Consider the following 111,330-nt stretch of genomic DNA (forward strand, 5'->3'; position numbering starts at 1 on the left):
GAGAGTGACTGGAGTTCAGACGTGTGCTCTTCCGATCTGGACGGCCGCCGCCGTCCGGGGGTTTTCGTTGTTATGCAGGGCGTTCATACAAACGTTGAAAAATTTGATATGCGCATTTCCTGGGGGATTGGCTAGAAACCCGGTACGCAATCGTGGACCAAAAGGTCGCTGGAAAAGCGTCGGGTGTCGAAATTCGACCGACCCAAACCCATATTGCCGTTTAGAACCGGCCCATCTGGTTAGGAGGAATCAAAGGCGATGCCTGACGTCACCATCGTATACTGGCGCGACATTCCCGCCCAAGTCATCGTCGGCAAAGGCCGCCGTGGCGCCAAGCGGCAGTTGGAGGAGCGGTTCGAGCAAGCCATCGACCGGGCTGCCATGAAGGTGAACGCCAAGGACAGCGATGCCTACCTTGCCGAATGGCGCAAAGCCGAACCTTTCGCAGTCGAAGGCGACCCGTCCGAGATTGCCGAGGCCGAGGCCGTGCGTCTGGAAACGGAATACGATCAGGACCGCATCAAGGCGCTGATCGCAAATGACGGTTGGGCATGAGCCCGAAATCTTTATGGGAGGCCGCGATGGCTTTGCTGAACTTCAAGAAACGTGATGTGGTCGAAAACGGCCCCGTGAATCCGACCGTCGAAGCCTTTTTGCAGGGCTATTCGATCGAGGTGATGCCACGCACCGCCGAAAAGGTCGAAGATTTCCGCGCGCTGCTGCCTGAAGGCACCCGCGTCTACATCGCCCATATCGAAGGCACGCCCATCGAGGATATGGTCAAAACCGCCAAGCGCGTCGCTGATGAAGGCTATCCGGTCATGCCGCATTTCCCGGCGCGCATCATTAAGGACGCCGCGGCGCTGGAGAACTGGATTTCCATGTATCAGGGCGAGGCGGGCGTTGAACAGGCGCTGCTGCTGGCTGGTGGTGTCGAGAAGCCGCATGGGGATTTCCACAGCTCGATGCAGTTGCTGGAGACCGGTCTGTTCGACAAGGCAGGCTTCAAGCGTCTGCACGTTGCGGGCCACCCCGAGGGCAACAAGGATATCGACCCGGACGGCTCGACCAAAAATGTCGACGACGCGCTGCGCTGGAAGCAGAAATTCTCGGAAACCACCGACGCCGAAATGGCGCTGGCCACTCAGTTCGCCTTTGACGCCAAGCCGATTATCGCCTGGGCCGACAGTCTTAAAGAGGCGGGCATCGACCTGCCGATCCACATAGGTATCGCGGGTCCGGCCAAGCTGCAGACTCTAATCAAATTCGCGATTGCCTGCGGCGTTGGACCCTCGCTGAAGGTTCTGCAAAAGCGCGCGATGGATGTCTCCAAGCTGTTGCTGCCCTACGAGCCCACGGATGTTCTGACCGAACTGGCCGAACACAAGGCGGCCAACCCGGATTTCAACATCACCAACGTGCATTTCTTCCCGCTCGGCGGGATCAAGACCAACGCCAACTGGGCGATCAATAACGGCGGCGCTTCGGCGAAGCCTGCAAACGCTTAAGGAACGGACATGACCCGTACAGTCGTAGAATCAAAAACAAAAACCGCCGTTCTGGGCTTCGACGAACCGTTCTGCGTGATCGGCGAGCGGATCAACCCCACGGGGCGCAAGAAACTGGCTGCTGAACTGGAGGCGGGCGATTTCTCGACCGTTGAAAAGGACGCGCTAGCGCAGGTTGCCGCAGGTGCCACAGTTCTGGATATCAATGCGGGCGTTGTCTACAACTCGAACCCCAACCCGAACGAGACCGAGCCACCGCTGATGACCAAGATCGTCGAGCTGGTGCAGGGTCTGGTCGATGTGCCGCTGTGCATCGACTCGTCGGTTCCGGGTGCGCTGGAAGCGGGTCTTGAAGCGGCTGAGGGGCGTCCGCTGTTGAACTCGGTCACTGGTGAAGAAGATCGTCTGGAACTGGTTCTGCCGCTGGTCAAGAAATACAACGTTCCCGTTGTTGCGATTTCGAACGACGATACCGGCATCTCGGAAGACCCCAATGTTCGCTTCGATGTGGCCAAAAAGATCGTCGAGCGCGCCGCCGATTTCGGCATCCCGGCTCATGACATCGTAGTTGACCCGCTGGTTATGCCCATCGGTGCGATGGCAACCGCTGGTCAGCAGGTGTTCGCCTTGGTCCGCCGCCTTCGCGAAGAGCTTGGCGTGAACACCACCTGCGGCGCGTCGAACGTGTCGTTCGGCTTGCCCAACCGTCACGGCATCAACAACGCCTTCCTGCCGATGGCGATGGGTGCTGGCATGACCTCGGCGATCATGAACCCGGTGGCTCTGCCAGTTGGTCCAAAGAAACTGGCAGAGAAGAAGGCCGAGGTTGAGGCCAAGGGCATCGTCCTGCCTGCGGATATGGATGACGAAACCTTCTGCCAACTGTTCGGTCTGGGCTCGACCCTGCCGCGAGCGGGCAAGGAAATGGAGGCCATCCGCGCTGCCAACCTGCTGACCAACAATGACCCGCACGGGAGCGAGTGGATTCGGTTCAACAAACCGCCCGCCGAGGCCGGTGCCGAAACTGAAGGCCGTGGTCGCCGCGGTGGTGGACGCCGCCGCCGCGCGTAACCCACGCCGAATACAGCGCAAAGGCCGGGCATGTGCCCGGCCTTTTTCGTTTGACCCTGATCAAAGTCTTGTCTGCGAAACCCGGCACAATAAGCTGACCCCGGTTGCAAGGATCAGGAGAGGTCATGGCCAAGCACATCCCCCCGAAACTGTCCGATGCGGACCTGACCAAGCGATTGAAAAAGGACGAGTATTTCGAACAGCTTGTGGACTTGCAGGCCAAGCTGTCTATCATCCAGCAGGCATTTCTGTTCCATGGCCTGAAAGGCGTGCTCGTGTTTGAGGGCTGGGATGCGGCGGGCAAAGGGGGGACCATTCGGCGGATCAGTCAGGCCCTGGACCCGCGCAGTTTCAAGGTTTGGCCTATCGGAGCGCCTCGGAACTACTACCTCAACCGGCACTACCTGTTGCGATTCTGGGAACGTCTGCCCCCGGCGGGCGCGATCTCGGCCTTTGATCGCAGTTGGTATGGCCGCGTGTTGGTCGAGCGGATCGAGAAATTCACACCGGAAGAACGCTGGCGCGCCGGTTACCGTGAAATCAACGATTTCGAACGCATGCTGGTCGATGACGGAACGCGGATCGTGAAGCTGTTCTTTCACATCTCGCCCGAGGAACAGATGCAGCGTTTCACCGAACGGCTGAAAAACCCTCTCAAACGCTGGAAACTCACCTACGAAGATTTCCGTAACCGCGAGAAATGGGACGAGACGACGGTGGCGGTGGACGAGATGTTGGCCCGGACCTCAACCGAGATTGCGCCCTGGCATGTGGTCCCTGCGAACAACAAGAAATACGCCAGAATCAACGCGATGAATGCGATTGTTAAAGCATTCTCAAAGGATGTGGACCTGAGCCCTCAGCATCTGGATCGGCAAACTTTGGAAGCTGCGGGTGAGGCTTTGGACGTTGACCAATCCCTGATCGATAGCCTGCGTGCGCGGACCGAGTGACGATTTTCGACGAACCCGCTTGATCCCGGATCGGAACCGGTGCTATCCAGTCCCGCGCGGCGGGTATGATGTAATGGTAGCCTGTCAGCTTCCCAAGCTGAACGCGCGGGTTCGATTCCCGCTACCCGCTCCAAAATTCTGCAATATCAGTTCTTTGGCCCAAACCATCGGGCCAACAGGTTCGCCGCGATGGGTGCGCCGATGATGACCAGCACGATGCGTGTCAGGTGGTGGGTGACCACAAAGCCCAGATCGGCCCCAGTTACGATGGCCAATACCGTCATCTCGGCCTGTCCACCCGGTGCATAGGCAAGGAATGCGTCCAGCGGACGCCCAAGGCCCAGCATTGTGACAACGGCGGTGAAGCTGGCCGCAAGAATGGCGAGAAGGCCGACATAGGCCACGCCCGCCGCCACAACACGCCTGAGTTCTCGCAAGGTGACGCCGACGAATTGCACTCCGATGGCACAGCCAATGAAAAATTGCGCCACCAGAATAGCCTCACGCGGGGGGCGGGTGTGGATGAAATCCCCCAGCGACAGCGCGGCGGTCAGGATCATCGGGCCGAGGATCGACGCGCCGAACAGGCCAATTCGTTCTCCGCCCTTCCAGCCGATCACGGCTGCGAGGACCATCAACAGCAACTCGTGAATGGGAAGCTGGCTTGCGGGCTTGCCGATGGGGTTCGTCAGTTCCGCGTCGTAAAACACCATCAGGAATATCGGGGCGAGGGTCACGATGATCAGGACGCGGGTGCCGTGGATCAGGGACAGGGTGCGGGGGTTGGCTCCGGCCTCGGTGCCGAAAATGATCATGTCCTGCAGCCCGCCGGGCATGGCCGCATAAAAGGCCGTGATGTTGTCGTATCCCCAAACCTTGCGAAAGAAAGGGACCCCGACCAGCGCGATCAACAGGATGAACAGAGGCACCAGCATGATCGAAGCGGCCATTTTGGGAAGTTCCACAAACAGGCTGGGGGTGATGGATGCGCCGACGGCGACGCCCAATATGGTGCGGGCAGCGATGGAGATTTGGCCGAAGCCTTTCAAAGGTGCCTGCGCCAGCGCGGCGATCAGGCAGGCGGACATCGGTCCGAACAGGAAAGGCAGGGGCAGGCCGAGAAGCCAAAATGCAGCCGTTCCCACGGTCGCGACGGCAAAGGTCAGGCCCCGTTGCTGAAGAAGAGAAAGTTCTGCGGGTTGTGTCGGCAAGATGGTTGTTCCCATCGCGTTGACTTCAAAAGTATCCGAATGTATCCAAAAGAACGCAATAAGGACTCATGCAAGAAATGACAAGTCAGGAAGACGCGATTCAACCGGGGCCGCAGGGCAATTCCACCTATCGGCAGTTGCTCGAAGAAATTCGCGACGGTTCGCTTGCGCCGGGTGACCGGCTGCGGGAAATCGAGTTGTCGGATCGGCTGGGCGTCAGCCGGACGCCGGTACGCGAGGCTATTCGGCAGTTGGAAGCAGATGGGCTGGTGTCGCATATCCCAAGGCTCGGCGCGACGGTGCGCAGCCTTGATTATGCCGAGGTTATGGAATTGTACGAAATGCGCGCAGTGCTTGAAGGCACGGCAGCCCGGCTCGCCACGCGCGCGGCGTCGGATGTTGAGTTGGACGAGCTTGAGGTGCTGAACAGCCAGTTGGCTGATGCGGGAACCGGGCCCGAGGCGGTTCGGCTCAACCGGATATTCCATGCGACTCTGCTGGATGCGGCCAAGAACCGTTTTTTGACGAAATCCATGTTGTCGTTGCAGAAAGCACTGCTGATTTTGGGTCCGTCCCAGTTATTGGATACAGACCGCGCGGGTGAGGCCGTTGCCGAACACACACGCATCATGGATGCCCTGAAAGCCCGCGATGGTGCCGCTGCCGAAACAGAAATGCGGGCCCATGTCCGGGCCGCGCAGCGTATGCGTATCCGGTCATTGCAGGATCGGGATCGGGCAGGCGATCCGGCCTGATGGGTGCCATCAGCCATTTGATGGCGTAGGGATTCAGCCGCGACGCCGACGTCGGCGACCGGTGCCAGTCTCGGCGTCCCCTCCGGTGTTGAAGCTGGGATTCGGCAGGGTGACGACCTGCGCCAATTCCGGGAACGGGTCCGTTTTGTGCGGGATGGCGTTGGCGGCGACGAAATGGTCCTGAAACTTCGGCTCGATGGCGGTTTCGACCTTGGTAATCTCGCGCACAACGCGTTCAATCTCGGCGCGGGCCGAGATGTTGCAGAGCGCGATCCGCGCTCCGGTTCCGGCGGCGTTGCCCGCGCTTGAGACCTTGTCGAGCGGCGCGTCGGGGATCATGCCCAGAACCATCGCGTGTTTGGTCGAAATATGCGCGCCGAACGCCCCGGCCAACACCACGCGGTCGACCTTGTCGACCTCCATCTCATCCATCAGCAGGCGGGCACCGGCGTAGAGCGCGGATTTCGCCAGTTGGATGGCGCGGATATCGCCTTGGGTGACGGTGATGCGAGGGCCGCCCTCGGCGCTGGCGTCGTGGATCAGATAGGCATGTGTGCGGCCTTCGGGCACGCAGCGGGGGGTGCCGGTTTGCTCGGCGGACCCGATCAACCCGCTTTCGTCCAACAGTCCCGCGATGCGCATTTCCGCCACGGCCTCGATAATGCCCGAGCCGCAGATGCCGGTGATGCCGGTGGTGGCGATGTCCTTGTCGAAGCCGTCCTCGTCCGACCATTTCTCGGACCCGATGACGCGGAAGCGGGGTTCTTTGGTCACAGGGTCGATTTCGATCCGCTCGATGGCCCCGGGTGCGGCGCGTTGGCCGGAACTGATCTGCGCGCCCTCGAAGGCGGGACCGGTGGGTGACGAGCAGGCCAGAACACGGGTCAAATTGCCCAGTAGGATTTCGGCGTTGGTGCCCACATCGACGATCAGCACAAGGTCTTCGGATTTGCCGGGTTCTTCGGACAGCGCCACTGCCGCACAATCCGCGCCCACATGGCCCGCGATGCAGGGCAGGATATAGACCTGCGCGCGCGCGTTCATGTTGGTCAGGTCCATCTCGCGCGCGGGCAGGGATACTGCTTCGGACGTCGCCAGCGCAAAGGGTGCCTGACCCAGCTCGACCGGATCGAGGCCCAGTAGAAGGTGGTGCATGACAGGGTTGCAGACAAACACCGTCTCGACGATCAGCGCGGCGTCGATCCCGGCCTCGTCCGCGATGGAGGTTGTCAGGTCGTTGATCGCCTCGCGCACGGCCTTGGTCATTTCCTTGTCGCCGCCGGGGTTCATCATGGCATAGGAGACGCGGCTCATCAGGTCTTCGCCGAACCGGATTTGCGGGTTCATCAGTCCGGACGAGGCCTTGACCTCACCGGTTTCCAGATCGGTCAAGTGCGCCGCGATAGTGGTTGAACCGAGGTCGATGGCCAGCCCAAAAAGACCCTGTTCATGCAGGCCGGGCCAGATTTCCACGATGCGGGCCACGGTGTCTTTGTGGCCTTTGTGAACGGCGACGGTGACCTCCCATTTGCCTTTGCGCAGGGTGGGCTGCAGTTTCGACATCAGCGACAGATCGGCGGTCACGGCGTCGATGCTCCACTGTTGCTGCAGGGCACGTTCCAGACGCTCCAGATCGCCGGTGGGGGAGTGCATGTCAGGCTCTTCGACGACGACGAAGTACAGACGCGTTGCCGGGTCCATGGTGATCGCGCGCGCTGCGGCGGCCTTGCGGACGACCTGACGGTGGACCTGAGATTCAGGCGGCACGTCGATCACCACATCGCCCTGAACCGTGGCCTGACAGCCCAGGCGGCGGCCCGGTTTAAGGCCGCGCTTGTCGTCGTAGCGTTGTTCGACCGCGTTCCACTCGCTCAGCGCGCCGTCAGAGACGGTGACGCCGTGTTTGGGAAACTCACCAAAGCTGGGCGTGATCTGACATTTCGAGCAAATTCCGCGCCCGCCACAGACCGAATCCAGATCAACCCCCAATTGCCGTGCCGCCGTCAAAATCGGCGTGCCAACGGGGAAATGCCCGCGTTTGCCCGAGGGGGTAAAGACGACAAGAGGGTCGGTGGTCATGATCGGCCTGCCTTTGTATTCGCGCGTATACCGCGCAAGATATGGTTTTGCGCGCAAAGGGAAAGGGCAATCAGCGGCACGTTTTTGGCCGGTTGCGTCGTTTTGTGGCGCGGCATCGGCCCGCACGGGTCAACAACTTGGGGATGGGGGCTTTTCCTTGGGTCAAAACCATGCAATAGGGTCACCGCCAAACGGGCTTTTGCATGGGGTTAGCAGATGCAGATTCGTGAGGCACTCACCTTTGACGACGTTCTACTGGTTCCGGGCGCATCTTCTGTGCTTCCGGCAACGGCGGATACGACCACGCGCGTGACGCGTGAGATCACCATGAACATCCCGCTGCTCAGCTCGGCCATGGACACTGTGACCGAGGCGCGCATGGCCATCGCAATGGCGCAGGCCGGGGGCATCGGCGTTGTTCACAAGAACCTTTCGGTCGAGGAGCAAGCCCGCGAAGTGCGGCGGGTCAAGCGGTTCGAATCGGGTATCGTCTATAACCCGGTGACATTGCGCGCGGATCAGACGCTGGCGGATGCGCAGGCGTTGGTTGAGCGGTACAACTTCACCGGTTTCCCGGTTGTCGATGGCGAAGGGCGCGTTGTTGGCATTGTCACGAACCGCGACATGCGCTTTGCCACCTCGGACGATACGCCGATCAAGGCGATGATGACCTCGGACAATTTGGCGATGCTGCAAGAGCCTGCCGATCTGGAAGAGGCCAAGAGCCTGATGCGCGCCCGTCGTATTGAAAAGCTGCTGGTCGTCGATGGTGATGGCAAGCTGACCGGTCTGCTGACCCTGAAAGACACCGAACAGGCGGTGCTGAACCCGACCGCCTGCAAGGACCGTCTGGGCCGCCTGCGCGTGGCCGCTGCGACCTCGGTCGGCGATGCGGGGTTCGAGCGGTCCGAGCAACTGGTGGATTCCGGTGTCGATATCATTGTGGTCGATACTGCCCACGGGCATTCGCAAGGTGTTCTGGACGCGGTGAAGCGGGTGAAGACGCTGTCGAATGAGGTGCAGATCATCGCGGGTAACGTGGCTACTGGCGAGGCGACCAAGGCGCTGATCGACGCGGGCGCGGATGCGATCAAGGTGGGGATCGGGCCGGGCTCGATTTGCACCACGCGGATGGTGGCGGGGGTCGGGGTGCCTCAGCTGACGGCAATCATGGATTGCGCGGCCGCCGCTCAGGACGTTCCGGTGATTGCCGATGGCGGCATCAAGTTCTCGGGCGATTTCGCCAAGGCCATCGCGGCGGGGGCGTCCTGCGCTATGGTCGGTTCGATGATCGCAGGCACGGATGAAAGCCCGGGCGAGGTAATCCTTTATCAGGGCCGTTCGTTCAAATCCTATCGCGGCATGGGCAGCCTGGGTGCGATGGCACGTGGCTCGGCGGATCGGTATTTCCAGAAAGATGCGGCCAGCGACAAGCTGGTGCCCGAGGGGATCGAGGGGCAGGTGCCCTACAAGGGTTCCGCCAGCGCCGTAGTGCATCAGTTGGTTGGCGGCCTGCGCGCGGCGATGGGGTATACCGGCTGTGCGACGGTTGATGAGATGCGCCGGAACTGCAATTTCGTCAAAATCACCGGCGCGGGCCTGAAGGAAAGCCACGTGCATGACGTTCAGATCACTCGCGAAAGCCCGAACTATCGGGTGATGTGAGGTCAACCCTCACGGACGGACGAGACAAGAGATGACCCCTGCGGCGCGCGTTCAGGCCTCGATTGAAATCCTTGACCAGATTTTGGCCGGTCAACCGGCTGAAAAGGCGCTGACAGGCTGGGCAAGGCGCAGCCGTTTTGCCGGGTCCAAGGACCGGGCGGCGGTGCGGGATCATGTGTTTGACTCGCTGCGCTGCAAGCGGTCCTTTGCTGCGTTGGGCGGCGCAGAAACCGGGCGTGGCCTGATGATTGGCGCTGTGCGGGCGGTTGGGGGAGACCTCGACGCCTTGTTTTCTGGTGAACGGCATGCACCCGAGCAGATCGAGGCGGCAGAGCAAAGCCGGGATTTCGCGTCAGACGCGGAGCATTACGACATCCCCGATTGGCTCTGGCCTCGCTTCGCGGTCTCGCTGGGGGATGAGGCGACCGAGGCAGCGAAGGCCCTGCAAAGTCGCGCGCCTGTTCATCTGCGGGTCAATCTTCTCAAATCCGATATTTCAAAGGCAATCGCCTCACTAGCCAGCGATGGCATTTCCACCCGCGCGCATCCAGCTTGCGAAACGGCGTTAGAGGTAGTGGAGGGCGCACGAAAGATCGCCCAAAGCCGCGCCTATACCGATGGGCTGGTCGAGCTTCAGGACGCAGCCAGCCAGGCGGTGGTTGCGGCGCTGGACCTGAAGCCGGGATTGCGGGTTCTGGACTATTGCGCGGGCGGGGGCGGAAAGTCTCTGGCGCTGGCGGCGCACCCCGGCGTCGAGGTTTTTGCCCATGACATCGATCCCGCACGGATGCGCGACCTTCCGGCCCGCGCCGACCGCGCCGAAGCCAAAATCAAAACGCTGTCCACTGATCAGATCGCTCGCCACGCGCCGTTTGACGTGGTGCTGGCGGACGCGCCGTGCTCGGGCAGCGGGGCCTGGCGTCGCGCACCCGCCGGAAAATGGGCACTGACCGAGGATCGTCTGCTCGAATTAACAACTATTCAGTCCGGCATTCTGGCTGAGGTCGCGGATTTGGTGCGCCCAGACGGAGTGCTCGCCTATGCGACCTGTTCTATGCTGTGGGATGAGAATGGCTTGATCGTCGATCGATTTCTGAAAGACCACCCGGATTGGCAGCAGGTGTTCCAGAAATCATGGCAGGTATCACAAGGTACAGATGGTTTCTTCACCGCACATCTTGCGCGAAAGTGACGTGGTAGACATCAACTTAGGATGGAATTCCCGACTTGCTGCGATGTTAAGCGGACATTAACCAATTTGCGCTGGTAATCCGTTGAATCCATTGCTCGAGTCGTACATGTCCGATACTGCAGAGTTCTTTTCTGACCCGACATTTCGCAAAACACCGCCGATGTCCCGTTTGGTGCCGTTGCTTTTACTCGCGGTCGGGTTGGGCCTCGGCCCCGTTGCTGGGATAACGCCGCTGGACTGGAGCGCGGGTCTGCAAGCCATCGGCGTGTCGGTTTTTGGCGTTGTCGCCTTATTCTGGATCAAAGGACATTTAGCCGACCAATCCGCGCGGCAAGCGCTGGCCGTGATGGCTGCTTTTGCTGAACAGGATGCCGCCCCCTGTCTGATCGCCAATGCGCGGGGCGACGTGTTGGCCGCCAACAGTCACGCCCGCGAACGGTTTCAAGCCGAACCAGGCGTGACTATGGCCAAGTGCTTGCGTTCGACCTTTGCCAACCCTTCGGCCTTGTTACTGCGACTGACGTTTCAGGCGCAAACACGGGGGCGCGCGGTTGAGGATGTTGTAACACTGGGTACCACGATCCCTGTGTCCGTTTTCGTGCCACAAAGGGGTGTCTATTGCTGGCGGTTTCAGTTGGATGGGCAAGATCCCCGAGGCAATGCGGAGCTTCCAATTCTGACCGAGGGTCGCAACGGCGTCGTGCTGCGGGCGAATGATGCTGCAGTGAAGGTTCTGGGCTACAGGCCCAAGTCCACGGATCAGGTGTTTCAAGGCGATATTACGGAAGGGGCGGCGATCTGCCAGATGCAGACCGAGACAGGGCCAGTTCCAGCAGCAGTGTCGCAGCTTTCCCGGTCCGGGATAAGCCGCAGCCTGATTGCGCTGCCTTTGCAGGAAACGGTTGCACAAGGTTCTGAGACGGCTATTGCAGATCTGCCCGTTCCGATTTTGCGGCTGAGCCCCGAGGGCGCGATTCTCGAAGCCAACCGTCTTGCCGGAAAACTGCTGGGACAAAACGAGTTGAACAACACCAATATCAGCCAGATCATGCAAGGCCTTGGGCACCCGATGCTGGACTGGCTGGCCCGGACCGCCTCGGGCGAAGAAGCGCCGCGGTCCGAGTTTCTGCGCCTCAGCCGCGAGGATAAAGAGGTGTTTGTTCAGGTTACGCTGGGGCGGGATGTGATCGACGGTCAGGTCTGTCTGATCGCGGTTATGAACGACGCGACCGAGCTCAAGACGCTTGAGGCACAGTTCGTGCAAGGTCAGAAAATGCAGGCTGTCGGGCAATTGGCGGGCGGCGTGGCGCATGATTTCAACAACTTGCTAACGGCAATATCCGGCCATTGCGATCTGCTTTTGCTGCGGCACGACCAGAACGATCCGAATTACGGCGATCTGGTTCAGATACACCAGAACGCCAATCGCGCCGCTGCGCTGGTCAGCCAGCTTCTAGCGTTTTCGCGCAAACAAACCCTCCGCCCCGAGGTTCTGGACCTGCGCGACACGATTTCCGACCTGATCCACCTGTTGAATCGTCTGGTGGGGGAAAAGATCCAGTTGACGCTCAGCCACGATCCAATCCTGAAACCCGTTCGGGCGGATAAGCGCCAGCTTGAGCAGGTGTTGATGAACCTAGTGGTCAACGCGCGCGACGCCATGCCTGAAGGTGGCGAAATCCGGATCGAGACTGGGGTTCTGAACGTGACAGATCCGGTCAGGCGCGACCGCGCGACCGTTCAACCCGGCGAATACGCGACGGTCAAGGTGATGGACAGCGGCATGGGCATTCCCGCAGACAAGCTGCAAAAAGTGTTCGAACCTTTCTACACTACCAAACGCACGGGCGAGGGAACCGGTCTGGGCCTGTCCACGGCCTATGGCATCGTCAAACAAACCGGTGGCTTTATCTTTGTGGACAGCATGCCGGGGAAAGGGACCGAGTTTTCGGTTCTTCTGCCGGTATGCGGGGTGTCCTCGCAGCCCGAACCGGTGGTAGAGAACCAACCGAACGTCAAAAGCGCGCGTCAGGGCGAAGGGGTCGTTCTTCTGGTCGAAGACGAAGCCCCGGTCCGGGCCTTTGCCACCCGTGCGCTGCGGCTGAAAGGATATACCGTGCTCGAGGCGGAATCTGCCGAAGATGCTTTGCAACTGTTGGACGACCCCGACCTGACGGTTGATGTTTTTGTCACGGATGTCGTCATGCCAGGCATGGACGGACCGACCTGGGTGCGACAGGCGATGCAGTCCCGCCCGGACGTGCGCGTCGTTTTCGTCTCGGGCTATACCGAAGGCGCGTTTGGTGATTCAGGGCCGGAAATCGCGAACTCGACCTTCCTGCCCAAACCGTTCTCGCTCAATCAACTGACCGAGGCTGTGTTTCAGCAGTTGAACTGAGGGTTACAGAGCGGATTCATGTATCTCAAATTCAGCCGCGTGGGTTTTTCGGAATTTGCGCTCGGTCTCTGACATCAGAGACAGGTCTCGGGGCGGTGATACGTTTTCGCGCGCCAGATTTAACTCAATGTCCAGCCTCTCCTGCAGGAAGTTCTGAATCTTGTCCTGATGCTCGTATTTGAAGATATGAGTTGCCCCGAATCCATTGCTCCGCGTGCGAAAAAACTGACTTTGGCTGCCCACATCAGCGAATTCAGGCCGTGGATTTTGCATATAGGCCTGCACAAACTCATCAAAGCTCAGATCGCGGGTCGAATGCGGATGACCGATGCGATCCTGACGGCTGCGAAACCTGTACCAACTGCCCAGCCAGTCGATGGGTTCGCGGACGACAGCCATAATCTCCATCTCGGTATCATACATTTTACGAAAAATGTTCTGAAAAAACCGATCATATCGACGGACCGGCGCGTGTTTTAGCTCAGGCGGGCCTGTCACCACGAGGTCTGCGCGGTCGCGCAAGGCCGAGTGATAGGCGGTGCTGCCAGTTTTCGGGACAGCAAGAAATGCCAGGCGTTCTTTATAGAAAACAAGCATTTATCTGTCCCTCGTGAATAAGTTTGCCCTGCGCAGATTGTCGTAAACGACTCTTTAATACAATTGCAGAACAGTAGGTTCTGTAAGTTTTAGTTGAAATGTTCTCTTTTTGGTCCCATAAGGAACAAGAGGCGAACAAAGCAGCGATTGCCGCCCGTCAAAGGGTGTGACAAAAGGGATAGTGACAGGACAATGGCGGATCTTCTGACAATGAGCGACAAGAAAAACGCAGACAAGCAAAAGGCGCTCGACAGTGCGCTGGCACAGATTGAGCGGCAATTTGGCAAGGGCTCGATCATGAAGCTGGGCGAGGATGCCAAGCAGGATATCGACGCAAGTTCGACCGGATCGCTGGGTCTGGATATCGCGCTTGGGATCGGCGGTCTGCCGATGGGCCGGATTGTCGAGATTTACGGGCCCGAGAGTTCCGGTAAAACCACGCTGACGCTGCATTGCATTGCCGAGCAGCAGAAACGCGGCGGAGTGTGTGCGTTTGTTGACGCGGAACACGCGCTGGATCCGCAATATGCTCGCAAGCTAGGTGTTGATCTGGATGAATTGCTGATCTCGCAGCCCGATACCGGCGAACAGGCGCTTGAGATCACCGATACGCTGGTGCGGTCGGGGGCTGTGAACATGGTCGTGGTCGACTCAGTGGCGGCGCTGACGCCGAAATCGGAACTCGAAGGCGATATGGGTGACAGCAGCGTGGGCGTACAGGCCCGGCTGATGAGCCAGGCGATGCGGAAACTGACCGGTTCGATCAACCGCTCGAACTGCATGGTGATCTTCATCAACCAGATCCGGATGAAGATAGGCGTTATGTTCGGCAGCCCGGAAACGACGACCGGCGGCAATGCGCTGAAGTTCTACAGCTCGGTCCGTCTGGACATCCGCCGCATCGGCGCGATCAAGGACCGCGACGAGGTGGTCGGCAACCAGACCCGCGTTAAGGTCGTCAAAAACAAGGTGGCACCGCCCTTCAAGCAGGTGGAATTCGACATCATGTATGGCGAAGGCATCAGCAAGATGGGCGAGCTGCTGGATCTGGGCGTCAAGGCCGGTGTGGTCGAGAAATCGGGCTCGTGGTTCAGCTATGGCGACGAGCGGATCGGGCAGGGGCGTGAGAATGCCAAGCAATATCTGCGCGACAACACCCGCGTTGCTTTCGAGATCGAAGACAAGATTCGCGCGGCGCACGGGTTGGATTTCGACATGCCGCCGCAAGCGGAAGAGGATGATATCCTTGAAGCCTGAGAGACGCTGACGGGAACAGCAGAAATCCCCCGGCACCCCAATGGTGCTGAGAATATCTGGAACAGGGCGGTCCATCGGGGCCGCCTTGTTTCGTTTCGGGCGCGTGGGCTGTGGACAGTCTGCGGGCACGGGGCTAAACCTTTGCAGACCCGAATGATTGCGCGCTGAGAGAGCCCTATGCCCACGCTGAACGATATCCGATCGACCTTTCTGAATTACTTTGCAAAACAGGGGCATGAGGTGGTGGCGTCCAGCCCTCTGGTGCCGCGCAATGACCCGACGCTGATGTTCGTGAACTCAGGTATGGTGCAGTTCAAGAACCTGTTTACCGGTGTTGAAACCCGCGACTATCAGCGCGCTACAACCGCCCAGAAATGTGTGCGTGCGGGTGGCAAGCACAATGACCTCGACAATGTTGGCTACACAGCGCGGCATCACACGTTTTTTGAGATGTTGGGGAATTTCTCGTTCGGGGATTACTTCAAGCCTGAAGCCATTCCTTTCGCGTGGGAACTGATCACCAAGGAATTCGGGGTCGACAAAAATCGCCTGCTGACAACGGTTTACCATACCGATGATGAGGCGTTCGAGATCTGGAAAAAGGTCGGTGTGCCCGAGGATCGGATTATCCGTATCGCCACCAATGACAATTTCTGGCAGATGGGCCCCACCGGCCCTTGCGGCCCGTGCACCGAGATTTTCTATGACCACGGTGATCACATCTGGGGTGGCCCTCCGGGTTCGGCCGAGGAAGACGGCGACCGGTTCATCGAAATCTGGAACATCGTGTTCATGCAGAACGAGCAGTTCGAGGACGGCTCGATGGTCGAACTTGACATGCAGTCGATCGATACTGGCATGGGGCTGGAGCGGATTGGCGCGCTGCTGCAGGGCAGCCATGACAACTATGACACCGACCTGTTCAAAACGCTGATCGAGGCGTCGGCAGATGCGACCGGTGTTGATCCCTATGGTGATCAGAACGTGCACCACCGCGTGATAGCGGATCATTTGCGTTCGACCTCGTTCCTGATTGCCGATGGGGTTATGCCCTCGAACGACGGGCGCGGGTACGTGCTGCGTCGGATCATGCGCCGCGCCATGCGGCACGCGCATCTGCTGGGCGCGAAGGACCCGGTGATGCATCGTTTGGTTCCCTCGCTGGTGCAACTGATGGGCGCGCAGTACTCGGAACTGGGGCAGGCGCAGGCCCTGATCGAAGAAACGCTGCTGCTGGAAGAAACCCGCTTCAAGCAAACTCTCGACCGCGGTCTCAAGCTGCTGGATGACGAAGTTGCAAGCCTGCCGGACGGCGCGGCCTTGCCGGGGGGCGCGGCGTTCAAGCTTTATGACACCTATGGCTTCCCGCTGGACTTAACCCAGGACGCGTTGCGCGAAAAGGGCCGGACGGTAGACACCGACGGCTTTGACGCGGCGATGGCCGAACAAAAAGCCAAGGCCCGTGCCGCCTGGGCCGGTTCCGGTGAAGCCGCCGATCAGGCCGTGTGGTTCGACGTGTTGGACACCGCCGGGGCCACGGATTTCCTTGGCTACGATACCGAGAAAGCCGAGGGACAGGTGGCGGCTCTGGTCGTCGATGGCGCTCTGGTCGACAAGATCGAACAGGGGGGCAGCGGTTGGGTCGTTGTGAATCAGACGCCGTTCTATGGCGAGGCCGGGGGGCAGGTCGGTGACTCGGGCGAGATTCGCCGGGTGGAAGAACGCGATGATGTCGCCCGCGTGGAAGACACGAAGAAGTTCGCGGACGGAAAAGTCTATGCCCACAAAGTAAAAGTGGATCAGGGCGCGCTGTTGAAAGGCGATGCCGTTGAGCTTGAGGTCGACCACACGCGCCGCACGGCGATCCGCTCTAACCACTCGGCTACCCACCTTCTGCACGAAGCCCTGCGCGAGACGCTTGGGGATCACGTGGCGCAGCGCGGGTCATTGAACGCCGAGGATCGTCTGCGCTTCGATTTCAGCCATTCAAAGGCGCTGACTCTGGACGAGGTTCACAAGGTCGAACGTCAGGTGAATGAGTTCATCCGGCAGAACTCGACCGTCGAAACCCGTATCATGACACCAGACGACGCCCGCGCACTCGGTGCGCAAGCGCTGTTTGGTGAGAAATATGGCGACGAAGTGCGTGTTGTGTCGATGGGTAAGGCTCCCACCGGCAAGGGGCAGGATGGTGAGACGTGGTCGATTGAGTTGTGCGGCGGAACGCATGTGCGCCAGACCGGTGACATCGGCACGTTTGTCGTGCTGGGCGACAGCGCCAGTAGCGCAGGCGTTCGGCGCATTGAGGCCCTGACCGGGGACGACGCGTTCCAATATCTGTCGGCGCAGGATCATCGCCTGGCGCAGATCGCGCTGGAACTTAAAGCCCAGCCCGGCGATGTGGTTGGCCGGGTCAAGGCGCTGGCGGATGAGCGGAAGTCGCTGCAGAACGAGGTTGCTCAGTTGCGTCGCGATTTGGCCATGGCCGGCGGAGCAGGGCAGGGCAACGGGGTCGAAGCGCAGGACGTGAACGGGGTCAAATTCTTTGCACAGGCGCTGACAGGCGTGTCGGGCAAGGATTTGCCAGCGTTGATCGACGAACATAAGTCCCGTCTGGGGTCGGGCGCCGTTCTGCTGATCGCGGATACCGGTGGCAAGGCTGCGGTCGCGGCGGGTGTCACGGGCGATCTGACGGACAGGATTTCCGCGGTGGATCTGGTGAAGGCCGCCGTTGTGGAACTGGGCGGCAAAGGTGGCGGCGGACGCCCCGATCTGGCACAAGGCGGTGGCCGCGATGCTGCTAACGCGGACGCGGCCATCAAAGCCGCTGAACAGGTGTTGGGAGGATAAAGTGGCTGCACTTTGGATTGCACATGTTACGGTGACGGATGCCGAGGCGTATGGAAAATATGCCGAACTCGCAGGCCCGGCTATTGCAAAACACGGCGGTGAGTTCATCGCCCGCGCGGCCCGCTATGTTCAGTTGGAAGGCAAGGAAAGACCGCGCAATGTGGTCGCGCGCTTTCCCTCGGTCGAGGCTGCGGTTGAATGCTATAATTCGGCCGAGTACCAGGCCGCGCTCGATCACGCTCGGGGCGCAAGTGAGCGTGAATTGGTCGTCGTTGAAATCACCGAGTGAGAATCGGTAGCCGTTTTCTCGGTCTGCGTGTCCCGCTAAACCGCCGCCTTGTAAGCGAAATTCGGCTCATCACATTTTTGGCATCTCCGAGGTGAGTCGGTTGTTTCGGGTTGTGAGATAAGTTTCAAAATTGTCATATTTTATGGGTACTTGGCGGGAATTCTTCCCCCCTGCTATCACATCAATTGTGGCGTCTCTGTCCAAATTCTTGCGCGAAATGGTCCAACAAAATGACGAGTTTCCGCCTTTTTTCCCCGCCAATTTGACCTGGCGTTGCGCGAACGGAGCGATTTGCGGTTAAAGTCCTGAAAACCGTAATCAAGTTTAGTTTGATCGCAATTGCTCGGACAAACTTGGATTGAGGTGCAGGGATGAGTTTTTGGACAGGTCAATTCGGTACCGCGGGTAAGCGGTTTGCGGTGAAGCTGGGGCTTTCGGTCTTTCTGGCTGGTGCACTGTTTGCCGCGCCAGAAGTTCGCGCCGCCGAAGGCGCATTCATCCGCAGTGTTTCTGCTTCGTCGCCGCCATCGGGCGCGCGGCAACTGTGCCAGCAATATAGCTGGGCATGTTCCAGCAAGCGATCAGTGAACCTGTCCAGCCAGCAGGAAATGAACATCGTCAAAACCGTAAACCGCCGGGTCAATGCAACAACCCGCGAAATCACGGACCAATCCCAATACCGAACGCAAGAGCGTTGGGCGTTGCCGACGTCACTTGGCGGGGACTGCGAAGATTTTGCCTTGCTCAAGAAGAGGGACCTAATCAAGGCAGGGATCGACCCCAACAAACTTCTGATTGCCACCGTCCTTGATACAAGCCGGACGCCTCATGCGGTTTTGGTATATCGCTCGGCCGGAGGGGATTTGGTGTTGGACAACCTGACGAACCGGATCAAACCCTGGTCTTCGACCCGTTACCTGTTTCTGCGAATGCAGGATCCCGAACAACCGCGTCGCTGGGTTGGGGTTTACGGCAGAAGCTGATTACCGGCGGATCTGCAGAAATCTGCACTTCCAATGCGAAACCGGCGCACCTGATGGTGCGCCGGTTCGATTATAAATTAGTATTTCAAGCTCAGTGAGTTTCTAGATCACAGGCTCGGCTTCAAGTTAGATGTCGTCGTCGTCGCGCTCACCATCGTCGTCACGCTCGCCGTCGCCGTCTCCATCACCGTCGCCGTCTCCATCACCGTCTCCATCACCGTCGCCGTCTCCATCACCGTCTCCATCACCCGGCCCGTCATTGTCGCCCGGTCCGTCGTTGTCGCCCGGTCCGTCATTGTCGCCCGGTCCGTCATTGTCGCCCGGTCCGTCATTGTCGCCCGGTCCGTCATCGTCACCCGGTCCACCGTCGTCACCTGGGCCGCCGCCATCACCAGGCCCGCCGGTGTCACCTTCGTCGGCTGGGCCATCACCGGTTCTGGTGTCGGTAAAGCCTGTCGATTCGGTTGCAAAGTCCGAGATCACATCCGCCAACGGAGAGCATTCTGCGCCGAGACGTGCGATGATATTGTCAAAGTCGTTGCGGCGCTGCAGGTAGCGTATCATCCCGGATGTGACCGCATCGCACTCACATAGAACCTGAGCTGATGCACCGGACTGACGCGCGGTTTTGATGTCGCATACCCCTGCCGCAAAAGATTCTCCGGCAGGAGATAAAAGGAAAGTTGTAGCCACAAAAAACAGCGGCAATTTGCGGGATTGGATGCCCATGTCGAACTCCTCGGCACTTGTTAACTCTATTAGGTCGAACATATGCACCACAAAAATATTGGTGTTTATGAACAACGTCACACTTACGCCGCAAATACACCTTTTTGTAGTCAGATTTACAAGACTGCCAGAGGGTGCATAACTTATAACTAACCTTACTTATAGTTGAAACAATAACGAAAACAGAAAGAAGGCCTGCCGTTGGGGCAGGCCTTCTCGTATTCACAGTATCGAAACCCGACGCAAAGATGCCACACCGTTTTTATTGTTTCCGAGGCGCACAACCAGAGCGGGCTAAAATCAGGCGGATTTTGCCATGCGTTTACGTTCGTGCGGGTCCAGGAAGCGTTTTCTCAGACGTACGGCATTGGGTGTGACCTCAACCAATTCGTCGTCGTCGATATAGGCGATGGCCTCTTCCAGCGAGAACTGAACGTGGGGCGTCAGGCGAACCGCATCGTCCGACCCGCTTGCGCGCACGTTTGTCAGTTTCTTGCCCTTCAGCGGGTTCACTTCCAGATCGTTGTCGCGTGAGTGCTCTCCGATAACCATGCCCTGATAGACCTCGGCCTGTGGGCCCACGAACATGCGGCCGCGTTCTTCGAGGTTCCATAGCGCGTAGGCCACGGCCTGACCTTTCTCCATCGAGATCAGAACGCCCGCGCGGCGGCCCGGGATCGGGCCTTTATGCGCGGCCCAGCCATGGAACACGCGGTTCAGCACGCCGGTGCCGCGGGTATCGGTCAGGAACTCGCCGTGATAGCCGATAAGCCCGCGTGACGGCACATGGGCGATGATGCGGGTCTTGCCGACACCGGCGGGGCGCATCTCGACCAACTCGCCCTTGCGCGCGCCGGTGACTTTTTCGATCACAGCGCCCGAGAATTCGTCATCGACGTCGATAGTGACTTCCTCGATGGGCTCCAGCCGCTGACCGTCTTCTTCACGGAACAGAACCTGCGGGCGCGAGATGCTGAGTTCGAACCCCTCACGCCGCATGTTCTCGATCAGGACGCCCATCTGCAGTTCGCCCCGGCCTGCAACCTCGAACGCTTCGCCGCCCGGAGTGTCGCTGATGCGGATGGCGACATTGGATTCCGCCTCTTTCATCAGGCGGTCGCGGATCACGCGGGACTGAACCTTTTTGCCGTCACGCCCCGCAAGAGGTGAGTCGTTTATGCCGAAGGTTACGGTGATGGTCGGCGGGTCGATGGGCTGGGCGGGCAGGGCTTCATCAACCTGCGGCGCGACCAGCGAGTCAGCCACGGTCGCCTTGCTCATCCCCGCGATGGTGACGATGTCGCCCGCTTCGGCCACTTCGATGGGCTGTTGCGCCAACCCACGGAAGGCCAGGATTTTCGAGGCGCGGAAGTTTTCGATCAGGGTCCCATCGCGGCTGAGCGCTTTAAGACTGTCGCCAGCCTTCAGCGTACCGCTTTCGACCCGACCGGTCAGAATGCGCCCGATGAACGGATCGCTGCCCAGCGTGGTGGCCAGCATGCGGAAGGGTTCGTCTTTCTTGTCGGCCTGCTTCGGGGCGGGCACGTGATCGACGATCAGATCGAACAACGCAGTCAGGTCCTTGCGCGGACCGTCCAGTTCCATATCCGCCCAGCCCGAGCGGCCCGAGGCATACATGGCCGGGAAGTCCAGTTGGTCGTCATCCGCACCCAGATTGGCGAACAGGTCGAAGCATTCGTCCAACGCGCGGTCAGGTTCGGCATCGGGTTTGTCGACCTTGTTCAGGACAACGATGGGGCGCAGGCCCAGCGCCAGCGCTTTGGAGGTCACGAATTTGGTCTGCGGCATCGGACCCTCGGCAGCGTCGACCAGCAGGACCACGCCATCGACCATGCTCAGGATCCGCTCAACCTCACCGCCGAAATCGGCGTGGCCGGGGGTGTCCACGATGTTGATCCGGGTGCCTTTCCATTCAACGCTGGTAGCCTTGGCAAGGATGGTGATGCCGCGCTCGCGTTCCAGATCGTTGCTGTCCATGGCGCGTTCAGCGACGGCCTGATTTTCCCGGAACGCGCCGGATTGTTTGAGCAGCTCATCGACCAGGGTCGTTTTGCCGTGGTCCACGTGAGCGATGATTGCGATATTGCGCAGGTCCATGAGAGGTCAGCCTTTGAACGGGAAGTTGCCGCGCGCATAACGCGGCGGGGCGAAATATGCCAGCCCTAACCTTTGGTCCTTGTCATGTGGCCCTAAAAAACGGGCCGATGTGTTGGAAAATGGCGCAGGTCAGGATTACCTGACTATGGATTGCTGCAGAATGGTGTAGCATCAGGCGCATATTTATTGATTTGTTTGCGAGTATTTTAGGATGACGACATTTGCGAAGTCCGTCATTTTTGCTTCGGCATTGATAGCGGCGCTAGGGTGGCTTGCAGGCGGGGGGTCCGTCGAAAGTGATGCAGCCAATTTGAGTGAACAGTCTGATGGTAGCGTGATTTAAGCGTCGTTCAGCATGTAGCAGGGGGAAAGGGGCCTTTTCGGGCTCCTTTTTTCTTTGCCGAACTTATTCTGCTGATCCCACGGCGGCCGAGAAATGGTCGGCCAGTTGCGGTTGAAGCCAATGCCAAAGTTTGGGCGCACCTGTCTCAATTGCTGGCCTGACGCGGGATTCGATCTGGGCATAGGTGACACTGTAATCTACCCAGGACCCGCCGCCGTTTTCCAGATTGGCGATTGGGGTCTGAAACCGGTCCACTGCTTTGGCAAATCGGGCATCAGGGCTTTCCGCCGCTTCAAACTCACGCCAAAGATCAGTGAAGGCAGCGCCTTGGGGCGCGGGGAGCAGCCCGAACAGGCGCGCAGCGGCAGCCTCTTCCTTGGCCGCCTGTGCGGCGTGGTCGACCTGCCCGTGGATCGGGTGATCTCCGGCGTCGATCTCGACAATGTCGTGCAGCAGGAGCATCTGCAAAACACGGTCGATCCGGATTTTGTCGTCCGCATGCTCGCCCAGAACCCACGCAAAGAGCATGATGTGCCAGGAATGTTCGGCCGAGTTTTCAAACCGGTCAACGGTCATGAGACGCGAGGCGCGGAGGACGGATTTCAACTGGTCGGCCTCGGTCAGCAAAGGCAGCCGTTCCGTGAACGCGTTGTTCTTGGGGGTCTGGCCGGACAGAAGGTCCAGCGCGTGTTGATGGGCCAAGGGGAATGCATCCGCCAGATAGGCCGCGCGCCCGCCAGCCAGATTGGCGCGGACCACGTCAACATGGTCCGGCCGGGGCTGCGATGCGCAGAGAACCTGAAACATCGGCTGGCAACGGTCGAGTATCTTGGCGAAGCGGGCGTCGGGCGTCTGGTCGGCTTCGAACTCGGTCCAGAGAGCCAGAAACCCGGCAGCCTGATCCTCTGGCAGCATGTTGAACAGGTCCCGCGCAGCTGCTTGTTCCGCCCTTGCGAGGGCCTGCCAGTCGGTTTCTTCGTGGATTGGATGATCGCCGACGATAATCTCGACCAGATCGTGCAGCAGCAGCATCCGGATCACACGGTCGACAGACACGTTCGCATCGGCCAGCGGAGCCAGAACCAGCGCCCACAAGGCCAGGTGCCAGCTATGTTCTGCCGAATTCTCGGGCCGCGACTGGTCGAGCAGGACATTCGCCCGCTCAACCGTTTTCAATGCGTCGGCCCGTTTCAGGAACGTGATTTGCGCCGACAGCCGATCGGTCATTGCTGTTCGATCGCTTTCAGCTTTTCGCGATGCGTGGTCAGCCGCTTGATCACGAACTGGCGGGCCTTGCGTTCCGCAAGACGCACGCGGATTTCGGTCAGAAACGCTTCTTCAAGCGATTGTGACGCTGCGCCCAGAACCTCACCGACCTCGACAAAGAACCGATCTTCGCCGGTTTCATCCATGACCTTCATGGTGTCCTCGGCTAGTTTGGCCGCAAGGTTCGTGATCGTGTCGGACATCAGCGCGTCGTCTCGGTCAGGCGGCGCTTCACATAGTCGCTGACATCGGTGATCAATGTGTCCATGTGGCGGTCCTGGAAGAAGTGATCGGCCCCATCGACCTCATTGTGGGTAATGGTGATGCCTTTCTGCTCGTGCAGTTTGTTGACCAGCGAGGTCGTATCGGCGGGCGGTGCCACGCGATCCGACGATCCGTTGATGATCAAACCGGACGAGGGGCAGGGGGCCAGGAACGAAAAGTCGTACATGTTGGCGGGCGGCGAGACGCTGATGAAGCCGGTAATTTCCGGGCGGCGCATCAGCAATTGCATGCCGATCCACGCGCCGAAGGAAAAGCCTGCGACCCAGCAGTGCTTCGAGTTGTTGTTCATCGACTGTAGGTAATCCAGCGCCGAGGCCGCATCGCTCAGCTCACCTACGCCTTGATCGTATTCGCCCTGACTGCGACCCACGCCGCGGAAGTTAAAGCGCAACACGGTGAAGCCCATGTTGTAGAACGCATAGTGCAGATTATAGACCACCTTGTTGTTCATGGTCCCGCCGAATTGGGGATGCGGGTGCAACACGATGGCGATCGGTGCGTCTTTTTCCTTTTGCGGGTGGTAGCGGCCTTCCAGGCGGCCTTCGGGTCCGGGAAAAATCACCTCGGGCATGTGTGCTTTGGTCCTGTCTTTTTCGTGCGGATGCCCGGATATACTTGACGATAATCGTCGGACACCTTAGAACGGTTCTAATAAAGTTGCTATGCGCGGTCGCGCTGCCCGTCGGAGATACGCACTGGCAGCGGCGGCGTCAATGATTTCACGCGGATCTGGCTAAGAGGACGAGAATATGAAGCTTTCGACCAAGGGTCGTTATGCCATGGTTGCGTTGGCCGATATCGCTCTGCAGCCCTCGGACCGGCTGGTGACGTTGGGTGAGATCTCGGAACGTCAGGATATTTCGCTGCCATATCTGGAACAGTTGTTCGTCAAACTGCGCCGGGCCGAGCTTGTGTCGTCGGTGCGCGGTCCCGGCGGGGGCTACCGGCTGGCGCGTCCCGCATCCGAGATTCGCGTGGTCGAGGTGCTGGCGGCGGTCGATGAAACGGTGGATGCGCTGCAAAAGGGCGCGGGGGCCTCGGGGGCGTCCTCGGGTAGTCGGGCGCAATCGCTGACCAACCGCCTGTGGGAAGGCCTGAGCGCACATGTCTATGTGTTCCTGCACCAGACCAGACTGTCCGACGTGATCAAGAACGATCTGGCTCCGTGCCCGGCTGTGCCGAGTCTGTTCGCCGTCGTGGACGATTAATGAGGATTGTCCGGGCATGAACCGCAGCAAGAAAAAGATGCATCCATGAAACGGGTTTATCTGGATCACAACGCAACAACTCCTCTGCGCCCCGAGGCTCGTGACGCGATGATCGCGGCGATGGAGGTGTGTGGAAATCCGTCCTCAGTTCATGCCGAAGGGCGTGCGGCCAAGGCGCTGGTCGAACGTGCGCGAGCACAGGTCGCGGCGGCCTTTGGCGCAGATGGCGCGGATATCGTTTTCACATCCGGTTCGACAGAAGGCGCTGCGCTGACGTTGGGCGGACGTGATCTGCACGGAGCTGCCATTGAGCATGATGCTGTAAGATGCTGGACTAAAGAAGATTTACCCGTTTCCGAAACGGGAAAAGTGGCAGTTCAGGACCCCGCGCATTCGACGCTGCAACTGGCGAATTCCGAGACCGGTATCGTGCAGTCTCTGCCGTCAGGCTTGGCGGTGACGGATGCGACTCAGGCGTTCGGAAAACTTCCCGTGGCGTTCAACTGGCTGGATGCGCAGATGGCCCTAATCTCGGCCCATAAGTTGGGCGGGCCCAAGGGTGTCGGTGCTGTTGTGATGAAGCGCGGCGCCGATCTTGCTGCGCAGATCAAGGGCGGCGGGCAAGAGATGGGACGCAGGTCCGGCACCGAAAATGTCATTGGAATCGCGGGGTTCGGCGCTGCAGCTGAAGCGGCTTCGCGCGATCTAGCGAGCGGTGTCTGGGCGCAGATCGAAGAATTTAGAAATATTCTAGAAAACGCTCTTGAGGCTGCGATAAAATCACCTATTTTTGTCGGAAAAGGTCAGGAGCGCCTTCCGAACACGCTTTGTTTCGCCTCACCCGGCTGGAAGGGTGAAACGCAGGTGATGCAGATGGATTTGTCGGGTTTTGCGGTCAGTGCGGGCTCTGCCTGTTCCAGCGGCAAGGTTCGCGCCAGCGCGGTTTTGACGGCAATGGGATATGATGAGGTAACAGCAGCCAGCGCAATCCGCGTGTCGCTGGGCCCTCGGACAACGAAAGAAGATGTGCTGCGTTTCGCCGAAACGTGGCTTGAGAAAGAGAAAAAGCATCGCGCGCGAGCCGCGTGATCTGACGGAGGGTAAAGAATGGCCGCTTTGGACCAGACCCAGGTGAAAGAGGGTGTCGATCAGGAAACCGTGGACGCGGTGCGCGAGGTCGGAACCTATAAATACGGCTGGGATACGGATATCGAGATGGAATATGCGCCCAAGGGCGTGAACCCCGATATCGTGCGGTTGATTTCCGAGAAAAACGAAGAGCCCGAGTGGATGACCGAATGGCGTCTGTCGGCCTTCGAGCGCTGGACCAAGATGGAAGAGCCGAAATGGGCGATGGTGCACTATCCGCCAATCGATTTTCAGGACCAGTATTATTATGCGCGTCCCAAGTCGATGGAGGAGAAGCCGAAGTCGCTGGACGAAGTCGACCCCAAACTTCTGGCCACTTACGAAAAGCTTGGTATCCCTTTGAAAGAGCAAATGATTCTGGCAGGCGTCGAAGGGGCCGAGAACATGCCCGCCGAAAGCCGCAAGGTCGCTGTGGACGCGGTGTTTGACTCGGTTTCGGTGGGCACGACCTTTCAGGATGAGCTGGCCAAGCACGGCGTGATCTTCTGTTCGATCTCCGAGGCGATCAAGGAACACCCGGAACTGGTGAAGAAATATCTCGGTACCGTAGTTCCAGTTTCCGACAATTTCTATGCGACGCTGAATTCGGCTGTGTTCTCGGACGGGTCGTTTGTCTACATCCCGCCGGGCGTGCGTTGTCCGATGGAACTGAGCACTTATTTCCGCATCAACGCGGAAAATACTGGCCAGTTCGAACGCACCCTGATCATCGCCGATAAAGGTAGCTATGTCAGCTACTTGGAAGGCTGTACTGCACCTCAGCGTGATACCGCACAACTCCACGCCGCAGTCGTCGAGATCATCGTCGAAGAAGATGCTGAGGTGAAATACTCGACCGTTCAGAACTGGTTCCCCGGCGACGAGAACGGCAAGGGCGGTATCTATAACTTCGTGACCAAGCGCGCCGATTGCCGTGGCGATCGGTCTAAGGTGATGTGGACGCAGGTTGAGACCGGTTCGGCCGTGACTTGGAAGTACCCGTCCTGCATCCTGCGTGGTGAGGAAAGCCAGGGTGAGTTCTACTCGATCGCGATTGCCAACAACTATCAACAGGCCGATACCGGCACCAAGATGGTGCATCTGGGCAAGAACACCAAGTCGCGGATCGTCTCCAAAGGCATCAGTGCGGGCAAGGCGCAGAACACCTATCGTGGTCTGGTCTCGATGCACCCGAAAGCCAAGGACAGCCGCAACTATACGCAATGTGACTCGCTATTGATCGGCGACAAATGCGGTGCGCACACGGTTCCGTATATCGAGGTCAAGAACAACTCCTCCCGCGTTGAGCATGAGGCGACGACCTCCAAGGTGGACGACGACCAACTGTTCTACTGCCGTCAGCGCGGCATGGATGAGGAAGAGGCCGTGGCGCTGGTGGTTAACGGGTTCTGTAAGGACGTGTTGCAGGCGCTGCCGATGGAGTTTGCCATGGAAGCGCAGCAGTTGGTGGCGATCTCGTTGGAAGGGAGCGTTGGCTGATCCATGGCACCCCCGAGCCAAGCCAGACAAGAGGTCAGGGTTTTCGAACACAACGCCAAAGAAGGCGCACGTTCGGTTGCCTTCTATTGGCTTTCCCGTCGGGTGGTGCTGCCGGTTGGGTTGATCTTGCTGGGGTTGATCATTGCGGCATTCGTCAACAACGGGCCGATTGCCGGGGGGCTGAGCCTTCTGATTTTTGTGCCACTTTTGATCTTGGTATGGGGTCTCTGGTCGGGTCAATTTCGGAAGATATGGAAGTACTGGACAAGTTGATGACGCGCAGCCCCCGGACCCGCATCCAGAAGGATGATGTGCTGACCTGGCTTGGGTACGCTCTGCCGGTTCTGGGCGGTTTGCTTGGCGTGGCCTACGTCAACATCAATTACATGGAGTTCATCAACCCGGTTTGGGCGGTTGGCTTAGGAGCGATCCTGGGTTGGATCGCCGCGCGGCTGATCCGCAAAATACTGGGGTAAGGATTTATCGGGGCGGCGGTGCCCCTTGCGATACGCAGAAGGATAAAAAATGCTGGAAATCAAGAACCTGCACGTGCAGCTTGAAGAAGAAGACAAGCAGATACTGAAAGGTGTGGATCTGACGGTTGAGGCTGGCAAGGTGCACGCGATCATGGGGCCGAACGGCTCGGGCAAGTCGACCCTTAGCTATGTGCTGTCGGGCCGCGACGGGTATGAGGTTACCGAAGGGTCGGCCACGCTGGACGGCGAAGACCTGCTTGAGATGGAGCCGGAAGAGCGCGCGGCGGCTGGTGTTTTCCTTGCGTTCCAATACCCGGTCGAAATTCCGGGCGTCGGCAACATGACCTTCCTGCGGACCGCCGTGAACGCGCAGCGCAAGGCGCGCGGAGAGGATGAACTGTCGGCGGCGGAGTTCCTGAAAGAGGTACGCGCCAAGGCCAAGACGCTGAAGATCGACGCCGATATGCTCAAGCGCCCGGTTAATGTGGGTTTCTCGGGCGGTGAGAAAAAGCGCAACGAAATCCTGCAGATGGCCATGCTGGAGCCGAAGATGTGCATCATGGACGAGACCGACTCGGGCCTCGATGTGGATGCGATGAAGCTGGTGGCCGAAGGCGTGAACGCCCTGCGCGACGAAGGGCGCGGTTTTCTGGTGATTACGCACTATCAGCGCCTGTTGGATCACATCAAGCCGGACGTGGTGCACATCATGGCCGATGGCCGCATCGTCAAAACCGGTGGCCCCGAGCTGGCGCTTGAGGTTGAACACAACGGTTACGCCGACATTCTGGCCGAGGTGAACTGATGGCCTTGCCCGAAGTGAAACAAACCGCAACTGAGGCGCGGCTAGCCGCGTTGACCATGCCCGACGCTGGATGCACCCGCGCCGCGCGCGAGGATGCGCTGGCCCGTCTTTTGGAAACTGGCCTGCCGGGGCGTCGGGATGAGTACTGGAAGTATACGCAGCCCGATACTCTGACTGCGCCGGATGCTGTGCCCGCTGCCGTGTTTGCCGATGACGAGCCGTTGGTTTTTGACGAGTTCGACCGCCTGAAGATCGTGTTCATCGACGGTGTATTCAGCCCTGAAGAATCCGACGATCTTGCGCTGGAAGGCATCAGCATCGACCGTCTGGAAGATATCTGCTGTAAGGATATCCACTGGGCGAAAGAACTGTACGGCGTGCTGGAAGCGCGCGGTCAGAAACCGGTGCAACGCCCGCTGGCGGCGCTGAATACGGCGTTCGCGTCGGACGGTGTGGCGATCCGTGTGACCGGCAAACCGTCGAAGCCGATCAATCTGATCTACCGCCACGCGTCTCCGACATCAGACGCGATTCTGCACCACGTGATTCGCGTCGAAAGCGGGGCCGAGGCGACCATTCTGGAAACCGGCCCAGCCGCGTCGCGCTTCAACAAGTGCATGGAGATCGACATTGCCGACAACGGCACGCTGCACCATGTGCGCGCGCAGGGTCGGGATCATGAGCGTCGCGCCGCGACGCATATGTTCACCCGCTTGGGTAAAGAATCCGTCTACAAATCCTTCACTCTGACTGTAAACGGTGTACTGACCCGCAACGAACAGGTCGTGGAACTGACTGGCGATGACGCTGTTGCCCACGTCGCCGGTGCCTGCGTTGGGGACGGAGATTTCCATCACGACGATACCGTTTTCGTCACCCATGATGCGGTGAACTGCGAAAGCCGCCAGGTGTTCAAGAAGGTGCTGCGAAACGGCGCGACCGGCGTGTTTCAGGGTAAAATCCTTGTGAAAGAGGGCGCGCAGAAGACGGATGGGTATCAGATCAGTCAGTCTTTGCTGCTGGATGATGACAGCCAGTTCCTCGCCAAGCCTGAGCTTGAGATTTATGCCGATGATGTGGCCTGCTCGCATGGCTCGACCTCGGGTGCGATCGATGAAACGGCGCTGTTCTATCTGCGCTCGCGCGGTGTGCCGGTCAAAGACGCAACCAACATGCTGACGCTGGCCTTTCTGGCCGAAGCAGTGGACGAGGTTGAAGACAGCGCGCTGGCCGAAGCCATTGTAAGCCGTCTGGAAGGGTGGCTGGCCCGGCGCAGCTGATGCCGCTTTCCACAGATATCGTGGCCACATATCGGGGGCCGGGGCGCGTTGTGCGCCGGCTTCTGGATATGGGCCCGCGCGAAGACCGGGCACTGGCCTTTGTGATGGCGTTCTGCGTTGTGGCTTTTGTCGCGCAAATGCCCAGCCTTGCGCGCCGCGCGCATCTGGAAGGGTTGGAGTTGAACATGCTGCTGGGCGGAGCCCTGCTGGGGTCCGTCTTCATTCTGCCGCTGTTATTCTACCTTCTGGCGCTGCTGTCCCACTGGGTCGCACGTCTGGCAGGTGGTCACGGGACTGCCTATGGCGCGCGGCTTGCGCTGTTTTGGGCCTTGTTGTCCTCGGCACCATTGGTTTTGCTGAACGGTTTGGTCGCCGGTTTCATCGGGCCGGGCCCTGCCTTGACGCTTGTTGGCGTTGTCTGGGTTGCTGTTTTTGTCTGGTTCTGGTTATCCGGTCTGAAGCAAGTGCAGAGGTCCGCAGAATGAACATCGCTTTTCTGGTTAATTTGGCTGCTTTTACCCTGACGGCTCCGGCCGAGGCCGCACGCCGCCTGTTGGCCCTGCGACCGGGACGCGAGGTTTTGTGGCTGGCGTTCTTTCTGGCCGTCGTGCTCAATGGTCTTGTTCAACTGGGTATCGACGTTTTTGTGCCGGTTCCCGATGCCCCAAACCTGACCGAACCCGACCCTGTCCCGCTGGTGCTGGTGAAATCCGCTGGGGCAATGATGCTGAGCATCTTTGCCTTTCTTTATGTCGGACGGTTTCTGGGTGGCACAGGAACGTTCGATGGCATCATGGTGCTGACAGTCTGGCTGCAATACCTGCAGATCGCCGCGCTGTTGCTTTCTCTTGTGGTCAGCATTGCCTTGCCGGTCATGATGGTGATGTTGGTTTTGGCCACTGCGTTGCTGAGCCTTTATATCACGCTGCATTTCCTCAATGAGGCGCATCAATTCGGATCGCTGCTAAAGTCCTTTGGTGTGATCCTGCTCTCGGCCCTTGTTGCGGTTCCCTTTGTTCTCATGTTGACCCCAAGCGGGCCGGTCTAGGAAATACGCCTATGTACGATGTGCAGAAAATTCGTTCCGATTTTCCGATCCTGTCGCGGCAGTTCAACGGCAAACCGCTGACCTATCTGGACAACGGAGCTTCGGCGCAAAAACCGCAGGTCGTGATCGACGCGGTGACCCGCGCCTATGCCGAGGAATACGCGAACGTCCATCGTGGCTTGCACTACCTGTCAAACCTGGCGACTGAAAAATATGAGGCCGTGCGCGGCACAATCGCGCGGTTTCTTGGGGCCGCTGACGAAGATGAGATCGTCCTGAATTCCGGCACAACCGAGGGGATCAATCTGGTCGCCTATGGCTGGGCGATGCCCCGGCTCGAGGCGGGGGATGAGATCGTTCTGAGCGTCATGGAACACCACGCCAACATCGTTCCCTGGCACTTCCTGCGCGAACGTCAGGGCGTTGTCCTGAAATGGGTCGATGTAGGCGCGGATGGAGGCCTGGATCCGCAGGCGGTCATTGATGCGATCGGTCCGAAAACCAAGCTGGTTGCCGTGACGCAGTGCTCGAACGTGCTGGGCACGGTGGTTGACATCAAAGCGATCACCGAGGGCGCGCATGCCAAAGGCGTGCCGGTTCTGGTCGATGGCAGCCAGGGTGCTGTTCACATGCCGGTCAACGTGCAGGATATCGGCTGCGATTTCTATGCCATTACCGGGCACAAGCTGTATGGCCCCTCAGGGTCGGGCGCGATCTACATCAAATCCGAACGCATGGCCGAGATGCGCCCCTTCATCGGCGGCGGCGACATGATCAAAGAGGTCAGCAAGGATCAGGTGATCTACAATGATCCGCCGATGAAGTTCGAAGCCGGCACGCCGGGCATTGTCCAGACCATCGGCTTCGGCGTCGCGCTGGACTACATGATGGGTCTGGGCATGGACAACATCGCCGCGCATGAGGCTGGCCTGCGCGATTATGCGATGCAGCGGCTGACCGGGCTCAACTGGCTGCAGGTTCAGGGCACCAGGCCGGACAAGGCTGCGATCTTCAGCTTCACGCTGGACGGGGCAGGGCATGCGCATGACGTATCGACCATTCTGGACAAGAAGGGCGTCGCCGTTCGCGCGGGGCACCACTGCGCTGGTCCATTGATGGACCACCTAGGCGTAACGGCGACCTGCCGCGCCAGCTTTGGCCTGTACAACACAACCGATGAGGTCGACACTCTGGTCGAAGCGCTTGAACTGGCCCATGATCTGTTCGCCTGAACCCGGGTCAAACAACCGCCAAAACCTTTGCGCTGCAGACGGATTTCCAGTTGCACCCGGATCAGATCAGGGTTAGCTAACGGCCAAGGCACCTGTAGCTCAGCTGGATAGAGCGCTGCCCTCCGAAGGCAGAGGCCAGAGGTTCGAATCCTCTCAGGTGCGCCATTGCTCCTACATTCTATTGTTTTGACGGCGGTTACTTCGTGGCCCTATCGCGTTGACTTTTGGCATGTGGATGGTAGGCCGTCATCATCCAACGTTCTTTGATCGCATATTTTCTAGTATACTGAACTGGTTGGCGTCGCCCTTAGAGGAGGAAAGAACGTGCAACTTACTACTGAAAAGAAGCGCAAAATGCTCATTGCGGTTACGATCGCGCTTGTGGGCTCAATACTTGTTTCCGGCTTCTCGCCTGGGACCTTTTTACTCTGGCTTGCAATTGGCAGCGCGATCGCCTTGATCCTGGGAAAACTAAAGGACGCTGAACCGGACGGCGATGATGCATTTGAGCCCGAAACCGGGCCTGAAGCAGAACGAAATGAAGGTGGTTCGGTCAATGACGCCGCGTCTGGTACGGATATAGGCGGCGGTGGTGGTGGCGACGCAGGGCCATAGACAGCCGGGGCAGGACACCGGTTGAAAATCAGTACTTAAATCTGCTTTTTGTCGCCTCGAACTATCCGCGCCAGCTGCGGATGACGCCGCAATCCATGTGCACGAAATTCGAACGGTAGTACTGGCCCACGCCACCTGCGCGGCAGGACATGGCCGCCTTGGCCATCTGGGACACCGAGCGGGATGCCAGACGCAGGTCAGCCGCCTGACCCTGCATATGCAGCGAGTTCCGCGCCACGCGGCGGGATTTCGACCGCAACATCGCGTTGGTCTGGGGTGAGCGGTAGCCCGACAGCAGCATATACGGCTCGTTCACATCCAGAAGATTGTGCGAGGCTGCCATGATGTCGATTGTGCGCAGATCCATGGACTTGACCTGATCGGTCCGCCAGTCGCGCATGAAGTGGTTCACCTCTTTGACGGCATCCTTGATGTATTTGCCATCGACCCAATAGATCATGTCGATCCGTTCGCCCGTGCGACCGGAATACATGCGGATACGGCGAATATCGCCTCCGCCGCGAAGGAAACCTGCTGCATTGGAAAAAGTAGGTGCTGCGGCAACCGCCGTGGCCGCAAATGCGCCCAATAGGGCACGCCGGGTCAAGCCCGATGCACTGCTCTTGGTCATTTCTTGTCGTCCCGTACTGTTCCTGCCTGCGCACGATGTTACGCGCGCTGTCTTAATTTTTTCCCATCCCAGATGGCAGTTTTATGGCACAATCGGATTCTACGGCCAAGAAGTGTTTCATTTGCACCTTATCAAGGGGGAATTTTCGGCAGTTTTTTGCGCACCTGACGTAAAATTGCACATTTTTGAGGGGCTGAGTCTTTTGCGCGACCCGTTCGATGCAAACGCGCATCATGCGCGGAAAGAAGCATTTGAGTAAGGAGATTGTGAATAGACAATCACACCAGTGAAAAACGATATTAATCCGGCGTATCTCCCATATGCGCAACATATTGAATAACCAAGGTCATCCCATGTTCTCAGTTTTTCGGACCAGTACCAGTATCCTGATCACGTCATTTTTCGTGGCGACCGCCGCTGTGGCCAACACCTCAGGCGATGTCAGACCGGGCACGGCCTTTCAGATGGCCATTGCCGAGGCAACGCCCGCGTCATCGGGGATTGGCGAGTTCTACCGGACAAACGGATTCTCGCCGATCTGGGTGGGTGAGACGCTGGAACATGCCCAACGGCGCGCGGCCCTGATCAAGGCGCTGTCCGATGTTCACATGCATGGATTGCCCGCCGCGCGCTATGATGTGAAGGCGCTGATCGAGCGGATGGAACAGGCGCGCTCGGTCCGGGATATGGGCGCGATCGAGGCTGAACTGAGCCAGGTTTTTGTGACCTATGCGGATGATGTTTACTCTGGCACGCTGCGCCCGGCGCAAGTTGACGATGGTCTGGTGCGGACGGTCAAGCGGCGTAGTGCGGCGGATCATTTGCAGGGGCTGAATGCTCAGGGGGCTGGCTATTTTCAGGCGCTGGCCCCGCAGACGCGCCAATACCGCGCGCTGATGAAACAGAAAATGGCGCTGGAAGCGTTGATCAACCAGGGCGGCTGGGGTTCGACTGTTCCGGTGGCCAAGCTGGAATATGGCGACACCGGTCCCAACGTGATCAAGCTGCGTAATCGTCTGGTGACGATGGGATATCTGAAGCCTACCGCCAGCCCGTCCTTCGATGACACTCTTCTGGCCGCCGTGCGCGCCTTTCAAACCGCGCATGGGTTGGAACCTGACGGCGTGGCGGGGCAAGGAACGATCACGGAACTCAACCGCTCGGTCTCGGACCGGCTCAAGGCCGTTTATGTCGCGCTGGAACGGGAGCGCTGGTTGCCCCGTGAACGTGGTGAGCGGCACATCCTTGTAAATCAGGCCGATTTCTCGGCCAAGATTGTTGATGACGGTCTGGTGACGTTCGAAACCCGCGCCGTGATCGGCAAGAACGTACATGACCGCCGCAGCCCCGAATTCTCGGACGAGATGGAGCATATGGTGATCAACCCAAGCTGGTATGTGCCACGCTCGATCATCACCAAGGAATATCTGCCGCAATTGCAGTCGGACCCCAACGCGGTCGGCCACATCCAGATCACCGATCGTAGTGGCCGTCAGGTGGACCGGGGAGCGGTGGACTTTACCCAGTTCACCCGCAGTAACTTCCCCTTTGCTATGCGCCAGCCACCCAGCAAGAGCAACGCGCTGGGTCTGGTGAAGTTCATGTTCCCCAACAAGTACAACATCTATCTGCATGATACGCCACAGAAAAGTCTGTTCGCGCGCGAGGTTCGGGCGTTCTCGCATGGGTGCATCCGCCTCTCGGACCCGTTTGGATTTGCGTATGCGCTGCTGGCTAAGCAGGAGGAGAATCCCAAGGCGTTTTTCCACCGTGTGCTGAACACCGGGAAAGAGACCACGGTCAAGTTGGACAAGAAGGTGCCAGTGCATCTGATCTACCGCACGGCCTATGTCGGCCCGAAAGGCGAAATCCAGTATCGCCGGGACGTCTACGACCGGGATCGCAAGATTTGGGATGCTCTGCAAAAGGCGGGGGTGGCCCTGCCGGACGTTCAGGGGTAAGCACGGGGCAAATCCTGCCAAAAGGAAGCCCGCCATGCAGTTTACCGTTCAGCAAATCGCCGACAGTCTGGGGGCCGAGTGCCAGGGCGACACCGGCCTGACTATCATGCGGGCGGCTGAGCCCGTCGATGCCGGGCCAACCGATCTGGCAATGGCAACGTCCCCCAAATATGCCGAGGCGCTCTCGGACAGCAATGCACGCGCGGCTGTTCTGTGGGAAGGCGCGGATTGGCAGGCGCTGGGTTTACGCGCGGCGATTTTTGTCGGGCGTCCGCGGATGGCGATGGCCGGGATCACCGCGATGCTGGATCGGGGGCAGGGGATTGAGCCGGGCATTCACCCCTCGGCTGTGATTGATCCTACTGCTGAGATTGGTGCTGATGCCTCAATCGGGCCGCTGGCCGTGATCGGCGCGCGGGCCCGGATTGGTGCAGGCACGGTTATTGGCGCGCATTGCGTGGTAGGCATGGATGCGGTTCTAGGTGAACAGGCTGTGCTGCGCGAGATGGTCAGTATTGGCGCAAGGGCGCAGATTGGCGACCGCTTCATCGCACAGCCCGGCGCGCGGATCGGTGGCGACGGTTTCAGCTATGTAACGCCGGAAGTCTCGGGTGCCGAGAACGCGCGCAAGACGCTGGGCGATCAGGGCGATGCCAAGGCCCAAAGCTGGCTGCGCATCCACTCGCTGGGCGCGGTCGAGATCGGTGACGATGTTGAGGTCGGATCAAACTGCACCGTCGACAATGGCACGATCCGCAACACGCGCATTGGCGATGGCTCGAAACTGGACAACCTCGTCCACGTCGGCCACAACACGCGGGTCGGGCGGGATTGCCTGCTGTGCGGGCAGACCGGCGTGTCCGGCTCGGTCGAGATCGGCAACAATGTGGTTCTGGGCGGCCAGACCGGCGTGGTCGACAATATCTTTATCGGTGATGGCGTCATCTCGGGCGGTGGCACCAAGATTCTGTCTAACGTCCCGGCGGGGCGGGTGATTATGGGCTATCCGGGCATCAAGATGGAAACCCATACGGATGTGTATAAAGCCCAGCGCCGCCTGCCGCGCATGGCCCGCGACGTTGAGGCGCTGAAAAAGGCTGTTTTCAAACAGTCCCCGAGCGATTAAATCATCCTCAGATTGATAATCAGGGGATCGATATGAGCATCAGCGACCGCGTCATCGCGATCATTGCAGAGCAGGCCGTGCTGGAGCCATCTGATGTGACGCCCGAAAGCACCTTGGAGGATCTGGGCATCGACAGCCTTGGTCTGGTCGAAAGCATTTTCGCAATCGAGGAAGAGTTCGACATCTCGGTCCCGTTCAACGCCAACGAACCCGAAGCCAACGATTTCGACATCTCGAACGTGGCCGCGATCATTGCCGGGATCGAAAAGCTTGTGTCGGAAAAGGTCTGACAAACGACTATGAAACGCGTTGTCATTACCGGTGCTGGCACCATCAACTCGTTGGGCCACTCGGTCCCCGACACCCTTGAAGCGATGCGCGAAGGCCGTTGCGGTATCTCGGAACTCGAGTTTCGTGACGTTGACCGGCTGGCGATCAAGATCGGCGGCCAGGTGCGCGGGTTCGAGGCCGAGGGGCGCTTCAACCGTCAGCAAATGTCACTGTATGACCGGTTCACCCAGTTCACCCTGACCGCCGCGAAAGAAGCGATTGAACAGTCGGGTATCGAATTTCACGGCGAACTGGCCGCCCGGTCCGGTGTGGTGCTGGGCACTGCAGGTGGAGGGGTTTCCACTTGGGACGACAATTATCGCTCGGTCTACGAAGACGGTAAGAACCGGGTTCATCCCTTCGTTGTTCCCAAGCTGATGAACAATGCCGCCGCCAGCCACGTGTCGATGGAACACAACCTCAAGGGCCCGAGTTTCACGGTTTCGACCGCTTGCGCCTCGTCCAACCATGCGATGGCGCAGGCGTTTCAGATGGTCCGCAGCGGCGCGGCCCCGGCCATGATCACCGGCGGGTCCGAGTCGATGCTGTGCTTCGGCGGCGTCAAGGCGTGGGAAGGGCTGCGCGTGATGTCCAAGGACGCCTGCCGCCCCTTCAGCGCCAACCGCAACGGTATGGTGCAGGGCGAAGGGGCCGGGATCTTTGTGTTCGAGGAATACGAACACGCGCGTGCGCGCGGCGCTGAGATACTGTGCGAGCTTGTGGGTTTTGCGATGTCCTCGGACGCTTCTGACATCGTGATGCCAAGCAAGCAAGGTGCATCGCGCGCGATGTCGGGCGCGTTGGCGGATGCGAAGTTAAACGCGGGCGATGTGGGCTATATCAACGCGCACGGAACCGGCACTGCCGCCAATGACAAGACGGAATGCGCGGCGGTGGCGGATGTGTTCGGGCCGCATGCGGATGACCTGATGATCTCATCCACGAAATCCATGCATGGCCACCTGATAGGTGGCACCGGCGCGGTGGAACTGCTGGCCTGTATCATGGCGCTGCGCGACGGGGTGATTGCTCCGACGATTGGCTATGAAGAACCCGATCCGGAATGTGCGCTGGACGTGGTGCCAAACGAAGCGCGCGAGGCCAAGGTGGATGTGGCGCTAAGCAACGCCTTTGCCTTTGGCGGCCTGAACGCGGTTCTGGCATTGAAAAAGATTTAAACGTGTCCGCCGCCACAAGGTTGTGGCGGCGTAATTGTCGTCAGTTTTCTTAGTTCGTGTTGACGGAAAGACCGTCAAACCCAGCGGTGAAGCCGGACAGCGAGACGTCCATCTCGAGCACTTGATTGGGCGCGACGACCGGAACCAGAGAAATCACGGCCGTGCTTCCGGCCTTCATCGCGTCCACGTCACCTTGGGTGAACCCCATCTGAACCAGGCAGCCCACCGGGTTGCAGTGGTGATAATCGTACAGCTTGCGCGGCGCACCATCGATCGACAGCGCCAGTTGAGCCTGCAGCAGCGTTTCCAGCGGAACAATCACGGTTGCGCCTGCAACGGCGGCGTTGCCTTCGGGCAGTTTCTGGATCGTGATTTCCGCGATGGGCTGCCCTTGCTGGCCATTCAGCAACTGCCGCATCGCGCAGGGGTCCGCATCGGCCTCGGTCTTGATGCATGAGATTTGCCAGTCGCCGGTCTCTTCTTTCACATATTGCTCGCCCAGACGCGGGCCGGTTTCGCCCAGATCGAGCTGGCTGCCGTTTTCCGCCGCCGGAGTTTCGTCGGACGTTGCCGCCTCTTGCGCGCTGACAGCGCCGCCGATAAGGGCCGCCGCCACAATATTGAACGAGAGGATTTTCTTGATCATGCTTGCCTCGGGTATGGTGATTGAGCTTTTTGTTTCCTCTAACACCCTTCCGGCCCGCTGTCAGTCACTAAGCGATATGCGATTCTGAAAGTGAACGGATTCTTGCCAAACCGCTTTGCCCGGCCACGAAAAAAGGGAGCTGGTGGAGCAGCTCCCTTTCAAATTGGTTCTCCCCGTCGGACTGGCCGACTTAGTTATGCGCAAACCCTACGGAAGGGGCGCACGGGGGTCAACTGCAAACCTGAAATTTTAATGACACCATCAGGTTTGCATAAGAGTTGGGCAAAAAAGCCGTGCCCGAAGGCACGGCCAGTCGACAGGGAGGAAGTCTGCCCCCACGACTTGCACCGCGAAGGCAGCGATTGGACTATGGCAGTCAATGGTTAAGTTTGTATGCTGGTGCCGGATCGGTGGACATTAAGGCGGACATATGAGCGATAAGGTTTTTGTAGGTGGCGCGGGTCAGGACTATGCTGAGCCGCAGGGTCTTGCGCTGAAATACGCCAATCGCCACGGTTTGATCGCGGGGGCAACAGGGACGGGCAAGACGGTCACGCTGCAGATCCTTGCCGAGGGCTTTTCCGCTGCTGGCGTTCCGGTCTTTCTGTCGGACATCAAGGGTGATCTGTCGGGCCTGGCCTTGCCGGGCAGCGAAACCCACAAGCTGCATCAGGCGTTTCAGGACCGGGCCACGCGTATCGGCTTTGCCGATTTCGCCTACGCAGCCTGCCCGGTCACGTTCTGGGACCTGTTCGGCGAACAGGGACATCCGGTGCGCACCACAGTGACCGAGATGGGGCCCTTGCTGCTCTCACGTCTGATGGAGCTCAGCGAGGCGCAGGAAGGTATTCTGAACATTGCCTTTCGTGTGGCCGATGAAGAGGGGATGCCGCTGCTGGACCTCAAAGATCTGCAGGCCTTGCTGGTCTGGATTGGCGAGAACCGGGCGCAATTGTCCTTGAGGTACGGCAACGTCTCGACCGCTTCGATCGGTGCGATCCAGCGGCGCTTGCTGGTGCTGGAAAATCAGGGCGGTACAAAGCTGTTTGGCGAACCGGCGCTCGATCTGGCCGATCTGATGCGCAGGGATGAAAACGGGCAGGGGATGGTGAACATCCTTGCCTCGGACAAGCTTATGGGATCGCCACGCCTCTATGCGACGTTCCTTCTGTGGCTGCTGAGCGAGTTGTTCGAGGAACTGCCCGAGGTCGGTGACCCCGACAAACCCAAGCTAGTGTTCTTCTTTGACGAGGCGCATCTGCTGTTTGACGACGCGCCCAAGGTGCTGGTCGATAAGGTTGAACAGGTCGCGCGTCTGATCCGGTCAAAAGGGGTTGGCGTGTATTTTGTCACCCAGAACCCGGCGGACATCCCCGAGGATATTCTGGGCCAGTTGGGCAACCGCGTCCAACATGCGCTACGCGCCTTCACGGCCCGCGACCGGAAAAACCTGCGTCTGGCGGCGGAAACCTATCGAGAGAACCCGGACTTCGACACCGAAACCGCCATTCGTGAGGTCGGAGTGGGTGAGGCGGTCACGTCGATGCTGCAGAAGAAAGGCGTGCCGGGCGTGGTTGAACGCACTTTGATTCGACCTCCGGGGTCTCAGTTGGGGCCGATTTCCGATGCCGAACGGAAGGCCATTTTGCAGGCGTCCCCGATGGCTGAAAAATATGACAAACCGGTTGATCGAAAGTCGGCCTTCGAAATCCTGCATGCCCGCGCCGAGGCCGCCGCAAAGGAAGCTGAGGCCGCCGAGGCCGAAGAGGTGTTGGACCTGCAAACGCCGATGGAGCGCGAGTACGCCTCGGCCCGCAGGTATTCCGGCAGCCGGGTCGGGCGGTCCTCCTCCCGGAGTGTGCGCAGGAAAGACACGTTCGCTTCGGCGGTGGGAGAGGCCGTGATTAAAGAACTGAAAGGCACGACCGGACGCAGGATCGTGCGCGGTATTCTGGGTGGGCTGTTCCGTAATCGGTAAGTGCCGAAGAAGGCACCCGATAGGCGTGCATCACCGATTCAAGCGACGCCGACCCTCTTCCTGGCAAAAGGCATCTGCCTCGGCCACTGACATTTTGGTTGCAGGATAGTCAATCGCCCGGTCCCAAATCACGCGGTCTTGGCGATAAAGCTGACAGGTGACAACGCCTTTGGCGGTCGGCACTTGAACCGGCGCGGTTTCAAGGTCCTCGGGCGAGGGCACGCAGGCCGTGAGGGCCGCGACGACCGGCAGAAGGATCGGGAGGAGGAGTGGTTTTTTCATTGCGTTAACATCTACTCTTATCAGTGAGCGTTCATGATCGTTACGGATCGGCCAGTTTCGTGTGAGCGAGCGCCGGACAGACCGCACCAAAACAACAGAGCGGTGCACCCGTTTATTCAAAAATCCCTTCTGAATCAAGAAACCGCGCCCTCTTTCAGGCGCGGTTCCCGAATTTGGGAGGATTTTAGCCTATTTTTCGGGAATTAACCCTCTTGGGCTGAATCTAAGGACAATCAGCAGGATCAGCCCCATGGTAAACAACCGCATATGGGCTGCGCTTTCGACCAGATGCGCCTTGAGCGCACTGCCATCTGGCATTCCGGCGGTAATCAGGTTCATCACCCAAAGGCCAATGGGTTCCACCTGAACCCACAGGAACCAGATCAGGAACGCACCAAGAACGGCGCCGAAGTTGTTGCCCGATCCGCCGACGATCACCATCACCCAGACCAGAAAGGTAAAACGCAGAGGATTATAAGTGCCCGGAGTCAACTGGCCGTCCAGCGTTGTCATCATCGCACCGGCAATGCCGCAAATGGCCGAGCCCAGAACGAAGATCTGCAAGTGGCGGCGGGTGACATCCTTGCCCATCGCCTCGGCAGCAACCTCATTGTCGCGAATGGCGCGCATCATGCGGCCCCAAGGGCTTTTGAGTGCCATCTGCGCCATCCACAGCAACAGAAGCAGCACGATCAGGAACAGCAGCGAATAGCCCAGCTTGACCGACAGCGTCGAGGCCGTGACCGGATCAATCCCAAACCATTCCGCACGGGCGAGGAAGGATGGGTCTTGCTGCAGTTCGACCTCATACCCCACAACGGGCGAGGGGCGCGGGATGCCGTAGACGTTCTTGACGCCCCGGGCCAGCCAGTCTTCGTTTTTCATGATCGCAATGATGATCTCGGCAATGCCCAGCGTGGCAATCGCCAGATAGTCCGAACGCAGGCCCAGCGCGGTCTTGCCGATCAGCCACGCGGCACCGGCGGCCAGCAAACCTCCGGCAGGCCACGCCAGCAGAACCGGCAGGTTCAGACCGCCGATATTGCCTGCGATGGCGGGATCGATTTCCTCAATCGCCGCGATGCTGGGATCGAAGATTGCCCGATAGGCGAAAAACCCGACGACAAGGATGCCGATGATCGCCAGCGTCTGCACACGCCCTTTGGGCATCATCTGCGCCACCATCACTGCCGCCACAACCGTCGCCGCCCCCAGCAGCAGGGCCAGCACGACGCCATAGCCGCCCGCCGACCAAGCTCCGGGTGTCGGCGGGGTCGAGACCAGCACAACCGCCAACCCACCAAGCGCGACAAATCCCATGACGCCGACGTTGAACAGCCCGGCAAAGCCCCATTGCAGGTTCACCCCGATCGACATGATGGCCGAGATCAGCCCCATATTCAGGATCAGGATCGCGGCATTCCAGCTTTGCGTGAAACCGGTCAGCAGGATCAGCCCGCCGACGACGACGAAAAGCAGCGTATTTCTGACGGGCTCGCTCATATCACTTTCCCCTTGAACAGGCCCGTGGGCTTGAACAGCAGCACGATCAGCAGGATCACGAAGCTGACGGCGAATTTGTAATCGGTGGACAGGAACTGGACGAGGCCCGAGGGCTCAAGGCTTTCGGGTGCCAGATATGTCAGCACCTTTTTCCAGGCATAGGTGATGGTGACCTCGGAAAACGCGATGATGAACCCGCCTGCGATGGCCCCGATAGGGTTGCCGAGGCCTCCGACAATGGCCGAGGCAAAGATCGGCAGCAGCAGCTGGAAATAGACGAAGGGTTTGAAGCTTTTGTCCAGCCCGTACAGCACGCCCGCCGTAGTCGCCAGCGCGGCGACGATGATCCATGTGATCATCACCACACGCTCGGGATTGATGCCGGACAGCAGGGCCAGATCCTCGTTATCTGAGTATGCGCGCATGGATTTACCTGTGCGCGTCTTGTTCAGAAACCAGAACAAAAGCACCACCGCGGCAACCGCCACGATCACGGTAATTCCCTGAGAGGTCTTGATCGCCAGCCCCTCGCGCAGACCGGTCATCGCCTTGAAATCCCTTGCTGAGACGATGAACCGCGCACCGTCCGAAAAGCGCTGGTCATCGGGCCCGATGATGAACCGCACAAGGCCATTCATTATGAACATCACGCCCATCGAGACGATGACCAGAATGACCGGTTTGGCTTTTTGGTCTCGATAGAACCTGTAAACCAGCCGGTCGGTGATCAGCACCAGAACGATACAGCCCAGAATAGCAAAGGGCAGGGCCAGCAAAGCGGTCGGCAGCGGCCCGAAACTGACCCCTGCGGCCTGCAGGCCCCACGTGACCAGCACAGCGATCATCGCGCCAAAGGCCATCGTGTCGCCATGGGCAAAGTTCGAGAACCGCAGGATGCCATAGATCAGCGTCACCCCCAACGCGCCCAGCGCCAACTGGCTGCCATAGGCGATTGCGGGAACAAGAACGAAGTTGGAGAGCGCCACAAGGGCGTTAAGGAAGTCCATTAGTACAAACCTCCGCGAATGGCGCTGCAACTGAGTTTTGTCATCTGATTAGACAGAAACGCATTGTGACCCCAGTTACTTATCGAGATTAGGTTTATACCAAACGCGTCAGCAATTTCACCGTTGGGCACGATAACGGCAAAATAGTCGGGTTTAGGATTTTGTTTGATGTATGTTTCGGCTTGAGCGTAATTTTCAAAGTACCCGAGTTTGATACGTCGATCTTCTTTTCCTTCTAAGAAATAGTCGCCGTTCTCACGGCTCAAAACCAACGATGAAAGTGGCAAATTTGCTCGAACGCAAATTTGTTTTTCGCACGCAGCGTACATGCTGCAATTTGCCGGATACCCGGATTGGTCCCAAGCGGCCAAAAGAGTGGATGTCTGAAGCAGCGAAACAATTGCTATTGTGAGAAAAAGTCTCATCCTCACCCCCCCAAGAAACTTTTACGCACTTCGGGATCGGCCAGCAGTTCCTTGCCGGTGCCGGTATAGGCATTCCGCCCCTGAACCAGCACATATCCCTTGTCCGCGATCTCCAGAGCCTGACGGGCGTTCTGTTCGACCATCAGGATCGGCAGCCCGGTGCGGGACACCTCGATGATCCGATCGAACAGCTCATCCATCACGATGGGCGAGACACCGGCGGTGGGTTCGTCCAGCATCAGCACCTTCGGCTGAGTCATCAGCGCGCGGCCCACGGCGACCTGTTGGCGTTGACCGCCCGATAGCTCTCCGGCGGCTTGGTTGCGCTTGTCGCGCAGGATGGGAAACAGGTCATAGACCTGCTCCATCGTCTGGCTGATGTCGTCGCGGCGGATGAAAGCGCCCATCTCAAGGTTTTCTTCCACCGTCATCGAGGTGAAGATGTTCGACGTCTGCGGCACAAAGCCCATCCCGCGCATTACCCGATCCTGTGGAGTGAGGGCGGTGATATCCTCTCCGTCCAGTCGCACCGCACCAGATCGCACGTCCAGCATCCCGAATACGGCTTTCATCGCGGTCGATTTGCCCGCTCCGTTGGGGCCGACGATCACCGCGATCTCGCCCTTGTCGACGGCGATGGTGCAATCGTGCAGGATGTCCGGCCCTTTGCCATAACCGCCAGTCATGGTGTCGCCGATCAGAAAGGGGCCGCCCTCGACCCGATGCGTCTCACCGCTTTTGCGATGAGCGGGGGTCATGGTGCCCATGCCCTTTGGGTTGGTGATCGAGAGGTCCTTGTTGCCCTTGTCGTCCTGATAAGGATTATCGCTCACGCCCCGGCCTCCAGCTTGTCTTTGTTCTTGAGGCCGGTGCCCAGATAGGCTTCGATCACGTGCTCATTGGCCTTGATCTCGTCCAAGGTACCCTCGGCCAGAACCTTACCCTCGGCCATACAGATGACCGGGTCGCAGATTTTGCCGATGAAATCCATGTCGTGTTCGATCACGACGAAGGTATAGCCGCGTTCCTTGTTCAGACGCAGGATCGTGTCGGCGATGGTCATCAAAAGGGTGCGGTTCACGCCCGCGCCGACTTCGTCCAGAAATACGATCTTGGCGTCCACCATCATGGTGCGGCCCAGTTCCAGCAGTTTCTTCTGACCGCCCGAAACCTGACCGGCCTTGTGATCGGCCAGATGTTCAATGGTCAGGAATTCCAGAACTTCGTCGGCCTTGGCGCGCAACGCGCGTTCCTCATCGGCGATGCGCTTGCGGCCAAACCATGTGTTCCACAGCGATTCACCGGATTGTGCGCCGGGCACCATCATCAGGTTCTCACGACACGACATCGACGAAAACTCATGCGCGATCTGGAAGGTGCGCAGCAGGCCCTTGTGAAACAGCTCATGCGGGGGCAGGCCGGTGATATCCTCACCATCCATGTGGACCTTGCCGCTGGTCGGCGGAAGAACGCCGGCGATCACATTGAACAGAGTGGTTTTTCCGGCCCCGTTCGGCCCAATCAGACCGGTGATCGAGCCCTTTTGGATTTCCAGCGATGCCCCGTCCACCGCATGAAACCCGCCGAAATGCTTGTGCACGTCTTCGACGACGATCATTTTTTCCCCTAGCCGCCGTTTACCGGCGTTGTTGCCCATCCCCCTGTAAGAGGTGCGGCCTTTTGTCATTGAAACAGCCCGGACACAAGGCCCGGGCTGCTTGTTTTTATGACTGTTAACCTCGGATCAACGGAAGTTGACTGTCTTGTTCTCGCCGTCGGTCACCTCGATCTCACGGTAGGAACCCGCGCTTTCGCCGGGGCCGATCAGCTCAACGCCGGACGCGCCGACATAGTCGATCTCCTGACCGGCAGCCAGCAGTTCCAGACCCTTGGCCAGTTCGCCGGGATAGATTTTTTCGCCCGGGGCATTGGCGACGTCCATGATCTTCGCGCCATAGTCCGCAGGGCTGGTCGAGCCTGCGGCCTGCATCGCCAGCATGAACAGCGCGGCTGCGTCATAGCTTTCCGGCGAATAGGGCGACGAGCCGTCGAAACCGGCCGCTTCGGCCATGGCGAAATACTTCTCGGCACCTTCACCACCCGAACCGGCGATCTGACCGAACGAGCCATTCAGGTCGGGGCCCACATTGTTGGGCAGCGAGTCACCGATCATGCCGCCGGGCAGACCGAACGTGTCAAACGCACCGCTGTCCAAGGCCGACTGGATGATGCCCAGACCGCCCTGATCCAGATAGCCCGCAACGACCAAAATGTCGCCACCGGCCGAGGCCAGCGCGCCAACTTCGGCCGAATAGTCGGCCTTGCCGTCTTCGTGCGCTGCGACGATGGTCACTTCACCCCCCGCTGCTTCAAACGAGGACTGGATCGCGTCCGCCAGACCCTTGCCATAGTCGTTGTTGGTATAGGTCAGAGCGATCGAACTGATGCCACGATCGTTCAGGATGTCGGCCATCACTTCACCTTCGCGCGCATCCGACGGGGCGGTGCGGAAGAACAGGCCGTTATCCTCCATGGTCGACAGACCGGGTGAGGTGGCCGACGGAGAAATCATGACCATGCCATTCGGAATCGCCACGTTTTGCAGGATCGCGCCAGTCACGCCCGAGCAGTCGCCGCCGATAATACCGGCAACGCCATCTGCGATCATGCGCTCACCGTTCGAGGTGGCGAGACCGTTGTCGATACACCCGGTGTCGGCGCGCGAGGCGGTCACTTTGGCGCCGTCCAGCAGCTTGCCGGATTCGGTGACCTCGGCCATTGCCATCTCGGCACCCGAACCCATTGCGGGGGCCAGCGATTCAATCGGGCCGGTGAAGCCGAAGAGAACGCCCAGCGTGACATCCTCGGCCATTGCGGTGCCCGAAAGCAGAGCGGTTGCTGCAGTTGCTGTAAGCAGCTTTTTCATATGGTTACTCCCTGTTATGAACGTATTCGTTCTGGGCACGACCCTAGGCAAGCTGTTCGGAAAAGAAAAGTCCTAACGGAAAAGTGTTTTTCCAGCCAAAGACCCTATTTGTTCAGATGGGTTTCGCAGGCGAAGACGCGCCATTTGACGGAGGGTTAAGATGATCCGGGCATTCGTGATAATCGTTCTGGCGTGGGCCAGTATGGCCACGGCGGAGACACTGCAAACCGCTGAAGGGCCGGTGCGCGTTACGAAAGTGGTGGGCGGGCTGGATACGCCCTGGGCGGTCGGCATTCTGCCCGATGGCAGCTTTCTGGTCACCGAACGGGAAGGGGAAATCCTCTACGTCAATGGCTCCGAGATCCAGCGCGTATCGGGCGTTCTGAAAGTTGCCGCTTCGGGGCAGGGCGGTTTGTTGGACATCACAATCGCGCGGGATTTTGATCGCAGTCGCGAGGTGTTTCTGACCTTCTCGAAACCTCAAAGCGGCGGTGCGGGAACGGCCCTTGCCGTGGCGCGCCTGTCAGAAGACGGCAAGCGGCTGACGAATCTGCGCGTGATTTTCGAGGCTGTGCCGGGCGGATCAGGTGGTCGGCACTTTGGCTCTCGGGTGGTCGAGGCGCAGGACGGCACGCTTTACCTGACGATTGGGGACCGGGGCGACCGGCCCTCGGCGCAGGACCGGGCGACAGTGATGGGGTCGGTGATCCGCGTCGCGCGGGATGGCTCGGTTCCCGCTGACAATCCGTTTGTTGGACAGTCCGGCATACGCCCGGAAATCTGGTCTTATGGCCATAGAAACCCGCAGGGCGCGGGGCTGGATGCACGCGGCAGGCTGTGGGTTTCCGAGCACGGCGCGCGTGGCGGGGATGAGATCAACCTTGTGCTAAAAGGCGCGAACTATGGCTGGCCCGTGATCTCATACGGCACCCACTATTCCGGCCAGAAGATCGGTGAAGGTACGTCGAGACAGGGCATGGAGCAGCCCGAATTCTACTGGGACCCGTCCATCGCGCCGTCCGGCCTAATGGTGTATTCCGGCAAGCTTTGGCCGCATTGGAAGGGCGACATATTCGTGGGCTCGCTCAAATTCGACTACATAGCGCGCCTTGCCGGTTCGCCGCTGCGCGAGGTCGAACAGATCAAAGGCCCTCAGACAGAACGTGTTCGCGACATCGTCGAAGCGCCCGACGGGTCGATATGGTTCATTTCGGTTGGGCAGGGCGCGGTCTACCGCATGACGCCCGAGGGCTAGACCGACAGCCGCCCGCTCTGCGCCCCGCGTTCCCGATAGGGCGTGGTGTTGTAATGCGCGCGGTAGCATTTCGAGAAATGGCTGGGCGACGCGAACCCGCAGGCGAGCGCTACGTTGATGACGCTCATATCGGTTTGCATCAGCAGGTTGCGTGCTTTGTGCAGCCGCAACTCCATGTAATACCGCTTGGGCGACCGGCTCAGATAGCGGCGGAAAAGGCGTTCCAGCTGACGGGTGGACATACCGACATCCTTGGCCAGGATCGAGGGCGAGATCGGTTCCTCGATGTTTTTCTCCATCATCAGAATGACCTGGCTCAGCTTGGGGTGGCGCACGCCGATCCGCGTAGGCGTGGACAAGCGCTGAGTGTCCTGATCCGTGCGGATCGAGGAATAGATCATCTGATCGGCCACGGCGTTCGCAAGATCCTCGCCATAATCGTCGGCGATCAGCTTTAGCATCAGGTCAATCGACGATGTTCCGCCTGCCGTTGTCATCCGGTTGCCGTCGACAAGAAACACCGATTTTGTCAGTTCCACACTGTCGAATTCCTCGGCGAAACTGTCCGAGTTTTCCCAGTGGATCGTCGCTTTCTTCCCGTCCAGCAACCCGGCCTTGGCCAGTGTATAGGCGGCGGTACATAGCCCGCCCACTTTGACGCCCTTGCGCGCCTCGCGGCGCAGCCAGTTCAGAACGCGCTTGGTCGTGGCGGCCTGAACATCGACGCCGCCGCAGACCATGATCACCTCATCGCGCTGCAACTCGCCTAAATCGGCGTCCAGCTTAAAGGTCGTCCCGGCCGAGCAAGACACAACCTCGCCACCTTCCCCGGCCAACGTCCACGTGTAGATCGTGCGGTCGGCCATACGGTTGGCGATCCGCAGGCTGTCCAGCGCCGAGGCAAAGGACAAAAGCGAGAACTTGTCCAGCAGGACAAAAACGAAATTGACGGGCTTGTCTGTGCTTCCGTCCACTGTGACAACTTGGCGTTGCTCTTGCATGGCGATTTGTCCTTTATTCGACGCCTTGTGACGGTGCGTCCGGCGACAGATATGGCAGCCACCATGATCAAAGCTTGTTTGCGTCGTCAAGAGGCGCAAATGGGATATGGTCACTCATCAAAGCTTTTTGTATAGAGACCCTCTGAATACTTCAGCGGAGATCAAAGCTATGACCGAATGGCAAAAAACGAACTGGCGCAACAAGCCCCGGGTTCAGATGCCAGACTATACCGACGCGGCCGCGCTGGCCAAGGTCGAGGCCCAGCTTTCGCAGTATCCCCCGCTGGTCTTTGCGGGCGAAGCGCGACGGCTCAAGCAACATCTGGGTGCCGCTGGCCGTGGTGAGGCGTTCCTGCTGCAGGGCGGGGATTGCGCTGAAAGCTTTGAACAATTCAGCGCGGACGCGATCCGGGACACGTTCAAGGTGATGCTGCAGATGGCGATGGTGTTGACCTATGGGGCTAAGGTTCCAGTGGTCAAAGTGGGCCGTATGGCGGGTCAGTTCGCCAAACCGCGCAGCGCCCCGACCGAGGTTGTGGATGGTGTGGAATTGCCCAGCTACCGTGGTGACATCATCAACGAATTGGCCTTCACGCCGGAGGCGCGGATTCCGAATCCGGGTAAGATGCTGCAGGCCTACACACAGGCGGCGGCTACGCTGAACCTGCTGCGTGCCTTCTCGACCGGCGGTTTCGCCGATATGAGCCATGTGCATTCCTGGACCCTGGGCTTTGCCGACGGTCAGGACGTTCAGAAATATTCCGAGATTGCTGACCGCATTCAGGATTCGATTGATTTCATGGGCGCTGCAGGCATCACCGCAGACACCACCCATGAATTCTCATCGGTCGAGTTCTACACCAGCCACGAAGGCCTGCTACTGGAATATGAAGAGGCGCTGACCCGTCTCGATTCCACCTCGGGCAACTGGCTGGCAGGCTCGGGTCACATGATCTGGATTGGCGACCGCACCCGTCAGCCCGACGGCGCGCATGTTGAATTCGCACGCGGCGTTCTGAACCCGATTGGTCTGAAATGCGGCCCGACCACGACCGCCGAGGACCTGAAAGTTCTGATGTCCAAGCTGAACCCCGAAAACGAAGAGGGTCGCCTGACCCTGATCGCCCGGTTCGGCGCGGGCCAGGCGGGTGAGCATCTGCCGCGTCTGGTCAAGGCCGTCAAGGAAGAGGGTGCGAAGGTCACCTGGGTCTGCGACCCGATGCACGGCAACACGATCAAGTCGGCCACGGGCTACAAAACACGCCCGTTTGACTCGGTGCTGCGCGAGGTGCGCGACTTCTTCGGTGTACATCAGGCCGAAGGGACCATCCCCGGCGGCGTGCATTTCGAGATGACCGGTCTGGACGTCACCGAATGCACCGGCGGTGTGCGCGCCGTGACCGAAGAGGACCTTTCGGACCGCTACCACACCGCCTGCGACCCGCGCCTGAACGCGTCGCAGTCGCTGGAACTGGCCTTCCTTGTGGCAGAGGAACTGACCAACCTGCGCCGGAACGGTTCCAAGCGCGCCGCAGGCTGATCGCAGATACAGATGAAAAGGAAACGGCGGGCCGATGGCTCGCCGTTTTTTCGTCAGTCGTCGCGTGAATAGATCAGCCGCAGATGGCTGGAGGGGGCTTTGAAATCAGCCTGATCTTCGGCGAAGCCTTCGGCCTCCTGAACGGTGGGCTTTGCAGGGGCCTGAATCTCGGAAACAGCTTTGATCCGCGTATCCGCGATGGAAAAGCGGCGCGGCGTGGGGCCGATGGTGCCGTCGCTGACCATAACGCCCAAAGCCCGGCTGACATCGCCCAGATCGCTTTTCAGCGGCAACAGGATCATGCGCGCCTGCAGACGCGGGCGCCCCATCGCGCCGCTGGACACCAGCCCAAGCTCGGCAATGGCCGGAGCCGCGAAAACCTGCTCCAGCGTGTCCTTGATGGCCACGCGCCCTTCGGGTTCAAAGAATGAGGTCAGCGGCATCCCGCGCACCTCCATCCCCGCCAGCTTGTTCATGTGGCTTCCGGCCAGCCGAAACCGCGCCAGACCGGGCGCGATGCGTTCCAATATGAACGTATATTCCAGAACATTCTCTAACCCGCGCGGGTCGATCTGCGACCGCATCGGCACACCGTCACCGGTTAACAGGGCGGACCAATAAGCCTCGGCCTGTCGGATCGGCGAGAGGCTGCGCCCACTGTCAAAGCGATCCATTGCGACGATCTTTCCAATTTCTGACCCGGAACCAATCCCGAAAAAGGTTTTCATTTTCATAACCCTAGCATCAACCGATCACCATTTTAGTAGAATGCAACGCATCGGGTGCATCTATGGCGCAACTGCATGTCCTGTCGCGAGATTGACACGGGTTAAGTCTATTTTGGAGCAATTCCTTAACGAATGGTTAACCACTGCAGAAGATTTGCTTTCTCAGCAGAGTCTTGCCCTGCATGGCTCAATAGCATTAGGTGCAGCAAGCGGGCAGCAGTAGGGCAGATTAAGGAAGGGCAGTCATGATCAAATCCATGACCGGGTTCGCCGCAGGCAAGGGCGAGTTCGGGCCGCATAGCTGGACGTGGGAATTGCGCAGCGTGAACGGCAAAGGTCTGGACATGCGCATCCGTGTGCCCGAGTGGCTGACAGGGCTTGAAGCCGCCTTGCGCGCGACGCTGTCCAAATCGCTGAGCCGGGGTAACGTCACCCTGTCGATGCGGGTCAGTCGCGATGAATCTACGCCCGATCTGGCGCTGAACGAAACCGCCATGACCGCCGCGCTGGATGCGTTGAAGCAAACACAGGACATGGCCGCCGCGGGTGGTATCACGCTTGCGCCGTCCTGCGCCGCTGATCTGCTGGCCATGAAGGGCATGATGGAAGCAGGGGCTGAGGCCGACGACCCGGCCCCTCTGGTCGCGCATCTGACCAAGGAGTTTGCTCCGCTTCTGGCCGCCTTCATCGAGATGCGCGGGAAAGAGGGTGAGGCTTTGGCCGGGGTCCTCACCGCCCAGTTGGATCAGGTCGCGGCGCTGACCGCGCAGGCGGCTGATCTGGCCGAAAAGCGCAAGGACAAGATGGCTAACGCTCTGTGCGAAAACCTCGCCCGTGTGATGGACAATGCGCAGGGGGCAGACCCAGACCGGGTGGCGCAGGAACTGGCACTGATCGCGGTCAAGGCCGATATCACCGAGGAGATCGACCGCCTGACCGCCCATGTCGCGGCAGCCAGTGATCTGCTGACCCAGAACGGCGCGGTTGGACGCAAGCTGGATTTCCTGATGCAGGAATTCAATCGTGAGGCCAACACGCTGTGCTCGAAAGCGCAAAGCGCTGAGCTGACCTCGGTCGGGCTGGAGCTGAAGGCCGTCATCGACCAGATGCGCGAGCAGGTGCAAAATGTTGAATAATAAAGGAAACCAGTGACATGGCGGATCGTCGCGGCCTACTCATCATCCTGTCCTCGCCCTCGGGCGCGGGCAAATCCACTCTGGCCCGCCGATTGATGGCTTGGGACACCGATCTGGAATTCTCAGTGTCTGCAACAACCCGCGCGCCGCGTCCAGGCGAAGAACACGGGCGCGAATACTACTTCCTGACGGAAGACGCCTTTAAACAGCAGGTCCGCGATGGGCAAATGCTGGAACATGCGCATGTCTTCGGAAACTTCTACGGCTCGCCCGCCGGTCCGGTGCGCGACTCGATTAATTCGGGGCGCGATGTCCTGTTTGACGTGGACTGGCAGGGCGAGGTTCAGATCCGCAATTCGGATCTGGGCAAACACGCGCTGTCGATCTTCATCCTGCCGCCCTCGATCCCCGAATTGCGCCGTCGGTTGGAAACGCGCGGGCAGGACAGTGAGGACGTAATCGCCAAGCGGATGCTCAAAAGCTGGGATGAGATCAGCCACTGGGGCTATTACGATTACGTTCTGGTCAATGACGATCTGGATTCCACGGAAGAAAAGCTAAAAACGATTGTCAGCGCCGAGCGTATGCGCCGCATTCAGCAACCGTCATTGCAGGACCACGTCCGGCAACTGCAAAACGAATTCGAGGGGCTGTCATGACCATCTACGCTTTGGGAGACAACACACCGCATATTCACGAGGACACCTGGGTCGCGCCGGATGCCAATCTGATCGGTAAGGTGGTTCTGGAGCAGGGCGCGTCGGTTTGGTTTGGCTGTACGATCCGCGCCGATCACGAGGAAATTCGTGTGGGGCAGGGCAGCAATGTGCAGGAAAACTGCGTCATGCATATCGACGCGGGCTATCCACTGACGATCGGGGCGAACTGCACCATCGGCCACAAGGTCATGCTGCATGGCTGCACGATTGGTGACAACACGCTGATCGGAATGGGAGCCATTGTTCTGAACGGGGCCAAGATCGGCAAAAACTGCCTGATCGGCGCGGGCGCTCTGGTCACAGAAGGCAAGGAAATCCCTGACAACTCGCTGGTCATGGGATCGCCCGGCAAGATCGTCCGCGACGTGGATGAGGCGATGGCGCAGAAGTTGACGCTCAGCGCGTTGCACTATCAGGAAAACATGCGCAAGTTTCGCGAAACTATGAAGCCCGTAGGCTAGGGCGCGGGTATTCATCGCTGAGTAACGAAAATGTCTGATGACCTGCTTGCCGAATTTGTCTCGGCCATTCCGATGCCCGCTCTGATGGTCGATCAAACCGAGCGAATTATTGCGGCCAATATCGATGCCAGAATCTTGCTGGGACAGAACATCGAAGGCAGGCATTTCGCCACGATCCTGAGGCAGCCTCAGGTCATCGAAGCGATGGAGCAAAGCCTGCGCACCAAGGGCCGGTCCGAGACCCGGCATCTGTCGAACGACGGCGCGCAGGACACGACATTTGACGTTCAGTTCCGGTACATGAATGGGGTCGGCGCTGTGTCAGGCGGTGCCTCTCTGGTGATCTTTCAGGACGTCACACATCTGGAGCAGGCAAGCCAGATGCGCCGCGATTTTGTGGCCAATGTCAGCCATGAATTGCGGACCCCGCTGACCGCGCTGATGGGGTTCATCGAAACTCTGCGCGGCCCTGCGCGCGATGATGAGGCGGCGCGGGATCGGTTTCTGCAGATCATGGCGGATGAAGCCAATCGGATGAACCGTCTGGTTGGCGATCTTCTGTCCCTCAGCCGGGTGGAAAGCAATGAACGCATTCGGCCGAAAGAACAATTGGAACTGACGGGCCTTCTGCAATCCACCTTGAATTCGCTGAAACCGCTGGCCGAAGATGCAGGTGTGACCTTGTCGCTAAGCGCACCGCACGATCCGGTCCTGCTGGCGGGGGACAGTGATCAGTTGCGGCAGGTGTTTACCAACCTCGTCGAAAACGCGATCAAATATGGCGGCAGTGGTGGCAGCGTCGAAATGCGTATTGCTTCCCTGGAACGAGACACCGCCATGCGCGGTCCGGCTGTGCGCGTTCAGATTATCGACAAGGGTCCGGGGATCGATCCCGTTCATCTGCCCCGACTCACCGAGCGATTCTATCGCGCCGACAGCCACCGCTCGCGCGAACTTGGGGGGACGGGGCTTGGGCTGGCCATCGTCAAGCATATCGTCAATCGCCACCGCGGGCGTCTGCGCGTTGAGAGTGAGGTTGGGAAAGGCTCTGTTTTCACAGTGATTTTGCCCCGGTGAGCGTCGTTTCGTCGTCCGGATAGCGCCGTTCGCAGAATGGTGATGGGACGTTGATGACAGGAAAAATGAAGTAAATCTAATCTTGTCATAAAAGCGTTACACACTTGTCACAAAAGGCTTACGCACGGCCCCTAGGGGGATGCCCAGGATCATCATGGGGGTGATCAGATTGTACCTTTTTCAGGGAGACTGAAATGTCCTTTGTAAAACTGTCGGCTTCGGCACTTGCCATCGCTGCCGTATCGGCCACAACCGCTGCCGCACGTGACAACGTTCAGGTTGCAGGCTCGTCGACTGTGCTGCCTTACGCTTCGATCGTCGCAGAACTGTTCGGTGAAAACACCGACTTCCCGACACCGGTTGTGGAATCGGGTGGCTCGTCCGCTGGTCTGAAGCGTTTCTGCGAAGGCGTTGGCGAAAACACCATCGACGTTGCAAACGCGTCGCGCGCAATCCGCGAAAAAGAAATCAAAGCTTGTGCCGAAAATGGCGTGACCGACATCATGGAAGTCCGCATCGGCTATGACGGCATCGTCTTTGCCAGCCAGCAGTCGGGCCCTGCCTTCACCGCGTTCCAGCCGGCTGACATCTACAACGCCATCGGCGCAAAGGTCATGAATGACGGCGCTCTGGTCGACAACAGCTTCAACACCTGGGCCGAATTCAACGGCGACCTGCCTGACGTTGAGATTGCCATGTTCATCCCGGGTACCAAGCACGGCACCCGTGAAGTGTTCGAAGACAAGGTTCTGCTGGCAGGCTGTGAAGCCACCGGTGCCATGGAAGCCATGGTTGCAGGCGGCATGAGCGAAGATGACGCCGAAGACGCATGCCTGGACGTCCGCACCGATGGTAAGTCGGTCGACATCGATGGCGACTACACCGAAACTCTGGCCCGTATCGACACCAACCCGAACGGCATCGGCGTGTTTGGTCTGGCGTTCTACGAGAACAACACCGACAAGCTGAAGGTTGCCACCATGGGCGGTGTTGCACCATCGACCGAGACCATCGCCTCGGGTGAATACCCCGTGTCGCGCCCGCTGTTCTTCTACGTCAAGAAAGCGCATATCGGCGTGATCCCGGGCCTGAAAGAGTACGCGCAGTTCTTCACCCATGATGAAATCGCAGGCGGTTCCGGCCCGCTGGCCAACTATGGCCTGGTCGCCGATCCCGAGCTGGCCAAAACTCAGGACGCGATTGCAAACGAAGTGACCATGGGCTCGGGCAGCTAAGCCTGATGTTCGTCTGACGTATTTGGGGGCGGCCACGGGTGTCGCCCCCAAACATCTTATTGAGCGCAAAACCAAGACACGTGGGGGTGTCATGCCGATAATTTGGCTTTTCCTGATCATCATCGCGATCTCTTCAGCCGGATATGTGCTGGGGCGTGCGCGCGCACTACAAAGCGCCGGGGGCGACAGCCGTAACCTGCATTCGCTGCCGGTCTTTTATGGTGCCAACGTCGCCTTGAAGGCTGCGGTTCCCGCCCTTGGTTTGTTGATTGTGTGGTTGCTGGTGCAGCCGCTGTTCGTGAATTCCCGGATTTCGGCGATGATCCCCGAGACTGCGGTCCAACAAGGATCATCCCTAAGTCTTGTGATGGCCGAGGTGCGCCGGACGGCCGGCGGGTTGGACAGTGCAGTGGCACAAGGTCTGCTGACCGCAAACGCGGCAGATGATCGAAACGTCGATATCGCCGAGGTGACCCAATTGCTGAAAGAAGCAGGGCAGGTGGTGACCTCGGACATCACGCAACCTGTACTGCATGCCGCCCAAAGCTACCGTGACATGAACGCGACCGGGTACACCTTCATGTCGGTGGTTATTCTTCTGGTCGCTTTGGTCGGTGCGGCGTTTAGCTGGTGGCAGACCCATTCGGATTACCGCGCCCGCAATGTGGTCGAACAGGGCGTGCGCGTCCTTTTGCTGGCAGCGGCATCGGTTGCCGTCCTGACGACGGTCGGCATCGTGTTGTCGCTGGTCTTCAACACGTGGGAGTTCTTCAAGCTTTACCCCGCGACCGACTTCTTTTTCGGAACGACCTGGGCCCCCAGCTTTTCGGGCCGGGGTGGCTCGTCGGCGCTGGGGATCATCCCGCTGCTGTGGGGGACGTTCTATATCTCTCTGGTCGCGCTACTGGTGGCCGTGCCCATCGGGCTGTTCGCGGCCATTTACCTCAGCGAGTATGCCTCGCCTCGGGTGCGATCAGTCGCCAAACCCCTGCTTGAAGTGCTGGCCGGTATCCCGACCATTGTTTACGGCCTGTTCGCGCTGCTGACCGTCGGCCCGCTGCTGCTGGGCGTGTTCGGTGATGACGGTCTGGGCTGGATGAAGGCAGGCACGGCTGTAATGACCGCAGGCCTGGTCATGGGCATCATGCTGATCCCGTTTGTGTCCTCGCTTTCGGACGACATCATCAACGCGGTCCCGCAGGCCATGCGTGACGGGTCTTACGGGCTGGGGGCCACCCAATCCGAAACCATCCGTCAGGTCGTCCTGCCCGCCGCCTTGCCGGGTATCGTCGGCGCAATCCTTCTGGCGGCCTCGCGCGCCATTGGTGAAACCATGATCGTGGTTCTGGGGGCAGGGGCCGCAGCCCGGCTCAGCCTGAACCCGTTCGAGGCCATGACCACCGTGACCGCGAAAATCGTCAGCCAGTTGACCGGCGACGCCGATTTCGCCTCGCCCGAGGCGCTGGTCGCCTTCGCACTTGGCATGACGCTGTTCGTCGTCACGCTGGGTCTGAACATCTTTGCCCTCTACATCGTGCGCAAGTACCGGGAGCAGTACGAATGACCGACGCAAGCATGCAAACCCCCGAAGCGGGCCGCCAATCGGTCTCGCTAACCGCGACGGACGCACGCACGCGCAAACGCGCCAATGCCGAAAAGCGGTTCCGGGCCTATGGAATAGTCGCAATCGCAACCGGGCTTTTCTTTCTTGTGGTCCTGTTCGCCTCGATCCTGTCGCAGGGTATCCCGGCCTTTACCCGCACAGTCGTGAGCGTGGAGTTCACGCTGACGGAACCGCAGCTTGAAGAGGCCGAAGGCACGCTGTTCAAAACCAAAGCCTATTCCGACCTGTTCATCGCGGCGCTGAACAAGGAGCTGTCCGACAGCGGGCTGAACGTTGACTTTGACGACAAGGCGATTGAACGGCTGCTGGGCAAAGTCGGCGGAACCATTCGGGAATTCTACAAAGCAAACCCGGACAAGCTGGGTGAACCCGTGGAATTTGACCTCGCAGCCTCCAGCCGGGTTGATGGGTACTACAAGGGCCGCGTGTCGCGCGACACCATTCAGGACAGCCGCTTCCTGCAGAAAAGAGACCTTGATTTGGTGGATGCGCTGAAAGAGGCGGGCATCATCAAACAGGTGTTCAACTGGCCGTTCATTACCGGCGCGGATTCGGGCGTGGACAACCCGGGTGGCGCGGGGATCGGGGCCTCGGTTGTGGGCTCGTTCTTCATGATGCTGGTGGTCCTGGGCCTGTCTCTGCCGATCGGCGTTGCCGCCTCGATCTATCTTGAGGAGTTCGCACCGCAGAACCGGTTTACGGATTTGATCGAGGTGAACATCTCGAACCTTGCCGCTGTGCCGTCCATCGTGTTCGGTATCCTTGGTTTGGCTGTGTTCATTCAGTTCATGCACCTGCCACAATCGGCCCCTCTGGTCGGCGGTCTCGTCCTGACGCTGATGACCCTGCCGACGATCATCATCTCGACCCGCGCCTCGCTCAAGGCGGTTCCACCGTCGATCCGGGATGCAGCACTTGGGGTAGGGGCCTCGAAAATGCAGGCGGTGTTCCATCACGTTCTGCCGCTGGCCGCGCCCGGTATCCTGACCGGCACCATCATCGGACTGGCGCAGGCGCTGGGGGAAACCGCGCCGCTGCTGCTAATTGGCATGGTGGGCTTTGTCGCGCGCGGATACCCGGACGGGTTCCTGGCTGGATTCACCGAGCCGAACTCGGCCATGCCCGCGCAAATCTATACTTGGGTCGCACGCGCCGACGTGGGCTTTTACGAAAAAGCCTGGGGCGGGATCATCATCCTTCTGGTATTCCTGCTGACCATGAACATCATCGCAATCATCCTGCGCCGCCGCTTTGAACGCCGCTGGTAACGAGGGGCACGAAAATGAACGACATGTCACGAGTGGAGAGAGACGTGGACACCAAGGATATCAAGCTGGAGTGCCGTGACTGCCAAGTTTACTACGGTGACACCCACGCCATCAAAGACGTCAATGTCGACATCGAAGACAAAACCGTAACGGCTTTCATCGGCCCGTCGGGCTGCGGCAAGTCCACCTTTCTGCGTTGCCTGAACCGGATGAACGACACGATCGACGTGGCCCGTGTGAAGGGCTCGTTCAAACTGGACGGCGAAGATATATATGACAAGCGGGTCGACCCTGTGCAGTTGCGCGCAAAGGTGGGCATGGTGTTCCAGAAACCGAACCCGTTCCCCAAGTCGATCTATGACAACGTGGCCTATGGCCCGCGCATTCACGGTCTTGCCAAGAACAAGGCGGAACTGGATGAAATCGTTGAAAAATCCCTGCGTCGCGGCGCGATCTGGGATGAGGTTAAGGACCGCTTGGATGCCCCGGGTACCGGTCTTTCAGGTGGTCAGCAACAGCGTTTGTGCATCGCGCGGGCCGTAGCGACGCAGCCAGAGGTCCTGCTGATGGACGAACCCTGCTCGGCGCTGGACCCGATTGCGACGGCGCAGGTTGAGGAACTGATCGACGAGCTGCGCAAGCGGTACTCGGTGGTGATCGTGACACACTCAATGCAGCAGGCGGCGCGTGTCAGCCAGAAGACGGCGTTCTTCCATCTGGGTAATCTGGTCGAGTTTGGCGAAACCGGCCAGATTTTCACCAACCCGGTAGACCCGCGCACCGAAAGCTACATTACAGGCCGCATCGGCTGATCAAAGGTATTCAGACATGAACGACACAAGCGAACAGCATATTGCATCTGCCTTCGACCGCGATCTTGAGGCGATTCAGGCGCATATCATGAAGATGGGCGGGCTTGTCGAAGCCTCGATCATGGGGGCGGCGCGCTCGCTGGAAACCCGGGACGAGGAACTGGCGCAGGACGTTCGCAGAAAAGACAAGGCAATCGATGCGCTGGAAGAGCTGATCAACGAGGAAACCGCGCGTTTGATCGCGCTCCGCGCGCCCACGGCAGGCGATTTGCGCCTGGTTCTTTCGGTCATGAAAGTGGCAGCTAACCTCGAGCGGATTGGGGACTATTCCAAGAATATCGCCAAGCGCACAGCAGTTCTGATCAACGCGGGCGAGATCAATGGCAGCGCCGCCGCCTTGCGCCGAATGGCCCGCGAGGTCGAGGTGATGCTGCGCGACGCGCTCGACGCCTATATCCAGCGCGATGCCGAACTGGCCGCCGATGTGATCGAGCGTGATCTGGAAGTTGACCAGATGTATAACGGTCTGTTTCGCGAGTTCCTGACTTTCATGGCTGAGGATCCACGCAACATCTCGGCCTGTATGCACCTGCATTTCATTGCCAAGAACATCGAACGCATGGGCGATCACGTGACCGCAATTGCCGAGCAGGTGGTCTATCTGGTTACCGGCGAACGCCCGACCGAGGCCAGGCCCAAAGCCGACAACACGTCGCACACTGTCTAGGAGACGCAGACCATGTCCGCAGATCAGCCGACTGTTTTGGTTGTCGAGGATGAACTCGCCCAGCGCGAGGTGCTGGCCTATAATCTGGAAGCCGAAGGGTTCCGCGTGTCCAAAGCCGCCAATGGCGACGAAGCGCTGCTGCTAGTGGACGAAGACAGCCCGGACATCATTGTGCTGGACTGGATGATGCCAAACCTCAGCGGCATCGAAGTATGTCGCAGGCTCAAGATCCGGCCAGACACGCGTTCGATCCCGATCATCATGCTGTCCGCGCGCTCGGAAGAGGTTGACAAAGTGCGGGGGCTAGAGACGGGGGCCGACGACTACGTGGTGAAACCCTATTCTGTCGTCGAATTGATGGCGCGAGTTCGTACGCAGTTACGCCGCGTTCGCCCAGCGACGGTCGGGCTGCGGTTGGAGTTTGCCGATATCGTTCTGGATTCCGAGACTCACAAGGTCAGCCGTGGCAGCAAACCGTTGAAACTCGGACCCACGGAATTCCGGCTGCTGAGCACGTTCATGGAAAAGCCGGGGCGGGTCTGGAGTCGCGAACAACTGCTGGACCGCGTCTGGGGCCGCGACATCTATGTGGACACGCGAACCGTAGACGTTCATATCGGTCGACTGCGCAAGGCGCTGACGCAACATGGTGGCGAAGACCCGGTGCGAACCGTGCGCGGCGCAGGATACGCGCTGGGGTGAGGGTCCTGGGTCGAAGGTGCGAAGTTTGTTCTTGGTTTCAAGCGGATAGAGGATTTTTTGCATCTGCCTTCCGAGCGATTAATAAAACGTATAATCGGTATTATGGTAAATAAATAACCCTGTAATTCCGCATTCAACGCCGTACCATGCTCCAAAAGCTTGTAAGTTGGACCGCAGATGGAATTGCATGGAAAGACCGTTGTCGTCACTGGCGCTGCTGGCGGGATTGGCAAAGGCCTCGCGCAGCGGTTTGCGCGTGAAGGTTCCTTGGTGGTCTGCGCCGACATTGATGACGACGGCGCGCAGCTGACCGCCGAGGCGATCGGCGGACACGCTATGCGCTGCGATGTGTCCTCCGAGACTGACATCGTGGCTTTGATCGACCATGTCGAAGACAGCATCGCGCCGATTGATCTGTTCTGTGCAAATGCCGGAATTTTGACCCTGGGCGGTCCGGACGTGTCTGATGACGACTGGGATCGGATCTGGAACATCAATGTTATGTCCCACGTCTGGACCGCGCGGCATCTGGTTCCCCGGATGATTGCGCGCGGCGGTGGTTACCTGCTGACAACTGCCTCAGCGGCCGGATTGCTGAACCAACCCGGCGCGGCTCCGTACGCTGTGACCAAACACGCCGCTGTTGGACTGGCCGAATGGCTGGCTTTGACATATGGCCCCAAAGGGTTGCGCGTTTCGGTACTGTGCCCGCAGGCCGTGCGATCTGAAATGACGCGCGGGCACGAGACTTCGGTGGCGGCAATCGACGGGATGCTGGAGCCTGAAGAGGTTGCAGGCGCTTGCATTGAGGCTATCCGTGCCGAGCAATTTCTGGTGCTGCCACATCCAGAGGTGCTAAATTACATGAGGTTGAAAACAGCGGACTACGACCACTGGATCGCGGGAATGCAGAAGCTAAATCAGCAGTTTACAGAAAAACCCTAAGGTCGTTTCTGAGCCTTGCGCATCAACCCTTCCTGAGCGACCGATGCAACCAGAACGCCATCTTCCGAATAGATCGACCCTCGGTTAAAGTTCCGTCCCTGCCCCGCCCAAGGCGAGTCCATCGAGTACAAATGCCACTGGTCGAATTGCACGGGCGCGTGAAACCATATCGCGTGGTCGAGACTGGCGCCATTCACTTCGCCCGTAAACCAGCTTACGCCATGAGGGCGCATACCCGAAAGCATCAGGCTCATGTCCGAAGCATAAGCCAGAAGTAGATGTTGTGTCTTGGCGTCCGCCGAGGCTGCTGCACCCATACGAAACCAGATTTGGTTGCGGTCATCAGAGATCGCGGGATGGAAAAGGTCCAGATGATCGACCTCTCGCACCTCAATCGGGCGTTCGCGCAGGAATTCACCGCGCATCTTCTCCGGGACCCGATCAAGATAGCGGTTTCGCAATTCAGTTCTGGCCGGATAGGTCTCTGGCGCGTTCAAATCGGGCATCGGATGCTGGTGGGACCATCCTTCGTCCTGAATATGGAACGAGGCTGACATGTTCAGAATCTGTTTTCCGTGCTGGATCGCGACCACGCGCCGTGTCGTGAAAGAACCTCCATCCCGCGCTCTATCCACCTGATAAATAACCGGAATGCTTGGATCTCCGGGCCGGATGAAATACGCGTGCAGCGAGTGACATAGCCGGTCATCCACGGTCCTGTAGGCTGCAGCCAGCGCCTGCGCGATCACCTGGCCGCCAAATATCCGCATGGGTGTTTCACCGCCGGAGCCGGTGCCGCGAAACAAATCGACCTCAAGCCGTTCGACGTTCAAAAGATCAAGCAGAATGCGCTCGGCTTCGGTCATGGTCCGGTCTCCGATGGGGTTTTGAAACGGGTATCCGCGTTTTGGGGATCAATCAACCAAAGCGGCCTGAACCAGCGCTTTAAGCTCGGCCCGTGACGGGTACGAGCTTGAGGGCGACAACTGGGTGAAAAACACCGCAGTCAGGTCGTTCTCCCAGTCGATCCAGAAGAAGGTCGAGGCCATACCGCCCCAGCTGAAATCTCCGACCGAGCCGGGAACCCGCACCCTGCCCGGGTCCAGCAGCACCGAGCCGCCTAGGCCGAAACCGACGCCCTCCATCGGTTGTTCGGCGAAACTGCTCGGTCCCATGGATGCGATGTCGCCCGGCAAATGGTTGCGCATCATGAAGTCCACGATTTTGGGGCCAAGCAGACGATGGCCGTTGCCCAAGCCGCGGTTCCTTAACATCTCGGCGAATGCGGCGTAATCGTCGATTGTGCCAATCAAACCTCCACCGCCCGAGAATGTTGTGGTGTGTTCAAAGGGCGAGTCGCCGGGCTGATCCACCAGACGCAAGGTCTCGGAACCATGATTGGCGGAATTCAACGCCATCGCATCTCCGGACAGCGGTGAGTAGAGCGAGGCAAACCGATCCCCTGCTCCGTCCGGAACCCGGAAGGCGGTGTCGTGCATCCCCAGTGGGTCAAAGATGTGTTCGCGAAAGTACTGGTCCAGCGTCTTGCCGGAGGCCAGTTCGATGACGTAGCCTAGCACGTCCATGCTGACCGAGTATTCCCATCGCGTCCCCGGCTGGAAAGCCAGCGGCAGCTTTGCAAGATCTCGCACCCTGTCGCTCAGAAGCCCTTGATCTGGCTTGAATAACAGGTCCTGCTCATCCATCGCGGCGGGCAGAACGCCGGGGTTGAACGGATAACTGAGGCCGCTGGTGTGGGTCAGCATCTGGTGCAGGGTTGGAGGAACGGCTTCCTCGGTCTGGTCCAGCGTTTCTGCACCGGTGATCAGCGCCTGCACCTCTGGGAACTCGGGGATGAACTCCGAAATCGGGGTGTCGAGTGTGAAAAGTCCGCGCTCGACCAGCATCATCAGGGCCACGGCGGTCACGGGTTTAGTCATCGAGTAGATGCGCGCCAATGTATCCCGCTCGAACGGCAGATCGTTTTCGGTGCTGCGCTGACCGCAAGCGTGAAAAAACGCCTCGGTCCCGTGCTGTTTCAGCAAAAACGAACTGCCCGCATATTTGCGCTGATCCACATAGCGCTCCATCCACGGGCGGATGCGATCCAGCCGTGCCGGATCGAGTGTTACGTCGCTGTTCGGCATATCCCGCCCCTGTCCCGATCTTCGTCGCTTTTCCCTGCGATCTGACCGCATTTGCAGATATTTCTCAAGAAAATCATTGCTATCGCTGAAACTGTCTTCGGGCTGTTAGACTGGCAGTGGTACAGATTCGCAGTTTCCCAGTTCCCGAACATAACCAGACACCCCGCGCGGAGGAACGACATGGCGCAAAGCATAGATTTTGTTTACGATTTTTGCAGCCCCAATGCGTTCTTAGCGTACAAGGCGCTGCCCGATTTAGCCGCGCGGTATGAGGTTGAGGTCAAATATGTGCCAGTCTTGCTGCCCATCGTTTTCAAGGCGACTCACAACCAAAACCCGTTTGAGGCGTTCTCGGAAAACCGCAAAAAGACCTCGTACCTGACGCATGACCTGCACCGGTTTGCACGGCGGCGTGGGATCAGTTTTCATATGAGTCCACATTTTCCGATGAACACGAAATTCGCAATGCGCGGTGCGTTGTTTGCGATGGGGAAGTCGTGGGAAACCAATTATATAGACGCGATCTTTGATGCAATCTGGGTGCATGGTCAAAAGGTCGAGGAAATCGGCGTGTTGACGGATATCCTGCACGAGCACGGCCTGCCTGTTCGCAAAATACGCGAGGCTATTGCAAGCGCGGACACAAAGCCGAAACTGAAAGAACAATCCAAGGCCGCCGTGAAACGCGGCGTGTTCGGCGTGCCCAGCATGTTCCTTGGGTCCGAGATGTTTTTTGGCAAAAACAGCCTGGCAAATCTGGAGCTTGAACTTTCCACTCTGGCCAAGGCGTGATCATCCCTCGTTTAACGCGGCCAAACCGTGCTGGGCAAAGACCGGAACATAGGCCCCGAAGGCCTGCGCTCGTTTCGGGTCGGACGCGTTGCCGTCCAAAGCGCGTCTATAAACGCCCTGCAGAATCCCAGCCATTCGGAAGAAATTGAAGGCCAGATAGAAGCCGAAGTTCTCGATTTCAGACAGGCCGCGCAGCTGGCAATATTGGTCGATAAACGCCCGATCGCTTGGCAGCCCCAGAGCGTTGCGATCAATCCCGGCAAGGCCTCGCCCCTCTTTCTCGGGTGGTAGTTGCCACTGCATGATAACGGCGGCCAGATCGGCGTAAGGGTGGCCGATGGTCGATAATTCCCAATCCAGCACGCCGATGCAGTTGGTCCCGTCCTGGGCGAACATCAGGTTGTCGATCCTGTAGTCTCCGTGAACCAGAGTTCTTTGCCCGTCATCAGCCGGGATCGAGCTTTCCAGCGCAGTGATCAGCGCATCCATGTCATCGATCATCGAGGTTTCCGAGGCACGGTACTGCTTGGTCCAGCGCGAGATCTGGCGTTCGAAATAATTACCCGTTGGGCCGTAATCGGCCAACCCTACCGCGTTGATATCCACCATATGCAACGCGGCCAGAACCCGGTTCATCTCGTCAAATACGGCGGTTCGGGTGTCATTGCTTTCGCCTTGCATCGTCGGTTCCAGAAAAACCCTGCCTTCTAGGCGTTCCATCACGTAAAAGGCCGATCCAATCACCGTCTCGTCCTCGCACAGGAACAGCATCTCGGGCACTGGCACGGGGCTACCCGCCAACGCGCGCTGCACCCGGAACTCCCGCTCGATCGCGTGGGCTGATTTCAGCAAAACGCCCGGGGGCTTACGACGCAGGACATAGGATTTTTTGGGCGTTCGGAGCTCGAACGTCGGGTTGGACTGGCCAATTGCGAATTTTGTGGCCTGTAAAGGACCACGGTAGCCTTCCAGATGAGCGCTGAGATAGGCGTCGACTGCGGTAAGGTCCAAAGCGGAGTTGTCGTTCATAGTGGCGCTCATAAAGCTTCGGCGAAGATATTGCCCGCCGTCACGACATTGATACCACCGGATACTGGGATCACCGCGCCGGTCACGTAGCTGCCGCCACGTCCGCACAGGAACAGCATGCACCCGGCGATATCCTCATCCCGGCCAACGCGTCCCAAGGGGACCGATTTGCCGACCTTGGCGCGCGTCCCCTCGTCTTCCGTGGCAAACGCCGTCATGCGCGAAACAAACGGACCGGGTGCCAGCGCGTTGACGGTGATGTGGTGGGGCGACAGTTCTTTCGCCAAGATCTTGGTCAGATGCAGCACGGCGGCTTTCGAGGCCGAATAGCTATACGCCCCATCCCCCATCGGAACCTCGCCCATGACCGAGCCCACATTGACCACGCGGGCCGGGTCATCCTCGGTCGCCGTGGCCATCAACAGGGGCAGCAAGCGCTGGGTCAGCTCAAAAATGCCCGCAACGTTGACGGACATCACCTTATCCCACGCGTCATACGGGAACTGTCCAATCGGCGCGCCCCACGAGACACCGGCATTATTCATAAGAATATCAAGGCGGCCCGTGCGCGCGTTGATGTCCGAGACCAGCACTTCGATCCCCTCCGCGCTGCTCAAATCCCCGGCAAAACCCTCGGCACTGCCGGGGGCGTCCAGCGCGTTTAACTCGGCTGCAACTGTAACGCAGGCATCCCCTTTGCGCGAGGCGATCAGGACGCGGGCTCCTGCCCTGACCAGTGCCTCTGCCGCCATGCGTCCGATGCCCGTGGCCCCACCGGTGACCAAAGCGGTCTTTCCTTGCAGTGAAAATAGCGTTTCGGGTGTCATTGTCTGCTCCTCCGTTGGGTGCGACGCGGCGTCCCCCATGTTGACTCAGCGTGGTCTTGCCCCGAGATTTCCCTTTCAGAGAATAACAGGGGCAACAGGATCAACATGCAAGCATTACTCAGCGTCGCGCCGGGCGGGCCCGAGACTCTGGAACTTACCACCCTGCCCGATCCGCATCCGGGCAAAGGGGAACTGCTGGTCGGCGTCAAAGCGGCGGGCGTGAACTTTCCGGATACCCTGATCATTCAGGACCTGTACCAGATGAAACCGCCCCGCCCCTTTGCGCCGGGCGGTGAGATCGCAGGTGAGGTTCTGGCAGTTGGTGAAGGGGTCACGGGCTTTGCGGTCGGCGACAGAGTTCTTACCCTGACCGCTTTTGGTGGGTTTGCCACGCATCTGAATGTTCAGGCGTCCTCGGCAATCAAGATGCCCGAGGCGATGCCCTATGACGATGCCGCGTGTTTTATTTTTACCTACGGCACGTCGTACCACGCCCTGAAGGACCGGGCCGCTATCCAGCCCGGTGAGACTATGCTGATTCTGGGTGCTGCGGGCGGCGTCGGAACGGCTGCCATCGAACTGGGCAAAGCGATGGGGGCCAGGGTGATTGCGGCGGTATCATCACCGGAAAAGGCGGAATTCTGCCGCCAGATCGGGGCGGATGACGTTCTTGTGTACCCTAAGGACATGACCAAGGACGCGCAGAAGGGTTTTGCCAAGGAAATCAAGGCGCTCACCAAAGGGGATGGCGTTGACGTGGTGTATGATGCGGTGGGTGGTGCATATGCTGAACCAGCGCTGCGCAGCATGGCGTGGAAAGGGCGCTATCTGGTTGTCGGCTTTCCGGCGGGTATTCCGAACATCCCACTCAATCTCGCGCTGTTGAAAGGCTGCCAGATCGTTGGCGTTTTCTGGGGCGCATCGGTGTTCCGAGAGCCCGAGGGCCATGCGGAAAACATTAGCGAATTGTTTGACTTATACCAAGCCGGACACATCAGGCCACGCATCAGCGAACGGTTCCCGCTGAGCCGCGCAGCCGAGGCGTTGGTTCTTTTGTCGAGACGATCTGTTCTCGGAAAAGTTGTGGTGACCATTGGCGAAGGCTGAACGGGCCAACGCTAAGCGCATCGCTGCCCGTCCCAGGGGTGTTGCGGACTCGCCTCATAAGGGCAAACCCCGGTGGACATCCCCAACTGTTCGTGCCAATGAATTTGACATGGGGACAATGAAATAATGCATAAAATTCTGGTTTTGAACGGTCCGAACCTCAATCTGCTGGGTACGCGGCAGCCCGAGGTTTACGGCAGCACAACGTTGCAGATGGTCGAGGATTTGTGCACCAGCCACGGCGCGTCCGTCGGGCTGGAGGTTTCGCATTTCCAGTCCAATCACGAAGGCGCGCTGATCGACGCGATCCACGGCGCGCGCGGTGCCCAGGATGGGCTGGTTCTGAACGCAGGCGCATACACCCATACGTCAATCGCGCTGATGGACGCGATTGCCTCGGTCGAGCTTCCGATGGTTGAGGTTCACTTGTCCAACATCCACGCGCGTGAGGCGTTTCGCCACAAGTCCTACATCGCCTCGGTTGCGTTAGGGCAGATCTGCGGTTTTGGCGCGCAGAGTTATGTTCTGGCGCTCGACGCTCTGGCAGCGCATTTGGGCAAGGAGAATGCGGGATGAACCTGTCCGAGTATCTCAACTTTCTGAGCTACACCAAGACTCTGGAAGAGCTTTGGGATGCGCATTGCCGCCAGATGGCACAATACGGGTTTGACCGTTTGCTGTATGGCTATACGCAATACCGCACCGAAACCTCGCTGGGGGACCCCGAGGATTTCGTGATCCTGACCAACCACTGTCAGGAATACCTGGACGGGTTTCTGCGGTCGGGCCTGTATTTCAATGCGCCGATGCTGAAATGGGCGTTGCAGAACGAAGGGGCCGCAAGCTGGCGCTTGATCGGCGAGATGATGTCCAGCGGAACCATGACCGCTGAAGAGCGGCGCGTTTTCGATTTCAACAAGGCAAAAGGCGCGACAGTCGGCTATACGATCAGCTTTACCTCGGTCTCGATGCGGTCCAAGGGCGCGATTTCGATGGCGCATTACGGCGACATGACTCAGGACCAGTTGGATTCGGTCTGGGATGAGCATGGCGATGACATCCTGTTGATGAACAACATGGCGCATCTGAAAATCCTGACCCTGCCCTATAACGCGCCGAACCGAGCCCTGACAAAACGCCAGCGCGAGGCGCTGCAATGGGTGGGCGACGGCAAGACTACGCAGGACATTGCTCTGCTTATGGGGCTGACCTCTGCCACCGTGGAAAAGCACCTGCGGCTTGCGCGTGAGGCGTTGTCGGTCGAAACAACAGCACAGGCCGTATTGAAGGCGTCCTTGCAGAATCAAATGTTCGTGATGGAGGCCTAGCCTCTACCAAGCACAGCGTGTCCTTACTTTACCTAGGGTAAGGAAATCATGACTTTTCGTTCTAATACCAAAGTTGCAAAGTGTTAATGTTCCGTGAGTGGTGGCTTTAGCCAGGGAACATTTGGTCGGATCTTTGCAATACCAAAGCTCTCCGGTCGGTCTGACATCGGGGCGTCTATTCGTCCGCGTACCTTTGTCGGAATTTTTGAGGGGCCTCGACCATCCCCATCATGCGGGGCCCCTCATTCACCATCCTTAGAAAGTGCGGGCGCCTCGGCGTCTTTTTTTGTGTCTGCAAAAAAAAATCGGCCACGCAATGCGTGACCGACCTTTGCGTGCTTCCGGACCCCTGTTCTGGGGGCCGGGGAAATCGCTTAGCCTTGTGCGGCTTTGGCAACTTCGGCTGCGAAGTCTTCTTTTTCGACCACGATGCCTTCGCCAACTTCCAGACGGATGAATCCAGTGATGGTTGCGCCTGCTTCTTTGGCCGCTGCTTCAACGGTCAGGTCAGGGTTCACGACGAACTGCTGGTTCAGCAGGGTCGATTCCGCGACGAATTTCTTCATGCGGCCGACGATCATCTTTTCGATCACCTGCTCCGGCTTGCCGGATTCGCGGGCGATGTCCATCTGAACTTGCTTTTCTTTCTCGACAACTGCCGGGTCCATGTCCGCCTCGGACAGAGCCGCCGGGTTCACGGCCGCGATATGCATCGCAACCTGCTTGCCGATCGCTTCGTCGCCACCGGACAGAGCAACCAGAACGCCGATTTTACCCATGCCGTTGGTGGCTGCGTTGTGGACGTAGGACACAACGGTGTCGCCCGACAGTTTGGACATGCGGCGCACCGACATGTTCTCGCCAATGGTGGCGATCTTGTCAGTCAGAGTGTCGGCCACGTTCTTGCCGCCCAGATCAGCTGCCAGCAGGGCTTCAACGTTATCCACGCCTTCGGCTGCATAGGCGATCTTGCCAACCATTTCCTGGAATTCAGCGTTCTTTGCAACGAAGTCGGTCTCCGAGTTCACCTCGACAGCAACACCGTTGCCACCGCTGACGTGAACGGCAACCAGACCCTCGGCTGCGGTACGGCCCGATTTCTTGGCCGCTTTGGCCAGACCTTTGGTGCGTAGCCAGTCAACGGCCTCGTCCATGTTACCGCCGGTCTCGGTCAGCGCTTTTTTCGCGTCCATCATGCCTGCGCCGGTTGCGTCGCGCAGTTCTTTCACCATTGCTGCTGTGATTGCCATCTTAGGCTCTCCTCAATTCAAACGGATTTGGGGCAGGTCTACCCTGCCCCATATGTCATTTACGTGACGGGCAGCTTACGCTTCAGCAGGTGTTTCTGCCTCGGCGGGGGCTTCTTCTGCGACGGCTTCTTCCACCGGAGCTTCCTCGAATGCACCCAGATCAACGCCTGCCGCACCCATCTGAGCGGTCATACCGTCCAGAGCGGCACGTGCGGCCAGATCGCAGTACAGAGCGATTGCGCGGGCAGCGTCGTCGTTGCCGGGGATGATGTAGTCAACGCCGTCGGGCGAGCAGTTGGTGTCGACAACAGCCACAACCGGGATACCCAGCTTGTTGGCTTCGGCGATGGCCAGCGCTTCTTTCTTAACGTCGATGACGAACAGCAGATCAGGTACGCCGCCCATCTCGCGGATACCGCCCAGCGAAGCTTGCAGCTTGGCCTGGTCACGCTCCATGCCCAGACGCTCTTTCTTGGTCAGGCCTTCGGCGCCCGATTCCATCGCTTCGTCGATCTGGTTCAGACGGTTGATCGACTGGGAAACGGTTTTCCAGTTGGTCAGCGTGCCGCCCAGCCAGCGGTGGTTCATGTAGTACTGAGCCGACTTTTCAGCCGCTTCAGCGATCGGGCCGGCAGCCTGACGCTTGGTACCAACGAACAGAACGCGGCCACCTTTTGCAACGGTGTCACGAACGGCCTGCAAAGCCTGGTCCAGCATCGGAACGGTCTGGGTCAGGTCCATGATGTGGATGCCATTGCGCGAGCCGTAGATGAACGGGCCCATGCGGGGGTTCCAACGCTGTGTCTGGTGACCGAAGTGAACGCCAGCTTCCAGCAGCTGACGCATGGTGAACTCGGGAAGAGCCATGCTTTACTTTCCTTTTCCGGTTTACGCCTCGGCGGGGGTGAAAGAAGCGGATGCTCCAACCGGCGGGCCAGATAGGGATGTCTCCCCTACAAAGCCCAAACCCCGCCTGCGGGTTTGAATGGCGCGCGTATACGTTAGCGGCGATCACCCTACAAGGGAAAAAATCAAAAAAAATATGCTTGGCGCATTATTTTACGATATGCGCGCCAAGCTATGCGCGTGACGCACAGCCCCCTCACAATGCGCCGCCAACGCCTTGCGGTTGGCGAAATCGCTGACCTTTGCGGGACTGTGATAAATCAACTCGACCGAGCCCTGCCTGCGCGCGCCCAGCGTCTTGAGCAGATGCGGCGCGAAATCCATATCTCCCCACCAGCCATAGAACCGATCCGGTTCCCCTTTCGGCGCGTGATAGATGACCGAGACGGGCTGCACATACATGAAATCGCGCAGTTCTTCGGTAAAGAAGGCCGCGAAAAGCGTTGTTTTAAATGGCAAAACACGCAGTCCGTCTGTCGACGTGCCCTCGGGGAAGAACAATAGCTTGTGCCCCGCGGTCAGCCGTTCCTGAAACAGCAAGGTCTGTTCTCGCGCCTTTTTTGGGTTACGTTCGATGAAGACCGTGCCGGTCGAGCGCGCCAGCCAGCCGATACCGGGCCATTTGGCGACCTCGGCCTTGGACACAAAAAACACGCGTTTGCGGGAATTCAGCGCGAATATATCCAGCCAAGAGGAATGGTTCGCCACCACCGCCCCGCGCTGGGTCATCAACTCTCCGGACGCGCGGAACCCGATACCGAGAATTCGAAATGCGTTCCGGCTGACGAACTGAGTGATGTATGGCGTGATCGGTCGGCGCACCCCGTAAATCGGTCGTTCGATCAGACGCAGGGCCAGAAGGACAAACAGCCCGCCGAACACCAAGATCGCCAGGGGTAGACCTCTGAGCAGAACCAGCAGCCAACCGGTAAGGCCCAACTCAATCGGGTCGGGTGCGTCATCGCTGCGCCACGAGGCATCGCTCACAGGTTTATGCTCCGCCATAGATGCGCCTCTGCCGGTCGTTCATGCGCGCGGTGTCGAGGATCAGGCAAACATCGGTGGTGTTGAACGCATGGTCGATAAAGGCCCCCTCGCCCACGAAACCGCCCAGCCGCAGATAGGCTTTGATCAGCGCGGGCACCTGCACCATCGCCGCGCGCCGGTCCAGCGCGTCTGGTTCGATCAGATCCATCGACTGAAAGACCTCGGGCTGCGCCCGAACCCTCAGATCGGTGGGCGCAAGGTGGTTGTGGTGCAGCATCGACAGCGGCTGCGCCAGCGCCTGCACATCGGTGCCGTGAAAACTGGCGACGCCGAACAGAACCTCGATCTGGCGCTCGGTGACATAAGCGGCCAACCCGTTCCACAGATGGTATAGCGCCATACCGCCCCGATAATCAGGATGAATACAGGACCGCCCCAATTCCAGCAGCTTTCGCCCGCTGTCCTTCAGCACATTCACATCATATTCGTCTTCGGAATAAAACTGGCCCAAATCTGCGGCACGTTCACCCGGTAACAGCCTGTAAACGCCTACAACTTCGCCGCTGAGGTTGTCTATCGCAAGCATATGGTCAAAGTAAGGATCGAACCGGTCCCGCTCCAGCCCCGCGTCATGGTCGACCATCTCTCCCCCGCCGCCCAGTTCGCGCACGAACACGTCATAGCGCAGGCGCTGCGCGGCGTGTAGGTCATCCTCGGTCTCGGCAAGGCGGATGGTAAATGAAGGGCCAGCGTCGGGCATGTCAGTCCTTTGTGTCACACGCGGCTGGTATCGCAGATTTTCGGCCAAAGGCAACAGGATGACTCTGGTGATCCCCGTTAACCTTTCCTAAACCAGTTTCACGGATCAAAGACCGGCATCAGGGCGATGCGCGTTCCGTCGATCACCACTTTCCCCTGCTCGCGGAAATTCACGGTGACCTTGCCTGCGATGTTGGACTGAACCTGTCCGACACCCCAATCGGGGAAATCCGGGTGGCGGACATACATGCCCGGTGCAAGAATGGCATTCAGGTCTGTCATGCGGGGCTCCGGTCCGGTGGCAGGTACGCTCAGGAGGTACGCATGGGCACATCAGACGTCAACCTGGCCGAGTTAATCGGGTCTCGGATCTGTCATGATCTGATCAGCCCGATCGGGGCGATCACCAACGGGTTGGAACTGCTGGATATGGTCGGTGCCGTGCAAGGCCCCGAGATGGAGCTGATTTCGGGCAGCGTCGGCAGCGCGGGCGCACGGATACGGTTCTTCCGCGTGGCATTCGGGTCGGCCAGCGATCAGCCTTTGGGCCGTGCCGAGGTGGCCGAGTTGCTTAGGGACGTCGCGCGGTCCGGTCGGGTGCGGGTGAACTGGAACCTGACCGGACCAGTGCCGCGCAATCAGGTGAAGCTGGCTTTTCTGGCGCTGATGTGCTGCGAAAGTGCCATGCCCTTTGGGGGTGAGGTCGAGATTGCGTCACAGGGCGAGAACTGGCTGGTGACGGGCACCGCCGACAAACTGAACGTCGATCCTGATCTGTGGAAAAGCGTCGCGACCGGGCGCTTTGCCACCAAAGTCACGCCCGCGCAGGTGCAGTTTGCCCTGATGCCCGAAACCGCCGCTGCGATGGGGCGGCGGGTTGCGGTCGAAACGGCCTCAACCCGCGTCGCGTTACGGTTCTAGTCGCGGGTCGTGCCGTTTCCGCGCACAAGGTATTTGAAGCTGGTCAGCTGAGCAGCCCCGACCGGCCCACGCGCGTGCATCTTGCCGGTTGCGATACCTATCTCGGCGCCCATGCCGAACTCTCCGCCATCGGCAAACTGAGTTGAGGCGTTGTGCATCAGAATTGCACTGTCGAGCCGTTCAAAGAACCGGGCGGCGGCCGAGGCATCCTCGGTCATGATGCAATCGGTGTGGTTCGACCCGTACTGCCGGATATGCGCGATGGCGGCGTCGATATCGGCAACCGGTTTCGCGGCGATGATGCTGTCGAGGAATTCTTTGCCCCAATCATCCGCCGTCGCCTGGACCGTTCCATCCACGGCCAACGCGCCCTCGGCATGCACTTCGACACCTGCCGCAAGCAACGCGGCAATGACATCGCGCCCCAGGGTTTCAGCCACGTCCTGATGGATCAGCAGACATTCCGCAGCGCCACAAATCCCGGTGCGACGGGTCTTGGCGTTCAGCACCACGTCTAGCGTTTTCTGAGGGTCGGCGGCCTTGTCGATGTAGATGTGAACGATGCCTTCGAGATGGGCAAAAACAGGCACCCGCGCCTCGCGCTGGACCAGGCCGACAAGACCTTTGCCGCCGCGTGGGACGATGACGTCGACGTAATCCGTCATGGTCAGCAACTCTTGAACCGCGGCGCGGTCTCGGGTCGGGATCAGTTGGATCGCATCCTCCGGAAGGTTTGCGGCCTTCAGCCCCTCGACCAGACAGGCGTGAATGGCGGTTGAGGAGTGGAAGCTCTCGGACCCGCCCCGCAGGATCACCGCATTGCCGGATTTCAGGCACAAGGCCCCGGCATCCGCCGTCACGTTCGGGCGGCTTTCATAGATCACGCCGATCACACCCAGCGGCGTACGCACGCGCTGGATGTTCAGGCCCGAGGGCATGTCCCATTCGGTCAGAACCTCCCCTACCGGATCGGCCTGATCCGCGACCGTGCGCAGACCGTCGACCATGCCCTGAACGCGGCCCTCGTTCAGCATGAGGCGATCCATCATCGCCGGGCTCAGGCCCTTTTCTCGGCCAAACTCCAGATCTTTCTGGTTGGCTTCGATAATCTCGGCCCGGTTCCGCCAGACCGCCTCAGCCGCCGCAATCAGGGCGGCGTGTTTGCGCTCGGCACTGGCAAAGGCCAGATCGGCTGAGGCATCCTTGGCACGTTTTCCGATATCGGCCATCAGGGCGGGGATGTTGTCGAGATCCTTCATTTCTTAAGCCTTTCAGGTCGGTACAGTCCAAATTTCAGGTTACAGCGCCAGATCGTCCCGGTGTATCAACGCGGCGCGACCGGGATAGCCCAGCGTCGCCTCAATCTCGGATGATTTGCGCCCCTTGATCGCATCCGCCTCTTGCGCGGTATAGCGGCTGAGCCCTTGCGCCAACCGTCGCGCGCTGAGGTCCAGGACCGCCACAGGGTCGCCGCGTCCGAAATCTCCGGTCACTTCGGTGATCCCGGCGGGCAGCAGGCTTTTGCCGTTGGCAAGGGCCTGCGCCGCGCCGTCGTCCACGGTAATCTCACCGCGAGGCTTCATCGCCGAAATCCAGCGCTTGCGGGCTGCGTGCGGGTCCAATGTCGCCGTGAACCACGTACAGTTTGCGCCATTTTCAAGCGTTTTCAGCGGGTTCAGAGGTGATCCTTCTGTGATTGCCATTGTGCACCCGGCGGCGGTGGCCATCTTGGCGGCCAGCAGTTTGGTCTTCATGCCGCCCTTGGACAAGCCAGACCCGGCGTCGCCCGCCATCGCCTCAATTTCGGGCGTGATGTTGTCGATCACCTCGTACCGCGTGGCGCTGGCATCTTCATTGGGATTGCCCGAGTAGAACCCGTCCACATCAGACAATAGGATCAACTGATCCGCGCCCACCGTAACCGCGATCTGAGCGGCCAGACGGTCATTGTCGCCATAACGGATTTCATCAGTCGCAACGGTGTCGTTTTCATTCACGATGGGCACAACACCCAAACTAAGCAGCGTCTCCAGCGTCGAACGCGAGTTCAGATAGCGACGACGATCCGCGCTGTCTTCGAGCGTTACCAAAACCTGCGCGGTCTTGATGTCGTGCGGAGTCAACGCCTCTTCGTAAGCGCGGGCCAGACGGATCTGACCAACGGCGGCGGCGGCCTGCGACTGCTCCAGCGGCAGGTTCGCCATCGGCAGGTTCAGAACCCCGCGCCCCAGCGCGATTGAGCCGGAGGAGACCAGAATAACATCCGTCCCTTGTCCCTTAAGCCACGCCACATCCTGCGCCAAAGAACGCAACCAATCCGACCGCAACAAGCCGGTTGCGCGATCCACCAGCAAGGCGGACCCGATTTTGACAACCAGACGTTTCGCGGAAGTCAGGGTTGCCAAGACTGCGCCTCCTCGGTGGGCTTTTGTCGCAGGCGGTTTTCGTCGATTTGAGCCCGCAAGGCGCGCAGCACCTCGGTCACGCCCAGATGGGCAACGCCGGACATGGTCATGACGGGGCCGCCGACGGCCTCTTCCAGTTCTTCCTTGGCGAGGTCCCGCTCTTCCTCATCCAGCGCGTCGATCTTGTTCAGCACGGTGATGCGGGGCTTTTCGGCCAGCTCTCCGCCATAGGCTTCAAGCTCGTGGATGATGGTGCGATAGTCTTCGGCCACGGTTTCAGACGTGCCATCGACCAAATGCAGCAGCACTGCGCAACGCTCCACATGGCCGAGGAACCGATCCCCGATCCCGCGCCCTTCATGCGCGCCTTCAATCAGGCCGGGAATGTCGGCGACGACGAATTCCACGTTGTCAACTCCGACGACGCCCAGATTGGGGTGCAGTGTGGTGAACGGATAGTCCGCAATCTTGGGCCGTGCATTCGACGTGGCCGCCAGAAAGGTCGATTTACCCGCGTTGGGCATACCCAACAGACCCACATCGGCGATCAGTTTCAACCGTAGCCAAATGGTGCGGTCGATCCCCGCCTGCCCCGGATTGGCCCGGCGCGGGGCCTGATTGGTGGCCGATTTGAAATGCAGGTTGCCGAACCCGCCATTGCCGCCCTTGGCGAGCAGCACGCGCTGCCCAACCTCGGTCAGGTCGCAGATGACGGTCTCTTCGTCTTCGTCCAGAATCTCGGTGCCCACCGGCACACGCAGAACGATGTCGTCGCCATCTTTGCCGGTGCGCTGCTGCCCGCGACCGGGCTGGCCGTTCTTGGCAAAGAAATGCTGCTGATAGCGAAAGTCGATCAGGGTGTTTAGCCCGTCCACGACCTCGGCCCAGACCGAGCCGCCCTTGCCGCCGTCACCGCCATCGGGACCGCCATATTCAATGTACTTTTCACGCCGGAAGCTGACGCAGCCGCTACCTCCGGCCCCGGACCGGATGTAGACCTTTGCAAGATCGAGAAATTTCATGTGTGTCCCCTACTGCAAAGGCCCCATCGGCCACAAGTCAGAGTTTTTTACTATAGGTCCAGGTGGGCACGTTCGCGTCGCGCGCCACGGAATAGATTTCGGCATCGCCAAGATACTGGAACCCGCAATGGGTCAGTACCCGGGCCGAGGCCGGGTTGTCCTGAAACACGCTGGCGAACATGTTGCCGTTTTCCAGCGGGTTCGCCTTGACCAGTGCCTCGACCGCCAGCGATGCGATGCCGGTGTTCCAATAGACTGGAGCGACCCAATATCCCACCTCGGACTGATTGCGATCCAGGCGCGTCAGAGAAATCACACCGATCAGTTCCGGCCCGCCGTCCTTGGTGGCGTCCATCGCCCAGACGTCTTCGTCGCGATCCTCGGCCATCGCGCGGGTCACGAACGCTTCGATCGAACCCGGCGGCAAAGGATGCGGGATCGACGCCGTATTCCGCGCCACGCGCTCATCGCCTGCATAATACTCGATGAGACCCATATCCGACCGACGCAGCGGGCGCAGGTCGAACCGCTCGGTTTCAATGACCGGCTGGTTTATTATCGTCTCAATTTTCATTGGTGTGTTCCTCCTCCGAACAACACAAAAGCTACGGATAAAACAGTCAAACTCGCTAATGTCCACATCAGATATTTTTCCGCAGGCCGTCCTTCAACCGCATGGGCGATTCTATCGCCTGCGAAGGTCCAGATCGGGTGCAGAACCACCTGACAGATCAACAAACAAAGCGCGATCGTGAGCGTCGCGTCGAACTTGGAGGTGCCGGCAGCCACAAAGCCCGTGAAACCCGCGATAATCATCGCCCACGCTTTAGGGTTCAGCGGGTGAACCACCAGCCCGGCCCAAAACCCGGGCGCATCCGCTGCGCCACCGGTTCGCGACAGGCGCAGGTTCGCGATCTTCCACGCCAGCCAGCAAATATAGGCGGCCGAGGCATATTTCAGCGCCAAGAACACCACAGGGGCCTGTTCCGCCACCTGCATCAGCCCGAACCCAACCGGCCAGATGATCAACTGCTTGCCCAGCACGACGCCAGCCACAAAGGGCAGCGCCGCCCGAAAGCCATAGCGCGCACCTGTTCCCAGCAGGACCATGTTGGCCGGTCCCGGCGTGCCGACCTGGCTGGCGGCAAAGATCAGGAAACTGGTGGTTGCGACTGTCATCGGGTTTTCAATCACGACTGCGTTAAAACGAGAAAGGGGACCGGCACTTTCTGCCGGTCCCCCATGAATTTTTTCTAAACCTTCTGGGTTTCGGCTTACTCTGCGGCCTCCGCCACTGGCAGGACCGAAATAAAGGTGCGGTTTTTGAGTCCCTTGTGGAACTTTACGGCGCCATCGGTGGTTGCAAAGATGGTGTGATCTTTGCCCATACCTACGCCTTCGCCCGGCCAGAACTTGGTGCCGCGCTGACGTACGATGATGTTGCCTGCGATGGCCGCTTGGCCACCATAAAGTTTCACGCCAAGGCGACGACCCGCTGAGTCGCGACCGTTACGGGAGGAACCGCCAGCTTTTTTATGTGCCATTCTCTCTCTCCTTAGCCCTGAGCCAGCTCTTTGGCTTGCTCAACCCATTCGGGTTTCACTTTGATGGTGTCGATAGCAGCAATCTGCTCGTCCGACAAGGCGGCCAGAGCGGCAAAGCTCTCGATACCTGCGTCGTTCAGCTTTTTGGCGGCGGCGGGGCCGACACCGTTCAGCTTGGTCAGGTCGTCAGCGGCAGCAGCAGCGGCGGGTGCCTCTGCTTTGGCTTCAGCTTTCTTGGAAGGCTTTGCAGCAGGTGCCGCTTCGCCAGTCGGTGCCGAACCGGTTGCAGCTTTGATGCCTGACTTGTCAGCGCCCGACGACAGGATGTCGGTGATCTTGACCAGAGTCAGTTTCTGACGGTGGCCAACGGTACGCTTCGAGCTGTGCTTGCGACGGCGCTTGACGAATTTGATGACCTTGTCACCTTTGATCTGTTCGATCACTTCGGCCTGTACGCCTGCGCCTTCAACGAAAGGTGCGCCAACAACCGGAGCGTCGCCGCCCAGCATCAGAACATCGTTGAATTGAACTTTTTCACCTGCGTCGGCAGCCAGTTTTTCAACGCGGAGCACATCGCCCGCCTGAACCTTGTACTGCTTGCCGCCAGTCTTGAGGACCGCAAACATGCGTCTTTCCTTTTCTAACCCGCGTTCTGTGGTCACCGTATGGGTGTTTTTGGCCTAAGCCACCTCGAACAGCGCGCCCTTTTTGGGCTGTGTGACTGACCCCCGGGACAATCCGAAAGGGTCAAATAATAACGAGACCCGGCGCGGAAAACCGGCCGGGATGCGCGCTTATCCATAGATTGCGGATGAAAGTCAACACCAAAGCGGCGCTACAGGTCGGAACCTTTCAGCGCCTGTGCCACCGCCTCGCCCAGACGGTAAGAGATGTGATCGTACATGCGGTCAAACCCGTCAAATAGCGCCTCGTTCAGCGCGCGCCCGGTGTCGGTTCGGGAAAAGGCGATGTTTTCGCGCATCTGGGCCTCATCCAACGGACGGTAGGCCATCAAGAGAAAGGAGTATATCCACGTCGTTGTCTCGGCGGTCATGCTGTCCTGCTGCGTGAGAAGCTCGGCCAGCAACTCACCATCATCGCCACGGGAATCGGTATCAAGACCCTTGAAGAAGTTGTAATCTGAACTCAGCGCCCCCTGCACATTCTGTTCGACCAGATTGTTGACCAGAATATACTCCTCGACCAGTTCGAACAGCATCGAGTCGCGCTCGGTGTTTTCATAGGCATCCCGCGCCATTTCCTCGATCGCATCGTCGGAAATCGCCCTGCGCGCCGAGTTTTCAAGCGCGATGATCGTCTGCCCCAGATCGCTTTCGAAAAACACCGAGGCCTGTTCTAGCTGCGCATCCGTCAACCCCTGATCAAAGGCAGTCTCAATCTGGTTGCGCATCCATAAAGGGTCATAGATGTCTTCGACCTGAGCCTGAAAGAACGCCCCTCCGGAATTGCCCAGAAGCGTTTCATCCAGTTCCCGGCGTTGATCGCGGCCTTCGCTGGCCAGTATCTCCATGACCTGTTCCAGTTGCAGCGCCTGCGACAAGCGCACAACCCGTTCGTCAGCGAATAGCGGGGCCGCCCAGAGAAAGGGAACCGTAAGAAGCGTTGCAAGGCGCATCATATGTCCTGCGCGGGGTGCAGTTCCGCCATACGAGCGGCCAGAACCTCGAACCGCATGGCCATGATTTCGTACTGGATGGCGTTCAGCAGTTCATACACCTCTTGCATCAGGGGGTGTTCCAACGCATCGACATAGGCATCCACATCATCGTCAGAAAAGTCCTGATAGGTATAGGCCGCCCCGGCCAGCGCCGACAGTTGCAACGCCTGACGCATACCGGGCTCATTGCGCTTCATCATTTCGCGCAGTTCATCGGCTCCGAACTGAAGTTCGATCACGCCCGAGGCGCTGGCGGCCAGCAAAAACCGCAATTGAATTTCCTGCAGCGCCCGCAGCGACGTGTCGCTGCCATCCACCGCGCGGTTCATTCGTTTGTAGCTTTCGACCCGCTGCGATCCTTTCTGGATCAGGTCAGCAACGATCTTCTGCCCTTCCAGGTCCTTGGCATCGTCATCTTCGATGAGATGCGAGGCATTCTCGGCCTCTACCAACCGCTGCCCAAGGTCCGAGGCATAGAATTCAACCGCATGCGAAAGCGCCTCGTCGCTCAGCGTTTGTTCGAGGATCGAAACCGCCGTTTCATGCATGGTTTCGACGTCGAACACCTCTTCCGTCAGGCGGGTCCAGTCCGAGCCGAACCCGTCCGGGTCAATCCCCAGCATCTGCGGCGCCGAGCCAGAGGCGTGAGCGATGCTTTGCAAAGCCACGTCAAAGCCGGTTGTGGTCAGAAACGCCTCAACCCGGTCGCGATTGGCCGCGGCCACTTGCAGTGGGATCAGAACAAGCGCCAGGAGCGCTAGGAACAGGGACAGGGCGAAGCGTTGGGCAGTACTTGTCATACCCAATAGCCTAGGTGTTTTGCGTCCGCAGGCAATGGAAAATCCCGCCTTTGCGCATTTCAGGAATTTTCCGCTTGCACCCCTGCCCGTTCGCCACTAAATCCCCCCCTCACAGACCCCCGCGGAGAGGTGCCGGAGTGGTCGAACGGGGCGGTCTCGAAAACCGTTGTGGGTGCAAGCCCACCCAGGGTTCGAATCCCTGTCTCTCCGCCACTATCGCTGCAAATTGCAAAGCTTTGGTTCTGACGGTTCTGCACGTCAGGAGGCGCGAACCCTTCACAGCGCAACAAAACCTGTGCCCAAGCTTGAAAATTGGCTATTCTCCAAAGCCAGCCATCCGCAGAATCCTGAATTGGCGACAGGATACCGGCACTGGGTGATTGATTTAATGGAGTTTGAAGGCCCGAATTCGAGACCGGAAGCTGAACCGGCGCGCATTGTGCAAACACTCGAACAGCGTCTGGCAGATGAACGGGCGCGGTTTGCTGCGACGTCTGACATTCTCAAGGTTGTTGGCCAGTCGCGGGAAAGCCTGCAGCCCGTTTTCGATGCCGTTGTGAAGGCCGCCGCCGAGATCTGCAACGCCAGCTATTGCCTTCTGTTGCAATGCAATACCGGCAAATCTCAGTTCCGGGCCAGCCATGGCTACGCCAAGGATCAGCTGGACGCAGAGGGTGTTCGCGAGACAATACCGCTGCACCCCAATACGATCGTTGGTCAGGTGGTGCGAAGCGGCGATATCGTCAGGATCGAAGACACGCAGTCCGAAGACTATTACGATCACCGACTGGCCCGAAAGCTGAACCTTGCACTGGCGGTCGGGGTTCCGATCCGCGTGGATGACGAGATTTGGGGCGTCATTTCGGTGGGATGGCCAGTCGGACGTACTCCGCCCGAGGACGATATCGAACTGGTTCAAACCTTCGCCGCGCAGGCAAGCGGTGCGATCAGGAATGCGCGCCTGCTGAATGAAACGCAGGAGGCGCTGGAGTATCAGGAGGCGACCTCGGAGGTTCTTGGGGTGATATCGCGCTCACCCAATCAGCTTCAACCGGTGCTTGAGACGATCCTGAAAGTGGCCTCGCGCCTGTGCAATCCGCAGACGGCCTATGCCTCTCTGATCAGTCCGGAAGACGGTAAATACCGCGTTGCAACCACGCATGGCATGACGGATGAGTTTCGCGACTTCCTGTCCGACGTCGCGTTCGAGGCGGATATCACCAGTTGCACCGGACGCGCCGCCCTGTTGAAGGAAACGGTGTATATCGAAGACACCGAAGCCGATGCGGATTTCGAATGGAAAGACGCCGCTAAACGGGGCAACTTCCGCTCAGCCCTTGGCGTTCCTCTGGTCAAGAACGACGTTGCCCTTGGCATCATCACGCTGGGTCACGAAAACCCTCATGCGTTCACGAAGAAACAGATATCGCTGCTCGAGACCTTTGCGTCGCAGGCCGTCATCGCGATTAACAATACGCGCCTGTTTCAAGAGGTTCAGGACCGCACCGCCGAACTCTCCGAGGCGCTGGAGTACCAGACGGCGACATCCGATGTTTTAAGCGTCATTTCCCGTTCGCCGAATGAGGTGCAGCCCGTGCTGCAGGAAATCCTGAAAGTCTCGGTCCGTCTGTGCCAGCCCGAGGTCGCCTATGTCGCACTTCTGAACGAACAGACCGGAGTTTTGGACGTTGTCGCCACCCATAATGTGAACAAGATGTTCGAGGATATTCTGGCGCAACAGACATTTACTCCCGGTCGGGACACGGTCACCGGGCGCGTTGGGCTGACCGGCCAGACGATCTACATCCCGGATATCGAAGCCGACCCCGATTACGGCTGGCACGAACACACCAGAAAAGGCGGATTTCTATCTGGGCTGGGCGTGCCGCTGAAAAAGGGTGGCAAGACGATTGGCGTGATCACCATGGCGCATGTCAAACGGCATGCATTCTCGGAAAAGCAGATTTCGCTGTTCGAGACATTCGCGGCCCAGGCCGTGATCGCGCTGAACAACGCGCGTTTGTTCTCAGACCTTCAGACCTCGCTGGTGCGCCAGACAGCAAGCGCGGACATTTTGCGCGTCATCAGCGGTGCGCAGGATGATGCCAAGCCGGTTTTCATGGCCATCGCCGACGCGGGATTGCGGCTGCTTGATTGCGATGGTGCGGCGGTTCTGATCCGGGACGGAGAATTCTTCTCGCCTATCGCCGGTAAGCGGGATAGCGGGCCGATGGTCAGTCTGGACCCCAAACCGGTTCGGATCGATCCTGAAATGAATTATCCCAGTCAGGTGTTTGAGACCGGAAAGATGGTCCACATCGCCGATTTCTCGACCGAGGACCTGCCCCCGCACGAGGTTGAGGCGGTTCGGAAATTCGGGATGAAGACCTGTATCTACCTGCCGCTGATGCGCGATGCCACTTGCGTTGGGGTGTTGATTTTTACGCGAAGATCAAAGCAGCTGGCTTTCAGCGCCGAAGAAATCGAACTGGCCGAAAGCTTCGCCGATCAGGCGGTGATCGCGATACAGAACGCGCGGCTGTTCAACGAGACCCAGACCGCGCTGGCGCGGCAAACGGCGACGGCGGATGTTCTGCGGGTGATCAGCGAATCTCCGACCGATACCAAGCCGGTGTTTGATGAGATCGTGCGCCTAGCGGTTTCGCTTGTGTCTTGCGATCTGGCCATTGCCATGAAAAGCGATGGCACGCATTTTTGGCAGGAAGCTGTGGCAGGCCCAGACGGGGTGCAAAGTGAAATCACCACTGATCGCCATCCGATAGACCCGAAACTAAACCTTCCGTCGGGCTGTATCGCCACCGGAAAGATTCAGCATATCCCGAACTGGTCCGAAGCCGACCTGCCAGACAGCACCCGCAAAGTTCAGATTACCAAGGGATTCAATTCCTCTTTGATGCTGCCATTGCTGCGGGGCACCGAGTGTATCGGTGCGCTTTCCTTCATTCGTAAGACTCAATGTGCGTTCTCGGAAGACGAGATTGCCATGGCGGAATCCTTCGCCGATCAGGCAGTGATTGCCATCGAAAACGTCCGGCTGTTTCAAGAGGCGCAAGAGGCCCGCGCGGCGGCAGAGAAAGCCAACGAGGCCAAAAGCGCGTTCCTCGCGACGATGAGCCACGAAATCCGAACGCCCATGAACGCGGTGATCGGGATGAGCGGGCTGTTGATGGACACCGAACTGGACGCCGAGCAAGGGGACTATGCACGAACGATCCGCGACAGCGGCGACGCGCTGCTTGGGATCATCAACGAAATCCTCGATTTCTCAAAGATCGAGGCGGGCCAGATGGATATCGAAGCCCATCCGTTTGACCTGCGCGAGTGCATTGAATCCGCGCTGGATCTGATCAGCGGTCGAGCGGCCGAGAAACAACTGGATGTGGCGTATCTGATGGCAGACGATGTGCCGCCCGCGATCAGTGCCGACCTGACACGGCTGCGGCAGATTTTGCTCAACCTGCTGTCCAACGCGGTCAAGTTCACCGACTCGGGCGAGGTAGTGTTGTCGGTGACCTCCAAGCCGACCTCCCCCGGCCAAGTTGAATTACAGTTCGAAGTGCGCGACACCGGGATCGGTCTGACCGATCAGGGCAAAAGCCGCTTGTTCCAGTCGTTTAGCCAAGCGGATTCCTCGACAACGCGCAAATATGGTGGCACCGGTCTGGGCCTTGCGATCTCGAAACGGCTGGCCGAGTTGATGGGCGGAACGATGTGGGCCGTCAGTGAGGGCGCGGGCAAGGGTTCGCTGTTCCGCTTCACGATCCAGGCCAAACCCGCCGAAATACCCAAGACCGAGGCACGTAGTCTGGTTGGGAAACAGCCCGAATTGGCAGGTAAGCGCATCCTCATGGTGGATGACAACGATACGAACCGAAAGATCCTGCGGCTGCAGACCGAGAAATGGGGGACGACGACTACCGCCCTGCCCTCTGCCGCCGAGGCATTGGCTCGGCTTGGTGAAGACCCGGCCTTCGATCTGGCTATTCTGGATATGCATATGCCCGAAATGGACGGCATCGCTCTGGCCCGGAAAATCAAACAGCTTTCTCCCGATCTGCCTTTGATCCTGTTCAGCAGTCTCGGCGTGCGGGACAGTGACGCGCCCGAGGGGCTGTTCGCGGACTATCTGGCAAAGCCGTTGCGTCAGTCCTCTCTGTTCGACACGCTGGTGTCGCTGTTTGGGACCCGACAGGACGCACCTGTGGAAGCAACTCCTTCACCGACAACCGATCCGGACATGGCGGCAAGGCACCCGCTGCGCATTCTGCTGGCCGAGGACAACCTTGTGAACCAGAAGCTCGCCATTCGTCTGCTGCAGCAATTGGGCTATCGCGCCGATCTGGCCAGCAACGGGCTTGAAGCGCTGGAAAGCGTGGTGCGGCAGACCTACGATCTGGTGTTGATGGACGTTCAGATGCCCGAGATGGACGGTCTGGAAGCATCCCGCCGGATCAATGACCGATATGGCGACAATCGGCCCCGGATCGTTGCCATGACCGCAAACGCGATGCAGGGCGACCGCGAGATGTGTCTTGAGGCAGGCATGGATGACTATGTCGCGAAACCCATTCGCGTGAACCAGCTTGTCGAAGCCCTGCGCAACACCCCGCAACGGAAGAAGGACAGGACATGAGCGATCCGGCCATCGACCTTGAGGTTTTCTCGGAACTCCGATCAGAGACCGGAGCGGAGTTCGCAGCTGAACTGGTGACCACCTTTCTGGACGAGGCCCCCGGGATGATCGCAAGTCTTAAATCCGCCGCACAGGCTGGGGATGCCGACGGGTTTCGCCGCGCGGCGCATTCACTGAAATCCAATGCCAGCGTTTTCGGGGCCATCAGGCTGGCCGCCCTGTCCCGCGATTTCGAGATGGCGGAATTAACACAAGCAGACCCGGACTTCCGCGCGCTGGACGCAGAATTCGCGCGCGTCGATGCCGCGTTAAGGAGTGTGTTGAATGGTTGAGGCCCACGGGCATCTACTCATCGTGGATGACAACAAGGTCAACCGCCTGCTTCTGTCGCGGAATGTCGAGCTTTTGGGTCACCGGGTTTCTCTGGCTGAAAACGGCAGGGTCGCGATGGAGATGCTGGGGCAGGACAGTTTCGATCTGGTTCTGCTGGACATCGAAATGCCCGAAATGAACGGCTTTGAAGTGCTTGAGGCGATCAAATCTGACATTACGCTGAGGGATGTGCCAGTGATCGTGACCTCGTCCGTCGAAGGGCTGGACAACGTTGTTCGTTGCATCGAACTGGGGGCCGAGGATTACCTGCCCAAGCCGGTGAACAAGGTGCTGTTGGGGGCGCGTCTGGCCTCAAGTCTTGAAAAGAAACGCCTGCGCGACGAACAAAAGCGGCTGCTGGAGCGGTTTGCAACGCATGAGGTTGCACATGATCTGCAGGAATCGGGCTTTGCTATCGGCGGCAGCAGGGTTTCAGCCTCGGTCCTGTTCTGCGACATTCGCGATTTCACGGCTTTGTCCGAAAACCTCTCACCAGAGGCGACCATCGAATTGTTGAACATCTACTACGCGCTGATGTTCGAGGCCGTCAGTAGCAACGGTGGCATTGTAAGCCTGATGATCGGAGACGGGCTTATGGCGCTGTTCGGCGCGCCGCAACCGCTCGACAACCCGGCCCAAAGCGCAGTGTCAGCGGCGCAGGAGATGTTCAGCATGATTGACGTTCTGAACGTGGAACGTGACGCCGAAGGCGCGCCCGCAATCCGGCTGGGGATTGGCATCGCCACTGGCGAGGTCGTGGCGGGCTATGCCGGAACCGACGAGCGCGCGACGTATACCTGCATCGGAAGCACCGTGAATTTGGCGGCCCGGCTCGAGGCGCATACCAAGGCCGTGGACCGGAAAATACTGATCGACGGGCGTACAAGGGCAAACCTGACAGACGCGCTAAAGGTTGAGGAAATCCGGCAGGTGGAATTCAAAGGCTTCTCGGACACGTTGGATATTTATGCCCTTTGATCAAGCGGCGCTAAAGTCCCCAAACGAAAACTGGCCCACCAAATGGCGGGCCAGCGTCCCTGAATGATCAGGTCTTAGTCGTACAGAACAGCCGCGATCTTGGGATCGTCGATGTTCGAGGCGTCGTAGTAGTAGAAGCCTGTGTCGATCAGCGCGGGAACCTCTTCGCCTTTCATGGCCGAGACTGCGGCTTTTACAGTCTCATAGCCGATACCAACCGGGTTCTGGGTGATCGCACCGGCCATCAGGCCGCTTTTGATCGCGTCTTTCTGCGCCTTGCCGCTGTCATAGCCAATGATGACCAGACCTTCGGTGCCCAGTTCCTGCACGCCATTCACAACACCGATGGCCGAGCCTTCGTTGGTGCCGAAGATGCCGTTCAGGTCCGGGTTCGCTGTCAGGATCGCCTTGGTCACTTCAGTGGATTTCAGGTGGTCGCCCTGACCGTACTGGACGGTAACAACCTCGATATCCGGATATTTCTCGGCGATGCGGTTGACGAAGCCATCGCGGCGGTCGATGCCCGTGCGGCTGGTCTGGTCATGTGCCACGACAGCCACCTTGCCTTTGCCGCCGATTTTCTCGGCCATCTTGTCAGCCGCCAGAGCTGCGGCTGCGGCGTTGTCGGTTGTTGCGGTCGATACCGGAATGTCACTCTCGACACCGCTGTCGAAGGCGATGACCGGGATGCCCTTTTCGTTAGCCTGACGCAGCAGCGGAATTGCTGCCTGGCTGTCCAGCGCGGCAAAGCCGATGGCTTTGGGGTTATTGGCCAGCGCCGCAGCCAGCATGTCGATCTGGCGGTCGACCATGGTTTCGTTGTCGGGTCCTTCAAAGGTGATGGTGACATCGAACTCGTCCGCTGCCTGTTCAGCGCCCGATTTCACGGCCTGCCAGAACTGGTGTTGGAAGCCCTTCGATACCAGCGGGATGTAGATCTCTTCCGCTGCAGCCATCGAGGCCGGGGCGGCCAGGGTCGCGGCACTCAGCGCCCCCAGAATGAAACGACGTGTAAGCATGTTTTTCTCCTCCACAGTAGGTCGTTTTGTCGTTGGTGTTTTCAGCCTGTCTTTTTGCGTCGAGCCATGTCGGCGTAGACAGCCAGAATGATGATTGCGCCGGTGACAACGGTCTGCCATTCCTGCGCGACGGACAGCACGCGCAGCCCGTTGGTCAGCACGGCCATGATTAGCGCACCGATCAACGTGCCAAGGATCGTACCGCGACCGCCCGACAGCGACGTGCCGCCGATGACCACGGCTGCGATGGCCTCTAGTTCATAGCCAAGCCCCAGCGCGGGCTGAGCCGAGTTCAGGCGCGAGGCGATCAGAATACCGGCGATGCCGCAGATTGCCCCCGCCAGCGCATAGATGCGCATCTTCCACATGTCGGTGTTGACGCCCGACAGGCGCACGGCTTCTTCGTTCGATCCCAGCGCAAAAGTGTACCGCCCCAGAACCGTGCGACCCAGAATGTACGAGGCTGCAATGGCGACCAGGAACAGGATCAACACGCCGTTGGGAATGGGCAGCGCCGGAAAAATCTCTCCGATCAGCGACCCGCGCGAGATCAGATCGAAGCCGGGCGTGTCGTTGAAATAGATCGGACGGGTACCGGAAATGACCAGCGACAACCCTTTCAGGATCAGCATCATGCCCAGGGTTGCGATAAAGGGCGGGATTTTCATCTTCGCCACAAACGTGCCCGAGCAAAGGCCGCAGAACGCGCCCGCCGCGATAGCTGCCGCGACACCGACCAGCAGCGGCAAGCCGAGATAGGTCAACGCAACGCCAGCAATCACCGCGCAAAAGGTCATCAGCGTGCCCAATGACAGGTCAATCCCGCCGGTGATGATGATCAGCGTCGCCGCCACTGCCAGAACGCCATTGACCGAGGTCGCCTGTAGAATGGCGATCATGTTCGATGTCTGCATGAAGTTCGGCGAGGCGATCGAGAATCCGATCAGCAGGGCGATCAGGCTGGCGAAGGCCAGCAGCTTTTGATACGCGCCGCTTTCGGATAGGCCCGCAAGGGGTTTCTTCTTTTCGATATCAGTTACGCTGGTCATTGCATTGTCCCCGTTACCTGCATGGCCGCCGCACGTTGCGTGGCCAGATGCATGATGTCTTCCTGAGTGGTGTCTTTTCCGCCGGGCAGAATGCCGGTCAGCCGGCCCTCGCACATCACCGCAATACGGTGGCTGAGGCGCATGATTTCCGGCAGTTCGGAGGAGATGACGATGATTGTCTTGCCCTGCTCGGCCAGTTCTTCGAGCAGCTTGTAAATCTCGGATTTCGCGCCGATGTCGATGCCGCGCGTGGGTTCGTCAAATATCAGGATATCGCAATCGCGTAGCAGCCATTTGGCGATGACCACCTTCTGCTGATTGCCGCCGGACAGCAGCCGAACTTCCTGCACATCTGAGGGCGTCCGGATGCCCAATTGCGAGATGTATCCCTTGGCCGTTGTGCTGATTTCGCCGTCGTTCAGCACACCGCCGGTGGCGGTGAACAGGTCCATCGAGGCCAGCGCGATGTTGTCGCGCACGTTCATACCGGTGGCGAGGCCGAAATGCTTGCGGTCTTCGGACAGGTATCCGATCCCTGCTTTCACGGCGTCCTTGGGGGATTTGATCGACACTGTCTTGCCGTGCACGCGGATTTCGCCGCTGTCTTTCACGTCGGCACCGAAGATCGCGCGGGCCACTTCCGTGCGTCCTGCCCCCATCAGACCAGCGAAGCCCAAAATCTCGCCCTTCTGGACCGAGAAACTGACATCCTGAATCTCTTTGCCTCGGTTCAGACCCGAGACTTGCAGTGAGACCTCGGCGTCGCCAAGGTCAGGCACGTCCAAAGGCTCCTCGTTCACTTCGCGGCCAACCATCATCGCGATGATCTGGCTGATCGGTGTTTCCGCCGCACCCACAGTGCCGACATATTCGCCATCACGCATCACCGTCACGCGGTCGGCGATCTGCTTCAACTCGTCCATCTTATGGCTGATATAGACGATCCCCACCCCCTCGGCCTTGAGGCGGCGGATGATCACGAACAGCTCGGCAATCTCGGCATCGTTCAGGGCCGCCGTTGGCTCGTCCATGATCAGAACCTTCGAGCGATGAGACAGCGCCTTGGCAATCTCAACCATCTGCTGCTTGGCAATGGTCAGCGTGCCGACCTGCGTCTTGGGGTCGAGATTCAGGTTCATCGACGCGAAAATCTCGGCCGTTTGTGCATTCAGCGCGGCTTCGTCCAACCGCCCGAAGCTTTTGCGCGGTTCGCGCCCGATAAAGATGTTTTGCGCCACGGTCAGGTCGTTCATCAGGCTCAGTTCCTGATGGATGATGCCGATACCCAGATCCTGCGCTTCGCCCGGTGTCGTGGGGCTGACCGATTTGCCCTCGATCTCAAGATTGCCGCCGTCGCGCTGATAAATCCCCGAGAGAATCTTCATCAACGTGCTTTTCCCGGCCCCGTTCTCGCCCATCAGAGCGTGAACCTCGCCCGAAAACAGATCGAACTGCACGGATTTCAGCGCGTGCACACCGGGGAAATGTTTGTCGATCCCCGTCATGTCGACCAGTTTTGTCATGTCTTCTCCCATTTTGCCCCTCTCCTCACGGGCCGCGCAGGTTACATCACCGCGCCGATTTGCCAGGGAACGAATTCGACGCCCCCAAAGCCAAGTTCCTCGCTTTTGGTTTTCTCGCCGGATGCGACGCGGATCAGAATCTCAAAGAGTTCCTCGCCCTTCGCCTCGATGCTGATCCCGTCTGTGACGATGTCGCCGCAGTTCAGGTCCATGTCATCGGCCATACGGGCGTACATTTCCGAATTGGTGGCCAGTTTGATGCAAGGCGTGGGCTGATACCCCGAGACCGAGCCCCGCCCGGTGGTGAACACGATCAGGTTCGCGCCCGAGGCCACCTGTCCAGTGACCGAACACGGGTCAAATCCCGGACTGTCCATGAAGACGAACCCGTTCTTGTCGATCTTTTCGCCGAACTTGTACACTTCACGCAGAGGTGCCGTGCCGCCCTTGGCGACCGCACCCAGTGATTTTTCCAGAATGGTCGTCAACCCGCCGCGTTTGTTTCCCGGGCTGGGGTTGTTATCCATTTCTCCGCCATTTCGTTCGGTGTAATCCTCCCACCAGTGGATACGCTCGATAAGTTTCTCACCTACTTCTGCCGTCTCCGCGCGGCGGGTCAGCAGGTGTTCTGCTCCATACACTTCGGATGTTTCGGAAAGGATTGTCGTGCCGCCGTGGCGCACCAGAAGGTCTGATGCGTAGCCAAGCGCGGGGTTGGCGGTGATGCCGGAATACCCGTCAGATCCGCCGCATTGCATACCTACCGTAATCGCACTGATCGGTGCCGGTTCGCGGGTGGCCTGATTGGCCAGTTCCGCAATACCGCGCAGTTCATCCAGACCACGTTCGATGGTGCGCCGGGTGCCCCCTTCGTTCTGGATTGTCATGTACCGCAGCGCGCCATCGGCGCGGATCGGACGCCCGCCCACCAGATCGGCAACCTGCATGACCTCGCACCCCAGGCCGATCAGCAGGATACCGGCGAAATTCGGATGCTGCGCATAGCCTGCCAGGGTTCGGAAAAGCGTTGCGTACCCTTCGTCCTTGGCCGACATGCCGCAACCGGTGCCGTGCACGATCGGAACAATCCCGTCTACGTTGGGATAGGCATCCAGAAATCCGGATTTCTCTGCCGCCTCGGCGATGAACCGCGCGACAGAGCCCGAGCAGTTCACAGAGGTCAGGATACCGATGTAGTTACGTGTGCCGACTTTCCCGTCAGCGCGATGGAACCCCTGAAACATACGGGTCTCGGAAATCGCAGGCAGCGGCGTATTTGCGCTGGCGTGGGCGTAGTCCTGCTGGTGATCGCCCATCCCAAGGTTATGGACATGCACATGCTCACCCGGAGCAATGTCGCTTTTTGCCTGACCGATGATCTGCCCATAGCGAATCACGTTTTCGCCTGCCGCAATGGGCGCCGTGGCGATCTTGTGCCCGCGGGAAACCGGGCTTTGAACCGAATCCGACAATCCGTCTGGCCGCTCACCCCGGTCCAGATCACGTAGCGCGATGATAACATTGTCTTTTGGGTTCAGCTTAACCGCGTCGCGCTTGGTGTCCTTGGGGACTGTGATGTCGTTCTGTGCTTGCATAGGATTCTCGCTTGCTTGGCTCGGAGTGCTACGTTGAATTTAGGTACTTGTCAACTAACATGTTAGAATGGTAAGTCATGAGACATGAACAAGCCTCGCGACATTGATGCATCGGTTCTACCCGCCATATCGACCATCGAGGGGTCGCTGGCACAGAGGGTATATCTGTCTGTTAAACAGGCGATTTTGGACCTCGACTTCCCACCCGGATCGAACCTGCGAAAAGCGCCCATTTGCGAGCGTTTGGGGGTGTCGCGCGCGCCTGTTGCCGAGGCGATTGCGCGCCTTGCAGCCGAAGGTCTGGTGGATGTCGTACCACAATCAGGGACGCGGGTCTCTTACTTCTCGATGACCGAAATCCGCGAAGGCGCGTTCCTGCGCGAGGCGCTGGAACTGGCCGCCGTTGCCAAAGTGTCGCGTGATATGACCGAAGAGCAGCGCAAGAAACTCAGCCGCAATATGAGATTCCAGGAATTGTTGGTCGAGGACGACGACATTCCCGGCTTCTTTCGTGCGGATGAAGAATTTCATGCGCTGTTGATGGAGTTCACGGGAATCCTCAAGCTGCCTGAAGTGACGGAAACCGTTTCCCTGCAGGTCAACCGTGCGCGGATGTTGCTTTTGCCGTCACGGGACCGCATCATCGAAACGCTCACCGAACACCGGACGATTTTAGAAGCGATCAGTAACCGCGACGAGCAAAGGGCGCAGGACGCCATGCGCCACCATCTGGGTCAGCTGATGCCCCGAATTGAGATGCTGCGGCAGGAAAAGCCCGAGCTGTTCAACGCCGCATCCCGGCCTGTGCAAGAAGTAGGATAGAAAATGCTGCGCAATCTTGACCCACTGCTTTCCCCGGACCTGCTGCACGCGTTACGCGCGATGGGACACGGGGATGAAATCGTCATCGCAGATGCGAATTTCCCGGGTTCCAGCATCGGCCCGGCCTGTATTCGGGCCGATGGGTCCTCGGCCAGTGATATCCTGCGCGCGGTGCTGTCCGTCATGCCGCTGGACAGTTTTGTCCCTGACCCCGCACTGACAATGCAGGTGGTCGGAGACCCGCAAACCGTCCCAGAAGCCGTGGCCGATTTTCAACGCATTATCGACAGTGTCGCCGATAACCCGGTTCAAATTCAGGGGCTGGAACGCTTCGACTTCTATGACCGCGCCGCCCGCGGTTTTGCCGTTGTCCAAACAGGTGAGCGCAGGCTCTATGGCAATATCATCCTGAAAAAAGGCGTTGTTGCATGAGGATCGACGGACATCAGCATTTCTGGTCCCTGGCGCGCGGAGACTATGGCTGGCTGACGCCGGACCTCGCGCCGCTATACCGCGATTTTCTGCCCGTTGACCTGGAGCCAATGTTGCATGCGTCGGGAATAGACGGAACCATTCTGGTTCAGGCCGCGCCAACGGTGGCTGAGACCGAGTATATGCTGTCCTTGGCCGACAGCAATGCGTTCATCAAAGGCGTCGTCGGCTGGGTCGATTTCGAAGCCGCTGATGCGCCCGCACAGATCGTAGCTCTGACCGCGCATTCGGCATTTGTTGGTCTGCGCCCGATGATCCAGAATATCGAAGATCCGCTTTGGATGTTGGGTGACGCTTTGACCCCGGCTATGGAGGCGGTGCAAAAGCACAATCTGACCTTCGATGCGCTGACCCTGCCCCGGCATCTTGCCCCGTTACACCAACTGCTGGAACGTCATCCGAAGATGCGCGTTGTCATCGACCATGGGTCGAAGCCGCTGATCCGAGACGGTGTGATCGAAGGCTGGGCCGAAGACATGACCGCGCTGGCCCGCGACACGGATGCTTGGTGCAAGCTGTCCGGTCTTGTCACCGAAGCCGCGCCGGAATGGACGGTCGATGACCTGCGCCCCTATGTCGAGCATCTGCTGAACACCTTTGGCCCGTCGCGCCTGATCTGGGGCAGCGACTGGCCGGTCAGCACGCTGGCCAGCAGCTATGAGCGTTGGCTCGACACAACCGATGTGCTTCTTACCGGTTTGACCGGCGCAGAACGACAGGCGGTTCTGGGCGGCAACGCCGCGCGGGCCTATAACCTGCGGGACTGATCGCGGCCTGCCGCTTGTCAGGCAATGTGACAGATTTAAGGGCCGTGCCCCACATAACGGACCCCGTGCGCGCGATCTCGCCGTGCACGTTATGCGCGATCAGCGTGGCTTGGCTCATTCCCCGGATTTGACGCGAAACAGTGGGAAGTCCCCTATGCGCAGGGCTAACTTCGAACCATCTCTGCGACACATTCCATAGGAGGCACCCATGTCGCGTATTCTTCTTATTGCCGTCATCGCCGTAATCGGCATTGGCGGATATTACGTCCTGAACAAGCCCGAGCCGACACCGTCCGAGCAGTTGCAATCCGCTGCGGAAGATGCCGGTGAGGCCGTCAACGAAGCCGCCTCGGCCGCGCAGGAAGCGGCGACCGAAGCGCTGAATTCGGCCACTGATCAGGCCAGCGAAGCGGCATCGTCCCTGACCGAGCAAGCGGCCGAGGCGGCCTCATCCCTTGCGGATCAGGCGTCAGATGCGGCCACGCAGGCGGGCGACGAAGTGGCCTCGCTGGCGGGTCAGGGTCAGGAATTGCTCAATACCTGGGTTCAGGAGGGTATGCTTACCGCGCAGCAATTCGACTATGACGCGATGGTTGCATCGGTGCAGGACAGCGCCCTGACGCAGGACATCAAAACGCAGGTAATCCAGATTCTGGACGACATCAAAGCAGCGCCCGAGACGGCCCTGACCAAACTGCAGGATCTGCAGAACCTGATGACCCAACAATAAAAACCCGGCGGGGCCGCATCCAGCGCGGCCCTGCCCACCCGCGTGCCGTCACGTCAGGGCGCGGTGCGATTGACGCCCGACCCTTTGTTTGTTTGGCTTGCCCTCAATCCCGCAGCGATGTGTACTTCTTGCACCTCGCTGCAGTAAATTCTCTGAGGACCTTCCCATGACAACCCTGCCCGCATCCATGTTTGCGACCGTTCTGAAACATGACGGTTATTCCGGTTCCGCCACCGGACCCGCGATCGAAAACGCGGGCGACTGGTTGGCCGAAGCCGAACTGCCCGTTCCGCAACCCGGCCCCGGACAGGTGTTGATCCGGATGCGCATGGCCTCGGTCAACCCGTCGGATTTGCACTTTATCAAGGGCGAATACGGGCAGCCTCGGGTCAAGGGTGCTCCTGCCGGATTCGAAGGCTGCGGCGACGTGGTCGCGACCGGTGAAGGCGCCGAAGGTCTGCAAGGGCAGCGCGTTGCCTTTGTTGCCGCAGGTTCGGGCGCTTGGGCTGAATATGTTGTGACGCAAATGCAGACCTGTATCCCGCTGCGCCCCGATATCTCGGACGAGGATGGCGCGGCGCAGATCGTGAACCCTTTGACCGCGATGGCGATGGTCGATATCGCCAAGCAGGAAGGTGAGGCTTTTGTGGTTTCCGCCGCGACCAGCCAGTTGGGCAAGCTGATGTGTAGCCTTGGGCGTGATCTGGGCCTGAAACCCATCGCGCTGGTGCGCCGGGCCGAGGCCGTGGATAACTTGAAACATCTCGGCGCGGCTGAGGTGCTGGTCACAATCGACCCTAATGTGGCACAGAAATTTGCCGACCTCAGCGCCAGCCTGAAACCGCGCGTGTTTCTGGATGCCGTCATGGATCAGCTATCGGAAAAGATATTCACTGCCATGCCCAACCGCGCGCGCTGGGTCTGTTACGGCAAGCTGAGCAATGAGTCCCCCACCCTGACCCAAACCGGCCAACTGATCTTTATGGGCAAGCAGATCGAAGGGTTCTGGCTGACCAACTGGATGATGTCCACGCGGCCCGCCGATCAGATGCGCGTGGTTGCCGAAGTACAGGCCCGTTTTGCCGACGGGCGCTGGAAAACCGATGTGTCGGCGCGGCTTACCCTGAAAGAACTGGTGCCAAATCTGGCTGAAGCGCTGAAAAAGAGTGACGGCAAGGTGATGATCACGCCATAGTAGAACCAAACCCGCCAACAACAAGAATACTGCGGGTGGTTCAGAGACTGGGCAAACCGGCACGGGGGAGGTGAATTTGGACAACGCGCAGCTGCTGATCAGCGGGCTGGCGAATGGCTGTGTATACGGCCTGATCGCGCTGGGGTTCGTGTTGATCTACAAAGCGACCGAGGCGGTGAATTTCGCACAAGGCGATTTCATGATGCTGGGGGCCTTTGTTACGATCGGGCTGACCAACACCGAATATATGGGGCTGCCCTTCTGGCTGGCGCTGCCGATCTCGCTGGGGATCATGGGCGCGCTGGGGTATCTGCTGGACCGCCTGATCATCCGCCGACTGTTTGGCGAAAGTCAGACCGCCGTTGTCATCCTGACCATCGCTTTGGGCTTCGTGATCCGCTTTTTTGCGGGGCTGATCTGGGGGCATGAGCCCCAGACCCTGCAAAATCCGCTGGCTGGGAAAGAGGTGCGCTTTGGCGGGCTGGTCTTGGGGATGGAGGATGTGGCCGTCATTATCGTCACCGTCCTGCTGACCTGGGGCCTGTATGTCTTTTTCAGCAAAACCAAGTTGGGGCTGGCCATGCAGGGTGCCTCGCAAAACCAGTTGGCCGCCTATTACATGGGTATCCCGGTTAAACGGGTGCAAGGTTTCATCTGGGCTCTGGCCGGTGTTGTGGCAGGGATCGCGGGCATTCTGTTCGCTGCGAAAGGCTCGGTTGATCCCACCACCGGCCTGCTGGGCATCAAGGCCTTCGCCGCCGCCGTGATCGGAGGGTTCGGCAGCCTGCCCGGCGCACTGGCAGGCGGGCTGATCGTCGGCATCATTGAACCCTTCGCCAGTCGATACATCGCGGCCGGGTACAGCCAGATCGCACCTTATGCCTTGCTGCTGGCGGTTCTGATCTTCCGCCCCAACGGGCTGTTCAGTCAGGTCCGGCTGAAAAAGGTCTGACGGATGCGCATCGTTTTCAAAACCGACTACATGCAGGATATTCGGCCGTGGAAGGACCGCTATCAGCTTGGCCTCTACCTGATCCTGCTACTGGTCGTTTTCGCCGCGCCGTGGTTGCTGGACGACTTCTATCTGGGCGAACTAACCAACGTTCTGATCTGGACCATCGCCGGTCTGGGGCTGATGATCCTGACCGGGCATACGGGTCAGGTCAGCCTTGGCCACGCCGCGTTTCTGGCCTTTGGGTGCTATGCCAATGTGAACCTGATCGAGGCGGGTGTACCGTTCCTGCTCGCCTTTCCACTGGCCGGTTTACTGACCGGAATTGCCGGGGTTACAGTGTCCATCCCTGCCCTGCGACTGCACGGTATCTATCTGGCCATTTTCACCATGGCGCTGTCGATCCTGATGGATGACGTGATCGTTCTGGCGGAACCCCTGACCGGGGGCGTTTCCGGTAAGTATCTGGGCGGGGTCGAGATTTTCGGACATCTCGTCGACCGCTGGGCGACCCCCAACGAATTCTACTGGCTGGTTCTGACCGTCGCGGTGATTGTGACGCTGGGTTACATCAACCTGTTGCGCGCGCCCTTGGGGCGCAGCTTCATCGCCGTGCGTGACTCAGAGGTCTCGGCGCAGGCGATGGGGGTCGATATCGCCAAAACCAAGATGATCTCGTTTGCCCTCTCCTGCGCCGTAACCGGCTGGGCCGGGGCGCTCATGGGCATGTTCGCGGGGGCCTTCAACAACGAGACCTTCAATGTCCTGATCTCGATCCAGTTGCTGATGATGATCGTGATCGGAGGGCTCGGCTCGATCCACGGCGCGTTTCTTGGGGCTATCGTGATCGGCTTTCTGCCGCAGTTCCTGTCGATTTCCAAAGAATATGTGGGGGCCGTGTTCGGTGGCAACACCGTCGCCGTCCCGGGGCTGGAATTCGGCATCTTCGGCATGATCCTGATCGCCTTCATCCTGTTCGAGCCGATGGGCATGTATGGCCGCTGGCTGAAAATCCGCACTTGGTTCGAACTGTTCCCCTTCTACCGAAAGGACATGTTCAAACGGCAGAAATCCTACCTCAAGACGGAGCGTCTGAGATGAGCCTGCTTGAGTTCGAAGGCGTCACGCTGAAATTCGGCGGGGTAACTGCGGTCGATAACTTGTCGTTCGAGGTGGAGGAAGGCGAGGTCTTCGCTATAGTCGGCCCGAACGGCGCAGGAAAATCCACGGTATTCAACCTGATTTCCCGGTTCTACGAACCCAATGCGGGGGCTATCCGGTTCGATGGGCACGATCTGCTGCAGGTCAAGGCATCGGGCGTTGCAGCTTACGGCGTCGCGCGGACGTTCCAGAACATCGAACTGTTCGAACATGCCACCGTCCTGCAAAACCTGCTGGTCGGGCGGCATCGGCACCGCAAGACGAACCTGATCTCAGAAATTCTGTTCACCCCCTCCGCCCGGCGTCAGGAGTTGGAGAACCGCGAAAAGGTCGAAGAAATCATCGACTTTCTGGACCTGCAGGCGTTTCGCGACAAGATGATCTCGGGCCTGCCCTACGGCGTCCGCAAAGTGGTCGAGGTTGCGCGGGCGCTGGCGACCGATCCCAAGCTGCTGTTGCTGGACGAACCGGCCTCGGGCCTGTCGGTCGAGGAAACCACCGATATGCGCTGGTGGATCGACGACATCCGGCGGCAGATGGGGATCACCGTGTTGATGGTCGAACATGACATGGGGTTGGTGTCGGGCGTGTCAGACCGGGTGCTTGCCATGGCCGATGGGGCCAGACTGGCGCTTGGCACCCCTACCAAGGTGCAATCGCACCCGGCTGTGGTCGAGGCCTATTTAGGCAAAGCGTCATGACCGAACCGATCCTGAAAATCCGCAACATCGAAAGCTTCTACGGGCCGATCATGGCGATCCGGGGCGTTTCGCTGGACGTCTCGCAGGGGCAGATCGTTTCGATCCTTGGGGCAAACGGTGCCGGAAAAACGACGCTGATGAAAACGGTGTCGGGCGTGATGGACCCGGAAAAGGGCACAATCACGTTTGACGGGAAGGACATTCAGGGGTCCGAGCCCCACAAGGTTGTTCAACAAGGCATCGTGCACGTCCCGGAAGGGCGCGAGGTGTTCCCACTGCTGACCGTGAACGAAAACCTCAGCCTCGGGGCCTATACGGTGGCGGATAAATCGCGGATTGAGCAGGATCGCGAGATGGTGTTCAGCTATTTCCCGGTCCTGAAAGACCGCCGCATGCAAGAGGCCGGCACCTTGTCCGGCGGTCAACAGCAGATGCTGGCCATCGGGCGCGGACTTATGGCGAATCCGAAGATCATGCTGCTGGACGAACCCTCGCTTGGCCTCTCGCCGCTGCTGGTGCAAGAGATTTTCGGTATTCTCAAACGCCTGAACGACGAGCAGAATATGACCATGATGCTGGTCGAACAGAACGCCCACGCTGCGCTGGAACTGGCCCATCATGGCTACGTGATGGAGGTCGGGCGCATCGTGATGGACGGGGCCGCAAATGACCTGCTGCAATCCGAGGACATCCGGAATTTCTATCTGGGTGTTCAGGAAGAAGGCGCGCGGGAAAACCGCCGCTGGAAACGCAAAAAGACCTGGAGGTGAGCCGAATGGACGCAAGCCCCCTGCCCCCTCAGATCAACATCAACGGCGTTCAGTTCAACGCAACCCCCGGGCAGCGCCCGCTGCGGGTGGATGGGTGCACCACCATAGCCGAGCTGTTCCAAAGCCGCTGCGCGGAGTTGGGCGACCGGACGGCGCATCGCGAAAAGAACCTCGGGATATGGAAATCCTATTCCTGGACCGATTACTGGCAGCACGCCAAGTGGATCGGCCTCGCGCTGCTCAAACTTGGCCTGCAGCGCGGTGAGGTCGTTTCGATCCTGTCCGAGGATCGCAAGGAATGGGCCTGGTTCGACATGGGCATCCAAGGCGTCGGCGGCATTTCCTCGGGCGTTTACACCACGGATTCGGCCAGTCAGTTGAAATACCTGATCAACGACAGCGACAGCCGGTTCCTGATCGTCGAAGACGAAGAACATCTGGACAAATTTCTTGAGATTGAGGACGAGGTTCCCGGCCTGCTCAAGGTCATCATCCTGGAAGACGAAGGCCTGCACGACCTGAACCATCCGCGGTGCATGATGATCGGCGACCTCTACGCGCTTGGAAAACAGGCCGAAGCCGAAAACCCGGGCCGGTTCGAGGCCGAGATCGCGCTGGCAAAACCGCAGGATACCGCGTTGCTGGTCTACACCTCGGGCACAACGGGTCAGCCCAAGGGCGCGATGCTGAGCCATGAGAACATTCTCGCTGCCATAGAATCCGGGGCTCGGTCCCTGCCCGCGCTGGCCAGCGACGAGCAGCTGTGTTTCCTGCCGCTGTGCCACATCCTCGAACGCGATGTGTCGATCTATTTCCCTCTTGCCGCGCGGTGCACCGTAAATTTCGCCGAAAGCCCGGAAACCGTGTTCGCGAACCTGCAAGAGGTCTCACCCACCACATTCACCGCTGTTCCGCGCGTTTGGGAGAAGATCTACGCCCATGTCCAAATCCTGACGCAGGATGCGACTGGGTTTGGGCGCTTGGCCTTTGGGCTGGCGCTGAAAGCTGGGTTTGCGCGGGCGGAATACCTGAATGTCGGGAAACCGGTCCCCGCTTTGGTCGCGGCGCGGTTCTGGGTCTGGGACCATCTGGTTCTACGAAACCTGCGGCGGATGCTCGGCATGGACAAAATGCGCCGCGGCGGCTCGGGGGCCGCTCCGATTTCGGTGGACTTGCTGAAATGGTTTTGGGCCATTGGCGTTCCTCTGGTCGAAGGGTTCGGGATGACCGAAACGGCGGGGCTGGCCACGCTTAACACCACTGAAGACAACCGGGTCGGGTCCGTTGGCAAAGCCGTGGCGGGAACGGATATCCGTATCTCGGAGGACGATGAAATCCAACTGAAAGGGCTGAACATCTTTCAGGGCTACTGGCGCAACAACGCCAAAACCGCCGAGACCTTCACGCCCGACGGATGGCTGCGCACCGGCGATATGGGCTGCATCGACGAGGATGGATTCGTCACCATAACCGGTCGAATGAAAGACATCATCATCACCGCAGGCGGCAAGAACATCACCCCATCCGAGATCGAAAGCCGCCTGAAGTTCAGCCATTACATCTCGGACGCGGTGATCATAGGTGACCAGCGTAAGTACCTGACCGCCCTGATCATGATTGATCAGGAGAATGTCGAGAAATTCGCGCAGGACCGGAAAATCCCCTTTTCCAACTTCGCGTCTCTATGCGCGGCCCCGGAAATCAATGGACTTGTCGGGGCCGAGGTCGATGCGGTGAACGCAGAATTCGCACGGGTCGAGCAGATCAAGGATTTCCGGCTAATCAACGTCCTGCTGACCGCCGAGGATGACGAACTGACGGCGACAATGAAACTGAAACGCGGGTTGGTGGAAAAGAAACACGGACATCTCGTTGAAGAGATGTACAATTAGACAACAAAGTCACCGGAGGTAGATGTTTGAGAAAAATAAAGTTTGACTGGATTTGGGTCATTCTGGCCGCCAGTGTCGCCATGATTATTTGGCAAATCATGCTTGGCCACGCTGTGGTGGCTGCGGTGTTCTCAGCGTCGTGTGCAAGCGTCGCAACCACACTGCTGAACCGCCGAACATGGAATATTGACGATGAAACTGCAAAACAGGGCTGGGTAGAGTTTTGGGGGCGCGGTTATGGTGAGGAACTCTCAGATGCACGCGTTGCCCTTTGGGCGTGCCTTTTCGCGGCGTCGGTCTTTCTGCTTCTCATTTTTCGACATGCATATGGGCAAATCATGGTGCCTGGTTCGCCGCAAAAGGCCTGGGACTTCGGGATTTTTCCGTTCGCTCCAACATTTTTCTTCGCAGTCTGCACAATTCTCGCAGTCTTTTATTGGCAAAAAACTCGCAAAATTCAAAACAGGGAGGAGAAATATGAGCACGGTGATTAAACGTCTGGCAGTCGCTTCCGCTTTGACCGCGTCCGCCACGCTCGGATGGGCAGAAACCCAAGGCGTGACCGACGATGAGATCGTGATTGGGTCTGTCAACGACCTGAGCGGTATTTTCGCCGCCGTGGGCGTTCCGGCCACCAAGGGTGCGAATGTGGTTTTTGACCGCGTCAACGCTGAAGGCGGCGTGCACGGCCGTAAGATCCGCTTTGTGGTCGAAGATAACGGCTACCAGATGCCGCGCGCGATGCAGGGCTATAACAAGCTGCTGAACCGCGACAAGGTGTTTGCCATGATGCAGTCGCTGGGCACGCCGATGAACCTTGCCGGGTTCAAGCTGCTGGACCCGAAGGGCATTCCGAATGTTGCCCCTCTGACCGCAGCGCGGCAGATGCTTCAGGAGCCGATGAAGAACAAGTTCACCTCGTTCTCGACCTACTATGATCAGGCGCGGATCGGAGTGAAATATCTGAACGGTGAGTTCGGGTCGCAAACCGTCTGCACCATGTATCTGCCCACCGATTTCGGTGAAGAAATCCTTGAAGGCAGCAAGGCTGGGGCCGAAGAGGCTGGGATCACCTTTGGCGCTGAGACCACGCACAAACCGGACGAAACCGATTTTGTCGGCTCTCTGAGCAAGCTCAAGGAAGAAGGCTGCGATATCGTCACGATGGCCCTCGGTGTGCGCCAAGCGATCACCGTGGTTGGGACGGCCAAGAAAATGGGGTTGGAGGACATGAAATTCCTTGGCACCTCGGCCAGCTTCCTGACCGTGGTGGCGCAGGTGCCCGGAGGCGTGACGGATGGTTTCTACGCTGCCGCCTCATGGCTGGACCTTTGGGCGCGTGCTGAGGAGCCCGCTCCGGCTGCGTTCATTGCAGAGTACAAAGCGGCCACGGGCGAAGACCCGGTTGGATTCTCGATGCTGGGCTATTCCGCCGCCGAGATGATGGTCAAAGCGTTGGAAGCGGCGGGCCCCGATCTGACCCATGACAGCTTCATCGCCGCCATGGAGACGCTGGACTACACCGACGAGTTGGTCGGCAACCATATCACCTATGGGCCGGACGACCACCAAGGCGCGGATACCGTGTTCGTCAGCGTCGTGGACAACGGAGCCTGGAGACTGGTCTACGAAGAGTAAACCAAAGAAAAAGGGCTCGCATTTGCGAGCCCTTTCCCATTCGGTTGTCCGCAGCGATTAACGCTTCGAGAACTGGAACGAACGACGCGCTTTGCGCTTACCGTATTTCTTACGTTCCACAACGCGGCTGTCGCGGGTCAGGAAGCCAGCGGCTTTCAGAGCGCCACGCAAGTTCGGATCGTACAGCTGCAGCGCTTTCGAGATGCCGTGCTTGACTGCACCGGCCTGACCGGTCAGGCCACCGCCTTTGACGGTTGCAACAACGTCGAACTCACCTTCCACACCGGCAACCTGGAACGGTTGACGCAGGATCAGTTGCAGAACCGGACGAGCGAAGTACTTGTCCTGATCTTTGCCATTCACGGTGACCTTGCCGGAACCCGGCTTGATCCAAACGCGGGCAACAGCGTCTTTACGCTTGCCGGTGGCGTAGGAACGGCCCAGTTCGTCACGCACGGGTTCACGCACGATGACTTCTTCGGCCACGGTTTCAACGCCTGCGACGGCGCTCAGCTCTTCGAGAGTATTGATCTGATCAGCCATCGGTCATTAGCTCCGGGTGTTTTTCTTGTTCATGGACTTCACGTCCAGAACTTCGGGCGCTTGCGCCTCATGGGGATGCTCGGCACCGGCGTAAACGCGCAGGTTGGTCATCTGCTTGCGCGCCAGACGGTTGCCCGGCAGCATGCGCTTGACCGCCTGGGTCACGACGCGTTCGGGGTGTGCACCCTCGAGGATTTGCTGCTTGGTGCGCGATTTGATGCCGCCCGGGTGGCCAGTGTGCCAGTAGAAGTTTTCTTCGCGCTTCTTGCCGGTCATCTGGATTTTGTCAGCGTTGATCACGATGACATTGTCGCCCATGTCCATGTTGGGGGTGAACGACGCTTTGTGCTTGCCACGCAGACGCATGGCGACGATCGAAGCAAGACGGCCCAGAACAACGCCCTCGGCGTCGATCAGGATCCATTTCTTGTCGATGTCTGCAGGTGTTGCAGAAAAGGTTTTCATGGCAGGATAGTCCTGTTTGATGTGAAAGACCGCCCCAAAGGCGGAGCGGCCCGAATTCGATGGAGCGTATTTAGAGGGGCTGTGTTTTCGCGTCAATACACGTGAATATATTTTTTTTGTTTAATTACAAAAGTTTAAAAAGTAGGTATTATTTTACCCCAATCTGTAGCGCCCCGAATTACCCGAGATGCCCCCCCCCAATGGTATAGTCACCGCAGGATTTCGGAATAAGGAGCGTTTCTATGCAGGAATTGCAGCAAACCATCGCGGATTACGGCGCGGCATGGCAGGAAACGGATGGCGACAAAAGGCTTGGGCTTTTACGGCGTTGCTTTGAAGAGGATGGCCGCTATGTCGATCCCACGGCCGATGTGGCCGGGCTGGAGAACCTGTCGGCTCATATCGGAGAAGTTCTGGCCTCCGCCGACGGGCGCGTTGACATCACAAGCCAGCCTAGCGTGCATCATGATGTTGTTCACTTCACCTGGCATATGGTGGATGCGAACGGGGCCGAAATGGTCTCGGGTCATGATTTCATCAGGTTGAGTGCATCCGGCAAGATCGCTCATCTGGCTGGGTTCTTCGGCAACCCCGCACCCTTAGGCTGAGGTCTAAACGCTGATCTGTTCCGGCGGGGTGTCCAGCAGCGCCCGCAATCGCTGCATCGCATCTTCGAACCGTTCAAGTGAGACATGGCCGTTCATCGCAATGCGCACGGCATTTGGCGCACGACCGTCGCGCAGGGCGAATTCGTCGGCGGACCTGAGTTGTATCCCCTCCCGTTCCGCTGCGCGGCTGAACGCGGCGGCGCGCCAGCCCGACGGCAGGTTAAGCCAGACAAAGGGCACATCCGGAGCCCAGTTCAGATCGAACCCGCCCAGAGCGTTGACGGTGACCCGGACGTATTCGCTCATCTTGGCGCGCACATCTCGGGCGATCTTTGGGGTGCGGGGATCGGACAGCATCAAGCGGGTCAGTTCGGCCAAGGGCTGCGCCAGCCCGAAATACCCGTATTCCGCCGACCGTCGCAGGTCCACGCTGCGCTCACGTGGCGCAATCGCAAAGCCCACACGCAACGCGGGCGTAAGGGTTTTCGAGATCGACGACACGTGCCATCCCCGCTCGGGCGCCAAAGCGCGATAGCTGGGTTCGCGGGCATCGCCCATGCGATAGCAATCGTCTTCAATGATCTGCACATCAAAACGCCGCGCGACTTCGACAACTTCTTTCCGGCGCTCCAGCGGCGAATGCGATCCGGTCGGGTTCTGAACCTCGGGCGAGACGCAAACGGCCTGCGCAGGTGTCTGGCGCAGGACATGTTCCATGGCCTTTGGGTCGATACCCCATTTGTCCATTTTCACGCCAACAACTTCAGCCCGCATCAGTTCGCCCGCCCGCCGGAACCCGGCATAAGACAGGTCCTCGACCAGAACGATCGGCTTCGGACCGCGCAGGATCGTCTGAAACACTAAGCACAGCCCGTTTTGACCGCCATGGGTCAAAACGATGTCGTCATGGGACAAAGGCCCCAGCGGAAGGTCCGACAGCCAATCGACCACGGTTTGCCGCATTGGTTTGTAGGCGTCGCGGGTCGGGTAATTCAAAAACAGCCCCGGATCAGATTGCGACACTTTCTGCAGGCATTCGCGAATCAAGGCCACCTGCCCCACATCCGCAAGGCGCGGGCTGAACAGGCTGACGTTGGCGTTGTACTTGTCATCACGCAGATGCAATTGCCGGGCCCAGACATCGTCCAGAATGGGCGATTTTGGCGGGGCGACAAATGTACCACGCCCGACCTCGGCATGTAGCAGGCCCTCATCCGTCAGAATCGTATAAGCCCGGGCGACGGTACCCGGCGTGATTTGTAACCGATACGCAAGTTCCCGCACCGGAGGTAGCTTGGTTCCGATCTCCAGCAGTTTGTTATCTATGGCTTTTCGGATCGTGTCAGCGACCAGAGTATACTTCGGACCCTTTGATTTCGGCAGCGCCTCTGGCCAAATTGTATCCATTACAATTCTTCCTTTGATTCCGACACAATTTCGAATGTATCAAAATATGTACCGGACATTTATCATTTGTGTCAATACAATTTGAAAGGAATACCCAGATGACACGCACAATGCACAACCCCGCCCTTATGCTGCTGAACGACAGTCCCCGGCTGCCGCTGATCGCTGCGCTGGCCGTGCGGTTTGCGGCGGTCGTCACGCAATGGGAGCGCCGTCGGCGCAGCCGCATTAACCTGAGTTACCTCGACGATAGGCTGCTGAAAGATGTCGGGATCACCCCGCATCAAGCCCGGCGCGAAACGAAGCGTTACTTTTGGATGAACTAACGATCCCCAGTCCCATTTTTGGGACCTCTTCCTGGGCCGGGGCTTGTCCCCGGCCATTTTTTATCCAAAATTGGCAGCTGCAGACCCGGCGGGCGGGATCGAATAGGTCATGCTGGCCCGCGCAACCGGGTCGTCGGACCCTTCCGAGAACAGCAGAACGTCCCCGACGGCCAGTGTGCGGCCGAGTTTCAGCAACCGGCATGTGGCGATCATGTCTGCGCCGCCTTTAGGTTTGCGCAGAAAGTCCAGGGAACTGCTGGTCGTAACCGCCAGTGACTGGCGGCCCTTGCGCGCCAGTACCATCGCGTAGACACACACATCCGCCAGACCGAACATCGAGGGGCCGGACACGGTTCCTCCGGGCCGTAAATGGCGGTCCGCTACCCTAAGGCGCATGGTGATTGTGTCCTCGGTCAAATCCTCAATGACGAAGTCTTTGTGAACCTGCGGAAATACCTGCCCCAGGTATTGTGACAGTTCGTCCTTGTTCATCGCCAACGCCATGCTTCCCCTCCTTCTCTTCCCGCCCTAGAGTTGGCCCAAACGCCAGCGGGAGGGCAAGATGGCAATTTTGGAACGTAACGACACCGGCGCGGTTGCGCATCTGCAGATGAACGCGCCGGACCGGCTGAATGCCCTCAGCGATGAGATGCTGGCCGCACTGCAGGACGAATTCGACGCGCTGCGCGCAGACAGTTCCATCCGCGCGGTTATCCTTTCGGGGGCGGGCAAGGCGTTTTGTGCGGGGCATGACCTGAAGCAAATGACCGCCGGACGGCAATCCGAGGACGGCGGCAAAGCGTATTTTCAGGACCTGTTTGCGCGCTGCACCAAAATGATGATGTCGATCCAGTCCCTGCCCCAACCGGTAATCGCCCAGGTGCACGGAATTGCCACGGCAGCCGGGTGCCAGTTGGTCGCTACCTGCGATCTGGCGGTTGCCGCAGAAGGTACCCGCTTTGGCGTGAACGGCGTGAATATCGGCCTGTTCTGTTCGACGCCCATGGTGGCGCTCAGCCGAAATATCCCACGCAAACAGGCGTTCGAGATGCTGACAACAGGCGACTTCATCTCGGCCGAACGCGCGGCGGAACTTGGGCTGATCAACCGCGTTGTGCCCGAAATGCTGCTGGAACACGACACCAATACGCTTGCTGCACAGATTGCCGAGAAGCTTGCGGTCGCAGTAAAAATCGGAAAACAAGCATTTTATCAGCAGCTTGATATGCCCGTAGAACAGGCCTATGCCCACACGGGTGAGGTAATGGCACAGAATATGTTGCACCGCGATACTGAAGAAGGCATTTCCGCCTTTATTGAGAAACGTCCGCCCAATTGGACCCAATAACGCAATTGTTTTGTACGTTTTTTGCCACTGTCGTCATTTTTTCACTTTTCAAACAGGCGGCACTGTGGCAAATCTAGGTCGAAGCTAGGGCTTCAAGCACTCTTATGGGTCGTCGTGGGCGGAAGGTCCCTCCAGCTGGTCTCTCTCACCGGCGTTAACATCCCCGCAGCGGCGACCCCAAGAACCCCCATCAAATAAGCATTGATTTATGCGGCGTAGTCCAGTTGCGTTGACCTGTGCTGTGTCCTATGTGGCACCCCATGACACAGGAATTGCATATCGTGGGCGGCGGCATGGCCGGGTCCGAGGCCGCATGGCAGGCCGCTGAGATGGGCGTGGATGTCGTCATCCACGAAATGCGTCCCAAAGTGGGCACCTTTGCGCACCAGACCGGTAATCTGGCCGAGATGGTCTGCTCGAACTCGTTCCGCTCGGACGATGACGAACAGAACGCCGTTGGATTGCTGCATTGGGAAATGCGCGCGGCGAATGGGTTGATCATGACCACCGCCGATACGCATCGCCTGCCCGCCGGCGGCGCGTTGGCCGTTGACCGCGATCCGTTTGCCGAGGACGTGACGGCCAGGCTGCGCGCTCATCCCCGCGTCTCGGTCACGGGGGAAGAGGTCACATCCCTGCCCTACGACGGCCATTGGATATTCGCCACCGGCCCCCTGACCTCTCCGGCGTTGGGCGAGGCGATCCGCGCCGAAACCGGAACCGACTCGCTGGCCTTTTTCGACGCCATTGCCCCCATCGTCTATGCTGACAGCATCGACATGAGCAAAGCGTGGATGCAGTCACGATACGACAAGGGCGAGACCGAGGAAGAACGCACCGCCTATCTGAACTGCCCCATGGATCGCGACCAGTACGAGGCATTCATCAACGCCCTGCTCGCCGCAGACAAGACCGAGTTTCACGAGGGCGAGACGGCTGGGTATTTCGACGGTTGCTTGCCAATCGAAGTGATGTCGGAACGCGGGCGGGAAACCCTGCGCCACGGGCCGATGAAACCGGTGGGTCTGACCAATCCGCATCAACCGGACGTCAAACCGCATGCGGTGGTTCAGCTACGGCGCGATAACGCGTTGGGCACCTTGTTCAATATCGTCGGTTTTCAGACCAAGATGAAATACGGGGCTCAGACCGAGGTGTTCCGGATGATCCCCGGACTGGAAGACGCCAGTTTCGCCCGGCTGGGAGGTATTCACCGCAACACGTTCATCAACTCGCCCACTCTGCTGGACGCGCAGATGCGCTTGAAATCCAAACCGAATATCCGCTTTGCGGGGCAGATCACTGGGGTCGAAGGCTATGTCGAAAGCGCAGCTATGGGTCTTTTGGCGGGTCGTCTGGCTGCAGCCGAGATTTTGGGGCGCGCACTACCGGAGGTCCCGCAGGACAGCGCCATGGGTGCGTTGATCCACCACATCACCGGCGGGGCCGAGGCGAAAACTTTTCAGCCGATGAACGTGAACTTCGGCCTGTTCCGCCCTGTGGACGGACTGAAAGGCGGGCGTCGGGGCCGCAAGGACCGTTACAAGGCCTATACGGACCGGGCAAAAGCAGAATGGACCGATTGGCTCGCGAAATGCTGACTGGACGTGTTTCAGCGGGGCAGCGTAACATGCAGGCATGAGCGACGAGTTTTTCAAGAACACCTACGACCTTGAATCCCCCGAGGACACGCGCGAGCACTACCAGAAATGGGCCGCGTCCTATGAAAATGAGGTGGCCGAGCAAGGCTATGTGACCCCGGGCCGCGTAGCGCAGGCGCTTTGGGCCAAAATGCCTGAAGCGCAAACGCCGATCCTGGACTACGGCTGCGGAACGGGCCTGTCGGGTCTGGCGCTGCGCGCCGCCGGGTTCGAGGTTATCGACGGTATGGACCCCACCCCCAATATGCTTGAGGCTGCGGCAGCCAAAGGCGTCTACCGCACCCTGACCGGTTTTGAAATCACCGATCCCGAGCCGCTAAAACAGGACGCCTACAACGTGATCACGGCGATTGGTGTTGTTGGCGCGGGTGCTGCGCCGCCGGAAACCTTTGATTTGTTGATGCGCGCGTTGCCAGTCGGAGGGATTCTGGCGTTTTCCTTTAATGATCATACGCTTGCTGATCGTTCCTATACCTCACGTCTGAACGACTGGCTGGATATGGGGGCCGCCCGTTTATTGTTCCGCGAACATGGGCCGCATCTGCCGGGCATGAATATGAACTCTGATGTGTACATACTAGAAAAGACGTGACTTTTATCACCAGGTTCGCGCCGTCGCCAACTGGCCCACTCCATCTGGGTCATGCCTATTCTGCACTTTTGGCCAGCGATATGGCGATGGCCGAAGGCAGAGAGTTCCTGTTAAGGATCGAGGATATCGACCAGTCCCGCGCACGCCAGCAGTGGGAAGATCAGATCTATGATGACCTTGCGTGGTTAGGTCTGCGCTGGCCCAAGCCCGTGATGCGCCAGTCCCAACGGTTGCAAGCCTATGAACAAGCGCTGGACAAGCTTTGGCAGCTTGAGCTTCTATATCCCTGTTTTTGCAACCGAAAAGACATCGTCGCCGCCGCGAACGCGCCGCAGGAAGGCGCGCCGATGCACGGGCCGGATGGTATCATCTATCCCGGTACTTGCCGGTTTCGGTTTCAGTATGATCTTCGTTCACCGCAGCCCACAGACCAGCCCCTGAGGCTGGATATCGCCAAGGCCGCGCGTTTGGTGTCGCGTGACTCCAGTGGGTTTCAAGAACACG

General features: G+C 59.1%; 111 protein-coding genes, 3 tRNA genes and 1 pseudogene (1 of these 115 only partly in view). 70 read left to right on the forward strand and 45 right to left on the reverse strand.

The annotated features are described in order from the left end of the window. Positions 1-258 precede the first annotated feature (258 nt). The 5 genes from ACR0NJ_RS09050 to ACR0NJ_RS09070 all read left to right on the forward strand — a co-directional run bounded on the left by ACR0NJ_RS09050 (position 259) and on the right by ACR0NJ_RS09070 (position 3,665). Positions 259-555 (forward strand): virulence factor, encoded by a 297-nt coding sequence (locus tag ACR0NJ_RS09050; protein ID WP_170324990.1) that lies wholly within the window; start codon positions 259-261, stop codon positions 553-555. A gap of 26 nt (positions 556-581) precedes the next feature. Further along, positions 582-1,508: a methylenetetrahydrofolate reductase gene (locus tag ACR0NJ_RS09055; RefSeq protein ID WP_480816807.1), complete on the forward strand. Its 927-nt coding sequence runs from the start codon at positions 582-584 to the stop codon at positions 1,506-1,508. A gap of 9 nt (positions 1,509-1,517) precedes the next feature. Beyond that, complete coding sequence (locus ACR0NJ_RS09060) at positions 1,518-2,579, forward strand: methyltetrahydrofolate cobalamin methyltransferase (protein ID WP_480816808.1); 1,062 nt, start codon at positions 1,518-1,520, stop codon at positions 2,577-2,579. A gap of 125 nt (positions 2,580-2,704) precedes the next feature. Next, entirely contained in the window at positions 2,705-3,532 is an 828-nt protein-coding gene (locus tag ACR0NJ_RS09065; RefSeq protein ID WP_480816809.1) for a polyphosphate kinase 2 family protein, read from the forward strand. Positions 3,533-3,591: 59 nt separating this feature from the next. Then, positions 3,592-3,665, forward strand: a tRNA-Gly gene (locus ACR0NJ_RS09070). A 13-nt stretch (positions 3,666-3,678) separates the two neighbouring features. On the opposite strand, the gene ACR0NJ_RS09075 is transcribed toward ACR0NJ_RS09070, so the two are convergent. After that, on the reverse strand, positions 3,679-4,758 hold the full coding sequence (locus ACR0NJ_RS09075) for an AbrB family transcriptional regulator (protein WP_480816810.1): 1,080 nt from the start codon (positions 4,756-4,758) through the stop codon (positions 3,679-3,681). 62 nt (positions 4,759-4,820) lie between these two features. Here ACR0NJ_RS09075 and ACR0NJ_RS09080 point away from each other — a divergent pair, with 62 nt between their 5' ends. Next, positions 4,821-5,498, forward strand: a complete 678-nt coding sequence (locus tag ACR0NJ_RS09080; protein ID WP_480817078.1) for a GntR family transcriptional regulator — start codon at positions 4,821-4,823, stop codon at positions 5,496-5,498. 33 nt (positions 5,499-5,531) lie between these two features. On the opposite strand, the gene ACR0NJ_RS09085 is transcribed toward ACR0NJ_RS09080, so the two are convergent. Beyond that, positions 5,532-7,577, reverse strand: a complete 2,046-nt coding sequence (locus ACR0NJ_RS09085) for an ASKHA domain-containing protein (RefSeq protein ID WP_480816811.1) — start codon at positions 7,575-7,577, stop codon at positions 5,532-5,534. A 216-nt stretch (positions 7,578-7,793) separates the two neighbouring features. On the opposite strand from ACR0NJ_RS09085, the gene guaB reads away from it, so the two are divergent. The 3 genes from guaB to ACR0NJ_RS09100 all read left to right on the forward strand — a co-directional run bounded on the left by guaB (position 7,794) and on the right by ACR0NJ_RS09100 (position 12,832). Next, on the forward strand, positions 7,794-9,242 hold the full coding sequence (guaB, locus tag ACR0NJ_RS09090) for an IMP dehydrogenase (protein WP_480816812.1): 1,449 nt from the start codon (positions 7,794-7,796) through the stop codon (positions 9,240-9,242). Between the two features lie 31 nt (positions 9,243-9,273). Beyond that, positions 9,274-10,434 (forward strand): RsmB/NOP family class I SAM-dependent RNA methyltransferase, encoded by a 1,161-nt coding sequence (locus tag ACR0NJ_RS09095; protein ID WP_480816813.1) that lies wholly within the window; start codon positions 9,274-9,276, stop codon positions 10,432-10,434. A 106-nt stretch (positions 10,435-10,540) separates the two neighbouring features. After that, entirely contained in the window at positions 10,541-12,832 is a 2,292-nt protein-coding gene (locus ACR0NJ_RS09100) for a two-component system sensor histidine kinase NtrB (protein ID WP_480816814.1), read from the forward strand. A gap of 3 nt (positions 12,833-12,835) precedes the next feature. Here the strand turns inward: ACR0NJ_RS09100 and ACR0NJ_RS09105 are convergent, their stop codons facing one another. Continuing rightward, entirely contained in the window at positions 12,836-13,429 is a 594-nt protein-coding gene (locus tag ACR0NJ_RS09105; protein WP_480816815.1) for a sulfotransferase family 2 domain-containing protein, read from the reverse strand. A gap of 192 nt (positions 13,430-13,621) precedes the next feature. Between ACR0NJ_RS09105 and recA the strand changes: the two genes are divergently transcribed. From recA to ACR0NJ_RS09125, 4 genes are all read left to right on the forward strand, one after another. Further along, complete coding sequence (gene recA, locus ACR0NJ_RS09110; protein ID WP_480816816.1) at positions 13,622-14,686, forward strand: recombinase RecA; 1,065 nt, start codon at positions 13,622-13,624, stop codon at positions 14,684-14,686. 177 nt (positions 14,687-14,863) lie between these two features. Beyond that, the gene (gene alaS / locus ACR0NJ_RS09115; RefSeq protein ID WP_480816817.1) at positions 14,864-17,536 is read left to right on the forward strand and encodes an alanine--tRNA ligase; all 2,673 of its coding nucleotides are present in this window, start codon (positions 14,864-14,866) and stop codon (positions 17,534-17,536) included. Between the two features lies 1 nt (position 17,537). Next, positions 17,538-17,825, forward strand: coding sequence for a DUF1330 domain-containing protein (locus tag ACR0NJ_RS09120; protein ID WP_480816818.1), 288 nt, complete (start codon positions 17,538-17,540; stop codon positions 17,823-17,825). A gap of 371 nt (positions 17,826-18,196) precedes the next feature. Beyond that, the gene (locus tag ACR0NJ_RS09125) at positions 18,197-18,808 is read left to right on the forward strand and encodes a transglutaminase-like cysteine peptidase (protein ID WP_480816819.1); all 612 of its coding nucleotides are present in this window, start codon (positions 18,197-18,199) and stop codon (positions 18,806-18,808) included. Positions 18,809-18,934: 126 nt separating this feature from the next. Here ACR0NJ_RS09125 and ACR0NJ_RS09130 read toward each other — a convergent pair whose 3' ends face one another. The 5 genes from ACR0NJ_RS09130 to ACR0NJ_RS09150 form a co-directional block, all read right to left on the reverse strand. Beyond that, positions 18,935-19,372, reverse strand: a complete 438-nt coding sequence (locus tag ACR0NJ_RS09130) for a hypothetical protein (RefSeq protein ID WP_480816820.1) — start codon at positions 19,370-19,372, stop codon at positions 18,935-18,937. 465 nt (positions 19,373-19,837) lie between these two features. Beyond that, positions 19,838-21,655 carry a translational GTPase TypA gene (gene typA / locus ACR0NJ_RS09135; RefSeq protein WP_480816821.1) on the reverse strand — a complete coding sequence of 606 codons (1,818 nt, stop codon included), beginning with the start codon at positions 21,653-21,655 and terminating at the stop codon, positions 19,838-19,840. A gap of 406 nt (positions 21,656-22,061) precedes the next feature. After that, entirely contained in the window at positions 22,062-23,225 is a 1,164-nt protein-coding gene (locus ACR0NJ_RS09140; protein WP_480816822.1) for an HD domain-containing protein, read from the reverse strand. Beyond that, a complete protein-coding gene (locus ACR0NJ_RS09145; RefSeq protein ID WP_480816823.1) occupies positions 23,222-23,467 on the reverse strand; it encodes a hypothetical protein in 246 nt (81 codons plus the stop codon). Before ACR0NJ_RS09145 ends, ACR0NJ_RS09140 begins: the two co-directional genes overlap by 4 nt. Next, positions 23,467-24,120 (reverse strand): alpha/beta hydrolase, encoded by a 654-nt coding sequence (locus ACR0NJ_RS09150; protein ID WP_480816824.1) that lies wholly within the window; start codon positions 24,118-24,120, stop codon positions 23,467-23,469. The genes ACR0NJ_RS09145 and ACR0NJ_RS09150 overlap by 1 nt, the downstream gene beginning before the upstream one ends. Positions 24,121-24,298: 178 nt before the next feature. Between ACR0NJ_RS09150 and iscR the strand changes: the two genes are divergently transcribed. The 12 genes from iscR (at position 24,299) to ACR0NJ_RS09210 (ending at position 32,841) form a co-directional block, all read left to right on the forward strand. Then, positions 24,299-24,757 carry a Fe-S cluster assembly transcriptional regulator IscR gene (iscR, locus tag ACR0NJ_RS09155; RefSeq protein ID WP_480816825.1) on the forward strand — a complete coding sequence of 153 codons (459 nt, stop codon included), beginning with the start codon at positions 24,299-24,301 and terminating at the stop codon, positions 24,755-24,757. Between the two features lie 45 nt (positions 24,758-24,802). Further along, positions 24,803-25,846, forward strand: a complete 1,044-nt coding sequence (locus ACR0NJ_RS09160; protein WP_480816826.1) for a cysteine desulfurase family protein — start codon at positions 24,803-24,805, stop codon at positions 25,844-25,846. Positions 25,847-25,864: 18 nt separating this feature from the next. Continuing rightward, complete coding sequence (gene sufB / locus ACR0NJ_RS09165) at positions 25,865-27,385, forward strand: Fe-S cluster assembly protein SufB (RefSeq protein WP_480816827.1); 1,521 nt, start codon at positions 25,865-25,867, stop codon at positions 27,383-27,385. Positions 27,386-27,388: 3 nt separating this feature from the next. Continuing rightward, positions 27,389-27,658 (forward strand): hypothetical protein, encoded by a 270-nt coding sequence (locus ACR0NJ_RS09170; RefSeq protein WP_480816828.1) that lies wholly within the window; start codon positions 27,389-27,391, stop codon positions 27,656-27,658. Continuing rightward, entirely contained in the window at positions 27,658-27,861 is a 204-nt protein-coding gene (locus ACR0NJ_RS09175) for a hypothetical protein (RefSeq protein ID WP_480816829.1), read from the forward strand. The genes ACR0NJ_RS09170 and ACR0NJ_RS09175 overlap by 1 nt, the downstream gene beginning before the upstream one ends. Before the next feature lie 49 nt (positions 27,862-27,910). Continuing rightward, positions 27,911-28,666, forward strand: a complete 756-nt coding sequence (gene sufC, locus ACR0NJ_RS09180; protein WP_480816830.1) for a Fe-S cluster assembly ATPase SufC — start codon at positions 27,911-27,913, stop codon at positions 28,664-28,666. Beyond that, on the forward strand, positions 28,666-29,946 hold the full coding sequence (locus ACR0NJ_RS09185) for a SufB/SufD family protein (RefSeq protein WP_480816831.1): 1,281 nt from the start codon (positions 28,666-28,668) through the stop codon (positions 29,944-29,946). The genes sufC and ACR0NJ_RS09185 overlap by 1 nt, the downstream gene beginning before the upstream one ends. Beyond that, complete coding sequence (locus ACR0NJ_RS09190; RefSeq protein ID WP_480816832.1) at positions 29,946-30,431, forward strand: YIP1 family protein; 486 nt, start codon at positions 29,946-29,948, stop codon at positions 30,429-30,431. Before ACR0NJ_RS09185 ends, ACR0NJ_RS09190 begins: the two co-directional genes overlap by 1 nt. Continuing rightward, positions 30,428-30,994, forward strand: a complete 567-nt coding sequence (locus tag ACR0NJ_RS09195; protein ID WP_480816833.1) for a YIP1 family protein — start codon at positions 30,428-30,430, stop codon at positions 30,992-30,994. The genes ACR0NJ_RS09190 and ACR0NJ_RS09195 overlap by 4 nt, the downstream gene beginning before the upstream one ends. Positions 30,995-31,005: 11 nt before the next feature. Beyond that, a complete protein-coding gene (locus ACR0NJ_RS09200) occupies positions 31,006-32,226 on the forward strand; it encodes a cysteine desulfurase (RefSeq protein WP_480816834.1) in 1,221 nt (406 codons plus the stop codon). A gap of 88 nt (positions 32,227-32,314) precedes the next feature. Beyond that, a tRNA-Arg gene (locus ACR0NJ_RS09205) sits at positions 32,315-32,391 on the forward strand. A gap of 159 nt (positions 32,392-32,550) precedes the next feature. Then, positions 32,551-32,841, forward strand: coding sequence for a hypothetical protein (locus ACR0NJ_RS09210; protein WP_480816835.1), 291 nt, complete (start codon positions 32,551-32,553; stop codon positions 32,839-32,841). Between the two features lie 61 nt (positions 32,842-32,902). On the opposite strand, the gene mepK is transcribed toward ACR0NJ_RS09210, so the two are convergent. Beyond that, on the reverse strand, positions 32,903-33,472 hold the full coding sequence (gene mepK / locus ACR0NJ_RS09215; RefSeq protein ID WP_480816836.1) for a peptidoglycan L,D-endopeptidase MepK: 570 nt from the start codon (positions 33,470-33,472) through the stop codon (positions 32,903-32,905). Positions 33,473-33,825: 353 nt separating this feature from the next. On the opposite strand from mepK, the gene ACR0NJ_RS09220 reads away from it, so the two are divergent. From ACR0NJ_RS09220 to ACR0NJ_RS09235, 4 genes are read left to right on the forward strand one after another with little or no spacing between them, the layout of a single operon-like run. Continuing rightward, complete coding sequence (locus ACR0NJ_RS09220; protein WP_480816837.1) at positions 33,826-35,433, forward strand: L,D-transpeptidase family protein; 1,608 nt, start codon at positions 33,826-33,828, stop codon at positions 35,431-35,433. Between the two features lie 34 nt (positions 35,434-35,467). After that, positions 35,468-36,559: a UDP-3-O-(3-hydroxymyristoyl)glucosamine N-acyltransferase gene (gene lpxD, locus ACR0NJ_RS09225; RefSeq protein WP_480816838.1), complete on the forward strand. Its 1,092-nt coding sequence runs from the start codon at positions 35,468-35,470 to the stop codon at positions 36,557-36,559. A 32-nt stretch (positions 36,560-36,591) separates the two neighbouring features. Further along, entirely contained in the window at positions 36,592-36,849 is a 258-nt protein-coding gene (locus tag ACR0NJ_RS09230) for an acyl carrier protein (protein WP_170748843.1), read from the forward strand. A gap of 9 nt (positions 36,850-36,858) precedes the next feature. Further along, positions 36,859-38,067, forward strand: coding sequence for a beta-ketoacyl-[acyl-carrier-protein] synthase family protein (locus ACR0NJ_RS09235; protein ID WP_480816839.1), 1,209 nt, complete (start codon positions 36,859-36,861; stop codon positions 38,065-38,067). Positions 38,068-38,116: 49 nt separating this feature from the next. Here ACR0NJ_RS09235 and ACR0NJ_RS09240 read toward each other — a convergent pair whose 3' ends face one another. Further along, complete coding sequence (locus ACR0NJ_RS09240) at positions 38,117-38,713, reverse strand: invasion associated locus B family protein (RefSeq protein WP_480816840.1); 597 nt, start codon at positions 38,711-38,713, stop codon at positions 38,117-38,119. Between the two features lie 430 nt (positions 38,714-39,143). On the opposite strand from ACR0NJ_RS09240, the gene ACR0NJ_RS09245 reads away from it, so the two are divergent. Then, positions 39,144-40,691: a helicase HerA-like domain-containing protein gene (locus tag ACR0NJ_RS09245; RefSeq protein WP_480816841.1), complete on the forward strand. Its 1,548-nt coding sequence runs from the start codon at positions 39,144-39,146 to the stop codon at positions 40,689-40,691. Positions 40,692-40,721: 30 nt separating this feature from the next. On the opposite strand, the gene ACR0NJ_RS09250 is transcribed toward ACR0NJ_RS09245, so the two are convergent. The 7 genes from ACR0NJ_RS09250 to ACR0NJ_RS09280 all read right to left on the reverse strand — a co-directional run bounded on the left by ACR0NJ_RS09250 (position 40,722) and on the right by ACR0NJ_RS09280 (position 46,834). Next, a complete protein-coding gene (locus ACR0NJ_RS09250; protein WP_480816842.1) occupies positions 40,722-40,973 on the reverse strand; it encodes a hypothetical protein in 252 nt (83 codons plus the stop codon). A gap of 189 nt (positions 40,974-41,162) precedes the next feature. Further along, on the reverse strand, positions 41,163-42,476 hold the full coding sequence (locus tag ACR0NJ_RS09255; RefSeq protein ID WP_480816843.1) for a branched-chain amino acid ABC transporter permease: 1,314 nt from the start codon (positions 42,474-42,476) through the stop codon (positions 41,163-41,165). Then, positions 42,473-43,483, reverse strand: coding sequence for a branched-chain amino acid ABC transporter permease (locus ACR0NJ_RS09260; protein WP_480816844.1), 1,011 nt, complete (start codon positions 43,481-43,483; stop codon positions 42,473-42,475). The genes ACR0NJ_RS09255 and ACR0NJ_RS09260 overlap by 4 nt, the downstream gene beginning before the upstream one ends. Then, the gene (locus ACR0NJ_RS09265; protein ID WP_480816845.1) at positions 43,483-43,908 is read right to left on the reverse strand and encodes a hypothetical protein; all 426 of its coding nucleotides are present in this window, start codon (positions 43,906-43,908) and stop codon (positions 43,483-43,485) included. Before ACR0NJ_RS09265 ends, ACR0NJ_RS09260 begins: the two co-directional genes overlap by 1 nt. A gap of 2 nt (positions 43,909-43,910) precedes the next feature. Continuing rightward, entirely contained in the window at positions 43,911-44,741 is an 831-nt protein-coding gene (locus ACR0NJ_RS09270; RefSeq protein WP_480816846.1) for an ABC transporter ATP-binding protein, read from the reverse strand. Beyond that, positions 44,738-45,526, reverse strand: coding sequence for an ABC transporter ATP-binding protein (locus ACR0NJ_RS09275; protein WP_171121450.1), 789 nt, complete (start codon positions 45,524-45,526; stop codon positions 44,738-44,740). The genes ACR0NJ_RS09270 and ACR0NJ_RS09275 overlap by 4 nt, the downstream gene beginning before the upstream one ends. Positions 45,527-45,652: 126 nt before the next feature. Further along, the gene (locus ACR0NJ_RS09280) at positions 45,653-46,834 is read right to left on the reverse strand and encodes an ABC transporter substrate-binding protein (RefSeq protein WP_480816847.1); all 1,182 of its coding nucleotides are present in this window, start codon (positions 46,832-46,834) and stop codon (positions 45,653-45,655) included. Positions 46,835-46,994: 160 nt separating this feature from the next. Between ACR0NJ_RS09280 and ACR0NJ_RS09285 the strand changes: the two genes are divergently transcribed. Beyond that, positions 46,995-48,089: a PQQ-dependent sugar dehydrogenase gene (locus ACR0NJ_RS09285; protein WP_480816848.1), complete on the forward strand. Its 1,095-nt coding sequence runs from the start codon at positions 46,995-46,997 to the stop codon at positions 48,087-48,089. Here ACR0NJ_RS09285 and ACR0NJ_RS09290 read toward each other — a convergent pair. After that, positions 48,086-49,090 carry a GlxA family transcriptional regulator gene (locus ACR0NJ_RS09290; RefSeq protein ID WP_480816849.1) on the reverse strand — a complete coding sequence of 335 codons (1,005 nt, stop codon included), beginning with the start codon at positions 49,088-49,090 and terminating at the stop codon, positions 48,086-48,088. The genes ACR0NJ_RS09285 and ACR0NJ_RS09290 overlap by 4 nt on opposite strands. 169 nt (positions 49,091-49,259) lie before the next feature. Between ACR0NJ_RS09290 and ACR0NJ_RS09295 the strand changes: the two genes are divergently transcribed. Beyond that, entirely contained in the window at positions 49,260-50,630 is a 1,371-nt protein-coding gene (locus tag ACR0NJ_RS09295) for a class II 3-deoxy-7-phosphoheptulonate synthase (protein ID WP_480816850.1), read from the forward strand. Positions 50,631-50,683: 53 nt separating this feature from the next. On the opposite strand, the gene ACR0NJ_RS09300 is transcribed toward ACR0NJ_RS09295, so the two are convergent. After that, the gene (locus tag ACR0NJ_RS09300) at positions 50,684-51,304 is read right to left on the reverse strand and encodes a PAS domain-containing protein (protein ID WP_480816851.1); all 621 of its coding nucleotides are present in this window, start codon (positions 51,302-51,304) and stop codon (positions 50,684-50,686) included. A gap of 299 nt (positions 51,305-51,603) precedes the next feature. Here ACR0NJ_RS09300 and ACR0NJ_RS09305 point away from each other — a divergent pair, with 299 nt between their 5' ends. From ACR0NJ_RS09305 to ACR0NJ_RS09355, 11 genes are all read left to right on the forward strand, one after another. Further along, positions 51,604-52,494: a YicC/YloC family endoribonuclease gene (locus ACR0NJ_RS09305; RefSeq protein ID WP_480816852.1), complete on the forward strand. Its 891-nt coding sequence runs from the start codon at positions 51,604-51,606 to the stop codon at positions 52,492-52,494. Between the two features lie 17 nt (positions 52,495-52,511). Continuing rightward, positions 52,512-53,153 (forward strand): guanylate kinase, encoded by a 642-nt coding sequence (gene gmk, locus ACR0NJ_RS09310; RefSeq protein WP_480816853.1) that lies wholly within the window; start codon positions 52,512-52,514, stop codon positions 53,151-53,153. Continuing rightward, positions 53,150-53,674 carry a gamma carbonic anhydrase family protein gene (locus ACR0NJ_RS09315; protein ID WP_480816854.1) on the forward strand — a complete coding sequence of 175 codons (525 nt, stop codon included), beginning with the start codon at positions 53,150-53,152 and terminating at the stop codon, positions 53,672-53,674. The genes gmk and ACR0NJ_RS09315 overlap by 4 nt, the downstream gene beginning before the upstream one ends. A gap of 30 nt (positions 53,675-53,704) precedes the next feature. Beyond that, positions 53,705-54,751: a sensor histidine kinase gene (locus tag ACR0NJ_RS09320; RefSeq protein ID WP_480816855.1), complete on the forward strand. Its 1,047-nt coding sequence runs from the start codon at positions 53,705-53,707 to the stop codon at positions 54,749-54,751. Between the two features lie 194 nt (positions 54,752-54,945). Further along, positions 54,946-55,986, forward strand: a complete 1,041-nt coding sequence (locus tag ACR0NJ_RS09325; RefSeq protein WP_480816856.1) for a PstS family phosphate ABC transporter substrate-binding protein — start codon at positions 54,946-54,948, stop codon at positions 55,984-55,986. Positions 55,987-56,077: 91 nt separating this feature from the next. Then, positions 56,078-57,550 carry a phosphate ABC transporter permease subunit PstC gene (gene pstC / locus ACR0NJ_RS09330; protein ID WP_480816857.1) on the forward strand — a complete coding sequence of 491 codons (1,473 nt, stop codon included), beginning with the start codon at positions 56,078-56,080 and terminating at the stop codon, positions 57,548-57,550. Then, complete coding sequence (pstA, locus tag ACR0NJ_RS09335; RefSeq protein WP_480816858.1) at positions 57,547-58,878, forward strand: phosphate ABC transporter permease PstA; 1,332 nt, start codon at positions 57,547-57,549, stop codon at positions 58,876-58,878. The genes pstC and pstA overlap by 4 nt, the downstream gene beginning before the upstream one ends. Positions 58,879-58,892: 14 nt before the next feature. After that, on the forward strand, positions 58,893-59,690 hold the full coding sequence (pstB, locus tag ACR0NJ_RS09340; RefSeq protein ID WP_480816859.1) for a phosphate ABC transporter ATP-binding protein PstB: 798 nt from the start codon (positions 58,893-58,895) through the stop codon (positions 59,688-59,690). A gap of 16 nt (positions 59,691-59,706) precedes the next feature. After that, on the forward strand, positions 59,707-60,417 hold the full coding sequence (gene phoU, locus ACR0NJ_RS09345) for a phosphate signaling complex protein PhoU (RefSeq protein WP_480816860.1): 711 nt from the start codon (positions 59,707-59,709) through the stop codon (positions 60,415-60,417). A gap of 12 nt (positions 60,418-60,429) precedes the next feature. Beyond that, positions 60,430-61,119, forward strand: a complete 690-nt coding sequence (phoB, locus tag ACR0NJ_RS09350; protein WP_480816861.1) for a phosphate regulon transcriptional regulator PhoB — start codon at positions 60,430-60,432, stop codon at positions 61,117-61,119. Positions 61,120-61,296: 177 nt separating this feature from the next. Continuing rightward, entirely contained in the window at positions 61,297-62,064 is a 768-nt protein-coding gene (locus ACR0NJ_RS09355; protein ID WP_480816862.1) for an SDR family oxidoreductase, read from the forward strand. Here ACR0NJ_RS09355 and ACR0NJ_RS09360 read toward each other — a convergent pair. Together ACR0NJ_RS09360 and ACR0NJ_RS09365 are read right to left on the reverse strand one after the other, a co-directional pair. Next, positions 62,061-62,930, reverse strand: coding sequence for an acyl-CoA thioesterase (locus ACR0NJ_RS09360; protein ID WP_480816863.1), 870 nt, complete (start codon positions 62,928-62,930; stop codon positions 62,061-62,063). The genes ACR0NJ_RS09355 and ACR0NJ_RS09360 overlap by 4 nt on opposite strands. Positions 62,931-62,978: 48 nt before the next feature. After that, complete coding sequence (locus ACR0NJ_RS09365) at positions 62,979-64,211, reverse strand: serine hydrolase domain-containing protein (protein WP_480816864.1); 1,233 nt, start codon at positions 64,209-64,211, stop codon at positions 62,979-62,981. Positions 64,212-64,391: 180 nt separating this feature from the next. Between ACR0NJ_RS09365 and ACR0NJ_RS09370 the strand changes: the two genes are divergently transcribed. Then, complete coding sequence (locus ACR0NJ_RS09370; protein ID WP_480816865.1) at positions 64,392-65,003, forward strand: DsbA family protein; 612 nt, start codon at positions 64,392-64,394, stop codon at positions 65,001-65,003. Here ACR0NJ_RS09370 and ACR0NJ_RS09375 read toward each other — a convergent pair whose 3' ends face one another. Together ACR0NJ_RS09375 and ACR0NJ_RS09380 are read right to left on the reverse strand one after the other, a co-directional pair. Beyond that, complete coding sequence (locus ACR0NJ_RS09375) at positions 65,004-66,032, reverse strand: phosphotransferase family protein (protein WP_480816866.1); 1,029 nt, start codon at positions 66,030-66,032, stop codon at positions 65,004-65,006. A gap of 8 nt (positions 66,033-66,040) precedes the next feature. Further along, positions 66,041-66,859, reverse strand: a complete 819-nt coding sequence (locus ACR0NJ_RS09380; RefSeq protein ID WP_480816867.1) for an SDR family NAD(P)-dependent oxidoreductase — start codon at positions 66,857-66,859, stop codon at positions 66,041-66,043. A 105-nt stretch (positions 66,860-66,964) separates the two neighbouring features. On the opposite strand from ACR0NJ_RS09380, the gene ACR0NJ_RS09385 reads away from it, so the two are divergent. From ACR0NJ_RS09385 to ACR0NJ_RS09395, 3 genes are all read left to right on the forward strand, one after another. Next, positions 66,965-67,966 (forward strand): NADPH:quinone oxidoreductase family protein, encoded by a 1,002-nt coding sequence (locus ACR0NJ_RS09385; RefSeq protein ID WP_480816868.1) that lies wholly within the window; start codon positions 66,965-66,967, stop codon positions 67,964-67,966. 126 nt (positions 67,967-68,092) lie between these two features. Beyond that, positions 68,093-68,542, forward strand: a complete 450-nt coding sequence (gene aroQ / locus ACR0NJ_RS09390) for a type II 3-dehydroquinate dehydratase (protein WP_480816869.1) — start codon at positions 68,093-68,095, stop codon at positions 68,540-68,542. Continuing rightward, positions 68,539-69,294, forward strand: coding sequence for an autoinducer binding domain-containing protein (locus ACR0NJ_RS09395; RefSeq protein WP_480816870.1), 756 nt, complete (start codon positions 68,539-68,541; stop codon positions 69,292-69,294). The genes aroQ and ACR0NJ_RS09395 overlap by 4 nt, the downstream gene beginning before the upstream one ends. A 374-nt stretch (positions 69,295-69,668) precedes the next feature. On the opposite strand, the gene tsf is transcribed toward ACR0NJ_RS09395, so the two are convergent. From tsf to ACR0NJ_RS09420, 5 genes are all read right to left on the reverse strand, one after another. After that, positions 69,669-70,544 (reverse strand): translation elongation factor Ts, encoded by an 876-nt coding sequence (tsf, locus tag ACR0NJ_RS09400; protein WP_480816871.1) that lies wholly within the window; start codon positions 70,542-70,544, stop codon positions 69,669-69,671. A 75-nt stretch (positions 70,545-70,619) separates the two neighbouring features. After that, the gene (rpsB, locus tag ACR0NJ_RS09405; RefSeq protein WP_480610897.1) at positions 70,620-71,411 is read right to left on the reverse strand and encodes a 30S ribosomal protein S2; all 792 of its coding nucleotides are present in this window, start codon (positions 71,409-71,411) and stop codon (positions 70,620-70,622) included. 192 nt (positions 71,412-71,603) lie between these two features. After that, positions 71,604-72,455 carry a lyso-ornithine lipid O-acyltransferase gene (olsA, locus tag ACR0NJ_RS09410; protein WP_480816872.1) on the reverse strand — a complete coding sequence of 284 codons (852 nt, stop codon included), beginning with the start codon at positions 72,453-72,455 and terminating at the stop codon, positions 71,604-71,606. Next, complete coding sequence (olsB, locus tag ACR0NJ_RS09415) at positions 72,442-73,197, reverse strand: L-ornithine N(alpha)-acyltransferase (protein ID WP_480816873.1); 756 nt, start codon at positions 73,195-73,197, stop codon at positions 72,442-72,444. The genes olsA and olsB overlap by 14 nt, the downstream gene beginning before the upstream one ends. Positions 73,198-73,295: 98 nt before the next feature. Next, positions 73,296-73,478, reverse strand: a complete 183-nt coding sequence (locus tag ACR0NJ_RS09420; RefSeq protein ID WP_480816874.1) for a DUF3553 domain-containing protein — start codon at positions 73,476-73,478, stop codon at positions 73,296-73,298. Positions 73,479-73,520: 42 nt separating this feature from the next. On the opposite strand from ACR0NJ_RS09420, the gene ACR0NJ_RS09425 reads away from it, so the two are divergent. Then, entirely contained in the window at positions 73,521-74,117 is a 597-nt protein-coding gene (locus ACR0NJ_RS09425; protein WP_480816875.1) for a histidine phosphotransferase family protein, read from the forward strand. Here the strand turns inward: ACR0NJ_RS09425 and ACR0NJ_RS09430 are convergent. The 9 genes from ACR0NJ_RS09430 to ACR0NJ_RS09470 form a co-directional block, all read right to left on the reverse strand. Beyond that, positions 74,114-75,376 (reverse strand): glutamate-5-semialdehyde dehydrogenase, encoded by a 1,263-nt coding sequence (locus ACR0NJ_RS09430; RefSeq protein ID WP_480816876.1) that lies wholly within the window; start codon positions 75,374-75,376, stop codon positions 74,114-74,116. The two genes, ACR0NJ_RS09425 and ACR0NJ_RS09430, sit on opposite strands and share 4 nt — an antisense overlap. A 39-nt stretch (positions 75,377-75,415) precedes the next feature. Beyond that, complete coding sequence (gene proB / locus ACR0NJ_RS09435; RefSeq protein ID WP_480816877.1) at positions 75,416-76,522, reverse strand: glutamate 5-kinase; 1,107 nt, start codon at positions 76,520-76,522, stop codon at positions 75,416-75,418. Beyond that, positions 76,510-77,544 carry a GTPase ObgE gene (gene obgE, locus ACR0NJ_RS09440; protein WP_480816878.1) on the reverse strand — a complete coding sequence of 345 codons (1,035 nt, stop codon included), beginning with the start codon at positions 77,542-77,544 and terminating at the stop codon, positions 76,510-76,512. The genes proB and obgE overlap by 13 nt, the downstream gene beginning before the upstream one ends. Positions 77,545-77,581: 37 nt before the next feature. Beyond that, positions 77,582-78,118 (reverse strand): GNAT family N-acetyltransferase, encoded by a 537-nt coding sequence (locus ACR0NJ_RS09445; RefSeq protein WP_480816879.1) that lies wholly within the window; start codon positions 78,116-78,118, stop codon positions 77,582-77,584. Then, positions 78,115-78,723 (reverse strand): LysE family translocator, encoded by a 609-nt coding sequence (locus ACR0NJ_RS09450; RefSeq protein ID WP_480816880.1) that lies wholly within the window; start codon positions 78,721-78,723, stop codon positions 78,115-78,117. Before ACR0NJ_RS09450 ends, ACR0NJ_RS09445 begins: the two co-directional genes overlap by 4 nt. Positions 78,724-78,818: 95 nt before the next feature. Continuing rightward, complete coding sequence (rpmA, locus tag ACR0NJ_RS09455) at positions 78,819-79,088, reverse strand: 50S ribosomal protein L27 (RefSeq protein WP_039535512.1); 270 nt, start codon at positions 79,086-79,088, stop codon at positions 78,819-78,821. Positions 79,089-79,099: 11 nt separating this feature from the next. Beyond that, positions 79,100-79,714, reverse strand: a complete 615-nt coding sequence (locus ACR0NJ_RS09460) for a 50S ribosomal protein L21 (protein ID WP_480816881.1) — start codon at positions 79,712-79,714, stop codon at positions 79,100-79,102. A 209-nt stretch (positions 79,715-79,923) separates the two neighbouring features. Continuing rightward, positions 79,924-80,724 carry a DUF2059 domain-containing protein gene (locus ACR0NJ_RS09465; protein ID WP_480816882.1) on the reverse strand — a complete coding sequence of 267 codons (801 nt, stop codon included), beginning with the start codon at positions 80,722-80,724 and terminating at the stop codon, positions 79,924-79,926. Then, the gene (locus tag ACR0NJ_RS09470; RefSeq protein WP_480816883.1) at positions 80,724-81,566 is read right to left on the reverse strand and encodes a DUF2059 domain-containing protein; all 843 of its coding nucleotides are present in this window, start codon (positions 81,564-81,566) and stop codon (positions 80,724-80,726) included. Before ACR0NJ_RS09470 ends, ACR0NJ_RS09465 begins: the two co-directional genes overlap by 1 nt. Positions 81,567-81,689: 123 nt before the next feature. Between ACR0NJ_RS09470 and ACR0NJ_RS09475 the strand changes: the two genes are divergently transcribed. From ACR0NJ_RS09475 to ACR0NJ_RS09490, 4 genes are all read left to right on the forward strand, one after another. Next, positions 81,690-81,779: transfer RNA gene (locus tag ACR0NJ_RS09475), tRNA-Ser, on the forward strand. A 226-nt stretch (positions 81,780-82,005) separates the two neighbouring features. Next, the gene (locus ACR0NJ_RS09480; protein WP_480816884.1) at positions 82,006-86,220 is read left to right on the forward strand and encodes a GAF domain-containing protein; all 4,215 of its coding nucleotides are present in this window, start codon (positions 82,006-82,008) and stop codon (positions 86,218-86,220) included. Then, entirely contained in the window at positions 86,217-86,552 is a 336-nt protein-coding gene (locus ACR0NJ_RS09485) for an Hpt domain-containing protein (RefSeq protein WP_480816885.1), read from the forward strand. The genes ACR0NJ_RS09480 and ACR0NJ_RS09485 overlap by 4 nt, the downstream gene beginning before the upstream one ends. Continuing rightward, positions 86,545-87,570 (forward strand): adenylate/guanylate cyclase domain-containing protein, encoded by a 1,026-nt coding sequence (locus ACR0NJ_RS09490; protein ID WP_480816886.1) that lies wholly within the window; start codon positions 86,545-86,547, stop codon positions 87,568-87,570. The genes ACR0NJ_RS09485 and ACR0NJ_RS09490 overlap by 8 nt, the downstream gene beginning before the upstream one ends. A 74-nt stretch (positions 87,571-87,644) precedes the next feature. Here ACR0NJ_RS09490 and ACR0NJ_RS09495 read toward each other — a convergent pair whose 3' ends face one another. From ACR0NJ_RS09495 to ACR0NJ_RS09510, 4 genes are read right to left on the reverse strand one after another with little or no spacing between them, the layout of a single operon-like run. Next, a complete protein-coding gene (locus ACR0NJ_RS09495; RefSeq protein WP_480816887.1) occupies positions 87,645-88,589 on the reverse strand; it encodes a substrate-binding domain-containing protein in 945 nt (314 codons plus the stop codon). 41 nt (positions 88,590-88,630) lie between these two features. Further along, positions 88,631-89,638, reverse strand: coding sequence for an ABC transporter permease (locus ACR0NJ_RS09500; RefSeq protein ID WP_480816888.1), 1,008 nt, complete (start codon positions 89,636-89,638; stop codon positions 88,631-88,633). Then, positions 89,635-91,161, reverse strand: coding sequence for a sugar ABC transporter ATP-binding protein (locus ACR0NJ_RS09505; RefSeq protein WP_480816889.1), 1,527 nt, complete (start codon positions 91,159-91,161; stop codon positions 89,635-89,637). Before ACR0NJ_RS09505 ends, ACR0NJ_RS09500 begins: the two co-directional genes overlap by 4 nt. A 41-nt stretch (positions 91,162-91,202) precedes the next feature. Continuing rightward, the gene (locus ACR0NJ_RS09510) at positions 91,203-92,756 is read right to left on the reverse strand and encodes a UxaA family hydrolase (RefSeq protein ID WP_480816890.1); all 1,554 of its coding nucleotides are present in this window, start codon (positions 92,754-92,756) and stop codon (positions 91,203-91,205) included. A gap of 84 nt (positions 92,757-92,840) precedes the next feature. Here ACR0NJ_RS09510 and ACR0NJ_RS09515 point away from each other — a divergent pair, with 84 nt between their 5' ends. The 12 genes from ACR0NJ_RS09515 to ACR0NJ_RS09570 all read left to right on the forward strand — a co-directional run bounded on the left by ACR0NJ_RS09515 (position 92,841) and on the right by ACR0NJ_RS09570 (position 103,876). Further along, complete coding sequence (locus tag ACR0NJ_RS09515) at positions 92,841-93,578, forward strand: GntR family transcriptional regulator (protein ID WP_480816891.1); 738 nt, start codon at positions 92,841-92,843, stop codon at positions 93,576-93,578. Positions 93,579-93,581: 3 nt separating this feature from the next. After that, on the forward strand, positions 93,582-94,010 hold the full coding sequence (locus ACR0NJ_RS09520; RefSeq protein WP_480816892.1) for an RbsD/FucU family protein: 429 nt from the start codon (positions 93,582-93,584) through the stop codon (positions 94,008-94,010). After that, positions 94,007-94,837 carry an amidohydrolase family protein gene (locus ACR0NJ_RS09525; protein WP_480816893.1) on the forward strand — a complete coding sequence of 277 codons (831 nt, stop codon included), beginning with the start codon at positions 94,007-94,009 and terminating at the stop codon, positions 94,835-94,837. Before ACR0NJ_RS09520 ends, ACR0NJ_RS09525 begins: the two co-directional genes overlap by 4 nt. 208 nt (positions 94,838-95,045) lie before the next feature. Continuing rightward, entirely contained in the window at positions 95,046-95,567 is a 522-nt protein-coding gene (locus ACR0NJ_RS09530; protein ID WP_480816894.1) for a hypothetical protein, read from the forward strand. 166 nt (positions 95,568-95,733) lie between these two features. Beyond that, complete coding sequence (locus ACR0NJ_RS09535; protein ID WP_480816895.1) at positions 95,734-96,762, forward strand: zinc-binding dehydrogenase; 1,029 nt, start codon at positions 95,734-95,736, stop codon at positions 96,760-96,762. 76 nt (positions 96,763-96,838) lie between these two features. Beyond that, positions 96,839-97,714, forward strand: coding sequence for a branched-chain amino acid ABC transporter permease (locus tag ACR0NJ_RS09540; RefSeq protein WP_480816896.1), 876 nt, complete (start codon positions 96,839-96,841; stop codon positions 97,712-97,714). Between the two features lie 3 nt (positions 97,715-97,717). Next, positions 97,718-98,815, forward strand: coding sequence for a branched-chain amino acid ABC transporter permease (locus ACR0NJ_RS09545; RefSeq protein WP_480816897.1), 1,098 nt, complete (start codon positions 97,718-97,720; stop codon positions 98,813-98,815). Then, positions 98,812-99,576 (forward strand): ABC transporter ATP-binding protein, encoded by a 765-nt coding sequence (locus ACR0NJ_RS09550; protein ID WP_480816898.1) that lies wholly within the window; start codon positions 98,812-98,814, stop codon positions 99,574-99,576. The genes ACR0NJ_RS09545 and ACR0NJ_RS09550 overlap by 4 nt, the downstream gene beginning before the upstream one ends. Beyond that, positions 99,573-100,346, forward strand: a complete 774-nt coding sequence (locus ACR0NJ_RS09555; RefSeq protein WP_480816899.1) for an ABC transporter ATP-binding protein — start codon at positions 99,573-99,575, stop codon at positions 100,344-100,346. The genes ACR0NJ_RS09550 and ACR0NJ_RS09555 overlap by 4 nt, the downstream gene beginning before the upstream one ends. Positions 100,347-100,351: 5 nt before the next feature. Continuing rightward, positions 100,352-102,238 (forward strand): AMP-dependent synthetase/ligase, encoded by a 1,887-nt coding sequence (locus ACR0NJ_RS09560; protein WP_480816900.1) that lies wholly within the window; start codon positions 100,352-100,354, stop codon positions 102,236-102,238. Between the two features lie 26 nt (positions 102,239-102,264). Then, positions 102,265-102,732 carry a hypothetical protein gene (locus ACR0NJ_RS09565; protein WP_480816901.1) on the forward strand — a complete coding sequence of 156 codons (468 nt, stop codon included), beginning with the start codon at positions 102,265-102,267 and terminating at the stop codon, positions 102,730-102,732. Next, positions 102,716-103,876, forward strand: a complete 1,161-nt coding sequence (locus ACR0NJ_RS09570) for an ABC transporter substrate-binding protein (protein WP_480816902.1) — start codon at positions 102,716-102,718, stop codon at positions 103,874-103,876. Before ACR0NJ_RS09565 ends, ACR0NJ_RS09570 begins: the two co-directional genes overlap by 17 nt. Before the next feature lie 57 nt (positions 103,877-103,933). Here ACR0NJ_RS09570 and rpsI read toward each other — a convergent pair whose 3' ends face one another. Further along, the gene (gene rpsI / locus ACR0NJ_RS09575) at positions 103,934-104,419 is read right to left on the reverse strand and encodes a 30S ribosomal protein S9 (protein WP_010440030.1); all 486 of its coding nucleotides are present in this window, start codon (positions 104,417-104,419) and stop codon (positions 103,934-103,936) included. Between the two features lie 6 nt (positions 104,420-104,425). Then, positions 104,426-104,884: a 50S ribosomal protein L13 gene (gene rplM, locus ACR0NJ_RS09580; RefSeq protein WP_170354147.1), complete on the reverse strand. Its 459-nt coding sequence runs from the start codon at positions 104,882-104,884 to the stop codon at positions 104,426-104,428. Between the two features lie 242 nt (positions 104,885-105,126). Between rplM and ACR0NJ_RS09585 the strand changes: the two genes are divergently transcribed. Then, positions 105,127-105,492 (forward strand): nuclear transport factor 2 family protein, encoded by a 366-nt coding sequence (locus ACR0NJ_RS09585; protein ID WP_480816903.1) that lies wholly within the window; start codon positions 105,127-105,129, stop codon positions 105,490-105,492. 3 nt (positions 105,493-105,495) lie between these two features. On the opposite strand, the gene ACR0NJ_RS09590 is transcribed toward ACR0NJ_RS09585, so the two are convergent. Then, the gene (locus ACR0NJ_RS09590; protein ID WP_480816904.1) at positions 105,496-106,899 is read right to left on the reverse strand and encodes an aminotransferase-like domain-containing protein; all 1,404 of its coding nucleotides are present in this window, start codon (positions 106,897-106,899) and stop codon (positions 105,496-105,498) included. 98 nt (positions 106,900-106,997) lie between these two features. Here ACR0NJ_RS09590 and ACR0NJ_RS09595 point away from each other — a divergent pair, with 98 nt between their 5' ends. Then, positions 106,998-107,225 carry a DUF1127 domain-containing protein gene (locus ACR0NJ_RS09595; RefSeq protein WP_480816905.1) on the forward strand — a complete coding sequence of 76 codons (228 nt, stop codon included), beginning with the start codon at positions 106,998-107,000 and terminating at the stop codon, positions 107,223-107,225. Between the two features lie 60 nt (positions 107,226-107,285). On the opposite strand, the gene ACR0NJ_RS09600 is transcribed toward ACR0NJ_RS09595, so the two are convergent. Next, positions 107,286-107,729, reverse strand: a complete 444-nt coding sequence (locus ACR0NJ_RS09600; protein ID WP_480816906.1) for a PaaI family thioesterase — start codon at positions 107,727-107,729, stop codon at positions 107,286-107,288. 49 nt (positions 107,730-107,778) lie between these two features. Between ACR0NJ_RS09600 and ACR0NJ_RS09605 the strand changes: the two are divergent. The 4 genes and pseudogenes from ACR0NJ_RS09605 to gluQRS form a co-directional block, all read left to right on the forward strand. Beyond that, positions 107,779-108,573: pseudogene (locus ACR0NJ_RS09605) on the forward strand (enoyl-CoA hydratase); the annotation flags it as partial. 260 nt (positions 108,574-108,833) lie between these two features. Beyond that, on the forward strand, positions 108,834-110,174 hold the full coding sequence (gene trmFO / locus ACR0NJ_RS09610) for a methylenetetrahydrofolate--tRNA-(uracil(54)-C(5))-methyltransferase (FADH(2)-oxidizing) TrmFO (protein ID WP_480816907.1): 1,341 nt from the start codon (positions 108,834-108,836) through the stop codon (positions 110,172-110,174). Positions 110,175-110,211: 37 nt separating this feature from the next. After that, positions 110,212-110,826, forward strand: a complete 615-nt coding sequence (locus tag ACR0NJ_RS09615; protein ID WP_480816908.1) for a class I SAM-dependent DNA methyltransferase — start codon at positions 110,212-110,214, stop codon at positions 110,824-110,826. Further along, positions 110,823-111,330, forward strand: the 5' portion of a protein-coding gene (gene gluQRS, locus ACR0NJ_RS09620) for a tRNA glutamyl-Q(34) synthetase GluQRS (RefSeq protein ID WP_480816909.1). 365 nt of this gene lie beyond the right edge of the window; 508 of the gene's 873 nt are visible here — the first part of the coding sequence; the start codon lies at positions 110,823-110,825; its stop codon lies off the right edge, out of view. The genes ACR0NJ_RS09615 and gluQRS overlap by 4 nt, the downstream gene beginning before the upstream one ends.

The organism is Ruegeria sp. F11, from assembly GCF_056533855.1.

What these genes read in the sequence shown, in the direction of transcription:
- trmFO (WP_480816907.1), top strand. Translation starts at nt 108,834, where the DNA reads ATGACACAGGAATTGCATATCGTGGGCGGCGGCATGGCCGGGTCCGAG.
- ACR0NJ_RS09245 (WP_480816841.1), top strand. Translation starts at nt 39,144, where the DNA reads ATGAGCGATAAGGTTTTTGTAGGTGGCGCGGGTCAGGACTATGCTGAG.
- ACR0NJ_RS09190 (WP_480816832.1), top strand. Translation starts at nt 29,946, where the DNA reads ATGCCGCTTTCCACAGATATCGTGGCCACATATCGGGGGCCGGGGCGC.
- ACR0NJ_RS09470 (WP_480816883.1), bottom strand. Translation starts at nt 81,566, where the DNA reads ATGACAAGTACTGCCCAACGCTTCGCCCTGTCCCTGTTCCTAGCGCTC.
- ACR0NJ_RS09055 (WP_480816807.1), top strand. Translation starts at nt 582, where the DNA reads ATGGCTTTGCTGAACTTCAAGAAACGTGATGTGGTCGAAAACGGCCCC.
- ACR0NJ_RS09125 (WP_480816819.1), top strand. Translation starts at nt 18,197, where the DNA reads ATGAGTTTTTGGACAGGTCAATTCGGTACCGCGGGTAAGCGGTTTGCG.
- ACR0NJ_RS09230 (WP_170748843.1), top strand. Translation starts at nt 36,592, where the DNA reads ATGAGCATCAGCGACCGCGTCATCGCGATCATTGCAGAGCAGGCCGTG.
- alaS (WP_480816817.1), top strand. Translation starts at nt 14,864, where the DNA reads ATGCCCACGCTGAACGATATCCGATCGACCTTTCTGAATTACTTTGCA.
- pstC (WP_480816857.1), top strand. Translation starts at nt 56,078, where the DNA reads ATGCCGATAATTTGGCTTTTCCTGATCATCATCGCGATCTCTTCAGCC.
- ACR0NJ_RS09290 (WP_480816849.1), bottom strand. Translation starts at nt 49,090, where the DNA reads ATGCAAGAGCAACGCCAAGTTGTCACAGTGGACGGAAGCACAGACAAG.
- ACR0NJ_RS09505 (WP_480816889.1), bottom strand. Translation starts at nt 91,161, where the DNA reads ATGACAAAACTGGTCGACATGACGGGGATCGACAAACATTTCCCCGGT.
- ACR0NJ_RS09615 (WP_480816908.1), top strand. Translation starts at nt 110,212, where the DNA reads ATGAGCGACGAGTTTTTCAAGAACACCTACGACCTTGAATCCCCCGAG.
- ACR0NJ_RS09095 (WP_480816813.1), top strand. Translation starts at nt 9,274, where the DNA reads ATGACCCCTGCGGCGCGCGTTCAGGCCTCGATTGAAATCCTTGACCAG.
- ACR0NJ_RS09535 (WP_480816895.1), top strand. Translation starts at nt 95,734, where the DNA reads ATGACAACCCTGCCCGCATCCATGTTTGCGACCGTTCTGAAACATGAC.
- phoB (WP_480816861.1), top strand. Translation starts at nt 60,430, where the DNA reads ATGTCCGCAGATCAGCCGACTGTTTTGGTTGTCGAGGATGAACTCGCC.
- ACR0NJ_RS09280 (WP_480816847.1), bottom strand. Translation starts at nt 46,834, where the DNA reads ATGAAAAAGCTGCTTACAGCAACTGCAGCAACCGCTCTGCTTTCGGGC.
- ACR0NJ_RS09060 (WP_480816808.1), top strand. Translation starts at nt 1,518, where the DNA reads ATGACCCGTACAGTCGTAGAATCAAAAACAAAAACCGCCGTTCTGGGC.
- ACR0NJ_RS09300 (WP_480816851.1), bottom strand. Translation starts at nt 51,304, where the DNA reads ATGGATCGCTTTGACAGTGGGCGCAGCCTCTCGCCGATCCGACAGGCC.
- ACR0NJ_RS09570 (WP_480816902.1), top strand. Translation starts at nt 102,716, where the DNA reads ATGAGCACGGTGATTAAACGTCTGGCAGTCGCTTCCGCTTTGACCGCG.
- ACR0NJ_RS09295 (WP_480816850.1), top strand. Translation starts at nt 49,260, where the DNA reads ATGACCGAATGGCAAAAAACGAACTGGCGCAACAAGCCCCGGGTTCAG.
- ACR0NJ_RS09385 (WP_480816868.1), top strand. Translation starts at nt 66,965, where the DNA reads ATGCAAGCATTACTCAGCGTCGCGCCGGGCGGGCCCGAGACTCTGGAA.
- phoU (WP_480816860.1), top strand. Translation starts at nt 59,707, where the DNA reads ATGAACGACACAAGCGAACAGCATATTGCATCTGCCTTCGACCGCGAT.
- rpmA (WP_039535512.1), bottom strand. Translation starts at nt 79,088, where the DNA reads ATGGCACATAAAAAAGCTGGCGGTTCCTCCCGTAACGGTCGCGACTCA.
- ACR0NJ_RS09175 (WP_480816829.1), top strand. Translation starts at nt 27,658, where the DNA reads ATGACGCGCAGCCCCCGGACCCGCATCCAGAAGGATGATGTGCTGACC.
- obgE (WP_480816878.1), bottom strand. Translation starts at nt 77,544, where the DNA reads ATGAAATTTCTCGATCTTGCAAAGGTCTACATCCGGTCCGGGGCCGGA.
- rpsI (WP_010440030.1), bottom strand. Translation starts at nt 104,419, where the DNA reads ATGGCTGATCAGATCAATACTCTCGAAGAGCTGAGCGCCGTCGCAGGC.
- ACR0NJ_RS09150 (WP_480816824.1), bottom strand. Translation starts at nt 24,120, where the DNA reads ATGCCCGAGGTGATTTTTCCCGGACCCGAAGGCCGCCTGGAAGGCCGC.
- ACR0NJ_RS09285 (WP_480816848.1), top strand. Translation starts at nt 46,995, where the DNA reads ATGATCCGGGCATTCGTGATAATCGTTCTGGCGTGGGCCAGTATGGCC.
- ACR0NJ_RS09170 (WP_480816828.1), top strand. Translation starts at nt 27,389, where the DNA reads ATGGCACCCCCGAGCCAAGCCAGACAAGAGGTCAGGGTTTTCGAACAC.
- ACR0NJ_RS09430 (WP_480816876.1), bottom strand. Translation starts at nt 75,376, where the DNA reads ATGAAGGATCTCGACAACATCCCCGCCCTGATGGCCGATATCGGAAAA.
- ACR0NJ_RS09145 (WP_480816823.1), bottom strand. Translation starts at nt 23,467, where the DNA reads ATGTCCGACACGATCACGAACCTTGCGGCCAAACTAGCCGAGGACACC.
- ACR0NJ_RS09600 (WP_480816906.1), bottom strand. Translation starts at nt 107,729, where the DNA reads ATGGCGTTGGCGATGAACAAGGACGAACTGTCACAATACCTGGGGCAG.
- rpsB (WP_480610897.1), bottom strand. Translation starts at nt 71,411, where the DNA reads ATGGCTCTTCCCGAGTTCACCATGCGTCAGCTGCTGGAAGCTGGCGTT.
- ACR0NJ_RS09355 (WP_480816862.1), top strand. Translation starts at nt 61,297, where the DNA reads ATGGAATTGCATGGAAAGACCGTTGTCGTCACTGGCGCTGCTGGCGGG.
- ACR0NJ_RS09510 (WP_480816890.1), bottom strand. Translation starts at nt 92,756, where the DNA reads ATGCAAGCACAGAACGACATCACAGTCCCCAAGGACACCAAGCGCGAC.
- pstA (WP_480816858.1), top strand. Translation starts at nt 57,547, where the DNA reads ATGACCGACGCAAGCATGCAAACCCCCGAAGCGGGCCGCCAATCGGTC.
- sufC (WP_480816830.1), top strand. Translation starts at nt 27,911, where the DNA reads ATGCTGGAAATCAAGAACCTGCACGTGCAGCTTGAAGAAGAAGACAAG.
- ACR0NJ_RS09490 (WP_480816886.1), top strand. Translation starts at nt 86,545, where the DNA reads ATGGTTGAGGCCCACGGGCATCTACTCATCGTGGATGACAACAAGGTC.
- ACR0NJ_RS09065 (WP_480816809.1), top strand. Translation starts at nt 2,705, where the DNA reads ATGGCCAAGCACATCCCCCCGAAACTGTCCGATGCGGACCTGACCAAG.
- ACR0NJ_RS09050 (WP_170324990.1), top strand. Translation starts at nt 259, where the DNA reads ATGCCTGACGTCACCATCGTATACTGGCGCGACATTCCCGCCCAAGTC.
- ACR0NJ_RS09315 (WP_480816854.1), top strand. Translation starts at nt 53,150, where the DNA reads ATGACCATCTACGCTTTGGGAGACAACACACCGCATATTCACGAGGAC.
- tsf (WP_480816871.1), bottom strand. Translation starts at nt 70,544, where the DNA reads ATGGCAATCACAGCAGCAATGGTGAAAGAACTGCGCGACGCAACCGGC.
- rplM (WP_170354147.1), bottom strand. Translation starts at nt 104,884, where the DNA reads ATGAAAACCTTTTCTGCAACACCTGCAGACATCGACAAGAAATGGATC.
- ACR0NJ_RS09375 (WP_480816866.1), bottom strand. Translation starts at nt 66,032, where the DNA reads ATGAACGACAACTCCGCTTTGGACCTTACCGCAGTCGACGCCTATCTC.
- aroQ (WP_480816869.1), top strand. Translation starts at nt 68,093, where the DNA reads ATGCATAAAATTCTGGTTTTGAACGGTCCGAACCTCAATCTGCTGGGT.
- ACR0NJ_RS09130 (WP_480816820.1), bottom strand. Translation starts at nt 19,372, where the DNA reads ATGATACGCTACCTGCAGCGCCGCAACGACTTTGACAATATCATCGCA.
- ACR0NJ_RS09525 (WP_480816893.1), top strand. Translation starts at nt 94,007, where the DNA reads ATGAGGATCGACGGACATCAGCATTTCTGGTCCCTGGCGCGCGGAGAC.
- iscR (WP_480816825.1), top strand. Translation starts at nt 24,299, where the DNA reads ATGAAGCTTTCGACCAAGGGTCGTTATGCCATGGTTGCGTTGGCCGAT.
- guaB (WP_480816812.1), top strand. Translation starts at nt 7,794, where the DNA reads ATGCAGATTCGTGAGGCACTCACCTTTGACGACGTTCTACTGGTTCCG.
- olsA (WP_480816872.1), bottom strand. Translation starts at nt 72,455, where the DNA reads ATGGCGGAGCATAAACCTGTGAGCGATGCCTCGTGGCGCAGCGATGAC.
- recA (WP_480816816.1), top strand. Translation starts at nt 13,622, where the DNA reads ATGGCGGATCTTCTGACAATGAGCGACAAGAAAAACGCAGACAAGCAA.
- ACR0NJ_RS09425 (WP_480816875.1), top strand. Translation starts at nt 73,521, where the DNA reads ATGGGCACATCAGACGTCAACCTGGCCGAGTTAATCGGGTCTCGGATC.
- mepK (WP_480816836.1), bottom strand. Translation starts at nt 33,472, where the DNA reads ATGACCAAGAGCAGTGCATCGGGCTTGACCCGGCGTGCCCTATTGGGC.
- ACR0NJ_RS09585 (WP_480816903.1), top strand. Translation starts at nt 105,127, where the DNA reads ATGCAGGAATTGCAGCAAACCATCGCGGATTACGGCGCGGCATGGCAG.
- gmk (WP_480816853.1), top strand. Translation starts at nt 52,512, where the DNA reads ATGGCGGATCGTCGCGGCCTACTCATCATCCTGTCCTCGCCCTCGGGC.
- ACR0NJ_RS09420 (WP_480816874.1), bottom strand. Translation starts at nt 73,478, where the DNA reads ATGACAGACCTGAATGCCATTCTTGCACCGGGCATGTATGTCCGCCAC.
- ACR0NJ_RS09450 (WP_480816880.1), bottom strand. Translation starts at nt 78,723, where the DNA reads ATGACAGTCGCAACCACCAGTTTCCTGATCTTTGCCGCCAGCCAGGTC.
- pstB (WP_480816859.1), top strand. Translation starts at nt 58,893, where the DNA reads ATGAACGACATGTCACGAGTGGAGAGAGACGTGGACACCAAGGATATC.
- lpxD (WP_480816838.1), top strand. Translation starts at nt 35,468, where the DNA reads ATGCAGTTTACCGTTCAGCAAATCGCCGACAGTCTGGGGGCCGAGTGC.
- ACR0NJ_RS09495 (WP_480816887.1), bottom strand. Translation starts at nt 88,589, where the DNA reads ATGCTTACACGTCGTTTCATTCTGGGGGCGCTGAGTGCCGCGACCCTG.
- ACR0NJ_RS09140 (WP_480816822.1), bottom strand. Translation starts at nt 23,225, where the DNA reads ATGACCGATCGGCTGTCGGCGCAAATCACGTTCCTGAAACGGGCCGAC.
- typA (WP_480816821.1), bottom strand. Translation starts at nt 21,655, where the DNA reads ATGGACCTGCGCAATATCGCAATCATCGCTCACGTGGACCACGGCAAA.
- ACR0NJ_RS09260 (WP_480816844.1), bottom strand. Translation starts at nt 43,483, where the DNA reads ATGGACTTCCTTAACGCCCTTGTGGCGCTCTCCAACTTCGTTCTTGTT.
- ACR0NJ_RS09590 (WP_480816904.1), bottom strand. Translation starts at nt 106,899, where the DNA reads ATGGATACAATTTGGCCAGAGGCGCTGCCGAAATCAAAGGGTCCGAAG.
- ACR0NJ_RS09595 (WP_480816905.1), top strand. Translation starts at nt 106,998, where the DNA reads ATGACACGCACAATGCACAACCCCGCCCTTATGCTGCTGAACGACAGT.
- ACR0NJ_RS09105 (WP_480816815.1), bottom strand. Translation starts at nt 13,429, where the DNA reads ATGCTTGTTTTCTATAAAGAACGCCTGGCATTTCTTGCTGTCCCGAAA.
- ACR0NJ_RS09235 (WP_480816839.1), top strand. Translation starts at nt 36,859, where the DNA reads ATGAAACGCGTTGTCATTACCGGTGCTGGCACCATCAACTCGTTGGGC.
- ACR0NJ_RS09360 (WP_480816863.1), bottom strand. Translation starts at nt 62,930, where the DNA reads ATGACCGAAGCCGAGCGCATTCTGCTTGATCTTTTGAACGTCGAACGG.
- ACR0NJ_RS09380 (WP_480816867.1), bottom strand. Translation starts at nt 66,859, where the DNA reads ATGACACCCGAAACGCTATTTTCACTGCAAGGAAAGACCGCTTTGGTC.
- ACR0NJ_RS09240 (WP_480816840.1), bottom strand. Translation starts at nt 38,713, where the DNA reads ATGATCAAGAAAATCCTCTCGTTCAATATTGTGGCGGCGGCCCTTATC.
- ACR0NJ_RS09085 (WP_480816811.1), bottom strand. Translation starts at nt 7,577, where the DNA reads ATGACCACCGACCCTCTTGTCGTCTTTACCCCCTCGGGCAAACGCGGG.
- ACR0NJ_RS09195 (WP_480816833.1), top strand. Translation starts at nt 30,428, where the DNA reads ATGAACATCGCTTTTCTGGTTAATTTGGCTGCTTTTACCCTGACGGCT.
- ACR0NJ_RS09265 (WP_480816845.1), bottom strand. Translation starts at nt 43,908, where the DNA reads ATGAGACTTTTTCTCACAATAGCAATTGTTTCGCTGCTTCAGACATCC.
- ACR0NJ_RS09250 (WP_480816842.1), bottom strand. Translation starts at nt 40,973, where the DNA reads ATGAAAAAACCACTCCTCCTCCCGATCCTTCTGCCGGTCGTCGCGGCC.
- ACR0NJ_RS09200 (WP_480816834.1), top strand. Translation starts at nt 31,006, where the DNA reads ATGTACGATGTGCAGAAAATTCGTTCCGATTTTCCGATCCTGTCGCGG.
- ACR0NJ_RS09485 (WP_480816885.1), top strand. Translation starts at nt 86,217, where the DNA reads ATGAGCGATCCGGCCATCGACCTTGAGGTTTTCTCGGAACTCCGATCA.
- ACR0NJ_RS09560 (WP_480816900.1), top strand. Translation starts at nt 100,352, where the DNA reads ATGGACGCAAGCCCCCTGCCCCCTCAGATCAACATCAACGGCGTTCAG.
- ACR0NJ_RS09550 (WP_480816898.1), top strand. Translation starts at nt 98,812, where the DNA reads ATGAGCCTGCTTGAGTTCGAAGGCGTCACGCTGAAATTCGGCGGGGTA.
- ACR0NJ_RS09500 (WP_480816888.1), bottom strand. Translation starts at nt 89,638, where the DNA reads ATGACCAGCGTAACTGATATCGAAAAGAAGAAACCCCTTGCGGGCCTA.
- ACR0NJ_RS09395 (WP_480816870.1), top strand. Translation starts at nt 68,539, where the DNA reads ATGAACCTGTCCGAGTATCTCAACTTTCTGAGCTACACCAAGACTCTG.
- ACR0NJ_RS09160 (WP_480816826.1), top strand. Translation starts at nt 24,803, where the DNA reads ATGAAACGGGTTTATCTGGATCACAACGCAACAACTCCTCTGCGCCCC.
- ACR0NJ_RS09445 (WP_480816879.1), bottom strand. Translation starts at nt 78,118, where the DNA reads ATGAAAATTGAGACGATAATAAACCAGCCGGTCATTGAAACCGAGCGG.
- ACR0NJ_RS09460 (WP_480816881.1), bottom strand. Translation starts at nt 79,714, where the DNA reads ATGTTTGCGGTCCTCAAGACTGGCGGCAAGCAGTACAAGGTTCAGGCG.
- ACR0NJ_RS09530 (WP_480816894.1), top strand. Translation starts at nt 95,046, where the DNA reads ATGTCGCGTATTCTTCTTATTGCCGTCATCGCCGTAATCGGCATTGGC.
- ACR0NJ_RS09465 (WP_480816882.1), bottom strand. Translation starts at nt 80,724, where the DNA reads ATGCGCCTTGCAACGCTTCTTACGGTTCCCTTTCTCTGGGCGGCCCCG.
- ACR0NJ_RS09220 (WP_480816837.1), top strand. Translation starts at nt 33,826, where the DNA reads ATGTTCTCAGTTTTTCGGACCAGTACCAGTATCCTGATCACGTCATTT.
- ACR0NJ_RS09075 (WP_480816810.1), bottom strand. Translation starts at nt 4,758, where the DNA reads ATGGGAACAACCATCTTGCCGACACAACCCGCAGAACTTTCTCTTCTT.
- ACR0NJ_RS09515 (WP_480816891.1), top strand. Translation starts at nt 92,841, where the DNA reads ATGAACAAGCCTCGCGACATTGATGCATCGGTTCTACCCGCCATATCG.
- ACR0NJ_RS09365 (WP_480816864.1), bottom strand. Translation starts at nt 64,211, where the DNA reads ATGCCGAACAGCGACGTAACACTCGATCCGGCACGGCTGGATCGCATC.
- ACR0NJ_RS09520 (WP_480816892.1), top strand. Translation starts at nt 93,582, where the DNA reads ATGCTGCGCAATCTTGACCCACTGCTTTCCCCGGACCTGCTGCACGCG.
- ACR0NJ_RS09255 (WP_480816843.1), bottom strand. Translation starts at nt 42,476, where the DNA reads ATGAGCGAGCCCGTCAGAAATACGCTGCTTTTCGTCGTCGTCGGCGGG.
- ACR0NJ_RS09370 (WP_480816865.1), top strand. Translation starts at nt 64,392, where the DNA reads ATGGCGCAAAGCATAGATTTTGTTTACGATTTTTGCAGCCCCAATGCG.
- sufB (WP_480816827.1), top strand. Translation starts at nt 25,865, where the DNA reads ATGGCCGCTTTGGACCAGACCCAGGTGAAAGAGGGTGTCGATCAGGAA.
- olsB (WP_480816873.1), bottom strand. Translation starts at nt 73,197, where the DNA reads ATGCCCGACGCTGGCCCTTCATTTACCATCCGCCTTGCCGAGACCGAG.
- ACR0NJ_RS09080 (WP_480817078.1), top strand. Translation starts at nt 4,821, where the DNA reads ATGACAAGTCAGGAAGACGCGATTCAACCGGGGCCGCAGGGCAATTCC.
- ACR0NJ_RS09325 (WP_480816856.1), top strand. Translation starts at nt 54,946, where the DNA reads ATGTCCTTTGTAAAACTGTCGGCTTCGGCACTTGCCATCGCTGCCGTA.
- ACR0NJ_RS09100 (WP_480816814.1), top strand. Translation starts at nt 10,541, where the DNA reads ATGTCCGATACTGCAGAGTTCTTTTCTGACCCGACATTTCGCAAAACA.
- ACR0NJ_RS09555 (WP_480816899.1), top strand. Translation starts at nt 99,573, where the DNA reads ATGACCGAACCGATCCTGAAAATCCGCAACATCGAAAGCTTCTACGGG.
- ACR0NJ_RS09545 (WP_480816897.1), top strand. Translation starts at nt 97,718, where the DNA reads ATGCGCATCGTTTTCAAAACCGACTACATGCAGGATATTCGGCCGTGG.
- ACR0NJ_RS09305 (WP_480816852.1), top strand. Translation starts at nt 51,604, where the DNA reads ATGATCAAATCCATGACCGGGTTCGCCGCAGGCAAGGGCGAGTTCGGG.
- ACR0NJ_RS09320 (WP_480816855.1), top strand. Translation starts at nt 53,705, where the DNA reads ATGTCTGATGACCTGCTTGCCGAATTTGTCTCGGCCATTCCGATGCCC.
- ACR0NJ_RS09185 (WP_480816831.1), top strand. Translation starts at nt 28,666, where the DNA reads ATGGCCTTGCCCGAAGTGAAACAAACCGCAACTGAGGCGCGGCTAGCC.
- ACR0NJ_RS09275 (WP_171121450.1), bottom strand. Translation starts at nt 45,526, where the DNA reads ATGATCGTCGTCGAAGACGTGCACAAGCATTTCGGCGGGTTTCATGCG.